General features: G+C 58.9%; 102 protein-coding genes, 1 tRNA gene and 1 pseudogene. 55 read left to right on the top strand and 49 right to left on the bottom strand.

Going from position 1 to position 107,195, the window contains the following annotated elements:
- Positions 1 to 152: 152 nt before the first annotated feature.
- From ACTHND_RS06280 to ACTHND_RS06270, 3 genes are read right to left on the bottom strand one after another with little or no spacing between them, the layout of a single operon-like run.
- Positions 153 to 674 carry an RNA polymerase sigma factor gene (locus tag ACTHND_RS06280; RefSeq protein WP_440176841.1) on the bottom strand — a complete coding sequence of 174 codons (522 nt, stop codon included), beginning with the start codon at positions 672 to 674 and terminating at the stop codon, positions 153 to 155.
- Between the two features lie 3 nt (positions 675 to 677).
- A complete protein-coding gene (locus ACTHND_RS06275) occupies positions 678 to 1,082 on the bottom strand; it encodes a hypothetical protein (RefSeq protein ID WP_440176839.1) in 405 nt (134 codons plus the stop codon).
- Between the two features lie 18 nt (positions 1,083 to 1,100).
- The gene (locus tag ACTHND_RS06270; RefSeq protein WP_440176837.1) at positions 1,101 to 1,283 is read right to left on the bottom strand and encodes a hypothetical protein; all 183 of its coding nucleotides are present in this window, start codon (positions 1,281 to 1,283) and stop codon (positions 1,101 to 1,103) included.
- 371 nt (positions 1,284 to 1,654) lie between these two features.
- Between ACTHND_RS06270 and ACTHND_RS06265 the strand changes: the two genes are divergently transcribed.
- The 6 genes from ACTHND_RS06265 (at position 1,655) to ACTHND_RS06240 (ending at position 7,429) form a co-directional block, all read left to right on the top strand.
- Positions 1,655 to 2,827, top strand: a complete 1,173-nt coding sequence (locus ACTHND_RS06265) for a peptidoglycan DD-metalloendopeptidase family protein (RefSeq protein ID WP_440176835.1) — start codon at positions 1,655 to 1,657, stop codon at positions 2,825 to 2,827.
- Positions 2,828 to 2,984: 157 nt separating this feature from the next.
- Positions 2,985 to 3,332 (top strand): preprotein translocase subunit YajC, encoded by a 348-nt coding sequence (gene yajC / locus ACTHND_RS06260; RefSeq protein WP_440176833.1) that lies wholly within the window; start codon positions 2,985 to 2,987, stop codon positions 3,330 to 3,332.
- Positions 3,333 to 3,365: 33 nt separating this feature from the next.
- A complete protein-coding gene (gene secD, locus ACTHND_RS06255; RefSeq protein WP_440176831.1) occupies positions 3,366 to 4,958 on the top strand; it encodes a protein translocase subunit SecD in 1,593 nt (530 codons plus the stop codon).
- Between the two features lie 12 nt (positions 4,959 to 4,970).
- The gene (gene secF / locus ACTHND_RS06250) at positions 4,971 to 5,945 is read left to right on the top strand and encodes a protein translocase subunit SecF (protein WP_440176829.1); all 975 of its coding nucleotides are present in this window, start codon (positions 4,971 to 4,973) and stop codon (positions 5,943 to 5,945) included.
- Positions 5,946 to 6,099: 154 nt separating this feature from the next.
- Positions 6,100 to 6,741 (top strand): hypothetical protein, encoded by a 642-nt coding sequence (locus tag ACTHND_RS06245; protein WP_440176827.1) that lies wholly within the window; start codon positions 6,100 to 6,102, stop codon positions 6,739 to 6,741.
- Between the two features lie 4 nt (positions 6,742 to 6,745).
- The gene (locus tag ACTHND_RS06240; RefSeq protein WP_440176825.1) at positions 6,746 to 7,429 is read left to right on the top strand and encodes a squalene/phytoene synthase family protein; all 684 of its coding nucleotides are present in this window, start codon (positions 6,746 to 6,748) and stop codon (positions 7,427 to 7,429) included.
- Here the strand turns inward: ACTHND_RS06240 and ACTHND_RS06235 are convergent.
- Together ACTHND_RS06235 and trmFO are read right to left on the bottom strand one after the other, a co-directional pair.
- Positions 7,426 to 8,130: a DUF1353 domain-containing protein gene (locus ACTHND_RS06235; RefSeq protein ID WP_440176823.1), complete on the bottom strand. Its 705-nt coding sequence runs from the start codon at positions 8,128 to 8,130 to the stop codon at positions 7,426 to 7,428. The two genes, ACTHND_RS06240 and ACTHND_RS06235, sit on opposite strands and share 4 nt — an antisense overlap.
- Positions 8,131 to 8,204: 74 nt before the next feature.
- Positions 8,205 to 9,605: a methylenetetrahydrofolate--tRNA-(uracil(54)-C(5))-methyltransferase (FADH(2)-oxidizing) TrmFO gene (gene trmFO / locus ACTHND_RS06230; RefSeq protein ID WP_440176821.1), complete on the bottom strand. Its 1,401-nt coding sequence runs from the start codon at positions 9,603 to 9,605 to the stop codon at positions 8,205 to 8,207.
- A 130-nt stretch (positions 9,606 to 9,735) separates the two neighbouring features.
- Here trmFO and ACTHND_RS06225 point away from each other — a divergent pair, with 130 nt between their 5' ends.
- Both ACTHND_RS06225 and ACTHND_RS06220 read left to right on the top strand, forming a co-directional pair.
- Positions 9,736 to 10,542 carry a hypothetical protein gene (locus tag ACTHND_RS06225; protein WP_440176819.1) on the top strand — a complete coding sequence of 269 codons (807 nt, stop codon included), beginning with the start codon at positions 9,736 to 9,738 and terminating at the stop codon, positions 10,540 to 10,542.
- A 36-nt stretch (positions 10,543 to 10,578) separates the two neighbouring features.
- Positions 10,579 to 11,496 carry a hypothetical protein gene (locus ACTHND_RS06220; protein WP_440176817.1) on the top strand — a complete coding sequence of 306 codons (918 nt, stop codon included), beginning with the start codon at positions 10,579 to 10,581 and terminating at the stop codon, positions 11,494 to 11,496.
- Here the strand turns inward: ACTHND_RS06220 and ACTHND_RS06215 are convergent.
- On the bottom strand, positions 11,493 to 12,314 hold the full coding sequence (locus ACTHND_RS06215) for a carbonic anhydrase (protein WP_440176815.1): 822 nt from the start codon (positions 12,312 to 12,314) through the stop codon (positions 11,493 to 11,495). The genes ACTHND_RS06220 and ACTHND_RS06215 overlap by 4 nt on opposite strands.
- Positions 12,315 to 12,372: 58 nt before the next feature.
- Positions 12,373 to 15,282 (bottom strand): annotated as a pseudogene (uvrA, locus tag ACTHND_RS06210) (excinuclease ABC subunit UvrA).
- Between the two features lie 264 nt (positions 15,283 to 15,546).
- On the opposite strand from uvrA, the gene ACTHND_RS06205 reads away from it, so the two are divergent.
- A complete protein-coding gene (locus ACTHND_RS06205; protein ID WP_440176813.1) occupies positions 15,547 to 16,584 on the top strand; it encodes a hypothetical protein in 1,038 nt (345 codons plus the stop codon).
- On the opposite strand, the gene ACTHND_RS06200 is transcribed toward ACTHND_RS06205, so the two are convergent.
- Genes ACTHND_RS06200 through ACTHND_RS06190 form a run of 3 tightly spaced genes read right to left on the bottom strand, consistent with a single transcriptional unit; the run spans position 16,585 to position 18,430 of the window.
- Positions 16,585 to 17,025 carry a flagellar basal-body protein FlbY gene (locus ACTHND_RS06200; RefSeq protein ID WP_303831949.1) on the bottom strand — a complete coding sequence of 147 codons (441 nt, stop codon included), beginning with the start codon at positions 17,023 to 17,025 and terminating at the stop codon, positions 16,585 to 16,587.
- Complete coding sequence (locus ACTHND_RS06195) at positions 17,025 to 17,372, bottom strand: rod-binding protein (RefSeq protein WP_440176810.1); 348 nt, start codon at positions 17,370 to 17,372, stop codon at positions 17,025 to 17,027. The genes ACTHND_RS06200 and ACTHND_RS06195 overlap by 1 nt, the downstream gene beginning before the upstream one ends.
- Positions 17,372 to 18,430 (bottom strand): flagellar basal body P-ring protein FlgI, encoded by a 1,059-nt coding sequence (locus ACTHND_RS06190; protein ID WP_440176857.1) that lies wholly within the window; start codon positions 18,428 to 18,430, stop codon positions 17,372 to 17,374. The genes ACTHND_RS06195 and ACTHND_RS06190 overlap by 1 nt, the downstream gene beginning before the upstream one ends.
- Positions 18,431 to 18,774: 344 nt before the next feature.
- Here ACTHND_RS06190 and ACTHND_RS06185 point away from each other — a divergent pair, with 344 nt between their 5' ends.
- The 3 genes from ACTHND_RS06185 (at position 18,775) to dksA (ending at position 20,411) form a co-directional block, all read left to right on the top strand.
- On the top strand, positions 18,775 to 19,200 hold the full coding sequence (locus tag ACTHND_RS06185) for a flagellar assembly protein FliX (RefSeq protein WP_440176808.1): 426 nt from the start codon (positions 18,775 to 18,777) through the stop codon (positions 19,198 to 19,200).
- 10 nt (positions 19,201 to 19,210) lie between these two features.
- On the top strand, positions 19,211 to 19,792 hold the full coding sequence (locus ACTHND_RS06180; RefSeq protein WP_440176806.1) for a 5'-methylthioadenosine/S-adenosylhomocysteine nucleosidase family protein: 582 nt from the start codon (positions 19,211 to 19,213) through the stop codon (positions 19,790 to 19,792).
- Between the two features lie 199 nt (positions 19,793 to 19,991).
- Positions 19,992 to 20,411, top strand: a complete 420-nt coding sequence (gene dksA, locus ACTHND_RS06175) for an RNA polymerase-binding protein DksA (protein ID WP_440176804.1) — start codon at positions 19,992 to 19,994, stop codon at positions 20,409 to 20,411.
- 34 nt (positions 20,412 to 20,445) lie between these two features.
- Here the strand turns inward: dksA and ACTHND_RS06170 are convergent, their stop codons facing one another.
- A complete protein-coding gene (locus tag ACTHND_RS06170) occupies positions 20,446 to 22,584 on the bottom strand; it encodes a putative bifunctional diguanylate cyclase/phosphodiesterase (protein WP_440176802.1) in 2,139 nt (712 codons plus the stop codon).
- Between the two features lie 214 nt (positions 22,585 to 22,798).
- On the opposite strand from ACTHND_RS06170, the gene gltX reads away from it, so the two are divergent.
- Positions 22,799 to 24,139, top strand: coding sequence for a glutamate--tRNA ligase (gltX, locus tag ACTHND_RS06165; RefSeq protein WP_440176800.1), 1,341 nt, complete (start codon positions 22,799 to 22,801; stop codon positions 24,137 to 24,139).
- On the opposite strand, the gene ACTHND_RS06160 is transcribed toward gltX, so the two are convergent.
- On the bottom strand, positions 24,136 to 24,837 hold the full coding sequence (locus ACTHND_RS06160) for a VIT1/CCC1 transporter family protein (RefSeq protein WP_440176855.1): 702 nt from the start codon (positions 24,835 to 24,837) through the stop codon (positions 24,136 to 24,138). The two genes, gltX and ACTHND_RS06160, sit on opposite strands and share 4 nt — an antisense overlap.
- Positions 24,837 to 25,433: a TIGR00730 family Rossman fold protein gene (locus ACTHND_RS06155; protein WP_440176798.1), complete on the bottom strand. Its 597-nt coding sequence runs from the start codon at positions 25,431 to 25,433 to the stop codon at positions 24,837 to 24,839. Before ACTHND_RS06155 ends, ACTHND_RS06160 begins: the two co-directional genes overlap by 1 nt.
- 112 nt (positions 25,434 to 25,545) lie before the next feature.
- Between ACTHND_RS06155 and ACTHND_RS06150 the strand changes: the two genes are divergently transcribed.
- Complete coding sequence (locus tag ACTHND_RS06150) at positions 25,546 to 26,328, top strand: hypothetical protein (RefSeq protein WP_440176796.1); 783 nt, start codon at positions 25,546 to 25,548, stop codon at positions 26,326 to 26,328.
- A 133-nt stretch (positions 26,329 to 26,461) separates the two neighbouring features.
- On the opposite strand, the gene ACTHND_RS06145 is transcribed toward ACTHND_RS06150, so the two are convergent.
- Complete coding sequence (locus tag ACTHND_RS06145) at positions 26,462 to 27,094, bottom strand: 2OG-Fe(II) oxygenase (protein ID WP_440176794.1); 633 nt, start codon at positions 27,092 to 27,094, stop codon at positions 26,462 to 26,464.
- A 60-nt stretch (positions 27,095 to 27,154) separates the two neighbouring features.
- Positions 27,155 to 27,892, bottom strand: coding sequence for an aspartate/glutamate racemase family protein (locus ACTHND_RS06140; RefSeq protein WP_440176792.1), 738 nt, complete (start codon positions 27,890 to 27,892; stop codon positions 27,155 to 27,157).
- Between the two features lie 127 nt (positions 27,893 to 28,019).
- Here ACTHND_RS06140 and ACTHND_RS06135 point away from each other — a divergent pair, with 127 nt between their 5' ends.
- Entirely contained in the window at positions 28,020 to 28,484 is a 465-nt protein-coding gene (locus tag ACTHND_RS06135) for an Lrp/AsnC family transcriptional regulator (RefSeq protein WP_440176790.1), read from the top strand.
- Here the strand turns inward: ACTHND_RS06135 and ACTHND_RS06130 are convergent.
- The 4 genes from ACTHND_RS06130 to ACTHND_RS06115 all read right to left on the bottom strand — a co-directional run bounded on the left by ACTHND_RS06130 (position 28,481) and on the right by ACTHND_RS06115 (position 31,035).
- Positions 28,481 to 28,675 (bottom strand): hypothetical protein, encoded by a 195-nt coding sequence (locus ACTHND_RS06130; RefSeq protein WP_440176788.1) that lies wholly within the window; start codon positions 28,673 to 28,675, stop codon positions 28,481 to 28,483. The genes ACTHND_RS06135 and ACTHND_RS06130 overlap by 4 nt on opposite strands.
- Entirely contained in the window at positions 28,672 to 28,926 is a 255-nt protein-coding gene (locus ACTHND_RS06125; protein WP_440176786.1) for a hypothetical protein, read from the bottom strand. Before ACTHND_RS06125 ends, ACTHND_RS06130 begins: the two co-directional genes overlap by 4 nt.
- 127 nt (positions 28,927 to 29,053) lie before the next feature.
- Entirely contained in the window at positions 29,054 to 30,268 is a 1,215-nt protein-coding gene (locus tag ACTHND_RS06120; protein WP_440176784.1) for a DUF5009 domain-containing protein, read from the bottom strand.
- 44 nt (positions 30,269 to 30,312) lie between these two features.
- Entirely contained in the window at positions 30,313 to 31,035 is a 723-nt protein-coding gene (locus ACTHND_RS06115; RefSeq protein WP_440176782.1) for a 2OG-Fe dioxygenase family protein, read from the bottom strand.
- 96 nt (positions 31,036 to 31,131) lie between these two features.
- Here ACTHND_RS06115 and ACTHND_RS06110 point away from each other — a divergent pair, with 96 nt between their 5' ends.
- Positions 31,132 to 31,872 carry an SURF1 family protein gene (locus ACTHND_RS06110; RefSeq protein ID WP_440176780.1) on the top strand — a complete coding sequence of 247 codons (741 nt, stop codon included), beginning with the start codon at positions 31,132 to 31,134 and terminating at the stop codon, positions 31,870 to 31,872.
- A 51-nt stretch (positions 31,873 to 31,923) separates the two neighbouring features.
- Here ACTHND_RS06110 and ACTHND_RS06105 read toward each other — a convergent pair whose 3' ends face one another.
- Positions 31,924 to 32,388: a hypothetical protein gene (locus ACTHND_RS06105; RefSeq protein WP_440176778.1), complete on the bottom strand. Its 465-nt coding sequence runs from the start codon at positions 32,386 to 32,388 to the stop codon at positions 31,924 to 31,926.
- A 408-nt stretch (positions 32,389 to 32,796) separates the two neighbouring features.
- Between ACTHND_RS06105 and cyoA the strand changes: the two genes are divergently transcribed.
- The 7 genes from cyoA to ACTHND_RS06070 all read left to right on the top strand — a co-directional run bounded on the left by cyoA (position 32,797) and on the right by ACTHND_RS06070 (position 41,267).
- Entirely contained in the window at positions 32,797 to 33,852 is a 1,056-nt protein-coding gene (cyoA, locus tag ACTHND_RS06100) for a ubiquinol oxidase subunit II (protein WP_440176776.1), read from the top strand.
- A gap of 6 nt (positions 33,853 to 33,858) precedes the next feature.
- Positions 33,859 to 35,907, top strand: coding sequence for a cytochrome o ubiquinol oxidase subunit I (gene cyoB / locus ACTHND_RS06095; RefSeq protein WP_440176774.1), 2,049 nt, complete (start codon positions 33,859 to 33,861; stop codon positions 35,905 to 35,907).
- Between the two features lie 2 nt (positions 35,908 to 35,909).
- Positions 35,910 to 36,566 (top strand): cytochrome o ubiquinol oxidase subunit III, encoded by a 657-nt coding sequence (gene cyoC, locus ACTHND_RS06090; protein WP_440176772.1) that lies wholly within the window; start codon positions 35,910 to 35,912, stop codon positions 36,564 to 36,566.
- Positions 36,566 to 36,997 (top strand): cytochrome o ubiquinol oxidase subunit IV, encoded by a 432-nt coding sequence (gene cyoD / locus ACTHND_RS06085; protein ID WP_440176770.1) that lies wholly within the window; start codon positions 36,566 to 36,568, stop codon positions 36,995 to 36,997. The genes cyoC and cyoD overlap by 1 nt, the downstream gene beginning before the upstream one ends.
- Before the next feature lie 174 nt (positions 36,998 to 37,171).
- A complete protein-coding gene (locus tag ACTHND_RS06080) occupies positions 37,172 to 38,785 on the top strand; it encodes an MFS transporter (RefSeq protein WP_440176768.1) in 1,614 nt (537 codons plus the stop codon).
- Positions 38,782 to 39,891 (top strand): HlyD family secretion protein, encoded by a 1,110-nt coding sequence (locus ACTHND_RS06075; protein WP_440176766.1) that lies wholly within the window; start codon positions 38,782 to 38,784, stop codon positions 39,889 to 39,891. Before ACTHND_RS06080 ends, ACTHND_RS06075 begins: the two co-directional genes overlap by 4 nt.
- Positions 39,888 to 41,267, top strand: coding sequence for an efflux transporter outer membrane subunit (locus tag ACTHND_RS06070; protein ID WP_440176764.1), 1,380 nt, complete (start codon positions 39,888 to 39,890; stop codon positions 41,265 to 41,267). Before ACTHND_RS06075 ends, ACTHND_RS06070 begins: the two co-directional genes overlap by 4 nt.
- Before the next feature lie 33 nt (positions 41,268 to 41,300).
- On the opposite strand, the gene ACTHND_RS06065 is transcribed toward ACTHND_RS06070, so the two are convergent.
- The 4 genes from ACTHND_RS06065 to ACTHND_RS06050 all read right to left on the bottom strand — a co-directional run bounded on the left by ACTHND_RS06065 (position 41,301) and on the right by ACTHND_RS06050 (position 44,046).
- Positions 41,301 to 42,869 (bottom strand): inorganic phosphate transporter, encoded by a 1,569-nt coding sequence (locus ACTHND_RS06065; protein WP_440176762.1) that lies wholly within the window; start codon positions 42,867 to 42,869, stop codon positions 41,301 to 41,303.
- A 248-nt stretch (positions 42,870 to 43,117) separates the two neighbouring features.
- Positions 43,118 to 43,267, bottom strand: coding sequence for a hypothetical protein (locus ACTHND_RS06060; RefSeq protein WP_440176760.1), 150 nt, complete (start codon positions 43,265 to 43,267; stop codon positions 43,118 to 43,120).
- A gap of 14 nt (positions 43,268 to 43,281) precedes the next feature.
- Entirely contained in the window at positions 43,282 to 43,788 is a 507-nt protein-coding gene (locus ACTHND_RS06055; RefSeq protein ID WP_440176758.1) for a type II toxin-antitoxin system VapC family toxin, read from the bottom strand.
- A 3-nt stretch (positions 43,789 to 43,791) separates the two neighbouring features.
- Entirely contained in the window at positions 43,792 to 44,046 is a 255-nt protein-coding gene (locus ACTHND_RS06050) for a type II toxin-antitoxin system Phd/YefM family antitoxin (RefSeq protein ID WP_440176756.1), read from the bottom strand.
- A 269-nt stretch (positions 44,047 to 44,315) separates the two neighbouring features.
- On the opposite strand from ACTHND_RS06050, the gene ACTHND_RS06045 reads away from it, so the two are divergent.
- The 6 genes from ACTHND_RS06045 to ACTHND_RS06020 all read left to right on the top strand — a co-directional run bounded on the left by ACTHND_RS06045 (position 44,316) and on the right by ACTHND_RS06020 (position 51,103).
- A complete protein-coding gene (locus ACTHND_RS06045) occupies positions 44,316 to 45,695 on the top strand; it encodes a cation:proton antiporter (protein ID WP_440176853.1) in 1,380 nt (459 codons plus the stop codon).
- A gap of 155 nt (positions 45,696 to 45,850) precedes the next feature.
- Positions 45,851 to 46,504 carry a hypothetical protein gene (locus ACTHND_RS06040; protein WP_440176754.1) on the top strand — a complete coding sequence of 218 codons (654 nt, stop codon included), beginning with the start codon at positions 45,851 to 45,853 and terminating at the stop codon, positions 46,502 to 46,504.
- Positions 46,501 to 47,598, top strand: coding sequence for a glycosyltransferase family 4 protein (locus ACTHND_RS06035; protein ID WP_440176752.1), 1,098 nt, complete (start codon positions 46,501 to 46,503; stop codon positions 47,596 to 47,598). The genes ACTHND_RS06040 and ACTHND_RS06035 overlap by 4 nt, the downstream gene beginning before the upstream one ends.
- Positions 47,595 to 48,485 (top strand): pirin family protein, encoded by an 891-nt coding sequence (locus tag ACTHND_RS06030; RefSeq protein ID WP_440176750.1) that lies wholly within the window; start codon positions 47,595 to 47,597, stop codon positions 48,483 to 48,485. Before ACTHND_RS06035 ends, ACTHND_RS06030 begins: the two co-directional genes overlap by 4 nt.
- A 60-nt stretch (positions 48,486 to 48,545) precedes the next feature.
- A complete protein-coding gene (locus tag ACTHND_RS06025; protein ID WP_440176748.1) occupies positions 48,546 to 48,845 on the top strand; it encodes a hypothetical protein in 300 nt (99 codons plus the stop codon).
- A 311-nt stretch (positions 48,846 to 49,156) separates the two neighbouring features.
- Entirely contained in the window at positions 49,157 to 51,103 is a 1,947-nt protein-coding gene (locus ACTHND_RS06020) for a M61 family metallopeptidase (protein ID WP_440176746.1), read from the top strand.
- A 32-nt stretch (positions 51,104 to 51,135) separates the two neighbouring features.
- Here ACTHND_RS06020 and ACTHND_RS06015 read toward each other — a convergent pair whose 3' ends face one another.
- A complete protein-coding gene (locus ACTHND_RS06015; RefSeq protein WP_440176744.1) occupies positions 51,136 to 52,101 on the bottom strand; it encodes a calcium/sodium antiporter in 966 nt (321 codons plus the stop codon).
- A 159-nt stretch (positions 52,102 to 52,260) separates the two neighbouring features.
- On the opposite strand from ACTHND_RS06015, the gene ACTHND_RS06010 reads away from it, so the two are divergent.
- The 4 genes from ACTHND_RS06010 to ACTHND_RS05995 all read left to right on the top strand — a co-directional run bounded on the left by ACTHND_RS06010 (position 52,261) and on the right by ACTHND_RS05995 (position 57,522).
- A complete protein-coding gene (locus ACTHND_RS06010) occupies positions 52,261 to 53,181 on the top strand; it encodes an alpha/beta hydrolase (protein ID WP_440176742.1) in 921 nt (306 codons plus the stop codon).
- A 24-nt stretch (positions 53,182 to 53,205) separates the two neighbouring features.
- A complete protein-coding gene (locus tag ACTHND_RS06005; protein WP_440176740.1) occupies positions 53,206 to 53,952 on the top strand; it encodes a 16S rRNA (uracil(1498)-N(3))-methyltransferase in 747 nt (248 codons plus the stop codon).
- 201 nt (positions 53,953 to 54,153) lie between these two features.
- Positions 54,154 to 55,488 carry a glutamate--cysteine ligase gene (locus ACTHND_RS06000; protein WP_440176851.1) on the top strand — a complete coding sequence of 445 codons (1,335 nt, stop codon included), beginning with the start codon at positions 54,154 to 54,156 and terminating at the stop codon, positions 55,486 to 55,488.
- Between the two features lie 147 nt (positions 55,489 to 55,635).
- Positions 55,636 to 57,522, top strand: coding sequence for a peptide MFS transporter (locus tag ACTHND_RS05995; RefSeq protein WP_440176738.1), 1,887 nt, complete (start codon positions 55,636 to 55,638; stop codon positions 57,520 to 57,522).
- 175 nt (positions 57,523 to 57,697) lie between these two features.
- Here ACTHND_RS05995 and ACTHND_RS05990 read toward each other — a convergent pair whose 3' ends face one another.
- Positions 57,698 to 59,728 (bottom strand): hypothetical protein, encoded by a 2,031-nt coding sequence (locus ACTHND_RS05990; RefSeq protein ID WP_440176736.1) that lies wholly within the window; start codon positions 59,726 to 59,728, stop codon positions 57,698 to 57,700.
- 237 nt (positions 59,729 to 59,965) lie between these two features.
- A complete protein-coding gene (gene tldD, locus ACTHND_RS05985) occupies positions 59,966 to 61,408 on the bottom strand; it encodes a metalloprotease TldD (protein ID WP_440176734.1) in 1,443 nt (480 codons plus the stop codon).
- 516 nt (positions 61,409 to 61,924) lie between these two features.
- On the opposite strand from tldD, the gene coxB reads away from it, so the two are divergent.
- From coxB to ACTHND_RS05940, 9 genes are all read left to right on the top strand, one after another.
- The gene (coxB, locus tag ACTHND_RS05980; RefSeq protein ID WP_440176849.1) at positions 61,925 to 62,872 is read left to right on the top strand and encodes a cytochrome c oxidase subunit II; all 948 of its coding nucleotides are present in this window, start codon (positions 61,925 to 61,927) and stop codon (positions 62,870 to 62,872) included.
- A gap of 24 nt (positions 62,873 to 62,896) precedes the next feature.
- Positions 62,897 to 64,612 carry a cytochrome c oxidase subunit I gene (ctaD, locus tag ACTHND_RS05975; protein ID WP_440176732.1) on the top strand — a complete coding sequence of 572 codons (1,716 nt, stop codon included), beginning with the start codon at positions 62,897 to 62,899 and terminating at the stop codon, positions 64,610 to 64,612.
- Positions 64,613 to 64,750: 138 nt separating this feature from the next.
- Positions 64,751 to 65,728: a heme o synthase gene (locus tag ACTHND_RS05970; RefSeq protein WP_440176847.1), complete on the top strand. Its 978-nt coding sequence runs from the start codon at positions 64,751 to 64,753 to the stop codon at positions 65,726 to 65,728.
- Positions 65,725 to 65,943: a hypothetical protein gene (locus ACTHND_RS05965; RefSeq protein ID WP_440176730.1), complete on the top strand. Its 219-nt coding sequence runs from the start codon at positions 65,725 to 65,727 to the stop codon at positions 65,941 to 65,943. The genes ACTHND_RS05970 and ACTHND_RS05965 overlap by 4 nt, the downstream gene beginning before the upstream one ends.
- Before the next feature lie 2 nt (positions 65,944 to 65,945).
- Entirely contained in the window at positions 65,946 to 66,506 is a 561-nt protein-coding gene (locus tag ACTHND_RS05960) for a cytochrome c oxidase assembly protein (protein ID WP_440176728.1), read from the top strand.
- A gap of 219 nt (positions 66,507 to 66,725) precedes the next feature.
- A complete protein-coding gene (locus ACTHND_RS05955; RefSeq protein WP_440176726.1) occupies positions 66,726 to 67,622 on the top strand; it encodes a cytochrome c oxidase subunit 3 in 897 nt (298 codons plus the stop codon).
- A gap of 76 nt (positions 67,623 to 67,698) precedes the next feature.
- Entirely contained in the window at positions 67,699 to 68,403 is a 705-nt protein-coding gene (locus tag ACTHND_RS05950) for an SURF1 family protein (RefSeq protein ID WP_440176724.1), read from the top strand.
- On the top strand, positions 68,400 to 69,665 hold the full coding sequence (locus tag ACTHND_RS05945) for a M16 family metallopeptidase (RefSeq protein WP_440176722.1): 1,266 nt from the start codon (positions 68,400 to 68,402) through the stop codon (positions 69,663 to 69,665). Before ACTHND_RS05950 ends, ACTHND_RS05945 begins: the two co-directional genes overlap by 4 nt.
- Positions 69,666 to 69,746: 81 nt before the next feature.
- Positions 69,747 to 71,459 carry a putative bifunctional diguanylate cyclase/phosphodiesterase gene (locus tag ACTHND_RS05940; RefSeq protein WP_440176720.1) on the top strand — a complete coding sequence of 571 codons (1,713 nt, stop codon included), beginning with the start codon at positions 69,747 to 69,749 and terminating at the stop codon, positions 71,457 to 71,459.
- Here ACTHND_RS05940 and ACTHND_RS05935 read toward each other — a convergent pair.
- Entirely contained in the window at positions 71,456 to 72,109 is a 654-nt protein-coding gene (locus ACTHND_RS05935; RefSeq protein WP_440176718.1) for a YqgE/AlgH family protein, read from the bottom strand. The genes ACTHND_RS05940 and ACTHND_RS05935 overlap by 4 nt on opposite strands.
- Positions 72,110 to 72,272: 163 nt before the next feature.
- On the opposite strand from ACTHND_RS05935, the gene ACTHND_RS05930 reads away from it, so the two are divergent.
- Complete coding sequence (locus tag ACTHND_RS05930; protein ID WP_440176716.1) at positions 72,273 to 72,755, top strand: peroxiredoxin; 483 nt, start codon at positions 72,273 to 72,275, stop codon at positions 72,753 to 72,755.
- A gap of 10 nt (positions 72,756 to 72,765) precedes the next feature.
- On the opposite strand, the gene ACTHND_RS05925 is transcribed toward ACTHND_RS05930, so the two are convergent.
- The 3 genes from ACTHND_RS05925 to ACTHND_RS05915 all read right to left on the bottom strand — a co-directional run bounded on the left by ACTHND_RS05925 (position 72,766) and on the right by ACTHND_RS05915 (position 75,677).
- A complete protein-coding gene (locus tag ACTHND_RS05925) occupies positions 72,766 to 73,317 on the bottom strand; it encodes a hypothetical protein (protein ID WP_440176714.1) in 552 nt (183 codons plus the stop codon).
- 114 nt (positions 73,318 to 73,431) lie between these two features.
- Positions 73,432 to 75,222 carry an acyl-CoA dehydrogenase C-terminal domain-containing protein gene (locus ACTHND_RS05920; protein WP_440176712.1) on the bottom strand — a complete coding sequence of 597 codons (1,791 nt, stop codon included), beginning with the start codon at positions 75,220 to 75,222 and terminating at the stop codon, positions 73,432 to 73,434.
- Positions 75,223 to 75,263: 41 nt separating this feature from the next.
- Complete coding sequence (locus ACTHND_RS05915) at positions 75,264 to 75,677, bottom strand: MerR family transcriptional regulator (protein ID WP_440176710.1); 414 nt, start codon at positions 75,675 to 75,677, stop codon at positions 75,264 to 75,266.
- A gap of 219 nt (positions 75,678 to 75,896) precedes the next feature.
- Between ACTHND_RS05915 and ACTHND_RS05910 the strand changes: the two genes are divergently transcribed.
- Both ACTHND_RS05910 and ACTHND_RS05905 read left to right on the top strand, forming a co-directional pair.
- Entirely contained in the window at positions 75,897 to 77,564 is a 1,668-nt protein-coding gene (locus tag ACTHND_RS05910; RefSeq protein ID WP_440176708.1) for a lysine--tRNA ligase, read from the top strand.
- A gap of 57 nt (positions 77,565 to 77,621) precedes the next feature.
- Positions 77,622 to 78,803: a serine hydrolase domain-containing protein gene (locus ACTHND_RS05905; RefSeq protein ID WP_440176706.1), complete on the top strand. Its 1,182-nt coding sequence runs from the start codon at positions 77,622 to 77,624 to the stop codon at positions 78,801 to 78,803.
- A gap of 136 nt (positions 78,804 to 78,939) precedes the next feature.
- Here the strand turns inward: ACTHND_RS05905 and ACTHND_RS05900 are convergent, their stop codons facing one another.
- From ACTHND_RS05900 to ACTHND_RS05880, 5 genes are all read right to left on the bottom strand, one after another.
- A complete protein-coding gene (locus tag ACTHND_RS05900) occupies positions 78,940 to 79,584 on the bottom strand; it encodes a S24 family peptidase (RefSeq protein ID WP_440176704.1) in 645 nt (214 codons plus the stop codon).
- A gap of 112 nt (positions 79,585 to 79,696) precedes the next feature.
- On the bottom strand, positions 79,697 to 80,128 hold the full coding sequence (locus ACTHND_RS05895; RefSeq protein ID WP_440176702.1) for a hypothetical protein: 432 nt from the start codon (positions 80,126 to 80,128) through the stop codon (positions 79,697 to 79,699).
- Positions 80,129 to 80,197: 69 nt separating this feature from the next.
- Positions 80,198 to 80,566: a hypothetical protein gene (locus tag ACTHND_RS05890; protein ID WP_440176700.1), complete on the bottom strand. Its 369-nt coding sequence runs from the start codon at positions 80,564 to 80,566 to the stop codon at positions 80,198 to 80,200.
- Between the two features lie 122 nt (positions 80,567 to 80,688).
- Positions 80,689 to 81,117 carry a PaaI family thioesterase gene (locus ACTHND_RS05885; RefSeq protein WP_440176845.1) on the bottom strand — a complete coding sequence of 143 codons (429 nt, stop codon included), beginning with the start codon at positions 81,115 to 81,117 and terminating at the stop codon, positions 80,689 to 80,691.
- Between the two features lie 11 nt (positions 81,118 to 81,128).
- Positions 81,129 to 81,578: a PaaI family thioesterase gene (locus ACTHND_RS05880; protein ID WP_440176698.1), complete on the bottom strand. Its 450-nt coding sequence runs from the start codon at positions 81,576 to 81,578 to the stop codon at positions 81,129 to 81,131.
- 145 nt (positions 81,579 to 81,723) lie between these two features.
- On the opposite strand from ACTHND_RS05880, the gene queC reads away from it, so the two are divergent.
- Together queC and queE are read left to right on the top strand one after the other, a co-directional pair.
- Positions 81,724 to 82,464 carry a 7-cyano-7-deazaguanine synthase QueC gene (gene queC, locus ACTHND_RS05875; RefSeq protein ID WP_440176696.1) on the top strand — a complete coding sequence of 247 codons (741 nt, stop codon included), beginning with the start codon at positions 81,724 to 81,726 and terminating at the stop codon, positions 82,462 to 82,464.
- Complete coding sequence (queE, locus tag ACTHND_RS05870) at positions 82,461 to 83,096, top strand: 7-carboxy-7-deazaguanine synthase (protein WP_440176843.1); 636 nt, start codon at positions 82,461 to 82,463, stop codon at positions 83,094 to 83,096. The genes queC and queE overlap by 4 nt, the downstream gene beginning before the upstream one ends.
- 1 nt (position 83,097) lies before the next feature.
- Here queE and ACTHND_RS05865 read toward each other — a convergent pair whose 3' ends face one another.
- From ACTHND_RS05865 to aroC, 4 genes are all read right to left on the bottom strand, one after another.
- Entirely contained in the window at positions 83,098 to 83,565 is a 468-nt protein-coding gene (locus ACTHND_RS05865; protein ID WP_440176694.1) for a hypothetical protein, read from the bottom strand.
- A 51-nt stretch (positions 83,566 to 83,616) separates the two neighbouring features.
- Complete coding sequence (locus ACTHND_RS05860) at positions 83,617 to 84,330, bottom strand: pirin family protein (RefSeq protein ID WP_440176692.1); 714 nt, start codon at positions 84,328 to 84,330, stop codon at positions 83,617 to 83,619.
- 66 nt (positions 84,331 to 84,396) lie between these two features.
- Positions 84,397 to 84,702, bottom strand: coding sequence for a hypothetical protein (locus ACTHND_RS05855; protein ID WP_440176690.1), 306 nt, complete (start codon positions 84,700 to 84,702; stop codon positions 84,397 to 84,399).
- Between the two features lie 2 nt (positions 84,703 to 84,704).
- The gene (aroC, locus tag ACTHND_RS05850; RefSeq protein WP_440176688.1) at positions 84,705 to 85,808 is read right to left on the bottom strand and encodes a chorismate synthase; all 1,104 of its coding nucleotides are present in this window, start codon (positions 85,806 to 85,808) and stop codon (positions 84,705 to 84,707) included.
- Positions 85,809 to 85,936: 128 nt separating this feature from the next.
- Here aroC and ACTHND_RS05845 point away from each other — a divergent pair, with 128 nt between their 5' ends.
- Positions 85,937 to 87,208, top strand: a complete 1,272-nt coding sequence (locus ACTHND_RS05845) for a dicarboxylate/amino acid:cation symporter (protein ID WP_440176686.1) — start codon at positions 85,937 to 85,939, stop codon at positions 87,206 to 87,208.
- Here ACTHND_RS05845 and ACTHND_RS05840 read toward each other — a convergent pair.
- Positions 87,205 to 87,930: a GNAT family N-acetyltransferase gene (locus ACTHND_RS05840; RefSeq protein WP_440176684.1), complete on the bottom strand. Its 726-nt coding sequence runs from the start codon at positions 87,928 to 87,930 to the stop codon at positions 87,205 to 87,207. The genes ACTHND_RS05845 and ACTHND_RS05840 overlap by 4 nt on opposite strands.
- A 73-nt stretch (positions 87,931 to 88,003) precedes the next feature.
- The gene (locus tag ACTHND_RS05835; RefSeq protein ID WP_440176682.1) at positions 88,004 to 88,771 is read right to left on the bottom strand and encodes a DnaJ C-terminal domain-containing protein; all 768 of its coding nucleotides are present in this window, start codon (positions 88,769 to 88,771) and stop codon (positions 88,004 to 88,006) included.
- A 114-nt stretch (positions 88,772 to 88,885) separates the two neighbouring features.
- Between ACTHND_RS05835 and pdxH the strand changes: the two genes are divergently transcribed.
- Positions 88,886 to 89,548, top strand: a complete 663-nt coding sequence (pdxH, locus tag ACTHND_RS05830; RefSeq protein ID WP_440176680.1) for a pyridoxamine 5'-phosphate oxidase — start codon at positions 88,886 to 88,888, stop codon at positions 89,546 to 89,548.
- Here pdxH and ACTHND_RS05825 read toward each other — a convergent pair whose 3' ends face one another.
- Positions 89,549 to 90,157 (bottom strand): HAD family hydrolase, encoded by a 609-nt coding sequence (locus tag ACTHND_RS05825; protein ID WP_440176677.1) that lies wholly within the window; start codon positions 90,155 to 90,157, stop codon positions 89,549 to 89,551. It abuts the gene before it with no gap.
- A 108-nt stretch (positions 90,158 to 90,265) separates the two neighbouring features.
- Here ACTHND_RS05825 and ACTHND_RS05820 point away from each other — a divergent pair, with 108 nt between their 5' ends.
- The 4 genes from ACTHND_RS05820 to ACTHND_RS05805 all read left to right on the top strand — a co-directional run bounded on the left by ACTHND_RS05820 (position 90,266) and on the right by ACTHND_RS05805 (position 98,119).
- Complete coding sequence (locus ACTHND_RS05820) at positions 90,266 to 91,687, top strand: AAA family ATPase (RefSeq protein ID WP_440176675.1); 1,422 nt, start codon at positions 90,266 to 90,268, stop codon at positions 91,685 to 91,687.
- Between the two features lie 177 nt (positions 91,688 to 91,864).
- Entirely contained in the window at positions 91,865 to 92,698 is an 834-nt protein-coding gene (locus ACTHND_RS05815; protein ID WP_440176673.1) for a DUF1499 domain-containing protein, read from the top strand.
- Between the two features lie 629 nt (positions 92,699 to 93,327).
- Positions 93,328 to 96,453: a TonB-dependent receptor gene (locus tag ACTHND_RS05810; protein ID WP_440176671.1), complete on the top strand. Its 3,126-nt coding sequence runs from the start codon at positions 93,328 to 93,330 to the stop codon at positions 96,451 to 96,453.
- A gap of 136 nt (positions 96,454 to 96,589) precedes the next feature.
- The gene (locus tag ACTHND_RS05805; protein WP_440176669.1) at positions 96,590 to 98,119 is read left to right on the top strand and encodes a tetratricopeptide repeat-containing sulfotransferase family protein; all 1,530 of its coding nucleotides are present in this window, start codon (positions 96,590 to 96,592) and stop codon (positions 98,117 to 98,119) included.
- 37 nt (positions 98,120 to 98,156) lie between these two features.
- Here the strand turns inward: ACTHND_RS05805 and sppA are convergent, their stop codons facing one another.
- From sppA to ACTHND_RS05790, 3 genes are all read right to left on the bottom strand, one after another.
- Positions 98,157 to 99,941, bottom strand: a complete 1,785-nt coding sequence (gene sppA, locus ACTHND_RS05800) for a signal peptide peptidase SppA (RefSeq protein ID WP_440176667.1) — start codon at positions 99,939 to 99,941, stop codon at positions 98,157 to 98,159.
- Between the two features lie 122 nt (positions 99,942 to 100,063).
- Complete coding sequence (gene trhO, locus ACTHND_RS05795; protein ID WP_440176665.1) at positions 100,064 to 100,960, bottom strand: oxygen-dependent tRNA uridine(34) hydroxylase TrhO; 897 nt, start codon at positions 100,958 to 100,960, stop codon at positions 100,064 to 100,066.
- A 19-nt stretch (positions 100,961 to 100,979) separates the two neighbouring features.
- Positions 100,980 to 101,459, bottom strand: a complete 480-nt coding sequence (locus tag ACTHND_RS05790) for an MEKHLA domain-containing protein (protein WP_440176663.1) — start codon at positions 101,457 to 101,459, stop codon at positions 100,980 to 100,982.
- Positions 101,460 to 101,641: 182 nt separating this feature from the next.
- Here ACTHND_RS05790 and ACTHND_RS05785 point away from each other — a divergent pair.
- A tRNA-Gln gene (locus ACTHND_RS05785) sits at positions 101,642 to 101,715 on the top strand.
- 350 nt (positions 101,716 to 102,065) lie between these two features.
- Here ACTHND_RS05785 and ACTHND_RS05780 read toward each other — a convergent pair.
- The 3 genes from ACTHND_RS05780 to ACTHND_RS05770 form a co-directional block, all read right to left on the bottom strand.
- Complete coding sequence (locus ACTHND_RS05780) at positions 102,066 to 103,226, bottom strand: carbohydrate porin (protein WP_440176661.1); 1,161 nt, start codon at positions 103,224 to 103,226, stop codon at positions 102,066 to 102,068.
- 88 nt (positions 103,227 to 103,314) lie between these two features.
- Positions 103,315 to 103,851 carry an N-acetyltransferase family protein gene (locus tag ACTHND_RS05775; protein ID WP_440176659.1) on the bottom strand — a complete coding sequence of 179 codons (537 nt, stop codon included), beginning with the start codon at positions 103,849 to 103,851 and terminating at the stop codon, positions 103,315 to 103,317.
- Positions 103,848 to 105,992, bottom strand: a complete 2,145-nt coding sequence (locus tag ACTHND_RS05770; RefSeq protein ID WP_440176657.1) for a S9 family peptidase — start codon at positions 105,990 to 105,992, stop codon at positions 103,848 to 103,850. The genes ACTHND_RS05775 and ACTHND_RS05770 overlap by 4 nt, the downstream gene beginning before the upstream one ends.
- Positions 105,993 to 106,214: 222 nt before the next feature.
- On the opposite strand from ACTHND_RS05770, the gene ACTHND_RS05765 reads away from it, so the two are divergent.
- Positions 106,215 to 107,111: a S1 family peptidase gene (locus ACTHND_RS05765; RefSeq protein WP_440176655.1), complete on the top strand. Its 897-nt coding sequence runs from the start codon at positions 106,215 to 106,217 to the stop codon at positions 107,109 to 107,111.
- Positions 107,112 to 107,195: the final 84 nt, after the last annotated feature.

The following is a 107,195-nucleotide window of genomic DNA, read 5'->3' as shown; positions in this document are numbered from 1 at the left end:
GGAGCGCGGTGACGGCGGCCGTGCCGAGCACCAGCCAGGCCAGATTCTGATACAGACGGCGCTGTTCGACGCGTTTCATCACCTCGACGACAAAACCAATATCATGCGCCGGCGGGGGGGGCATGGTTTCGGTCAACATTGATTTCAAAGCGTCATTTGTCATCCGGTACACCCAGAAGGGCGTTGAGTTTGGCCCTTCCCTTGAGAATATGCGACTTAATCGTGCCGAGCGGAAGCCCCAAAATGTCGGCGGCTTCGGCGTGGCTGTAATCGGCGGCGACGCATAGAGATATAGCGGCGCGCTGGTCGAGCGGCAGGCTGGCCAGGGCCGTCTGGACCGACAGTTTCGCATTAATGGTTGACGCGCTCGACTGTTCCTGCAGGCCGAACCACTCGGTGTCGCGGTTGCCGGAGCGGTTGAAGCGGCGGCGGTCGTTCAGCGCCTTGCGATAGGCGATGCTGCAGACGAAGGTCCGGAATGACACACCATCTTTTAATTTGTGCAGGTTTGCCCAGGCCGTGACGAAGGCTTCCTGCGCCAGGTCATCGGCATCGTCCGGCAAAGCGCACAGGCGGCGCACGAAGGCGCGCACCGCCTGTTGATGCTCAGCCACCAGCCGTGAGAAGGCATCGCTGGAGCCTTCCCTGGCCCGCCGGATCAGCGGGTCATCCATGCCTTATCCCTTTGGCAGTGACGCGCCCGTCAGCGCCCGGATAATGGAAATCACCAGCAGGGCGGCGGTCGCGATGCCGAAACCTATGGCCAGCGAAATGAAAATCGACCCGCCTTCGCCGTAGTAGCCGAAATAACCGAAGGCGGCGGCCAGGGCGCCAAACACGACGACCTGGCTCCAGTGGCTGCGTCGTCCCCCCCGGCAGTTATAGGCGCGGTCTTCATCGCTGCGCAGCGCTTCCAGAAGGGCGGCGGGCGGTTCCTTGCCCTGGTCGGCATAGGTCTTGATCAGTTTGAGGGTTTCGCTGCGGTGACGGAAGTGGCCCAGCATGGCGACAAGCCCCATGCCCATGCCGAAAATCGGGAAGATCAGCCACCAGTAGCTGTTGAAAAGGTCTGTTGCGGTCATGGCTCGGTTTCCTTGTAATCAGCGCTTCAGCAGCGCGAGCAGTTCGGCGGGCGGTTCCTTGCCCTGATCGGTGTAGCTGCGGATCAATGACAGGATGCGGCGGCTTTCATCGTCTCTCAGGATCGCACGCATCACGCTGAACACGGCGAAGCACAGTGGAAACAGCAGCCACCAGTAGTGATTGAAAAGGGTTACGAACATCTTTGTGCCTCCCGACAGGATCATCATCTGAGACTTGATATCCGCCACAGGCCTGATTGGATGCGGGCGTGGAAAATATTTTTGAAAAGAAGGGGAGTGGAGGCCTGCCCCCGAATTGAACGGGGCTGCACGGAGTTGCAATCCGTGGCGTAAACTCTCCGCCAACAGGCCAGGTTCGAGGTTAAATGCAGCGGCTTTGAATTACAAAGCGATACACCCTTCCGGGGCATTTTAACCAAGTTGTCCGGCGGACCGGTCACATTGATTTGTTAAGGGATTTTTCAAAAATGGGTTAACCAATCGTTAGCCATAAGTTTGCATAGAGTAGGTTTGGCCAAAAAACCGTCTGTCCGTCGATGCTGGAGCCCGTCATGATCCTGAAAAACCTGAATTCAGAGGGCCGTCTGCGCCGCGCAGTGGTCAGCCTGTCCCTGGTCGTTCTGGCTGGCCTTACCTTGCAGGGCTGTACGAGCGCGGGGATGCCGCAGCCGAAATATCCCATCTACATGCAGGACCGGCCAGCCGAGCCGACCGCGACAATCCCTACGGCGCCAGTGGAAGAGACGCCGCCGGCCGTGACGACGCCTTCTCCCTCCGGAAGCGTGCAGGCCAGCGAACTGGCGCCCCTGACGCCGCCACCGCCCCCTCCGCCGCCACCGCCTGTGGCCATGACGAAACCGGCCACGCCTGCCGTGACGGCAGCGGCCCAGCCTTCAGGTGCGGCCTATATCTATCTGATGCAGCCAAAGGACACCCTGTTCGGCATTTCGCGCCGCTTCGCTGTGCCGATAAAGAGCCTGTATGCGCTGAACGGCCTGACGGTCGATTCCGCCCTGCGTGTCGGCCAGAAGATCCTGCTGCCGGCATCCGCGGTCGATAAGGGCGTGGAAGACCATGCCAACGGGCCGACCATGACCAAGGTCAAGACGGTTCTGGCGGCGGCCGCACCAGCCAAGCCGGTCGTGACGACACCGCCGCCGGCGAAGCCCGTGGTTTCGGAGCCCGCCAAAACGACGACAACCACGACCACGACAACGGTCGTAACCAAGCCCACCGTGGCGGCGCCGACGGTGCCGGCCGCAAAGCCGGTAGTGGCCAAACCCGTGCCGCCGGTCGCCGGCTTCCCGGCCAATGCGCAGATCGCCCAGATGGGCAAGGGCAAGTTTATCTGGCCGGTGAAGGGGCATGTATTGGTGCCCTTCGGTCAACTGGGGCCAAACATCCGCAATGACGGCATCAATATCGGCGCCAGCTCAGGCACCGAAGTAAAGGCTGCGGCGGATGGCACGGTGGTCTACGAAGGCGACCAGGTTAAGGAACTGGGCAATACCATCTATATCAAGCACGATAACGGCTGGTACACGGGCTATTCCCACCTCCAGAACATGAAAGTGAAGAACAACGAACGGGTCAGCAAGGGGCAGGTGATCGGCACCGTTGGCCAGACCGGCACTATCGACAAGCCGCAACTGCACTTTGAAATCCGCTATACCCCCTCGACGGACATCGCCCGTCCGATCGATCCGGCGCTGGTCCTGCCGTAGGCGCCGCTTCCAAAGGCAGAGTTTCACAGCTTTTCCGCGCCCGAAGGCATCGTGGCAAATATGTCATTGACCTTTTTCGGGTTGTGCCTATGTATGGCGAACCCATTTTTGCCCCGCCTTTAGCGCGCGTGTAAAAAATCAATATTAGGAGACGTTCGTGTTCGCAACACCCGCCTTTGCCCAGGCCGCCGGCGCTGCCGCCACCCCTGGCGGTGATCTGATCACCATGCTGCCGATGATGCTGATCCTCTTCGGCGCCATGTATTTCTTCATGATCCGCCCGCAAAGCCAGCAGGCCAAGAAGCACAAGGCCATGCTCGCCGCGCTGAAGCGCAATGACACGGTGGTCATGTCATCCGGCCTGATTGGCAAGGTGACGCGCATCGAGGACGCCGAAATCATGGTTGAAATCGCTACCGGCGTAAATGTACGCGTGGTCAAGGCGATGATCACCGAGGTCCGCGTCAAGGGCGAACCCGCCCCAGCCAACGACGCCAAGAATTAAGCCGTTACAGTTTAAAGACCGAGCATCCCGATCATGATCAATCTATCACGCTGGAAGGTAGGGCTGGTTATCGCCGCTACCCTTCTGGGCATTCTGTTTTCCTTGCCCAATTTCCTCCCGGCCAGTGTGCGGGATCAGGTAAAAGGCTTCATGCCGACCCAGATACTCAATCTGGGGCTCGATCTGCAGGGCGGCTCCTATCTCCTGATGGAAGTCGATACGGACGACCTGGTGAAGACCAAGATCAGCAGCGTCACCGAAGAGGTGAGGGCGCGCCTGAATGAAAAGTCGATCGCCTTTACGAACCTGGTGGCCTCGGGCACGACGGTCAGCGTCCGCATCACCGATCCGGCGGCGCTGAATGACGCCTATTCGACCCTCATTCGCCTGGCCACGCCGCTGCCGAACAATGCCTCGGTCAAGGATATGAATGTCCAGCGCGGCAATGACCAGACGATCGCCCTGACCCTCACCCAGGAAGGCATTCGCTCGACCTCGGCCGGCGCGGTGGAAACCTCCATCGAAGTCATCCGCAAGCGGATCGACAGCCTCGGCACCAAGGAACCGTCGATCAGCCGCCAGGGCATCAACCGCATCGTTATTGAAGCGCCGGGTGAAAGCGACCCGGAGCAGTTGAAGCGCGTTATCGGCCGCACGGCCAAGCTGACCTTCCAGATGGTCGATGAAACCGTAAGCCCGGCCGACCTGGCCGCCGGTCGCATCCCGCCGGGTTCCGAAGCCCTGCCTGAGGATCAGACCGGTCGTCCGCTCGTCGTGCGCAAGGCCATCCTGGTTACCGGCGGCAGCCTGACGCGCGCCAATGTCGGGGTGGACCAGTATCAGCGCCCGGCCATCGACTTTGCCTTCAATGGCGAGGGCGCCAAGGCTTTCGGCGATGCCACCTCGCGCAATATCGGCAAGCGCTTCGCCATCATTCTCGATGGCCATATCGTTTCCGCACCGACCATCCAGGGCGCCATCACGGGCGGCACCGGCCAGATTACCGGCGGTTTCAGCCATGAGGAAGCCTCGGAAATCGTCAATATCCTGAAGAGCGGCGCCTTGCCGGCCAAGCTGAACTTTGAGAGCCAGCGTACCGTCGGCGCCGAACTGGGTGCGGATGCGGTCCATGCCGGCATGGTCTCGACCATCATCGCCTTCATAACCATTGTCGTCTTCATGTTCCTGGCCTATGGCTTCGTCTTCGGCGGCGTCTCCATTGCCGCCCTGCTGGTCAACCTGGTGCTGATTATCGCCTCGATGACAGTCTTCCAGGCCACCCTGACGCTTCCCGGCGTCGCCGGTCTGATCCTGTCGCTCGCGGTGGCGGTTGACGCCAACGTGCTGATCTATGAGCGCATCCGTGACGAGGAGCGCAGCGGCCACAAGCCCATCGCCGCGCTCGATGTCGGCTTCTCGCGCGCTCTGGTGTCGATTCTGGACGCTAACATTACCTCGCTGATCTCGGCCCTGATCATGTTCGTCTTCGGCGCCGGCCCGGTGCGTGGTTTCGCCTGGACGCTGATGATCGGTGTCTTCACCTCCGTCTTCTCGGCCATCCTGGTCAGCCAGGTCCTGCTCGGCTGGTGGTATCGCGCCACCAAGCCCAAAAAACTTCCGATTTAAGGTATCCGCGTCATGCATTGGCCACTTATCAAAAACCTGCCGACCGAGTTCCATTTCCGCTTCACGAAGTATGCGCCGGTCGCCGCCATCATCTCCGGTCTCGCCATCATTGCGACGGTCGTCGTGCTGTTCACCCAGGGGCTTAACCTCGGCACCGATTTCGCCGGCGGTAATGTGCTGGAGGTCGAGACGCCGGCCGCCGCCAATCTGGGCGACCTGCGGGCGCGCATGACGACATTCGGCGCGGAAGATGCCTCGGTCCAGGCGTTCGGCAGCCCCCGTGACGTCATCATCAAGTTCAAGCTGAGCGAACAGCAGCAAAATAATGACGGCGTCGAGGCGGTGAAATCCAAGCTGGCCGCCGCCGTGCCGGGCATCACCTTCAAGCGCACCGAAGTGGTCGGGCCGAAGGTATCGTCCGAACTGCTGCGTTCCGGATTCCTGGCGCTGGGCGCGGCCCTCCTGCTGATGCTGGTCTATATCTGGATCCGGTTCCCCTCCGGCCTGCAGTTCGGTTCCGGCGCGGTGATCGCCGTGCTGCATGACGTGGCCCTGACGGTCGGCATGATGGCCTTTCTGCAGATCGAATTCACCATGACCTCGATCGCCGCGCTCCTGACCGTCATCGGCTATTCGATGAACGAAAAGGTCATCACCTTCGACCGGCTGCGTGAAAACCTGCGCAAGTTCAAGAAGACCCCGCTGGCCGACATTATCAACCTGTCGGAAAACGAACGTCTGTCGCGGACGATCATCACCGGTTCGACCGCGGTCCTGGCCCTGGCCGGCATGCTGTTCCTCGGTGGTCCGGCGCTATTTCCGCTGGTCTTCGCCATGGTGTTCGGTATCCTCATCGGCACCTATTCGTCGATCTATGTCGCCCTGCCGATCATCCTGATCTGGGGCGTGAACCGCAATGATCCGGATGCGGAAGTCGTCGATCTGGGGGGCTTTAAAGACGGCAAAAAGCCGAAGCAAATGCCCTGAGCCTTTCTGACGGTCTGCAAAGCATCATCTCTTTGCGCGCCCTCGCTCGTGTACAGGCGTACACGTCGCTTCGAGTGCTCAAGAGCTAATACTTTTCGACTCGCCATAAAGGCTCAGCTATGGTGTAACTCTTTAAGGCAAGCAGGGGCGTGTCATGGCTGTTTTCTTAGGTAATCTTCGCAATGTGATGATCGTCAGCCTGTTGCTGGCAGCGGTCGTCATGGTCGGTTTCGGCATCCATTCGCCGGGCGGTTTCGATGTGATTTTCCTGACGGCAAGCTTGCGCTGGGCGCATGTGCTGAGCGGCGTCCTGTGGATCGGCCTGCTTTATTATTTCAACTTTGTGCAGATCCGCGTCATGCCGGATATTCCGGCTGATCTGAAACCGGCGGTCAGCAAATATATCGCGCCCGAAGCTCTGTTCTGGTTTCGTTATGCGGCCTTGTTTACCGTGGTGTTCGGCCTGGCGCTGGCCTGGCTGCGCGGTTACATCGTCCAGGCCCTGAGCTTAGGTTTTGCCAGCCTGACATCGGCGGGTTATGTGTTCGGCTTCGATAAGGGCAATGCCCAGTTCATCTTTATCGGGGTCGGCATGTGGCTCGGCCTGATCATGTTCATGAACGTCTGGCACGCCATCTGGCCAGCGCAGAAGATCGCGCTCGGTATCCGCGATGGCTTTACACCGGAGCAGAAGACCGCCGCCGCGAAAAAGGCCATGGTCTTCAGCCGCATCAATACGCTGCTGTCCCTGCCCATGCTGGCGAGCATGGCCATGTATCAAACGATTTTCGGCTGAGTAAATGACGTCCTCTGAATTGCTGCCCCCGGATATCAAAGTAAAGTCCGAGGACGTTCGCCTGGCCTGCGCTTTTATCCCGGATGCCGAAAAGCGCGCCGAGGTCCTGAGCCTGTTTGCCTTTCTCGAAACCTTGCGTGACATTCCCGAGCGAACGACCGACCCCCTGATGGGGGAAATCCGCCTGCGCTGGTGGTATGAGGCCATCGATGAAATCGCCGAGGGACGGCCGGTTCGCTATCACCCGCTGACCGAAGCTCTCAAGGCCATGATCGAGCGCTACCGCCTGCCGACCGCAACCTTTCACGACCTGATCGAAGAGCAGATGCCTTTGCTCGACAAGGGAGCGCTGACGATCAAGGCGGCTCTGGGCGTAGTTGATCGCGGCGAGGGTAACCTGTTGCGTCTGTCCGCGCAGGTGCTGGGCGAAACCGCCGACCTCACCGATGTGGCGCGTCTCTACGGTATGGCGCAGATCAAGGCAATACGGGACTTGAGCGATGCCGGCGATATGGAACTGGCGCATCTGAAACGGGAGGCCGGCCGGGCGATGAAAAGTCTGCCACCCGCTCTGATGCCGCTGGCCCTGCCGGCATCTCTGGCGGCCGATTATTGGCAGGGACGGGCGCCGGGGCCGCTATCCAAGCGTTTGCGGTTGTTTTGGTCGTTCGTGACCGGCCGGATCTAGTCTGTCTTTTTCTTGCCCCAAGGCAGCTTTTTCAGCACATCATCCAGCGGCTTTTCGGTCACGACCACCGGTGGCGGCACGGCAATACTGACCGGCTTTTCCGGATAGGCCCGCCAGCCCGACTGGATCAATTCATTGAAGCCCTGGCATTTCGGCATGATCCGCACAGCGCCGGTGCGCGGCTTGGCAAAAGGCGGAAGCTGTTTCACATCCTGATGCGCCGGATCGGTAAACTGCCAGTCTCCGGCCAGCCCATAACCCGCCTGACCGCCGATATGGACAGCGTTATAGGCGATACGCGCCTGGTATTCCGGCACGCCATATTTGATCATGGCGCGGTAGAAGATGCCATCGGCCACATCGCGTTTACCGGGTTCGCCGATGGTATAGAGCCAGTCATGGATGATGGCGGCGCGGGCGGTCGGGCCTTGCGGATCGATCACGCTCTGGCCGTACCAAGGCACGGAGGCGAAATCGGTGACATACCATTTGGGCACCACGATCACCATCCCGGTGCCGGGATCGCAATAGGGGAACTCGGCGTTCAGCGTGAAGAGTTTGCGGCCCTGCTTGGTCTGGTTGAACAGCATGATCGGCAGAGGCGTCAGCGAACTGGGCGTGACCGGCGCCACGACGGGCACATAGACGGTTTCGGTCGTCTTTTCGGTGGCGCAGCCAGTGGCCAGCAACAGGGCAGACAAGGATATGAACTTTAACAAACGCACGAAAACGACCTGAATGATTTCCCCATGATCTTCGGCAGTTAGCCGAAAATTCAGGCGATATTTAGCCAGTCCTGCAAATCCTGCAAGGCGCGCAGGGACATCAGGCGTTTTTTGGCGCGGCCGCGTTCCTTTAAGGGGATTTTCTGGCCATTTTCATCCACTTTGGGCGCTTCCAGTTGCGGCAGCAGGCCATAGTTGATGTTCATGGGCTGGAACGAGCCGCCTTCCAGATGGCCGATGGTGATATGGTTGAGCAGGGCGCCCAGCGCTGTCGTCTCCGGCGGTGCAGGCAAGGTCTTGCCCAGGGCCTGCGCAGCGGCGAAACGGCCGGCCAGCAGACCGATGGCGGCACTTTCGACATAGCCTTCCACGCCGGTGATCTGGCCGGCAAAGCGGGCGGCCGGGTGCGATTTGAGGCGCAGTTCGCGGTCAAGGATTTTCGGCGACTGGATAAAGGTATTACGGTGCAGGCCACCCAGTCGCGCAAACTGGGCGTTTTCCAGACCGGGAATCATGCGGAAGACATCGGCTTGCGCGCCGTGCTTCAGCTTGGTTTGGAAACCGACCATATTATACAATGTTCCCAAGGCATTATCCTGCCTCAGTTGAATGATCGCATGAGCCTTGACGGTCGGGTTATGCGGATTAGTCAGCCCCACCGGCTTCATCGGGCCATAGCGCAGGGTCTCGCGGCCGCGCTCGGCCATCACCTCGATCGGCAGGCAGCCGTCGAAATAGGGCACATGCTCCCAGTCCTTGAATTCGGCCTTCGGGCCTGCCAGCAGGGCATCGATAAAGGCTTCGTACTGATCCTTGTCCATCGGGCAGTTGATATAGGCCGCCGCATCGCCGCCGGGGCCTTCCTTATCGTAGCGCGACTGCTTCCACGCCTTCGACATGTCGATGGACTCGTAATGGATGATCGGCGCAATGGCGTCGAAAAAGCTCAGTTGCCCTTCGCCGGAAACATCCAGTACGTATTGCGACAGGGCCTCGGAGGTGAGGGGGCCGGTAGCGACCACCACATTCTGCCAGTCCTTGTCAGCAAGCGTGGTGACCTCCTCGCGCACAATCGTCACCAGAGGGTGATTGCTCAACGTTTCGGTGACGGCGGCCGAGAAATTATCGCGGTCCATGGCCAGCGCACCGCCGGCGGGCACCTGGTGTTTGTCGGCGCTTTTCAGGATCAGCGAACCGGCCCGGCGCATTTCCTCGTGCAGCAGGCCCACGGCGTTGAACTGCCAGTCATCTGAGCGGAAGGAGTTAGAGCAGACCAATTCGGCCAGGCCGTCGGTCTGGTGGGCATTGGTGGTGATCGGCTGGCCGTTGCGCGTGCCACCACGCATTTCGTGCAGGATAACCGGGACGCCGGCGGAAACGAGTTGCCAGCAGGCTTCCGAACCGGCGAGACCGCCACCGATAACGTGAACAGGAGAGTGAAGAGTTGTCATGGTGTGGCGCTATAGCAAGGGCGGAAGGGAAATGCGACGGTATTAACGAAATAAGCTTTTAAAGCGAATGGATTTGTTTCTAAATCACGAATGGCCTGAAATGAGACTGAGAGGCCATGGCGGGGGTAAGATGCGTGCGGAATTTTCAGTGATGAATGCCCTGAAGGCGGCTGTGGGATTCGTGCCGCAGGCGTGGACTGGCGCGTGGTTGGTTCTGGTCCTGATGTTTGCGGCCCTGGCCGGCGGCCCCTGGCTTATGGCCGGACAGCAATTGCCACTGAATTTCGCACCGCTCCTGCTGATCTTCTGCATATTGCTGCTGAAGCTTGTCTCCCACGGCGCGCTCTATCGCATTGCCTTGTTCGGCAAGGCGGCCAGAGCGGAGGGGCTGGGTTTTGGCGGTTTGCAGATCGCGCGTCCCGAACTGCGCCTTCTGCTGGCCTCGTTGATTGTCGCCGCGTTTATGGTTCTGATTGCCGGGGCGATTTTCCTGGTATTCGCCATTGCGCTCAGCCTGTCAGGGCTGGCGGCCGGCTATGAGAGTTCGATGGCGGCGGTTTGCGCTATATGGCGACGTCATTCGGGCGCCGACTATGTATTCATCGTCTATATCCTTGCGGCGATCCTGTTTCTGGTTTTTGTGACGCTGAAATTCGTACTTATGCCCGCCGCCAATATCGGTGGCCGCAAGCTGGTGGCGCTCAATGCCCTGGGCTTGAGCAGTGGCAATGTCAGTCGGCTGTTCATTGGATTGATGGTGATCGTCCTGCCTTTTGCCCTTGCCCGTGGGCTGGCGGTTCGTCAGTTTGGCCATGGCAGCGCTGTTATATGGCTGCATAGTGCCCTGCTTGCCTTGGCCATTTTCGGACTTTTCCCGCTCATTGTCGGATTTTTGGCCTCCGCCTATAGGCAGATCATGGCGATCAGGTCTAAATAGGCTGTTCGCAAACGTGCGGACGGCTGAGACCTGTGCATGAACCTGACGTTCGATTTTGCCTTCGAAGGCTTTCGTATTATCCGCGAACGGCCGAAACTGATCGCCTTCTGGGGCGCGATCACCCTGTTTGGTTATGGTGTCATGAGCCTGATCATGGTCCATATGGCGGGGCCAGCCGTGGCGCAGGCGTTTGCGATGTTCCAGTCTGGCAAGCTTGACCCTGTAACGCTCAATTCGCTGAACCAGCAAATCGCGCCGGCTATCCTCCTGTGCGCGCCTGTTTATATCCTGATGTCGTCGGTGCTTGTTTGCGCGGTATGCCGGGTCGTGTTCGGTGAAACGGATGACCGCTTGGGATTCCTGGCCTTTGGCTGGCAGGAAATCCGCATCATGGCGGTGCGTGCGGTGTCGCTCATTATCCTGTTCGGTGTTCTGGCCGGTATCTCCGCGCTGGCGGGCTTGCTGGGCCTGCTGATCAGCGGCGGAAATGTACAGGCCGCAGCGGGTATTCAGACCCTGGGCTACATCACCGCCATAGGGGTTGCCCTGTGGCTGGGCATTCGGCTGTCGTTAAACGGCGTTCAGAGTTTTGACCTGAAACGGTTTGATTTATTTGGCAGTTTTACCATGACGCGGGATCGCTTCTGGTCGCTTTTCACCGGCTATGCCACGGCCTTTGCCCTGGCTCAGGTGGTGGCCTTCCTGTGCGACAAGATCATCGAGGCCATTCAGGTGTTGGCGCTCGGCCTGAATGTGACCGGTGAAATCCGGATGCCAGATATGACGAGCGTTGACAGTTTCCTGACCCCGGCCTCGGTGATCGCCACGGTCCTGACCTTTGCCTTCGTCATGCCGCTTGGCATCAGTATCGAGCTGGCGGCATCGGCGGCCGCCTATCGGACCCTGCGTGGGAAGATCAAGCCGCGTGAAGTCGAGGAAAAGGCCGCCAGTTAATTTGTTCCGGCCATGCGGAAGAAGTCACGCTCATGCCGTGCCTGCAATGGGCGGGCATTGGGGCCGATCAGACGCTGGAAAGCATCGGCCTGTTCCGCGCTGATGGTCAGCGGCGCTGCATAGACCATCCAGGTCACTTCTTCCGTGCAGGGCGGGGTGGTCAGTGAACCCGAATAGACGTAGAAATCTTCGGTGCCCGGCATCAGGTCCTGGGCATTGATCAGCAGATCGGCGAGGGGCACGGGCTGGCCCGGATCGGAGGGCAGGTAGGTCCACAGTGACCCCAGCATCGGATCGGCCACGCCGATATCATAGAGCACCGATACGATCAGCGTGTGACCCTTGTCATCGACATGAACAAACTGGCTTTCCAGGGTGGAATGATGGCCATTGATGGCGTGCTCGCTGGGGCTGTGGAACTCGATCGATTTCAGGGCGTACTTAGCGCCGTCGATTTCAAGATCGCCGCCATTGGCCAGCACAACGCGCACCGTCTTGCCGGTGTTCTGGATGGTGGCGGTCACCGAATTATAGTTCAGACCGATGTGCGAAAACTGCATCTTCGGCTGGCCGACAATATCAACCGGCGACTGGCGCTGGCCATCGCCGCAGATCGCCGAAGCGCCGCCAAGCTGGGCCCAGTGTTCCGGGCCGGTGTCGCCATCATAGGTCCATTTGGACACCGGCGGGCCGCCATGTCCTTCTGTCGCGTGTTCAGCTTCCGGTGCGTGGGCCTCCTTCTTGCTGGAACAGGCAACAAGCGACAGGGCCAGCAGGCTGACCATAAAAACGGCGGTGGCGCGACTCGGACTTTTCATGCCCGCACTGTGCCGAAAAAGGGTTAACGGAGATTAAGCGTCTCCCTTTTCAGGCGAACTATTCCGCCGGTTCGAGGTGGCGCTTCCGGTGCCTGGCCAGCATGTCCCTGAGGTACTTGCCGGTCCAGCTCTTTTCGTTGGCCGCCACCTGTTCGGGGGTGCCAAAGGCCACGATCTCACCGCCGCCATCGCCGCCTTCCGGACCGAAATCGAGAAGCCAGTCGGCCGTCTTGATCACGTCGAGATTGTGCTCGATGACCACGACCGTATTGCCGTTGTCGGTCAGTTCATGCAGCACTTCCAGCAGCTTGCGCGTATCCTCGAAATGCAGACCGGTGGTCGGCTCGTCGAGGATATAGAGCGTCTTTCCGGTGGCGCGCTTGGATAATTCCTTGCTGAGCTTGACGCGCTGCGCTTCACCGCCAGAAAGGGTGGTGGCCTGTTGGCCGATCTTGATATAGCCCAGGCCAACGCGTTCCAGGGTTTTCAGCTTGTCGCGGATCGACGGCACCGCCTTGAAGAGGTCGGCGCCTTCCTCGACCGTCATGTCCAGCACATCGGCGATCGAATGGCCGCGGAAGACAATATCCAGGGTCTCGCGGTTGTAGCGCTTGCCCTTGCAGACGTCACAGGTGACGTAGACGTCGGGCAGGAAGTGCATCTCGATCTTGATAACGCCGTCGCCCTGACAGGCCTCGCAGCGGCCGCCCTTGACGTTGAACGAGAAGCGGCCGGGGCCATAGCCGCGCGCCTTCGATTCCGGCAGGCCGGCATACCAGTCGCGGATCGGGCCAAAGGCGCCGGTCTAGGTGGCCGGATTGGAGCGCGGCGTGCGGCCAATCGGCGACTGGTCGATCTCGACGATCTTGTCGAAATGCTCCAGCCCCTCGATCTTGTCGTGCGCCGCCGGATGGGCTGAGGCATTGTTGAGCCGGCGGGCAGCAGCCTTGTACAGCGTCTCCAGCGTGAAGGTCGACTTGCCGCCACCGGAAACGCCGGTGATGCAGGTCATGACGCCGACGGGGATTTCACCGGTGACGTTTTTCAGGTTGTTGCCGCGGGCGCCGATCACCTTCAGCATTTTCTTCTTGTTGACCGGCCGGCGCTGGTCTTTGTGGCCTTCACCATAGAAGAGCGGAATCTCCTTCTTACCGGTCAGGTACTGGCCGGTGAGGGATTTCGGATTGGCCTTTATATCCGCCGGTTTGCCTTGCGCGATGATCTCGCCGCCATGCACGCCGGCGGCCGGCCCCATATCGATGACGTAGTCGGCCTGAAGGATGGCGTCCTCGTCGTGCTCGACCACCAGGACTGAATTGCCAAGGTCGCGCAGACCCTTGAGGCTGACCAGCAGGCGGTCATTGTCGCGCTGGTGCAGACCGATGGAAGGTTCATCGAGCACGTAGAGCACGCCGGTCAGGCCGGAGCCGATCTGAGAGGCAAGGCGGATGCGCTGCGATTCCCCGCCCGATAGGGTGCCGGAATTGCGCGACAGGTTGAGATAATCCAGACCCACATCATTAAGAAACCGCAGCCGGTCCTTGATTTCCTTCAGGATTCGGCGGGCGATCTCCATTTGCTTTTCGGTCAGCTTGCCTTCGATGGCATTGAACCACGCGTGCGCGCTTTTGATCGACAGTCCGGAGATTTCGGCGATGTCCCTGGCATCGATCTTGACGGCCAGGGCTTCGGGTTTCAGGCGCTTGCCGCCGCAGGCTTCGCACGGCGTCTCGGACTGATACCGCGCCAGGTCTTCGCGCACCCATGACGAATCGGTCTCGCGCCACCGGCGGTCCATATTGGGGATGACGCCTTCAAACACCTTGGTGACATCGTAGCGGCGGCTGCCATCTTCATAAACGAACTTGATCTTCTGGCCGCCGGATCCGTGCAGGATAACATTGCGGACATCTTCGCTGAGCTTTTCCCAGGGCGTATCCATATTGAAGCCATAGTGGACGCTCAGGGCCTGCAGGGTCTGGGCATAGAGCGGCGAGGGGCCTTTCGACCACGGTGCAATAGCGCCGCCGGTCAGGGACAGCTTCGGGTCGGCGACGATCATGTCCTTGTCGAAGGCCAGCTTGACGCCCAGGCCGTCACAGGTCGGGCAGGCGCCGTAAGGGTTATTGAACGAAAAGAGGCGCGGTTCGATCTCGGTAATGGTGAAACCGGAGACGGGGCAGGCGAATTTCTCCGAGAAAATGATGCGCTTCGGCTCGGTCTCGCCGTCTTCGATGTCGGCATGTTCGGCAATGGCGAGACCATCGGCCAGCCTGAGCGCGGTTTCCAGTGAGTCGGCCAGGCGCGCCATGATGCCGGATTTGACCACCACGCGATCGATCACCACGTCGATATCGTGCTTGAACTTTTTGTCGAGCTTCGGTGCCTCTTCAATGGGATAATACTCACCATTGATCTTCAGTCTCTGGAAGCCCTGGCGCTGGAGATCGGCGATCTCCTTCTTGTATTCCCCCTTGCGGCCGCGCACGAAGGGCGCCAGCAGCAGCAGGCGCGTGCCTTCCGGCAGGGCCATGATCTTGTCGACCATCTGCGAAATGGTCTGGCTCTCGATCGGCAGGCCGGTGGCGGGGGAATAAGGAATGCCGACGCGCGCCCACAGCAGGCGCATATAGTCATGAATCTCGGTGACCGTGCCGACGGTCGAGCGCGGGTTTTTCGAGGTTGTCTTCTGTTCGATGGAGATGGCCGGCGATAGTCCCTCGATCAGGTCGACATCGGGCTTGGACATCAGTTCGAGGAACTGGCGGGCATAGGCCGACAGCGATTCGACATAGCGGCGCTGACCCTCGGCATAGATGGTATCGAAGGCCAGCGAGGACTTCCCCGAACCCGAAAGCCCGGTCAGAACCACCAGTTCGCCGCGCGGTATATCGACATCCACGCCCTTGAGATTATGCTCCCTGGCACCGCGAACCCTGATGAAGTCCTGATCGGAAGGCTTGGCCATACGCGCATATCCTCAAAAAATGGAACAGGGGAGTATATAGAGGCTTTGCCGCGATTTGCCAGAGGGGCGCAAGAACAATTTGGCAACATTAATGTTTCGGTACGGCATTGCACATCGGATTTTGACGTTAAGAGTTCACGCTGACGATATATGTCAGCAGGGGCTTTTTGACACCTGCACACAAACAGGACAAAGTACGGCCTGAATCTATCGTCAGGGTTGGGACGAAGAGGATCAAACCCTATGCAGGCTGGCATCATACGGATGAGAGACCGCGTCGGTGACAGCATGGAGCTGTGGCTGGCGGGCGTGACGGCGCGGACCAGCCGCCGGTCGCGGCTGGCGGGCGCCATTGTCCTGGCCCTCATCCTGCATGGGCTTCTGTTCTGGATGCTGGTGGCGACCCACCCGGAAATCTGGAACCTCGACAGCCAGTTCATTGAAGAGCCTTTCCTGCCCGCCGAAATCTGGGACGTGCCGCCACCAAAGCCCGAACCGGAAGTGAAGCCCGAACCCGTGTCGGTCATCGTGCCGCGCGACGTGCAGCAACCGGATACGCCGCAGCCGGTCAATGAAGCGCCTCGTCAGATGGAGCAGGCGCCGCCAGCCGTCGTGCCCCAGCCGGTCGTTCAGCCGCAACCGGTCAAGCCGATTACCGTCACCATTCCAAAGGAAAAACCACTCGATCTGACCGCGCCGGCCACGGTGGCCGATGCGCCACCCAGTCCGTCAATGAGTGCCCGCGCCAAGAAGAAGGCGCAGGAAGAACTGGATGCAAAGGCCCAGGAAACGGTTGGTCAGGTCAGCGACCTGAACCTGCATGAAACGCCGGATATCAATATCCCGGCCCTGCAAAAGGTGGCGCCCTCGGGGCTGGCACCAGCAACGGGCGGTGGCGGACGGTTGGGCGCCATGTCGCCACCGGCCGGACTGCCGAGTGGTGTGGGGACGCTGAAAGGCGGGCGCGGACAGGTGACGCAGGCCCTGCAAAACCACGACTGGTGCGTTTCGACGCAAAAGGCAGGCAAGCCCCTGCCGGCGGATTGCCAGATGACCGACCTGGCCAGTCAGAAAAACCTGGGGCCGAAGCCGGACGCCGGTCTGCAGGCGGCGGTGGCGAAAAAAGACCAAACCCTGCGTTACAAGACATCAGCCGGCAATGATGCCTACTGGAACCGTGTCACCCATGTGCCGACAGCCGCGGACCAGCGCGACCAGGCCCCGCAACCGGGTGCCTATTCGAGCGCGAAGGATCAGCGCAATATGGGCAATGGTGGCGGCACGGCCGATCCAAAGAAGTAGTCAGGCCTTCTTGCCGAAATTCAGCGATTGCGGGCCGGTGTCGATTGTGCGGCCTCTGGCGCCATAGGGCGAGGTTTGTTTGCGGCGGCTGTTCAGGTCGTCCGCCACTGCGCTGATGATGCCTTCGGTAATGGTCTTGGCCGCGTTCACCGCCAGTTCGTACTGGTGCAGACGGTCCTGGAACAGTTCCGTCGCCTCGCGCAGGGCCTTTTTATCGGCCGGATCCAGCCCTTCCAGCAGGCTGGGATCGGCCTTGATGCGCATGGATTCGTGGCGGTACAGGTTCGACAGGTTGCGCGTTTCTTCTATGCCCTCCAGAATATCCTGCGGGCGGCGTGCCTGGAGACTGGCGGTTTCCGATACGAGGCGTTCGCCCAGCCGGGTGGTCAGGGCGATCAGTTGCCGGGCGCGTTCGGTGGCGTTGGCGGCGGCGAGGGCCATCAGGCGGCTCCCTTTTCCTGGAGTTTCAGCAACTGGCTCTGCATCATGTCGGAAATGCCTATGCCGCCGCGCTGGGCCATTTGCTTGGCCATGGCGCCGACATAGAAGGAGCGCATGGTTTCCTCGGCATGACCGCCGCCGAACGGCCCGTCGGTGGATAGTCCTTCAAACATGGGCGAAAGCAGGTTGGTCAGGCACATGGTCTCGAAATCGAGGCCAAGCTTGGCATTGCCCTTTTCAGTATTTTGGCCGGTCTTGCTGGTCAGGGCGGCTGTCGCCTGGTTCTGCTGGGCCGTAGCGGCCTGGGTCTGGGCGGATTGAAGGGTAAGTAGGGCAGCGCTGTCCATTACATCACCTCAATATCTGCTTGCAGCGCGCCGGCCGCCTTGATCGATTGCAGGATGGCGATCATGTCGCGCGGCGTTACGCCCAGGGCATTGAGGCCGGCCACCAGGTCCGAAAGCGACGATCCGCCGCCCAACTGAATCAGTTGCTTGCCCTTTTCCTCATCCACCGAAACATTGCTGGAGGGCACAACCGTCGTCTGGCCCTGCGAGAAAGGCAGGGGCTGGCTGACGCCGGGCTGTTCATCGACGCGGATCGTCAGATTGCCCTGGGCAATGGCGACACGCGAAATGCGGACATTTTCCCCCATGACAATGACACCATTGACCTCATCGATCACCACCTTGGCCGGGGTGTCGACATCGACATTCATCGGTTCGACCAGGGTCATGAAATCCATCATGGTCATGCCGGCGGGGGGCTTGATGGCGACGATGGAAGGGTTTTCGGCGATGGCCGTGCCCGGATACTGGCGGGTGATGGCATCGGCAATGTGGCGCGCGGTGGCGAAATCCGGATTGTGCAGGGTCAGGCGCAGGAAGGGCATGGAATTGAAGTTGAACGCCGTTTCGCGTTCGATCGTGCCGCCGGAAGCGATGCGGCCGGCAGTCGGCACGCCCTTGGTGACCGACGATCCCGACGCGCCGCCGGCCGAGACCGAACCGGTCTGGACGGTGCCTTGCGCCACGGCATAGGCTTCGCCATCGGCGCCGAGCAGGGGGGTGACAAGTAATGTGCCACCGAGCAGGCTCTTGGCGTCGCCCATGGCCGATACGGTGACATCGATACGGGAGCCCGACGCGCCGAAGGGCGTCAGTTCGCCGGTGACCATGACGGCCGCGGCGTTCTTAGTGTTCAGGTTGGCGTCACGGACATTGACGCCCATGCGCTCCATCATCGATTCGAGGCTCTGCTTGAGCATGGGCGAGTTGCGGACGGTATCGCCGGTGCCGCTCAGGCCGACGACAATGCCGTAGCCGATCAACTGGTTGGTGCGCACGCCTTCGACATCGACAATGTCCTTGATGCGCGAACCGGCCATGGCGGGGCTGTAAAGCATCAACCCGGCGATCGCGGTGGCGCAAAAGAAAGCTTTCAGTTTGGTGAGGCGCATGAACTTACCCGTTAACCATAATTGTCGATGGGGCTGCGAAATCCATGCCACGAATCGGCGAGAATTTTCTCAATTATAATCAATGTCTTGGCGGGGTGGTTTTTGAAGGTGCGCGTCAACGGGAAATTTGTGCCGGGGCGTTAAGGCTTCGCTTACCCTGAGGCGGCAATAATGACCGTGTCGTTCACTGGCAAAAGCCGGTTTTTGCCCTTATGCTTTGTAAGCCGGGCAAAACAGAAGAAACTACACGGCGTCTTAATATAGTGTGTGGGTTCGCAGCAGGTCAGATTATGACATTCAGGATCAATTCGGTTACCGGCGCGCCGATCAGCGGTTCTTCCAGCGGCGTGAAAAAGACGGGCAGCGGATTTTCGCTGTCCGGCAATGATGCGGCGGGAAAGTCCGCAGCTACAGCTCAAACTTCGGCCGCCTTTGGCATGATGGGCATAGATGCCCTGATGGCCCTGCAGGGTGAGGAAGACGTGCTGACGGGGCGCCGTCGCCGCCAGATCAAGCGCTCCCGCGATATTCTCGATGCGCTCGATGATCTCAAGGTCAGCGTGCTTTCCGGCGATATCGATGATGAGGCCCTGATCCGCCTGCAATCAATGATCGCGCTCCAGAAGGAAGAGATCGAGGATGATCGTCTGCAGGGTGTGCTCAACGAGATCGAGACCCGCGCCTGTGTCGAACTGGCCAAGCGCCGGCTGATGTAATGCCTGAAGTATGAAAGATACGCTTTTTGTCATGGCCCTGAAACAGGAGGCCATGGGATTGCTGGACGCACTGGGCGCAGATGTCATTTATACCGGGATCGGCAAGGTCAATGCCGCCCATGCCCTGACGAGTGAACTCACACGACGCCGATATGAAGGCCGGCTGCCGGTGCGGGTAGTCAATCTCGGCACCGCGGGCAGCCGCTGTTTCCGTACCGGAGACCTGATTGCCTGCCATCAGTTCGTCCAGCGCGACATGGACGTGACGCCGCTGGGATTCGCGCACGGCGAAACGCCCTATGAAACCATACCCGCCATGCTGGAAACGCCGCTTCTGTTTCCCGACCTGACCGGCGGCCTGTGCGGCAGTGGCGACAGTTTCGTAACCGGAGCGCTGGCCATGGACTGCCAGGTTCTGGACATGGAAGCCTACGCCCTGGCAAAGGTCTGCCGTCTCGAAGCCGTGCCATTTGCCGCCGTCAAATATATCACCGACGGCGCGGATGCCGATGCCGCCGAACACTGGCCGGAACGTCTGCGTCATGCCGCCGAGGCGTTCGCCGGATTTGTTCACAGCCGCTTCACGGCATAAATCGGCAGGTCCGCGTAAAATCGCTTCACAGGTTAATGATACCCCTTTATAAGCCGCCAAATCGCGCTGCCGTGACCGGCGGGGAAGGTAGCTGCGACTGGTATCGTTTTTGCTGTTTAGGGTTTGCGGTGTCCGGCCTTAAGACACCGGGACCATGCGTCGTCAATTGGGCGTCGATCAATAGGGGTGTCAAAGCAACATGTCTGCCGTACAAGTTTCGGAACAATACCGTCCGACAGAAGACGAAGAATATATGAATACCCGCCAGTTGGCCTATTTCCGGGCCAAGCTGAATGGCTGGAAGGACGAGATCCTGAAAGGGGCCAAGGAAACCGTCAACATCATGCAGAAAGAGACGGAAAACCATCCGGACCTGGTGGATCGCGCCTCTTCGGAATCCGACCGCGCGCTTGAACTACGCACCCGTGACCGCCAGCGCAAGCTGATCAGCAAGATCGACGAAGCGATTTCGCGAATCGACGACGGCAGCTACGGCTTCTGCGAAGAGACCGGTGAGCCGATCGGCCTGGGGCGTCTCGAAGCCCGCCCGACGGCGACGCTCTCCATCGAGGCCCAGGAACGCCATGAGCGTTCCGAGCGTGTCCATCGGGACGACTGAGAATTTGAAAGCGCCGGATTGCTCCGGCGCTTTTTTATGTCCCGTATCTGGCAACCGGCTGAACATAGGCATCAATGACGGGCGCCGGGCGGCCGATGAAATAGCCTTGCGCCTCGCCGCAATTGAGCGCCTTGAGCGCCTCCATCTGTGCCTCCGTTTCAACGCCTTCCGCCGTGATCAGAACGCCCAGCGATTGTGCCATGTCGGTAATGGCCCTGACGATCGACAGGGCGTTCTTGTCGTGCGGCAGGTCGCGGACAAACGACTGGTCGATCTTGATCTTGTCGAATGGGAAGGTGCGCAGGTAGCTCAAACTGGAATAGCCGGTGCCGAAATCATCCATGGCGATGCGGACGCCGAGCGCCCTAATGGCATTAAGGATGGCGAGGTTATGGGTCTCGTCTTCAAGGATAACGCTTTCGGTAATTTCCAGTTCCAGGCGCGCCGGCGACAGGCCGGAATTCCTGAGCGCCTTTTTGACGAGAGTCACCAGCGACTTGTGACGAAACTGGAGCGGCGAGATATTGACCGCCACGCGCCAGTTCTGCGGCCAGCGGGCGGCCGTTTTCGTGGCTTCGTTCAGCACCCATTCGCCAAGCTGGCCGATCAGGCCGCATTCTTCGGCCAGCGGAATGAATTCCGCCGGCGAGACCATGCCGCGTGTTGGGTGTTGCCAGCGTAGCAGGGCCTCGAACGAGACGATCTGGCCACTGTGAAGATTGAGCAGGGGTTGGTAAAAGAGCTGGAACTGGTTGCCGGTCAGGGCGGCCTTCAGATCCTGCTCCATTTCGAGGCGGCTCTGCAACTGCGCGTCCATTTCCGGGCGATAAAAGCACCAGCCATTGCGGCCCTCGGCCTTGACGCGATACATGGCGAGATCGGCACGCGACAGCAGATTATTGGCATCCATGCCGTCGGCCGGCGCCAATGCAATGCCGATGCTGACGCCGACCTCAAGGGCCGTTTCATTGACAATAACGGGCAGCTTCAGGGCATCGACAATCCGCCCCGCCAGGTGCTGCGCATCTTCAGGCGTTTCAATGTCCTGGATAATGGTGAATTCATCGCCGCCCATGCGGGCGATGATATCGCTCTTGCGCACGCAGCCACGCAGGCGTTCCGCCACTTCGGTCAGCAACTGGTCGCCGGTCAGGTGGCCATAGGAGTCGTTGATCGCCTTGAAGCGATCAAGGTCTAGGCACAGCAGGGCCACCTTGCGGTCATGGCGCTGAACGCGGCTGAGAGCCGCATCCATTTCACGGGTGAACAGGGCGCGGTTGGCCAGGCCCGTCAGCGGATCGTAATGCGCCAGATGGGCGATGCGGGCCTCGGCCTGTTTCTGTTCGGTCAGGTCAATGCCCAGGGTGAGGATACAGTCTGCTTCACCGGAAGGGGTGCGCAGGACCGTTTTCTTGAGCTGGATAACACGCTGGTGGCCATGGGCGTCGGTGACCTGCTCCTCCTTGAGCATGATGGGCTCATCGCTTTGCAGGGCCATCTGGTCGTAGGTGTTGTAAAGGGCTGCGCGTTCGGCGATCATGAAATCGCCGCTGGATTTGCCGACGACAATATTACTGGAGACGTTTAGCAGATCCTCGCCAACGCTGTTGAGCAGGACGATCTTCTGGTCGGCGGCGTTCTTGACCAGAACCATGGCGGGAATGTTCTGGATAACCATGTTGAGGAAGGTCTGGTGGCGCTGGGATTCACTGCTCAGGCGGATCAGATCATTGGTCATTTCCTGCTGGCGGCCAAGCGATTGGTGCAGGTCGGCGCTGATCGCTTTCAGAACCGACAGCGAGGTGCCGACGCCGGCATAGCGGCCGTCACAGGTGGCGATGAAGCCGCGCATCAGTTCCGACGGGCGCTCGCTGAGAGTCGTGCGGGTGAAGTCACGCAGGGGCGTGTCAATATCGACCAGCAGGGGGGCGGGATCCATCAGGGTGGTGACCGGCTTGTTGCCATAGAGGGCGCGGCCGTATTCGCCGGCCATGGTCAGGTTGAAGGCGTGGCGCTCGATCAGACCGAGGACGCGCCCGGCTTCATCGGCCACGGCGACGACCATCAGATCGGATTCATCACGGAAGGTTTCATAAAGAGTGGAATTAGAGCATTGCGGCGATACCGGATCGATACGATCGGTAATATCGGAAATGCACAGGGCCTTCTGCATATAAGCTGCGCCTTACTTGAACGTGACACCTAACCCGGCGCTGTTTTGCGCCTGGCAGCGGGTTAGCGGTAAGACCTTAACCAGCGCTTGATGTCATAAAAGATTGACGGGCCTGTCATCGTTCCTAACTGGCATTTACCCTGTTTCGCATCAAGCCTTTTCAAATCGGACGCGGAGGCGTAAGGGAAGGCTCCTTCTGACAATGAGAGTGACCATGACCGTCAAGGTTCGTTTTGCCCCTTCACCCACCGGCCGCATCCATGCCGGCAATGTGCGCGCCGCCATCCAGAACTGGCTGTTCGCGCAGAAGCACCAGGGTGTTTTCGTGCTGCGGATCGATGATACCGACCTGGAGCGTTCGACAAAGGAAAATGAAGATCTGATCGAGACCGACCTGAAGTGGCTCGGTCTCGAATGGGGCGAGCGCTACAATCAGTCTAAGCGTTTCGACATTTACCAGAAATGCGCCGATGCCCTGAAGGCCAATGGCCGCCTCTATGCCTGCTATGAAACCGCCGATGAACTGGATCGCCGCCGCAAGGTGCAGTTGTCGCGCGGTTTGCCGCCCGTCTATGACCGCGCCGCGCTCAAGCTGACCGATGCCGAGAAGGCCGCCTATGAGGCTGAGGGGCGCAAGGCCCACTGGCGTTTCAAACTGGATGGCAAGCGCGTGGTCTGGGAAGACCTGGTGCGCGGCCATTGTGAAGTCGATACCACCTCGATGTCGGATCCGGTATTGATCCGCGAGGATGGCGCCTTCCTTTATACCCTGCCGTCGGTGGTGGATGATATCGACATGAAGATCACTCATGTCATTCGCGGGGAAGATCACGTCGCCAATACCGGCACGCAACTGGAAATTTTCGAGGCGCTGTCTGCCTTCTTTGGTGGTTCGCCGCTTCCGATCTTCGCCCACATGCCGCTGCTGGTTGGCGCGGATGGCGAGGGGCTTTCCAAGCGTCTGGGCTCAATGTCGATCTCGCAGATGCGCGAGGATGGCCTGGAGCCGCTGGCCATCACCTCACATCTGGCGAAGATAGGCACCTCCGATGCGCTGGAAGCCGCGCCCTCCCTGATGGCGCTGGTGGAAGGTCAGGACTTCGACAAGATGGGGCGCGCGCCGGCGCGTTATGATTTCGACGATCTTATGCGCCTCAATGCCCAGGTGCTGCAAAACATGTCTTATGCTGAGGCGAAGTCGCGTCTGGAAGCCCTGAACGCCGATCTGGGCGAACTCTTCTGGGACACGGTGAAGATGAACCTGCACAAGTTTGCCGAAGTGACGGACTGGGCGCAGATCATCGGCGGCGATATCACGCCGAAAATCGAGGATGCAGCCTTTGCCGCCAAGGCCCTGGAACTGCTGCCGGCTGAATACGGCCGCGATAGCTGGTCCGCCTGGTCAGGGGCGATCAAGGAGGCCACCGGCGCCAAGGGCAAGGCGCTCTTCATGCCGCTGCGCCAGGCGCTGACCGGCATGGACCACGGTCCGGACATGGGGGCCTTGAGCTTCCTGATCGGCCGCGACAAGATTGCGAAGCGGCTACAAGGCTAAACTACCGCGCCGAACAGCTTGCCGATGCCGGCGGTGACGCCCAGGGCAATCGCGCCCCAGAAGGTGACGCGGAAGACGGCCTTGCCGAGGTTCGATCCGCCGGCCACGGCGCCCAGCGCGCCCAGGGCGGCCAGAAAGGCAATGGCGCAGGCCGCCACCACCCATACGATCAGCGGCCGCGGGCTCAACCACATGGCCAGAAGCGGCAGGATGGCGCCGGAAGCAAAGGTGACGGCCGAGGTCAGAGCCGCCTGGATCGGCTTGGCCTCGGTATGTTCGGAAAAGCCCAGTTCATCGCGGGTATGAGCCTTCAGGGCATCCGTCTGCATCAGTTGTTCGGCCACCTGTCGGGCGAGCGGTTCTTCCAGGCCACGGGCGATATAGATCTGGGTCAGTTCTTCAGCCTCGGCTTCAGGGAAATCCTTGAGTTCCTGGGTTTCGCGGGCAATATCGGCAGCCTCGGTATCGGCTTGCGAACTGACCGAGACATATTCGCCGGCGGCCATCGAAAGCGAGCCGGCGACCAGGGCGGCGATGCCCGTCAGCAGGATGGCGCTCTTGTCGGCCGGGCTGGCGGCCACCCCGACGATCAGGCTGGCGGTGGAGATGATGCCGTCATTGGCGCCGAGAACCGCGGCGCGCAACCAGCCGATGCGGGCAATGAAATGCAGTTCGGCGGCCTTGTGCGAGCGCGTCATCATACAACTCTCCGTGTATCTATATTGACTGTGTGCGTGCCGGCGCGGGCGATAGCCGGCAAAACCTCCTCGACCGTATCGACGGTGAGATAGGTATCAAGAAAGGCGGAGGGGGTGAAGCCCTCGGCTTCGGTGTGGCGAATCAAGGTGAAGAACGGTTCCCAGTAGCCGTTGGTGTTGAGAAAGATCACCGGCTTCTTGTGCAGGTCCAGCCGCCGCCATGACATCAGCTCGATGGCCTCTTCCAGCGTACCGACACCACCAGGCACCACCACGAAGGCGTCGGCCTCCTCGAACATCATCATCTTGCGTTCGTGCATGTTATCGACAATGCGGGTTTCGACCTCGCCGAAGACGCTTTCGCGCGATTGCAGGAATTTCGGCATGATGCCGAGCACCTCGCCGCCGGACTCATGCACCGCGCGGGCGGTCTCGCCCATCAGGCCAACGCCGCCGCCGCCATAGACCAGTCTCAAGCCAGCGCCCGCCAGAATCTGCCCCAGGTCGCGCGCGGCCTGTTGGTAAAGCGGATTGGCGCCGAACGATGAGCCGCAATAAACGCAGACGGAACGGATATCGGAGGTGGTGGAGGCCATAAACAGATCAATCTTTGAAACAGGACGACTCGCATTGTCATCCGAATAAAACTGAATGGCAATCCATTCAGCCCTCTGTTCGTCAGTCGGGAAAACGGATAATGATGTCTGTATGTCGCCGATCCGTGCCCGCCATGTCCTTTATGTCGTGAGTTTTGCCCTGCTGGCTGCTGTGGCCGCGTGCGGGGAAAAACCGAAGGCGACAGAAGCGACCAGCGCTCTTGAGGCCGCTGGTTACTGGCGTGCGCCCGAAATTACCGGCGTTGACCAGGCCGGTTCCAACATATTTGTCGTGACCGGCCAGACGATTCCCAATGCACGGGTCCGGTTCAGCTATGCCGGCAATCGCGCGGTCGGGGTCACGTCGGATTCCAAGGGAAGGTTCCGTGCCGAGTTACCGTCCGGACCCGATGGCGGGCTTTTCGATCTGTCGACGGAGGATAGCGGCCGGTCGATGCACGCCGATGGCCGGCTGTTCATTCCGGTTGGCGCACCGGACAAGGCGGTTCTGATGCGGCCGGGTGCGCCCAGCCTGGCCCTGTTCAATGACCTCACGCCCGTGGCGGTGATCGATTATGACCGCGCCGGCGCGTTGGCGATCGCCGGCCGCGTGGCGCCGACGACGCCTATTGAGGTTGTTTTAAATGGCGAGATCCGGGCGCGGACGAGCAGCGATGACCGGGGCTTCTATACCGCCACCACGCAGATAGAGCCGCCGACGGAAAGCGAAACGGCCAATACCCTCTCTGTCATGGCGGGGGGTAAGGAAAATGTCCGCAATTTCACGGATTCCCGCATCACCGGCGATAGCGACCGGATTGCGCGCTTTGAAGACGGTTGGCGGGTGGACTGGGTTTTGCCCGGCGGCGGAATGCAAACAACCCTGGTTTTCTAAACCAGGATTGTTTGCATTTTTTAGCTCAGACGCCGCATGGCTTACGCGCAAAAGTGCGCGGCGGGCATTTTACGAATTTTGGCGCCCTTGCCTCCAGTCAATGAATGACTGTCGGAAGTAAGCGTTAACTTCTTTACATCATCTCGTCTTGTTTGGTCTTCGAGAACAGCTTCTTGAGGAATTCGGTAATGCCGTGGCGTTTGGCCTTGCGCGCTACCGCATCTTCACTGACCAGCCAAGCGATCTGGACCACGCGGCGTTCACCCTCGAAAGGCGTATGGCCATGCCAGCTATTATCGAGGCGAGGGAAGGCGATGAAATGGCCGTAACCGGGGTTCACCTCCTTGGTGCCGGGGCCGCCCTGGTCCGGACCTTCGAGAAAACGCAGGTTGCCGCCGCTGCTGCCTTCGGGATTGAGATAGATAAGGGCCGAGGCCAGCTTGTCGGCGCCATCGGTATGCGGGCGGCCGTCCTTCAGCGCCGACCATTTGCGCACGGTCACCCAGGTGGGTTTGCCGACGAGATTGACGCCCAGCTTGTCGCCGATGGCGCGGGCGAATCCTTCGCCGCGAACCTCTTCCAGCAGCGCCTTGAAAGATGGGCCCATGGGGAAATCTTCCGGGCGCATGAAACCGGTCTTGTCGATCTGCGGGAAATCGCGGGCGATATCGCCTTCCAGTTCGGGCGGCATGATATCAGCGCCGATCAGGTTGCGGAACGGATAGTCGGCGGCGGGCGTGGCGGCAATGGAGTCATAACGCAGCATGGCAAAACCTTGAAAATGCAGGTCTGGCTTATAGCACGCCGGAAAAGCCAGCGGCAAGGATCAGATATAGGCGCCGTCCATGACGAATTGACGCGGCAGGGCAGGCCCACCCGTCAGAGCGAAATCAACCGCCGCCTGGGCATGGATATGCGTCGAGTCAAAACAGGGCAGGGGCAAGCAGGCGGCATCGACGCTCAGGCCCAGTTCGGTACAGCCCAGAATGACGCTGTCGGCGCCGCGCAAGGCGCCGCGACGGGTCATGTCGATCAGGGCCTGGCGGGCGCCTTCGCTGACAACGCCCTGGCACAGTTCGTCGAAGATGGCGTTATGGCAGATCAACCGGTCATCGGCTTCGGGGGTAAGGATATCCAGGCCATAACGTTGCATATGTTCGGCGTAGAAGCCGTGTTCCATGCTGTAGCGGGTCGCCAGCAACAGCGGGCGGTGATGACCGGCGGCCTTCAGCGCCTTGGCCGTTTCGCCGATAATATGGATCAGGGGCACATCGCAACTGGCGGCGACCTGTTCGGCTACCAGGTGCATGGTGTTAGTGCAGATCAGGATGCAGTCGGCGCCGGCAGTTTCCAGACCCTGAGCGGCATCGCCCAGAAGACGGGCAGCCTCGTCCCAGCGATCGGCCTTCTGCAGCGCAACGACGGTCTGGAAATCGAGTGATCGCAGCAGGATATCTGCCGAGGCCAGCCCGCCCATCGCCTCCCGAATGCCTTCATTTATAAGCTTGTAATAGGTGGCGGTGCTTTCCCAACTCATGCCGCCGAGCAAACCGATCCTGCGCATTCCGGACTCCTTTTCTGAATTCTCATTTTATGGCGAAGGTTATGGGAATAGCGCGCATATTTTGGATTTTTGGGTTTAATTTGTGCAAATTTATTGCGTAATTGATCATTTTCATGCAATATTTCGTATGCTTGATGATCGTGACCGCAAACTGCTCGACCTGTTGCAACGTGATGCCGATTCGGCCCTGACGGACCTGGCCGAACGGGTCAATCTGTCGCCTTCCGCCTGCTCCCGCCGCATCACGCGTCTCAGGGAAGAGGGCTATATCGACCGTCATGTCATGGTGCTCAATCGCGCGCGCATGAACGTGGCAACGACCGTCTTCGTCATGGTCAAGACGGCGCATCACACGGCGGACTGGCTGGAACGCTTTCGCTCAGGCGTTCTCGATATCCCGGAAATCGTCGAGGTGCATCGTCTGGCGGGAAACCTCGATTACATCATCAAGATCGTGGTCACGGACATTGCCCACTATGACGCCATCTACAAGCGCCTGGTCAGCCGGATCGACCTGTTCGACGTCTCGGCCTATATTTCGATGGAAACGCTGAAAAATGAGCAGGCTGTGCCGACTGGCTATGCTACCTAATTCGCTGCCTCGATGACGGCATCCGTAACGGGGGCTTCTTCTTCGACAGGCACATCGATTTCCGAGGCAACCGCCTGCGCGGCACGGTTTGCCTGTTCGTGAGACCAGGCACTGGCGGCAATCAGCGCCAGCAGAATAGTGGCAAAGAAAGCAGCCAGTATATGGGGTGTGAAACTGCGCGAATGGGTCATGCTTCCACCAGGCTCAAGGGTGGTTCGGCCGGCATGTGTGTGCTGACCTTTACGGCGCCGCTCGGCATGATGTCCTCAGGGGCATTAAATGCCTTACCAACATAAAGGCTAAATCCGGAAATGATCAGCAGCAGGGCGAGAAGCGCTACGAGGCTTTCAAAGACGACCAGTTCACGACCATCGCCTTGTGGGGTCGACTTGCGGGGGGCGGACTGAATTTCACGATTCCGGAATGTGGCTGTACGGGGCATGGCGTGACTCGCTGTGAACAACGAGATCAGGATGCGGATTACCGGGTAAGAAAAATATAGGCTGGCGAGTCAATGATTGTAAAAAGCCTGCCCACGAACAGGCTTATTATCGTTTTATCTTAAAGGCTCATAATTTTAGCCTTATGCCGATCCGACGCAGGGCGCTGGCCATCCAGACGCAGACCAGGGCGAATATCAGTGATTTGAACAGGCCGATGCCGCCGGTCAACCATGGGGCGGGCAGGTCAAGAGAAGCCACATCCATGGCCAGGTAGAGAAAGGCCGGCATCAGATAGCACAAAAGCGTATCGGTGCCGGCAGGTTTCACCGGATTGAACCAATGCGCTTTTCGGGCCATATCGCTGATCCAGTAAAGCGCTGTGAAGGCGATCAGGGTAAAGGCGCTGCACAGGAACAACCATGCCGGCGTGGCGGCCAGTTTGGACAGTCCCCAGAATTGCCGGGTGTAAATCGACAGGGCGATCAGGAGGATGGCGATGACAGCAAAAACCAGCGTCATGCGCCAGTTTTCATTCTTCGCCTGAAATATCTGGAACAGCCGCGCTATGATCACGCCGCCAAGGCTGAGGGCGGTCATGGTGCCATCGATGATCGGTTCGGGGAGGATGTGCAAAGGTGCCGGAACCAACTTGGCGGGCCAGGCCAGGCTCAGCAGGCTGAAGGCCGCCCAGGCGCCGATCAGTATGGCCAGGCGACCGCGCGCGAATACGGTGACCAGGGCCGCTACCAGATAGGACCAGCCGATCAGACCGAGTATCCCCCACCAATGCGGCGCGAACCGCTCCAGATGCCCGTCTTCGCCACCCCGGTAAATAAAGGCCAGGGTGAGCAGGATAAAAACACCCAGCGCCTTCAGCCCCCTTTGCGACCATTGCGGCATGGTCCTGGGGTAGGCGTTCCAGATCAGGATAAAAGCGACGCTGCATACGGTATCCCAGACAAGAGCGGTCATGCCGGTGGCGCCGGCATTGAGGGTTTCGCCATTGACGAAGAAAACGCCCATGATCAGCAGGGCGATCGACCGGCCGAGCACATGGCCGACGAGTTGAAGATCGCTGTCGCCTTTTGACCTGCGGCTGTCGATGGCGAAGGGCAGGGACATGCCGACGATAAACAGGAAGGCCGGAAAAACGACATCGGCCAGGCCCATGCCATCGACACCGCGCGGCACATGTTCGAGCCAGGCGGGAATGTCCTTCAGCGACCACAGGTCGTTGACGAATACCATCAGCACCATGGTCAGGGCGCGCAGCAGATCGATGGCGCGGACACGCGTGACACTGTCCGAAGGTGCGGCCGGGCGTGGTTCAATCGTCTCCATGGCGCGACTATGACAGGAGACTGTCGCTTTCGACAAGCCCGGCGTCAAATCTGTGGCTGGCGCTGGAAGGTGATGACCAGGACATCGCGGTGGCCCGGCATGGTCTGGTCCAGGCGATGGATCGGCGTGACGCCATGCAGGACGCGGTGATCGTCGAGAAAGACCGCGTCGAGCGGATCGGTCAGGGTGAATTCGCCCAGGGATTGGCGGCCCGGACCGCAGATAGCGGTGACACCTTCACCGACATTCAGGCGATCGATCAGGATAACCGCCACCCAGTCAACGCCGTCACGATGCATCCCTTCCGGCGTTGGCTGACCGGTACCATCCGGCGCCGGTTCGATGCGGAACTGGTGTATTTCAACGCGCCAGTCCGCTGCGGCCGCATGGAAGAGGTCGCGGCAGAGATCAAGCAGGGCGCGGAAGGCCGGATTGGTAGCGGTGGCCTCGGTCACGGGATCGAACCAGCGCTGGATGCCGCCGTTCAGCATATTGTAGTCGCGGCTCTGGTAGTGCGGCTGGTGCGCGTGGCGGCTGAATGTGCCGGAGGACAGGCCGAAAACGGCGTGGCGGCGTTTGCGATAGCGCCCGCCATCGGCCATGAAACGGTCAGGCCCCAGATCATCCCATGAGGCCGCGAATGCTGGCCAGTGCGCGGCAAAATCCGCCGGCAGCAGGGTTTGCGTGACCGCGTTTGGAGCGAAGATGTGCCCGTCATCAGTCAGTCTTCGGCGCAGGTCGGGCAGGGCAAAGGCATTATCCGTCATGTCGTCTTCTCTGGACCGCTTCAATCGGAAAAGCAATGTGATGTCCTGTCGCGGCCGGTTTGTGATAGGAGGGCGCCCATAGTCATGAGGCGCGCCATGTCCACTCGCAAAATTTCCCTGTCCTCGCTCCTGTTCGGCTGTCTGACCGTGGCGGCCATCGCCCTGTTCCTGACGCTTGGCATCTGGCAGGTGCAGAGACTGGCCTGGAAGACCGACCTGATCGCGCGGGTCAATGCACGCGTGGCGGCGCCGGCGGTCGAGGCGCCACGGTCTGCGGACTGGCCGCGGGTCAACAAGGCCGATGACGAATATCGCCACGTCACCCTGCGCGGCCAGTTGATGAACGCGGCCGAGGCGCAGGTCTACACGTTATCGGACTATGGCGCCGGCTACTGGGTGATGACGCCACTGAAGCGCGATGACGGCAGCATCGTCTATATCAATCGCGGTTTCGTGCCGATGGACAAGCGCGCGCCGGCGACGCGGCCCGAAGCGCAAGCCCAGGGAGAGGTCACTATAGCCGGACTTCTGCGAATGCCGGAAACCAAGGGCTGGTTCCTGCAGCAAGCCAATGATCCGGCGCGTGACGCCTGGTATCGCCGCGATATCGCCGCCATTGCTGAAAGCCGTCATATCGGTGCGGTCGCGCCTTATTTTGTCGATGCCGACGCCACGTCCAATCCCGGCGGCTGGCCAAAGGGCGGGCTGACGGTGGTGAAGTTCCCCAACAGCCACCTGATGTACGCCATTACCTGGTTTTCCCTGGCAGGTATGCTGATCGCTGTATCTATCTGGCTGGTGTGGTTCCGCAAACCGGAGCGTGACGAGGCCAAATAAAAACGGCCGCCGAATAGGTTCGGCGGCCGTTCGGCTTTTCTATGGCGTGATTCAGATACGAACCTTGACCGGCTCGGCATGGGGCAGGCCATTAACCCAGCGCTCAATCGCATCATCCATATGGCCAAGCACCGCGAGGTGAAGACGCTTGAACGGATGACCGGCGAGGGTCAGGAAGATCTGGAACATGCCGTATTGCGGCGCCGGCATCAGGCTGTCGATGATGTCCGACTTGCGGATCACGGCGTCAATCACCAGGCCATTATATTCCAGGCGATCTTCGTACAGAGACAGCTTGCAGCGCCAGACCATCGGCGTGCCGAACAGGGCCGCGGCAATCGGAATCAGGCTGAGCAGGACGCCGCCGAACTGGGCGACCACGCCGTGCATATGGGTGTAGGATTGTATCGCCCCGGTCACACCCATGACGATAAGCGCCAGAGCGCCAGCCAGAAGAAGGGATTTGAAAACCGGTCCAAACTGATAGACACGCGGATAGGCTTTAGTCACTTCCATACTTTAATTCCTTCACGTCAATTAAATTTAACGCCTGCGTCAATTTATCTCACGCTATCGCATAATTGGGATATTGCAACGCCTTTTTCAAATTTTAGCTTAATGAAAATTTGACTTTTTGCACGCGCATCACCTTTTGATGTCACGGTTATTTGACTTTTTTGTCAGTCTTGTAGGCGTTAAATAACTTCGTTTTTTAACGCAAATGCGAAAAAATAAATGCGGCGGTGCGACAATGTGCCTCTTGCGACGGTTATGAAATTCCTGTTTACGCGTCGGAATCTTCGCAATCATAAGCGCGAAGAGTGTGCCAACTCCTTTGTGTGATTTAGGTTTAATCCTGTGAACCCTTTGGATCGTCAATCGACGCGCCCTCACCGGGCCGTATTTTCCAAGCGGAGCGTTTCCTTGTCTTCTATATTGCGGCGCACAATCACGCGCGCCTTCATCGCGGGCGGCCTGATTGCAGGCGCGGCGCTGTTGTCCGGCTGTAACATGGTCGTGATGGACCCCAAGGGGCCCGTCGGGATGCAGGAAAAAGACCTGATTATCCTGGCCACGCTGCTGATGCTGATTCCGGTCGTGCCGGTCATTTTCATGACCATCTGGTTCGCCTGGCGTTACCGCGCGTCAAACAAGAAGGCCACCTACGCCCCGGATTTCGAGCATTCCAACCGCATCGAGGCGGTGGTCTGGGCGATCCCGACCCTGATCATTATCGCCCTGGGCGCTGTGACGTGGGTTTCAACGCATGAACTCGACCCGCGTGCGCCACTGGCGCCGCATGAGACCAAAGCGAATGTCAGGCCGATCGAGGTCGAGGTTGTGTCGCTCGACTGGAAATGGCTGTTCATCTATCCCGAATACAATATCGCCACGGTCAACGAGATGGCCATGCCGGTCGGCACGCCGGTCCATTTCAAGCTGACCTCGGCCACAGTGATGAATTCCTTCTTCATTCCGCAACTCGGCTCGCAGATCTACACCATGACCGGCATGGAAACCCAGCTCTCGCTGCGCGCCGACCATCCCGGCACCTATGACGGCATCTCGGCCAATTACAGCGGGCATGGTTTTGCCGGTATGAAGTTCCAGGCCCTTGCCATGGACGACGCCGGCTTCAAGGCGTGGGTGGCCAAGGCGCAAGGATCGCAGACTTCGCTTGATACGGCTGCCTATACGCAGATCGCCAAGCGCGACCTGGTTTTCAAGCCGGCTTATTATGCTTCGGTAGAGCCGGACCTGTTCCACAAGATCCTGAACAACTGCGCCACCGGCGGGCTTTGCACGGACGATGCCCACAATATGGCAATGATGAAGGATCTGGCGCCGGGCGCCGAGCAGTGCAAGCCGGGTGAAGCGCCCCAGGCCAAAACAAAGTCCAAAGCCGTGAAGCCGGCGGTCGCTGAAGCGGCCATTACTCCCCAAACCCTTCTCCAGTCATCTGGCGCGCACAAGAGCTAGTATCATATGTTAACGCAAGCAGAACCCGCCGCTCACGCGGCTTCAACGGCCGACGCTTCGCCGCTTGTCGAATTCCTGTTCGGCAAGCTGCGGCTCGATTCGGTGCCCTGGCATGAGCCGATCATCATGGTGGCTGGTGCCGGCATGGTGGGCGGGGCCGTCCTCGTCCTCGGCCTGATCACCTATTTCAAGCAGTGGAAATACCTCTGGACCGAATGGCTGACGAGCGTCGACCACAAGAAGATCGGCGCGATGTACATCATCCTGGCCCTGATCATGCTGCTGCGCGGCTTCGCCGACGCCCTGATGATGCGCAGCCAGCAGGCCCTGGCCTCCAATGGCGGTGCCGGCTACCTGCCGCCCGACCACTTCGACCAGATTTTCTCGGCCCACGGCGTCATCATGATCTTCTTCATGGCCATGCCCTTCGTCATTGGCCTGATGAACGTGATCATGCCGCTGCAGATCGGTGCGCGCGACGTCGCCTTCCCGTATCTCAACAGCATGAGCTTCTGGCTGACCGCCGCGGGCGCCATCCTGATCAACGTCTCGCTGGTCGTCGGTGAATTCTCGCACGCCGGCTGGCTGGCCTATCCGCCGTTCTCGGAGCTTGAGTTCTCACCGGGGGTAGGGGTGGACTACTACATCTGGGCGCTGCAGATATCCGGCCTGGGGACGCTGCTATCCGGGGTCAACCTGATCACCACCATCTTCAAGATGCGTGCGCCGGGCATGACCCTGATGCGTATGCCGGTCTTCACCTGGACGACCCTGGTCGCCAACGTGCTGATAGTCGCGGTCTTCCCGATCCTGACCGTCACTTTGGCCCTTCTGGGCGCCGACCGTTACCTGGGGATGCACTTCTTCACCAATGACGGCGGCGGCAACCCGATGATGTATGTCAACCTCATCTGGGCCTGGGGACACCCGGAAGTCTATATCCTGATCCTGCCGGCCTTCGGCGTGTTCTCGGAAGTGGTCGCCACCTTCTCGCGCAAGCGCCTGTTCGGTTATGACGGCATGGTGTACGCCACCGCCGCCATCGGTGTCCTGTCGTCGCTCGTCTGGCTGCACCACTTCTTCACTATGGGCGCCGGCGCCAATGTGAATGCCTTCTTCGGCATCACCACCATGATCATCTCTATCCCCACGGGTGTGAAGATCTTCAACTGGGTGTTCACCATGTACCGTGGACGGGTGCGCCTCGAACTGCCAATGCTGTGGACGCTCGGCTTCATCATCACCTTCGTTATCGGCGGCATGACGGGCGTTCTGCTGGCCGTTCCAGGCGCGGACTTCGTGCTGCATAACTCGGTCTTCCTGATCGCCCACTTCCATAACGTCATCATCGGCGGTGTCGTCTTCGGCTGCCTCGCCGGCCTGAACTACTGGTTCCCGAAGGCGTTCGGCTTCAAGCTGCACGCCGGCATCGGCAAGTTCAGCTTCTGGTGCTGGCTGATTGGCTTCTGGATTGCCTTCCTGCCGATCTATGCGCTGGGCCTGATGGGCATGACCCGCCGCCTGGACTACGTCAACAATCCCGTTTGGCACATCTACCTGATCGTGGCCTTCTGCGGCGCCCTGCTGATCTTCGTCGGCATCATCGCCCAGCTTGTTCAGATCGTGTACTCCATCTGGAAGCGCGATGAACTGCGCGACCTGACCGGTGATCCCTGGGATGGCCGTACCCTGGAATGGGCCACTTCCTCGCCGCCGCCCTTCTATAACTTCGCCGTGCTGCCGAAGATCGGCAACCACGACGCCTTCTGGGACGCCAAGCAGACTGGCACCGCCTATGTGCAGCCGAAAAGCTATGAGCCCATCCACATGCCGCACAATACGCCCACGGGCTTCCTGATCGGTATTGTCAGCGCGGGCCTGGGCTTCGGCCTTGTCTGGCACATCTGGTGGATGGCGGGCGGCGCCCTGCTGGTCATGATCGGCCTGGGCATTGTCCACACCTTCAATGAAAACCGCGACTATTATGTGCCGGCCGATGAGGTCAAGGCGATCGAAGACGCGCACTTCGCCAATCTCAAGAAGGCGGAACAATAAGTATGAGCAAGACCATCAATCCTGTGGCGGGTTACGAAAACCAGATCGATTCCGCCTACGATCACAATCCGAACGACGCCCACCATGCCGGCGATCATCACGACGAAGGCCCGAAAGTCACGCTTGGCTTCTGGATCTACCTGATGAGCGACTGTATCCTGTTTGCGTCGATTTTCGCCACCTATGCCGTCCTCAAGGACAACATCGCCGGTGGCCCCAATGGCCGCGAACTGTTCGACCTGCCCTATGTGGCGGTGGAAACGGCGCTCCTGCTGATTTCCTCGCTGACCTATGGCCTGGCCATGATCAGCATGGAGGCCAACAAGCTGAAGCCGGTCATCGGCTGGCTGGCAGTTACCGCCCTGTGCGGCCTTGGCTTCATGGGCATGGAAATCCATGAATTCATCAAGCTGATCGAGGAGGGCGCCGGTCCAGACCGCTCGGCCTTCCTGTCGGCCTTCTTCACCCTGGTCGGCACCCACGGTCTGCACGTCACTTCCGGCCTGATCTGGATGGGCGTCATGTTCGTCCATCTGTTCAAGCGCGGCCTGACCCCCGCCAACCGCATCCGCCTGATGTCCTTGAGCCTGTTCTGGCACTTCCTGGACATCATCTGGATCGGTGTCTTCACGATCGTTTATCTGATGGGAGCCGCCTGATGAGCACACCCGATAACGCCAAGCCCAAAAAGGCGCGCACGCCGCACGCAAAGCCAGTCGATACCGACCTGACCCATGCCGAGGTGGCGCATCACGACGCCCACCACGACACGGCCGGTCACGGCACGGTCAAGTCCTATGTCATCGGCTTTATCCTGTCGGTGATCCTGACGGCCATTCCGTTCGGCCTGACCATGGCGCACATGATGCCTGCCGCGACCCTGATCCCGGTCGTCGTCGCCATCGGCGTGGTGCAGATTCTGGTGCATCTCTACTTCTTCCTGCACATGAATACATCGTCGAGCCAGACCTGGAACAATTCCGCCTTCATCTTCACCGTGCTGATCGTCGGCATTCTGGTGATCGGGTCTCTGTGGGTCATGTACCACCTGAACACCAACATGATGCCGGGCATGATGCCGGTCGAATAAAAACCTGCACAACTCACCTTTGAAAGCCCATTCGTAATGCCGCGGATGGGCTTTTTATTTAGTGGCCGTTAGGAAATTGCCGGTTAAGCTGCGTTAAACATATTCGAGTCTCCAGATTTTCGCGTCTTAAGTCCCTGCCGCCTTTCACCCACGCTACAGGACGATGCCTTCGTCATGCGCAAACAGGCCCGCAAACCGACGAACAGTGACTACGTGTTCGCGCCGCACGAACGGCCGACCATGCCGGGCTCGCCCTATGCGCCCAGCCATCCTGTCCGGCGCAAGGTGGGTTATGTGATTGTGGCCATCATCATGGCCATGGCGGCCAGCCTCTCCAATGCCATTGTCAGCGTCAATACCCAGCCGCTGTCAGGCAGCATGGGGGTGACGACGACCGAAGTCACCTGGCTGCTGGCCGTTTATGTGGCTTTCAATGCCTCGGCCAATCTGTTGCTGATCAAGGCGCGGATGCAGTTTGGCATTCCGCCGGTCATGCGGACGCTGCTGTGGCCGTATATCCTGCTGGTTTTCAGTGAGCTGCTGTGGCCGAGTTTCAGCCTGGCCATCGTGGCGCGCGCCGCCGGCGGGTTCCTCGCGGCGGGGATGTCGTCCCTGGTCATCTATAACCTGATCCAGGTCTTCCCGGCGAAGTACCGGCCTTTGGCCATTGTCTTCGCCGTCGGCCTGCCGCAACTGGCGACGCCGATCGCCCGCCTGCTGCCAGTGGAGCAACTGTTGGTCAATGGCCAGCAGACTATCCACATGATCGAACTGGGCCTGGCGCTGGCGGCATCGGCCGGCGCCAATCTGGTGCGCCTGCCGCCGACCGACAAGGTGCCGGTGTTCGATCCGCTCGATGCCCTGACCTTCGCCCTGTTCCTGCCGGCCATGCTGCTGCTGTCGGTCTCCCTGGTCATGGGGCGCAGCCTGTGGTGGACCGATACGCCGTGGCTTGGCTGGGCCCTGGCGGTGTCGGTCGTGTTGTTCTTCCTTGTCGGCTTCATCGAATACAAGCGCAAAAATCCGCTGCTGCACCTGCGCTGGATCGGCAGCAAGGATATCCTGCGTTTCTGCATCGTGGCCATGCTGGTGCGGCTGGCGCTCAGCGAACAGACCTATGGCACGCTTGGCCTTCTGACCGTAGGTGGTCTGAACAATGACCAGCTACACGGACTATTCGCCGTCATCCTGTTCGCCATGATCGGCGGCACCCTGGCCAGCGCCGTGCTGCTGAAAGCGCCGCGCATTCCCTACATGATCATCGCGGCCTCGCTGATCATCGCGCTTGGCGCGTGGCTTGACAGCTTTTCTTCCAGTCTGACGCGTCCGCCGCAGCTTTACCTGTCGCAGGCAATCCTGGCCTTTGGCTCGACCTTCTTCATCGGGCCGGCGCTTCTGTTCGGTTTCGGCAAGGTTCTGGAACAGGGCAAGGGCTTTATCGTCAGTTTCAGCGTCATGTTCGGCCTGTCGCAGAATATAGGCGGCCTGGCCGGTTCGGCGCTTTTGAGCAGCTATCAGGTCATCCAGGCACGGGCGCACAGCCAATCCATGTACAGTCATCTGCTGGCCGGTGATCCGGCCGTGGCGGCGCGCGTACAAGGCGGGATTGCCTCCCTCTCGCAGGCCATTTCGCGTGAGGCCAATGTGGCGGCGTTTAATGACGTGGCACGGCTGGTCATGGTCATAGCCATTCTGACGGCCGTCTATATCAGTTACCTGATTATCCTCAAACGGCTGGCGGACCGCAAGCTGGCACAATCCTCCCCCACTGTAAAGGCGGCCGTATGACTGACGCTGTAAACCCCACTCAAACCCAGGCCCCGGACGAGGCGCCGCGTCACTGGCATCCGCCGCAGCGCCCGAATATCGTGCTGGCCTTCTTTGCCGTGCTGGCGGTGGTCGCCGTCCTGCTGATCCTGTGGGCCTGGAACCTGCCGCCTTTTACCGGCGGCGATCAGGTAACGCAGAACGCCTATGTCCGCGGCCGTACCACGGTCATCGCGCCGCAGGTCAGCGGCTATGTCACTGAGGTGGCGGTGAAGGATTACGAGACCGTGCAGGCGGGGCAAATACTGGCACGCATCGATGATCGCATCTACCAGCAGCGCGTGGCGGCGGCGCGGGCCAGTCTGGCGGCGGCGGAAGCGAGCCTCGCCAATTCGGAACAGGCGCGGGCCTCGCGGGCCGCGGCGGCACAAGGACAGGCGGCGTCACTGGCCAGTGCCCAGGCCCAGCTTCTGCGTGCACAGGCCGATATGAAACGCGTCGATGACCTGGTGGGGGATGGCTCGGTGTCGCTGCGCGAGCGGGATTCGACGCTTGCGGCCCTGCGCGCAGCGGAAGCGCAGGTCAACCAGGCAAAGGCGGCGGGCGAGATATCACAGCAGGACATTCGTACCGTAGAGGTCGGGCGCGGCGGGCTGGCGGCGCAGGTTGAGGCGGCGCGGGCGCAGCTCAAGCTGGCGGAGATCGACCTCAGCAATACGGTCATCCGTGCGCCGGAAGCCGGACAACTGGGCGAGATCGGCGTGCGCGTCGGGCAATATGTCACCAATGGCACGCAACTGCTTTCCCTTGTGCCGCCGGATCGCTGGGTGATCGCCAACTACAAGGAAGCGCAGACGGCGCGTATGGCGGTTGGCCAGCCGGTCCTCATGACGGTTGATGCGCTGGGCGGCGCGAAGATCAAAGGTCATGTCGAGCGTCTGTCGCCGGCGGCCGGATCGGAATTTTCCGTGATCCGCACCGACAACGGCACAGGCAATTTCGTCAAGATTCCCCAGCGCATCGGCATCCGCATCCGTATTGATCCGAACCAGAAGCTGGCCGATCGCCTGCGGCCCGGCATGTCGGTCGAAACCCATGTCGCCAGCCATGCAAAGGTGAAGGAATGAAGCGGTTTCTGGTGCTGAGCATGGCATGTATGTTGGGGGCTTGCGCCGGACCGCGCCCGGACGTGCCGGTGAGCGCGCAGGTAACGCCGCCTGCGGGATGGCGCGATGCGGCCGCTACGCCGGCGTCGGTCAATATTGACTGGTGGCGCAGCTTCAACGATCCTGTCCTGACGCAACTGGTCGAAACAGCGCTGGCCAATAATACGGATATTGCCCTGGCGGCGGCGCGGGTCGATGAGGCGCGCTACGGTTATCAGGCGGCCGAAGGGGCGTTGCTGCCATCGCTCAGCGTGTCAGCGGGCGGTGCCTATTCACGATCTATTTCGTCGGTGACAGGGCGTCCGGTCACGCAAACCGCCGGTGAGGCGGACCTGCCGCTCTCTTATGAAGCCGATCTTTCCGGGCGTTTACGCAATGCCTCAAAAGCCGCCCGCGCGAGCTTGCAGGCTTCGGAATATGCCCGCGAGGCAACGCGTCTCAGCGTGGCCGGTGCGACAGCCAGCGGCTATGTCACCCTGCGGGCGCTCGATGCCCGCCTGGCGCTTTTGCAAGAGACGCTGAATACGCGCGAACAGGCGCTGGCAGCGGCGCGTCATCGCGCCGATGTGGGGTACAGTCCGAAGCTTGAATTGCAGCAGGCGCAGGCCGAATACAGCGCGGCTCAACAGTTGATTCCTGCCGTTGAACTGGCCATCCGTCGCCAGGAGGATGCGCTCAGTGTCCTGCTGGGGGATAACCCGCGCGCGATCGAGCGCGGTGCGGCCCTGGGAGATTTGACAGTGCCGGTCGTGCCCGTCTCCCTGCCATCCGGCCTGTTGCGTAACCGGCCGGATATCGCTCAGGCGGAAGCGCAGATTGTCGCTGCCGATCGCTCGCTCGATGTGGCGCGCTCGGCCTTTATGCCGACGATTCGCCTGACGGCTTCCGGCGGTTACGCCACCTCGGACCTGTTGCCGCATGGTTATGATGTCTTTTCACTCGGCGGCAATATCGTCCAGCCCCTGTTCCAGGGCGGACGGCTCAAGGCTCAGGCCGGGGCGGCGGCCTCACGGCGCGATCAGGCGGCTTTCGCTTACAAGAAGGCGGCGCTGAATGCCTTCCGCGAGGTTGAGGATTCACTGGCGGCAGTCGACCGGATCAATGCGCAACAGTTGATTTTGACTGACCAGACAGTCTCGCTGGCGGAGGCTTACCGGTTGGCTGGCAATCGCTACAGGGCCGGTTATTCGCCCTATCTCGAACAGATCGATGCCCAACGGGCCTTGCTGGGCGCGCAACTGAACCTGATCCAGGCGCAGTCCGATCACCTCAATGCCATAGTCGGGCTTTATCAGGCCGTCGGCGGCGGGGTGGTTCCTTCAGAGCACGCATCTTAATCCAAAAAGTTCTGCCCACTTTTGGGGATGCGCTTACAGAAACTGCCGGAAAATAAAGTACAGCGTGCCGGAAATGGCGATGGTGGCGGGCAGAGTCAGCACCCAGGCCAGGGCAATGCCGCGCAGGGTTGAGGTTTGCAGGCCGGAGCGGTTGGCGGTCATGGTGCCGGCCACGGCGCCGGAGAGGATATGGGTGGTCGAAACCGGCAGGCCCAGGCGCTCAGCGGCGAAGATGGTGATGGCCGAGACGATGCCGGCGGAAGCGCCTTGCGCATAGGTCATTTTCGAATTGCCGATCTTTTCGCCGACCGTGACGACAATGCGCTTCCAGCCGACCATGGTTCCCAGGCCCAATGCCAGAGCCGTGGCGATCTTGACCCAGTTGGGGACATAGCGCGTCATGTCGTTCAGGGCGGATTGCAGGCCGGAAAGTGCCGGAGGCGCCGTTTTCGCGCTCTTCAGGATGCCGACCGCGGCATTGACCAGATACATGTCGTTGCGCAACTGCGGCATGTCGGCGGCGGGGACGTTGCGCAGGGCGCCGTGGGTCTTGATCTCGTCTTCGATATGATTGGTCATCAAAGCCAGGGCGCCGTAAAGGTCTGGCGTATCGATGCGGCGGTTGCGCACGGCGGCATTGACCGCGCTGCGGGCGATATCGAGCGTGGGCACGGTAGCGCCGTTGGCATGGCCGGCAAAGGCCTGCGCGCCGGCGTCGAGCTGCGCCATATAGGTCGGCTGGGTGGTATCGGGCAGGGTGCGGTTAAGCGCATAGGTGGCCGGGGCGACACCGATCAGGATAATCATGATCAGGCCCATGCCCTTCTGGCCGTCATTGCCGCCGTGGGCAAAGGAAACACCGGTGCAGGCGGCAATCAGGGTGGCACGAATCCACAGAGGCGGCGGTGCTTCACCTTGTGGGGCCTCATAGAGCTTCGGGTTGCGGATCAGGGCCTTCATCGCCAGCAGCAGAAGCCCCGCAACAAAAAAGCCGATCAGCGGCGAAAAGATCAGCGCCTTGCCGACCTTGATGGCCTGCGCCCAGTCAATGCCGGAGGTGGCGTTCATGGCCGAGGTCATCAACTGGTTGGCAACGCCGACGCCCATGATCGAGCCGATCAGGGCATGTGAGGAGGAGTTGGGGATGCCGAGCGCCCAGGTGCCGAGGTTCCAGATGATGGCTGAAATCAGCAGGGCGAAGATCATGGCATAGCCGGCGCCGGTGCCGACCTGAAGGATCAGTTCGACCGGCAGCAGCATGACGATGCCGTAGGCCACGGCGCCGGTGGAGGCCAGGACGCCGAGAAAGTTGAATACGCCCGACCAGATAACGGCGGTAAGCGGTTTCATCGAATGGGTGTAGATGACGGTGGCGACGGCGTTGGCGGTATCGTGGAAGCCATTGACGAACTCGAAGCCGAAGGCGATCAGCAGGGCCAGTCCAAGAAACAGGAAGGCGCCGAGTGCGATCGGTTCGCCGATCGACAGGGCGTCGTGATGCACGCTCCAGCCGACATAGAGCAGGCCCGCGACGATCGGGATAAGGAACAGAAGGCCGGCGGGAAGGCCGGTGGCTTTTGGGGTAGAAGGCGTGGAGGTCACGGAGTCTGTCTCTGCCGGTTTTTCAGTGCGCTTCTTTGGCAGGTGCAACGGCAAGAGTCGATTTGTTTTTGTGACAGATTTGTGACGGAGATTGACGAAAAAGCCTTTGAAACAAAGAGCTTTTATAAATTTTAAAAGCGCCGATTGAGCTGATGTCAGGCAGTTAAAGGCTTTGCGTGGATCATTTAGGCCGAACACGGATTAAAGACCGGATGTGCGCCCGGACTTTAAAAAATGCGCTTTACGGGTCAGGCGTAGGCGTAAACCCGTTCCGGCCGTAGTTTCAGGGCGTCGCCAATGGTGAACTGGTCGGCTTTGGTGCCGTGCGGGTGCTGAGTCTCGAACAGAGCGCCGTCTTCGCCCATCGGTTCCAGACGGCTGTGACCGGCCTTACGCACCGTCTAAACCAGCCTTATCTCAAAAACAGGCTTTTGAGCCATTGCGAGCCACTGCGCGCCACCTGCTGCCAGTCGGCGTCTTCTACATCATCGATGTCGGGCGTGTAGCCCCAGGGATTGAACAACTTGACGCGCGCGGCTTTGAAGTGAGCAGTATTGCGCGTGACCAGGACAAGGCCATGGGCCTGTGCCGTGGCGGCCATCAGGGCATCGCGTTCACTTTTGGATTCGACATAGCCCATGGCAGCGCGCTTTTTTACCACGCCGGCATCTATGGGCAGGATACGGCCGTCAAAAGCGCTCATCACCTGCTCGTCCAGCCAGGCGCGCAGGGGAGCAGCCTGGAGTTTGTCACGTCGCTCGGCTTTCCCAACACTGTTTTCCAGTTCGAGCAGGGTTAAGGCCGACATATAGAGATTCTGACGAGCGATACCGGCGGCCCAGGTTGCGACGCCGGAATCGCAGCCACCGGTTCGGGCCTTGCGCAGTTCAGTGATGACGGGCGTATCGAGGAGGTACATGGATCAGTCTTCCAGCCCGGCTGTGCGGTCCCAGGCGAGCGTGGAACTGGTCGGCTCCAGGTCGGCTGTTTCTGCTGGCAGCATGGCCAGAAGATCGATGATGCTTTCCGTCTGTCCGCTGATCTGGCGGAAGGCCTCGAAACTCATCAGCACGTGTGAGGGACGACCGCGATCGGTGATAAAGACCGGTCCCTGGCGCGCCAGACGCTTGGCCTTGCCGACATCCTGATTGAAATCGCGGCTGCTGATAGTGGTCATTATGTTTCCCCAAACACTGTTCCTGCCACGATAGGACAGGCGGCTTTCATCTGCAAAGAGAATCCATATTGCTACAAGAAAAACAGTTTAAATGTAGATATGTTGCTACAGTGTTGTGAAATGGCAACGGTAATTTTTTCAATAAAATAAATGACTTAAAAATATTCTTTTCGATTGACCAATTTCAAAAATTGGCAACCTCTTAAGGCAGCCGACAAGGCCCTAACCATAATCTCGTCACAACAGACAACCGGGGAAACCAAGTGAATATGCTCGATCTGGCGCCAGCGGGCCTGCTGCAAAGCGCCATCCATGAAATAACCAATATCCTGTCGCCGCATGGCGCCGTGGGCGCGGATGGCGTCACCAGGGTCTATGCGCCCGGTGATTTTTCCACGCACTTCTTCCTGCAACTGGCCGTCATTATCGTGACCTGCCGGGTTGTCGGCTGGCTGGGCCAGAAGTTTCTCGGCCAGCCGCAGGTGGTTGGCGAGATGATCGCCGGGGTTATCCTGGGGCCATCGCTGTTCGGCCTGTTTCTGCCGGAAATTCAGGGCGCCATTTTCCCGAAGGAAATGAAGAACGTCCTCTATACCGGCGCGCAGTTCGGTGTCGGCCTTTACATGTTCCTCGTAGGCACTACCTTCCGTGGCGATCATTTCGCCCAGAAGGGCAAGAGCGCCATGTTCGTCTCTTTGGCGGGTATTACCGCGCCTTTCCTGCTGGCCATCCTGATGACGCCGTGGCTGATGACGGTGCCGGGCCTCTTCGCTGAGGGTATCTCGCGCTTCAACGCCACTCTGTTCATGGGCGCCTGCATCGCCTTGACCGCATTCCCGATGCTTGCGCGTATCATTAATGAACGTGGTCTGGCCAATTCATCGCTGGGGACTTTGTCCCTGACCGCCGGCGCTTTCGATGACGCCGTGTCGTGGTGCATCCTGGCCATTGTGCTGGCGACCTTCGGGGCCGGTCCGGGCGTGGCGGTCGTGGCGATTGCCGGCGGTATCGGCTTCGCTCTGTTCGTGGTCTTTGTCGGCCGCAAACTGCTGGCGCCGCTTGGCCGCATGGTCGAAAAGCAGGGCGAGATGAGTCATACCGTCCTGGCCATCGTCATGATCTGCTTCTTTCTGGCGGCCTTCATCATGGACGCCGTCGGCATCCACGCCATCTTCGGCGGCTTCATCCTCGGCACCGCCATGCCGCGCGGCAAGCTGGTCGAGGAACTGAAAAAGAAGGTCGAGCCCTTCGCGGTGATCGTGCTCCTGCCGATGTTCTTTACCTATTCCGGCCTGAACACCCGCATGGACATGGTCAATTCCGTTCCCATGCTGCTGGTGGCCGGCGCTATCCTCATCGCTTCGGTCCTGGCCAAGTTCGCGGCTTGCTGGGGCGCTGCCCGGCTGAGCGGTGAAGACAACCGCACGGCCCTCGGCATCGGCGCTCTGATGAACTCGCGCGGCCTGATGGAACTGATCATCATCAATATCGGCCTGCAGAAAGGTATTATCGGCCTGCCACTGTTCGCTATGCTGGTCATGATGGCGATCATCACCACGGTCATGGCATCGCCAGTATTTGAATGGGTTTACGGCCGCAAGGCCCGTGAAAGCGGCGAACTGGGCGCCGTGCCGGATACGGCGAGCTAACCCGGATTCGCCTGACAAGCGTCTCAACTCCCTAAAAATTCACCTCAGCCCCTGTTTCCCTTTGGAAACAGGGGCTTTTTTGGTTAATGACGATAGTGTGACGCAAAATGGATAGTTACAAACGCGGACCGCCCTCGGCGATCCCTGGGGGAAAAATGCAGAAGGCATGGAAAACGGCTGCACAGGTTGTGGCGCTGGGCATTGTGTTTGGACCCGTGACGGCGCCAGCCGGCGCTGGTGTAACGCTTATGCCGGAAAAGCCGGGCGCGGTGGAATACGACCCGAAAACAGGCTTTCCAGATCACAACGGTGGCTTTTCCGCCATGGTGATCGTCATTCCGCAATCGCAACTGACCGAATTCGACAAGGTGGACGGCGGCGCGCGCCAGATCAGCCGCGTGGCCCGCGCCGAACCGGGTGCGCAACTGGCGATCAAGGTGGTTTTTACCGGCCTCAGCGCCGACAGCAGCGGCACGGGCGAGGTGACTTACGATCTGAGGGTTCTGACGCCTGACGGTCAGATCTATGCCGCCAGCGATTACAGTCACCTGGCGGCCGTGCGCGGTCCGGTGGGGGATGGTAAGCGCGTTTTCGACAACCGCACCAAGGTGGTGCTGATGTCGTTCGATCCGCAGGACAAGCCGGGCATCTACACAATCAAGGCCGTGGCACGCGATGAGGTGGCGCATCTGGAGGTGCCTCTGGCCACAACGATTGAACTGCTGCCGCCGACCGCAACGAAATCACCGGTTGCAGACGTGCCGCTGAAAACCAAAAAAACACATAGCCGGAAGAGGCGGCGCAGATGATCCTGTTCGTTGCCCAGACCTTCCTGCCGGAAGCCGGTGTTGCGCCCGCCCTGATGACAGGGCTAGTCCATGCCCTGACCCTGCGCGGACACCCGGCGGAGGTCTATTGCCGTGAAAGCCGGCTGGCGGCGGTGAAGGCGTTCGATGCCTCGCGGCGTTATGCCATCCATCGCTTCGGTGGGCCGCGGTTCTGGCGGCGGATGAAGATGGCCGGCGCGATCCGGCGCCGGATCGCTCGCGGCGGTGTCACTACAGTGGTGGCCGATAGCTGGAGAAGCCTGGAAAGCCTGCCCCGCAAAGCCTTGAAAGGGGTTCGCGTTGTCTGCCTGGCGCATGGCAACGAATATGCCGATAAGGCGCAGCAGGGGCGTATCCGGTCGGTATTGGCGAGGGCTGATGTGGTTGTTGCCAATTCAGAGTTTACAGCGGGACTGGCGCGCCCCATGGCCGGACAAACGCCGGTGGATATCGTCCTGCCGGGCGTTACGCCGCCACAAGGCGCGCATTTGGGGCTAAGGCCGCATGTTTCGGGTGACCGTTTGCTGTGCATTGCCCGTCTTGAGCCGCGAAAAGGCATTGATCAGGTGATCGGCGCCCTGGCGGCGCTGAAGCCACAATATCCACGGCTGATGCTCGATGTGGTGGGCCAGGGCGAGGACAGCCAGCGTCTCTCCGAACTGGCGGGGGCGCTGGGGGTTTCCGGGCAGGTGAATTTCCACGGCTATGTGTCGGATACGGCGAGGGCGGAACTGATCCGGCAGGCGCGGGTGTTCGTGCTGCCGAACCGGCCGGATGCTTCGGGTGTGGACGCGTTCGTTCCGGCCTTCCTGGAGGTGGCAGCCTGTGGCGTACCGGTTGTGGCCGGGAAGGCGGGCGGCGTTGCTGATGTGGTCCTGGACGGAGAAACCGGCGTGATTGTCGACGGGGAGGACATTGACAGCTTGACCAATGCCCTGCGACATCTGCTAGATGACGCGGCTTTGCAGCGCCGCCTGGGCAGCGCCGCGCAGAAGCGGTTCTGGACCGAATTCGCCTGGAGCGTGGCGGTGGGCCGGTATGAGGTCATTCTGGGCCTGACAGGAGACAAGAGATGAGCGAAACCCTTCCAGATACGATCAGCCTGATCATCCCGGCGCGGGAAAAGGATCTGGGGGGCTTCAAGGTGCGGCGCGTGCTGCCCTTCGCCAAACACCGCATGGTGGGGCCGTGGATCTTCTTCGACCATATGGGACCGGCGGATTTCGCGCCGGGCATCGGCATCAATGTGCGGCCGCATCCGCATATCAACCTGGCCACGGTCACCTATCTGTTCGCCGGCAATATCCTGCACCGCGATTCGCTGGGCACGCGTTCGGTGATCAAGCCAGGCGATATCAACCTGATGGTGGCGGGGAAGGGCATTACCCATTCCGAACGCGAGGAAGAAGAGGCGCAAGGCAGAACGCGCCATCTCGACGGCCTGCAACTGTGGCTGGCCTTGCCGGAAGCCGATGAGGAAATCGATCCGGCCTTTTACCACTATGATGCCGATGAAATTCCCGGCATCACTGAAGACGGCTTGTCCGTCCGCGTCATGATGGGGGAGGCGTTCGGCCTGACCTCTCCGGTGAAGACCTATGCCAGGACCTTCTATGCCGAGTTCCGGCTTAAGGCGGGCAAGCGCGTGGAGGCGCCTTTGACTGCCGAGGAACGCGCCGTCTATGCGTGCAGCGGCGCTATCGAGATCGATGGTCAGCGACTGGAGCCCTATGAAATGGCGGTTTTGGCACCGGGCGCGGCGGTGCAGATCACGGCCCTGGATGACGCCCATTTCGTCATGATCGGCGGCGAGCCCCTGACGGAGCGTCATATCTACTGGAACTTCGTATCGTCGCGGCCGGAACGCATCGAACTGGCGAAGGCCGACTGGCAGGCACAGGATGGCATCGCCTTTCCGAAGGTGCCCGGCGATGAAGTGGAGTTTATTCCGCTGCCGGAATGAGTTACAAATAGCCCAGATATCCCGCCTGCTGTGTGCCAGATTCAAATGAATATAAATAGTTTGGAAAACTTCAGCGTTATCTCAATAATCACTGAGCCAGAAAAATTGCTTATGGGAATTTACCGTGAAGCAGTAGCTGAGCCTTATAGTGATGGCGGGATTAAGGGGTGGAGATTTTATGTTGAAAAAATAAACGATTTTGGACGAAATGAGCCTGTGTGGGACACCTGGGAGGAGCAATTTTCAGGTATATTGGAATATCCAGCCTTATATACTAGGGTTCCAGTTGTATGGCGGGATTCTAATGACGGAAATGTCATTGATATGAATAAAGTATTGAAAATTGTTTCATTGCTGTAAATTGCGAAATAAAAATCTTGATTTGCTTAAAAATACGTAGGGCAAGTTCCTCGCTTATGGCCTTGCCGAGGCGATAATAGTGAGGGCAAGACAGGATAAACGGCTTTCCCGAACGATCAACACGTGCCCAGGTTGCGAAGTAGCCAGCACATGTTATCGACATGTCAGCTGGCGCTATCGCCGCTCTAAACGAACAAGATGACCATTGTCGCATTACACATCGGTAATGTTTCGCCCGACATCTTTACAAAAGATACAAGTTGCGCTTGGTTGGTTGTCCTCCGGGGTGTTCCAGCGTCAGTCAGGGTTTCATGAAAAAATACGGTTTGAGTTTGGTCAGCGCACTGGCGCTGATGTCTGCGGTCCTGGCTCCGGCCGCGTTTTCACAAGAAATGGCGCCGCCCGCTGTGCCGGTCGAGCAGCCGCAGAATATCCCCTATCCCGGCACCTTGCAGGTCACGGTGGACGCCACCGACCTTGATCACCGGATTTTCCAGGTCAATGAAACCGTACCCGTCGTCAAAAGCGGCGACATGGTGCTGATGCTGCCGAAATGGCTGCCGGGCCATCATTCGCCGGGCACCGAACTGAGCCGCGTCGCCGATATCATCATCACCGCCAATGGCCAGCGCCTCAACTGGCTGCGCGATCAACTCGACATGAACGCCTTCCATATCACCGTGCCGGAAGGTGCTAAAACGGTCGAGGTGGCGTTCAAGTACCTGGCGCCGGTGACCTCGAGCGCCGGCCGCATCACCATGACAGCGGATATGGTCGATCTGCAATGGAATTTCGCCTCGATGTATCCGGCCGGCTATTACGCTAAGCAGATTCCGGTGCAGGCTACGCTCAAAGTGCCGGCCGGCTTCGGCTACGCCACCGGGCTGGAAACCGACAGCAAGTCCGGCGACACCATCGTCTTCAAGACGACCGACTATGACACCCTGATCGATTCGCCGGTCTATGCAGGGCGTTATTTCAAGACCTGGGATCTGACGCCGAAGGGCAGTGATACGCCAGTGCGCCTGAACATCATGGCCGATGCGCCGGACATGCTCAATGCGCCGGATGATGTCATCGCCATCCACAGGAAGCTGATTGAACAGGCTTATAAGCTTTATGGCGCACACCATTATAATCATTACGATTTCCTGGTGGCGGCCTCCGATACGATCGGCGGCATTGGCCTTGAGCATCACCGCTCGTCCGAGAACAGCGTGTCGGAAAAGTACCTGACAGACTGGAAGACGGCCTTCGTGGGCCGCGACCTGCTGGCGCATGAATATACCCACTCATGGAACGGCAAGTTCCGCCGCGGAGCTGATCTTTGGACGCCGAATTTCCAGGTGCCGATGCGTGATTCGCTGCTCTGGGTCTATGAAGGTCAGACGCAGTACTGGGGCTATATGCTGGCCGGGCGTTCGGGCCTGCTCAGCAAGGATCAGGATCTGGGCGCCCTGGCGATGATCTTCGCCTCCTATGACAACCTGCCGGGCCGCAAGTGGCGTCCGCTGATCGACACCACCAATGATCCGATCATCTCGTCGCGCAGCCCGCAGAACTGGACCTCGATGCAGCGCTCGGAAGACTATTACAACGAAGGTCTGATGATCTGGCTCGATGCCGACACCCTGATCCGCGAGAAGACCGGTGGCAAGAAGTCGCTAGACGATTTCGCCAAAGCCTTCTTCGGCATTAAGAATGGTGACTGGGGCGAGACGACCTACACCTTTGACGACGTGGTCAAGACGTTGAACAGCGTCTACGCCTATGACTGGGACAGCTTCCTGAAGGCCCGTGTTTATGGCTACGGCCAGAACAATGATGGCGCGGCGCCGACCGATGGTATCACCCGCGGCGGCTACAAGCTGGTCTATCAGGAAACCCCGACCGATTATTTCAAGTCACTGGAATCCTTGCGTAAATATTCCAATCTGAACTATTCGATCGGCTTCTCGGTCAGTGGCAAGGACAACAGCATCATGTCCGAGCTGTGGGACAGCCCGGCCTTCAAGGCCGGCCTGACTCCGGGCATGACTCTGGTGGCAGTCAATGGCAAGGCGTTTGATATGGACCTGCTCAAGAAGGCCATCACCGATGCCAAGACCGGCACTGACCCGATCGAACTGATCGTGAAGTCGGACGACAACTACAAGACCGTGAAGATCGATTATCACGGCGGTTTGCGCTATCCGGTCCTGCAACGGATCGAGGGCAAGCCGGCCCTGCTGGATGATATTCTGGCGGAGAAGAAGTAGAATAAAAAGGCGGGCCGCAAAGCCCGCCTTTTTTAATGCAGCCCCAGCAGGGCCGGTCCCTTCACCAGCCAGGCCATATAGCCGCCATAGGCCAGCAGGAACAAAAAACCCGCCAGGCGCCCGATCGGCTGGCGCCGCAGGATGATGGCCGACAGGCAGACGGCCGCAGCCAGCATCAGCGGCAGGTCGACATGGAGGAAATGCGGTGCAATCGAAAGCGGATGGACGGCGGCGGTGATGCCGAGAATCCCCAGTATATTGAAGATATTGCTGCCCAGCACATTACCGAGCGCCATTTCGTTCTGACGGCGGATCGCGCTGAGGATGGTGACGGTCAGTTCGGGCAGGGAGGTGCCCACCGCTACCAGCGACAGCCCGATAACAGCATCGGAAACACCGAAATCACGGGCGATGGCGGTGGCGCCACGCACCAGGCCATCGGCGCCGGCGATCAGAGCCGCCAGTCCGGCGACCATCCAGATGACAGCCACCCAGGGCGACAGGCTGACTTTCGGCGCGATGTCTTCCTCGCCCTTGCGGCCTTCCAGCAGGTAGACCAGGAGCAAATAGGCCACGAGCGCGCCGACCATAATCAGGCCGTCGCGTTGTGACAGGACGCTGACCCAGGCCAGCCAGGTCAGGGCGCCGGTGACCACGAGCATGATCAGGGCTTCGCGCCGGACATTGCGGGCGGTGGTGGCGATCGGCCGCAGCAGGGCGCCGACGCCTAAGATCAGCAGGACATTGGCGATGTTCGAGCCGACGACATTGCCCACGGCCACATCTGGCGCGCCTTGCTGTACCGATTGCAGGGCGACCAGCAGTTCGGGCATGGAGGTGCCGAAGCCGATAATGGTCAGGCCGATAATGAGCTTAGGAATCTTAAGCGATTCCGCCAGGGCGACAGCGCCGCGGATCAGGGCTTCGCCGCCGAGCAACAGGCCCAGCAGGCCGCCGGCAACCAAAACATAGTTTATGTGAGCTGTAATGAACTCCATGCGCCCCTCCCGTTCATGGGGACATGTTTACCATGTCTGAAAGGCCGGGATAAGCAAAACCGGATACCGGACATACGATTTCGCTCCCAGAGGCATTCTGTTCATCATGCAGTCATGTGGTCGGATTTAGCCTCCGGCCAGCTTATCCTGGAGGGTTACATGTCCCGTCTTCGCCTGCTTGCCCTTGTGGGCTGTGTCTCAGTCTTCTCTGCTTTGGCGGTTCCTGCAGAAGCGCAGTTGCTTCGTCAGCGCCTGATCGAACGCATCAAGACAAAATCCGCCGCCACGCCGCCGCCGGATGCCGGAAAGCTGATGCCGGGCGCTACCCAACGCAGCGCCAGCTATGGGGATAATCCCGATCAGACCATGGAAGTCTATCTGCCGCCGCATCCCGATCACGCGCCGGTCATCGTCATGGTGCACGGCGGCGGTTGGCGGATCGGCGACAAGAACATGGCCGGCGTGGTGGAGAACAAGGTCAAACGCTGGCTACCAAAAGGCTATATCTTTGTCAGCATCGATTACCGCATGTTGCCGGAAGCCAAGGTTGATGTGCAGGCCCAGGACGTGGCGGCGGCCGTCGCCTATGTGCAGGGACACGCCAGCGAATGGGGCGGCGATGGCAGTAAGCTCATCCTGATGGGCCATTCCGCCGGCGCGCATCTGGTGGCCCTGCTTTCGGGCGACCCGTCGCGCGTCCGCAAGGCCGGGGGGCATAACTGGTCCGGCACAGTGGTGCTCGACAGCGCCGCCTATGATGTGGCCTCGGTCATGAACCGTAAGCACCCGCAGCTTTATGATGATGCCTTCGGCACCGATCCAGCTTATTGGGCCGGCCTGTCGCCGGCACTGCATATCGCGGCGGATGCGGTGCCGATGATGCTGGTCTGCGCGCTGAAACGCCCGGATGATTCCTGTGGGCAAAGCCGCGACTTCGCCGCCCGCCTGAAAGCGGTCGGACAGACGGCTCCGGTTGTGGAACAAAATCTGAAACACGGCGAGGTCAACAGCGAGCTTGGCCTGCCGGGTGAATATACGGACAAGGTCGATGGCTTTATGAGCGCGCATCTTGGCAGGTGAAGGGTTAGGCGCTAAACCGGGGTTATGATCCGCCTCTACATCTCCGAACCGACACCCACCTTTAGTGTGGGGCTGATGCTGCCGCTCAATATTGACCAGGGGCGCTATCTAACCTCCGTGATGCGCAAGGGCGCGGGGGATCAGGTCTGGGTGTTCAACGGCCGCGACGGTGAATGGACGGCGGAAATTGCCGAGGCGGGAAAGCGCCTTGTTGTTTTGAGACTAACCGAACAGACCAAATCGCAGCCAAGGCTCAAGGGACCGGTTCTGGCCGTGGCGCTGATCAAGCGCTCGCCGCTGGAGTATATTATCGAGAAGGCCACCGAACTGGGAGCGTCGCGGATTCAACTGTTGATGACCCGCCGCACCCAATCGGATCATGTCAAGCTGGAGCGTCTTAAGATCATCGCCCAGGAAGCCGCCGAACAGACCGAGCGGCTGGATGTGCCGGAAATTCTGGCGCCTATCAAACTCGATGCCTTTCTGGCGGCACCGGATGTGGAGGCGATTATTTTCGGCGATGAGGACAGTACGCACGAAGGCGATGAACGCCGCACCCGGCCTCTGCTGGAGGTTCTGTCACCATTGACAAGCAAGCGCGCGGCGATCCTGATCGGACCCGAAGGCGGCTTTGACAATAATGAGCGCCAGACCTTGCGCGCCATGGAAAACGTCTATCCGGTCAATCTCGGTCCGCGCATCCTGCGTGCAGATACCGCGGCCATTTCCGCCCTGACCCTCTATCAGGCATCGCTCGGGGACTGGAAGTAATCTCCGCCTGTAAGGCGGCAAGGGGAACCGCCCGCCAAGAAACGATATTGGGCAATTGCGAGGAGGCTCGCGCCGATTGAGCGGCTAAAAAGCAGTTGTCACCTTGCCAGTTACACAAACGCGGCCCATATAAGCCCCGCTTGCAATATTGAGAGGGCAGGGCGCGTGGCTGAGACTTCTAAGGCGGAACCTGTCCGCACCATGGCCGATCTGGTCAGCTATTTTGAAGCCGGTAACAAGCCGCGCGAGAATTGGCGCATCGGCGCGGAACACGAGAAGTTCGCCTTCCATCTCGATACCTTGCGCCGCCCGACCTATGAAGGCCCGGATGGCATCGAGGCTATGCTGGTGGGGCTGGAGCGCTTTGGCTGGAAGCCCTATTACGAAAACGGCAAGATCATCGCCCTGCTGAAGAACGGGGCCTCGGTGACCCTGGAACCGGGCGGCCAGTTCGAGCTTTCGGGCGCGCCGCTGGAAACCATCCATGATATCTGCAACGAGACCGGCCAGCACCTGGAAGAGGTCAAGACGGTAGCTTCCGAACTGAAATTGGGCTTTATCGGTCTGGGTTTCTCGCCGCTGTGGACGCGCGAGGAAACGCCGGTCATGCCCAAGGGGCGCTATAATATCATGCGCGCCTATATGCCGAAGGTCGGCAAGCTGGGGCTCGATATGATGCTGCGCACCTGTACGGTGCAGGCCAATCTCGACTATGGCGACGAGGCCGATATGGTGCTGAAATTCCGCACCTCGCTGGCCCTGCAACCGATCGCCACGGCGCTGTTTGCCAATTCGCCCTTTATCGAAGGCAAGCCGAGCGGTTTCCTGTCGGCGCGCGCCAATGTGTGGACTGACACTGATCCGGACCGCACCGGTATGCTCGATTTCGTGTTCGAGGATGGCTTCGGTTTCGAGCGCTACGCCAGATACGCGCTCGATGTGCCGATGTATTTCGTCAAGCGCGAGGGGGCGGCGAACGGCGGCTATATCGATGCTTCTGGCCAGGACTTCAAGGCTTTCCTCAAGGGCGAACTGCCGGCGCTGCCGGGCGAATTGCCGACCATGGATGATTGGGCCGACCATCTAACGACCCTGTTTCCGGAAGTGCGTCTCAAGAAGTACCTCGAAATGCGCGGCGCCGATGCCGGTCCGTGGGGCCGATTGTGCGCCCTGCCGGCGCTGTGGGCGGGCCTGCTCTATGACCAACCGTCGCTGGAAGCGGCCTGGGAACTTGTCAAGGGATGGACGAATGACGATCACAACACCCTGCGCGGCATGGCGGCGAAGACCGGCCTTGAGGGCGCAATCGCCGGTCGTCCGGTCAAGGACTGGGCAATGGATGTGCTGGAAATCGCCAAACAGGGCCTGAAGAACCGTAATCGCCTGTCTGGCGGAATGGTTGATGAAACGGGTTACCTAACCGAACTGTTCGAGATCGCCGACAGCGGGCTTACGCCGGCCGATCGTCTGCTGGAAAAGTTCAATGGTGTCTGGCAGGGCGATTTCCGTAAGCTGTATGAGCAGGAAGCTTATTAAAATAAAGCGCTAGAATCGTATACAGTTTCGCATGTGCAGCGACTCTTATGCTTGCCAAGGGCTTAATTTGCTGGTCTTGTCGTAAAAAAGGCAACGACCTCGCTGAGCGAAGGATCTGAGCCACCTTCCTTTGCGAGTTAAAACAGCATGATCAATATCGTCATTGCGGCCGGGATTCTGGTAACGATCCTGACCGCCATCCCCGTCCTTTTGCAGATGCGTAACCACCCGAAGGGGCTGTTCGTCTGCTTCTTTGCCGAGATGTGGGAACGCTTTTCCTACTACGGTATGCGCGCCCTGCTGATCTATTATCTGGTTCGCCATTTCCTCTTCACCGATGAACACGCCAATGCGCAGTATGGTTCTTACACCACGCTTATATATCTTTTGCCGCTGCTGGGCGGCCTGATTGCCGACCGCTGGCTGGGCACGCGTAAGGCTATCGTTTTTGGCGCTATCCTGCTGGTGGCCGGTCACTTCGGCATGGCCTTCGAGGGTAAGGCCAATGTCGATACCCTGACCTATCAGGGCCATACCTATGAATTCGTTGTCGAAGGCAAGGGCCAGGACCGCGCCGTCAAGCTACAGGTCGGCGATCATCGCTATGACTGGTCCGGCCGTCCGGATGGCGGCTATCATGTCGAGGGGCTGCCGGCAGGGGCGCCGATCCCGGCCGATCTGCCCGCTGGTTCGTTCACCAAGGGCATGAAGGTGGCCACGCCGTGGGCGGAGCAAGCCTTCTATCTGTCGGTGTCGCTGATCATCATGGGCGTCGGTTTCATGAAGCCGAACATTTCCTCGATTGTCGGCCAGCTCTATCCGGACAAGGATCCGCGCCGCGACGCTGGTTTCCAGTTCTATTATTACGGCATCAATCTCGGTTCTTTCTGGGCGGCGGCGCTGTGTGGCTATCTCGGTGAGAATGTCGGCTGGTGGGCGGGCTTCGGCCTGGCCGGGGTCGGGATGCTTGCCGGCCTGATCATGTTCACGCTTGGCAAATCCTGGCTGCAAGGCAAGGGCGAGCCGCCGAAGCCGGAAGTGCTCAAGGAAAAGGTGGCCGGGATCTCCAAGGAAAACCTGATCTATCTGTTCGGCTTCGCCATGGTGCCGGTGATCTTCTTCCTGGTGCAGAAGAACAAGATCGTCGGCACGGCTTTGACGGTCGGCATGGTGGCGATCATCATATATGTCTTCATCCAGATGTTCACCAAGTACAATGTCCAGGAACGCTTCCGGCTGGGCCTGGCCATGATCCTGTCCGGCGCCTCGGCCATCTTCTTCGCCCTGTTTGAGCAGGCGGGATCGTCGCTGTCCCTGTTCGCCGAGCGCAATACCGACCTCAACATCATGAAGGCGCCGATGCTAATCGGCAAGTTCGTACTGGCCTCGCAGGAACAACTGGCGGCCATGACGGTGCCGGCCGGTTCGATCTGGATCGACATGGGTATGACCGCCTCGCAGACCCAGACCTTCAATGCCGGCTTTATCCTCATCCTGGCACCGGTCTTCGCGGCGATCTTCACCTTCCTCGGCAATCGCAATATGGACCCCGATCCGGTCAAGAAGTTTGCTTTCGGCCTGCTGAATGTCGGCCTGGGCTTTCTGGTGCTGGTCTGGGCCGCGCCTCTGGCTGATGCCAACTGGCGTTTGCCGGCCTTCTTCCTGCTGCTGACCTACTTCTTCCACACCATCGGTGAACTGAGCCTGTCGCCGGTTGGGCTGTCGCAGCAGACCAAGCTGTCGCCGCCGACGATTGTGGCCACCATGATGGCCATCTGGTTCCTGGGGGCATCGCTTGGCCAGTATGTCGCCGCCATTATCTCGACCTTCGCCTCGACTGAGACGGTCGGTGGCAAGGTGCTGGATAACAAGTCGGCCCTGATGTCGTCGCTGGATACCTTCCAGTTCATCGGCTGGCTGGGTGTTGGTATCGGCGTGGTTTTCTTCCTGCTGAGCTTCGTGCTGAAGAAGTGGTCCTATGGTGCCAATGACACTACCAAGACGGTGGATGAAGGCACAACGGAGGTTGTCTAAACTTCTGGGGTTTTGGGTCCAAAGAACGTTTCTTGCGGCCCCAAGTCTTCTCTCTTTCCAAAGAAAAGCCTGGCTCTAAGGGCCGGGTTTTTCTTTGGAATAAAGGCAAGGTTTGTGGGGTTTAGCGATACAGGAGTATAGCTCTTGTAAGCTATGGGGCCCCAGGCCCGGTAAGTCAGAAATCCTTCTTCAGCCTCAGTTCCAGAATTGGCGGGATCTTGGTTGTCGTGTGCTGGGTGAAAGCGATCGGCGACAGGCCGCGCAGGCCCTCATAAACCGTGCGATCAAGGGTAAAGCGCAGGTTCAGCGGGTTCTTCAGCATGGCCTTGAAGGTCAGCTTGCCAGGCGTCTTGTACTGGAACCACACCTGCGTCCACGGATCGAAATGAGCGTCGGTCAACTCGTTGGCCAGATAATTACGGTTCTTCCCGGCGCTTTCCAGATCGATACCCCAGCTTGTGCCGGATTTCGGAAATTCCTGGCTGAAGCTGGCCGAATAGATATGCGGCTCCATGCCCGAAATCCGGCGGTCTCTGCCGGTGATCGGGTCTTTTACCTTTGACTGGCGATAGAGCCAGTCGAGGCTGAGTGTGCCGTGCGGAATATGGAAGCGATCGAGGGGCGTATCCAGCTTAAGGTGGACAAAGTCGCCCTGCGCGGTGCCGATGTTGCCGCTGGCCGTATAGATGTCACCATTATCGACCACAGCGATGAAGTCGGCGGTGTCCTGATAATCATAATGCTCCAGCGCAATGCTGACGGCGCCCTTGTCCCAGAAGGACTGCTCCAGAATAAGGGTGTTCATCCAGTCCTTCTGCGGCACCAGATTACTGTTGCCCAGGGTGACATGGTTGGTCTCAAGCTGAACTGACGACGCGAAACCATTGAAGCTTAATTGGTCGACCTGGCGGATCGTTTTCCAGCTTAGCTTTGTCTTGTCGCTGAAGGCATAAACCGCCTGGAAGCGCGGCTTGTAATAGGTGAAGGAGTCGGAGCGATCGGCCGCCGGCACGGCAATGGTTGAGGTTTCTACCTTCAACTCGCCCTCAAAGCTCAGTTTTTTTGTCGCCTTCCAGTTGGCCGAGACGAAGGATTCCGTCCGGTCTTCCTGCACCCGCACATGATCGGTGGGCACATTGGGGCTGGTGGCGTTCATCACGAAGGATGAATCGCGGTCCAGACTATTGAATACGCTCTCCGTGCCGACGGCCAGGGTCAGGCGGTCGTTCCTTTCCCAGCTCAGCCGACCGTTGAGAATGCGCTCATTGGTCAGGCTGAGGGCGCGATAATCGGCAGTACCGGTCTGGTCGGTATAGATATCTATGTCATGGATGCGTTCATGTCGGCTGAGGACATTGAGGTTCAGATTGAGACCGTGGCCGAACGCACGTTCATACTGGCTGCCCAGTTCGCTGGGTATGTCCTTCTCCATGAAGGTTTCATAACCCATGGCCCCATCCTGATCGTAGGCCACGGTCTGGCGATAGATGGAGGGGTTATAGGTGCCGTTGAAGGTGATCTTGCCGCCGAATAGCGGACGTGAGTGCGATGCCTGTGATTCGATACCGGTGCCGCCGGCGTGTTGGTACATATTGAGGATTTTCTGGCCCGTGTTGTCGGTCGTTACCCGCCGGCCATTCTGCGCGCCGTTATCGAAGAAATTGAAAATATCTGCTGTGATATCCGTGCTTTTGCCGTTGCGGTTATCATTATAGGTGAAGAGCAGGACGCCGGCATTGGTATTGCCATCGAGATTTCGATAGATGCCGAGCGCCGAGAAATTCGGCTTGGCGTCGGTCTTGCGCACCACGTTGACGATCTGGCGATGGCCGTGCATGTCAATGCCGGGCGCACCGCCGGTGATCAGTTCGAGATGATCGACCTGGGCGGAATTGATGTTGGACAGGGTATTGCCCAGATCGGCCTTGGTGGTCGGGCGCTGGCCGTCGATCAGCACATTGCCAGCCGTGCCGGAAAAGCCGCGCGCGCTTTCACCGCCATCGAAGACAAAGCCCGGCACATGCAGCACCATGTCGAACGCGGTAGAGACCTGGAATTCGAGAAAGTATGCGGGCTGGAAGGTCTGAACCGGCCCGGCGGCACTGACCGTTATGGGCGCAGACGGGGCCTCGGCGGCCTGAACGGCGGTGCCGGTGGCGAGCGCCAGCCAAATGGCGGCGAGGGCAGTGGAGTTACGCAGGCGCATGAATGGTCTTCCCCGGTGGGACGCCGAATGGGCGCGGCGTCCGTTGGGGCATGGCATACCTGCGGGAAGGTTCGTGACAAGTTAAATGGCCGTAACAATTTCAATCGAAACGAATTGCAGGCGCGGAGCGTAGTTGATATAAATTTTAATAATATCAGTGCGCTATTGTGAATTTCGATTGCGATTTCTCCGCCTTTTTGCCGCCGTATTGTGACAGAGATTTAATGTAAAACCGAGTTAGCTGGTGCCGCCGACCGTCAGGCCGCGAATGCGCAGGGACGGCTGGCCGATTCCCACAGGCAGGCTCTGGCCGGCCTTGCCGCAGGTGCCGACACCGGGATCGAACTTGAAGTCGTCGCCGATCATGTCGACCTGCGACATCGCCGCCGGACCGTCGCCGATCAGGGTAGCGCCCTTGACCGGTGCGCCGACCTTGCCGTCCTCGATCAGATAGGCTTCGGTGCATTGGAAGACGAACTTGCCGTTGGTGATATCGACCTGGCCGCCGCCGAAATTGACGGCATAGAGGCCCTTCTTCGTGTTGGCGATCATGTCGTCCAGTTTGTCACTGCCTCCGCGCATGAAGGTATTGGTCATGCGGGGCAGGGGCTGGTGGGCATAGGACTGGCGGCGACCATTACCGGTAGCCTTCGCGCCCATCTGGCGGGCGGAGAGGCGGTCGTGCATATAGCCGACCAGGATGCCGTCCTCTATCAATGTCGTGCAGGACGTCGCCGTACCTTCGTCGTCAATATTGAGCGACCCGCGCGCATCGGGCACGGTGCCGTCATCGACGATGGTGACGCCTTTGGCGGCGACCTGCTTGCCCATCTTGCCGGAAAAAGCAGAAGTGCCCTTGCGGTTGAAATCGCCTTCTAAGCCGTGACCGACGGCTTCATGCAGCAGAACGCCCGGCCAGCCTGGCCCAAGCACGATATCCATTTCGCCCGCCGGCGCGGCAACGGCGTCAATATTGACCAGCGCCTGGCGAATGGCCTCGTCGACCTGGGCCTGCCACTTTTCCGGCGCGGTGATATCAAACCACGAGATACGTCCGCCACCGCCGGAAGAAGCTGTCTCGCGCCGGCCATTGCGCTCGACCGACACGCTGACATTCAGGCGTACGAGGGGGCGGTAATCGTGATAGAGTTCACCACCCGACCGCAGGATGGTGATGGCGCGCTTGTCGCAGGCCAGCGAGGCCGAGACCTGCACGACGCCGGAATGTTTCTGGCGGGCATAGGCGTCCATGGCCTGGAGCAGCGCGATCTTGTCGGCAAAAGCCATTTCGCCCAGCGGATCATGGGCCTGGTAATAGGACTGGTTGGAGCGCACTGGATTGCTGGTCAGGCTGACATTGACCGGCTTGCCAGCCTTGGCCAGCACGGCGGCCTCGGCGGCGCGGTTGACGGCATCTAGCGACAGTTCGGCGCTGTTGGCGAAGCCGATGGTTTCACCGGCCACGACGCGCAAACCAAAGCCCTGGTCGGCGCCATAGGCCGACGCCTTCAGGCGGCCGTCATCGAACATCAGGGATTCGGATTCGCGTTTCTCGATGAAGATTTCGCCGTCATCGGCGCCCTTTAGCGCCTCTTCAAGGACACTGTGAGCGCTGGCGAGATCGAAATCGCCCCAATCCTGTTCATAAGTAGCGTTGGAAGCGTCAAGGGAGTCAGCCATGGGAAATCTTCATTAAAGTAACTACAGCCTCCTATTTAGGCATGACGGACGCCCTTGGCCATGACAAACTCAGATTTTGTTGGCGAAATCTGTCTTAATAGCCATTCGGCGCTTGAGGCAAGGCCGACCGGCCGCCCGAGCTTATGCGAGGTTCTTCGCGCGCATCTGCGCGCCAGCAAAGATGCGACAAAAGACCGCACCGGCTCCGCGGTTATGGCTCTTTCGGGCCGAAAAAAGGCAAATCCCTTTTTTGCCCTTTGCAATTCGCCGTGAAGGCATTATGGAACCCAGTTGGATAGACCGGTTTACAGGTCTGAAAGTGCGTCAGATTCGTTCAGAATAGGGTCGCGTATAAGTTTCAGGGATAGGCAGCTACGGATGCGTTGGCATCGGGCCGCCGTGAAAATGAGGGTTTTGCGAATGGGCAGTAAAAGGCTTTTCGGCAAAGGGCTTTCCGGATCGGGGCTGTTTAAGGCCGCCTCCGGTGCGGTCGTCACGCTGGCTTTATCGGCGTCCATGTCGGTCTCGGCCTTTGCCGAGGACGTGATGGGACAGCCGACGGACAAGGCCATGGGCTGGCAGCCGGCGGGTTCGGCGCTGAAGCGCCAGACGGAATGGTTCTATAACGACCTTTTGTTCCCTATCATCGTTGCCATTTGTCTGCTGGTTGCCGGCCTGCTGCTGTGGATCATGGTCCGCTACAACAAGAAGGCCAATCCGGTCCCGGCCAAGTTTTCGCACAATACCCTGATCGAGATTATCTGGACGGTCATCCCCGTGCTGATTCTCGTCGTCATCGCCATCTACTCGTTGAGCCTGCTGCGCGACTACAATGATATGCCGAAGCCTGATGTGGTCGTTAAGGCCACCGGCAACCAGTGGTTCTGGACCTATGATTATCCGGAACTGGGTGTCACCGATATCGAATCGCGTCTGCGTGAAGACGCCAAGGACATCAAGACCGCCAAGGCCGCCGGCATTCCGTACCTGCTGGAAGTCGACAATGTGCTGGTTGTTCCGGTCAACAAGGTCATTCACGTCCAGACGACTGGCGCCGATGTCATTCACTCCTTCACCGTTCCGGCTTTTGGCTTCAAGATCGACGCTATTCCCGGCCGCCTGAACAATACCTGGTTCAAGGCCGAGAAGATCGGCACCTATTACGGGCAGTGCTCCGAACTTTGCGGCAAGGACCACGCCTATATGCCGATCGAGGTCAAGGTGGTCAGCGATGCCGACTTCGACGCCTTCATCATCAAGAATGGCGGCAAGACCCGCGCCATGATCGCTTCGGAAGCGGCGGCCTCTGCCGCCGCCGCTGAAGAAGCCGCTGCCTCCGCCGCTACGGCCGCCAGCGCTTCTGCCGAGGCCGCTGCCTCCGCTGCGCCGGCTTCTGCTGCCGCTACGCCCGCTAACGCCTCAGCCTCTGCCGCGCCCGCTTCCGGTGCGGCCGCCGCGCACTAAGTTCAGTTCAGAGAGATATCCATCATGTCTTCAACTGCCATCACTCATGAACGCGATACCCACGCGGACAGCCATGCGCATGACGCGCACGAACACAAGCCGGGTTTCTTCGCCCGCTGGGTGTTCACCACCAACCACAAAGACATCGGCACCCTTTACCTGATCTTCGCCATCATGGCCGGTCTGGTCGGGGGCGCTTTTTCGGGCCTGATCCGCTGGGAACTGGCCGAGCCGGGCCTCCAGGTCTTCATGAAGGGCTCGATGCTCGATTCCATGGGCCTGTTCAACCTGTCGAACCCCGACCATGCCAAGCACGCCTTCAATTCGGTGGTTACGGCCCACGCTGTCATCATGATCTTCTTCATGGTCATGCCGGCCACGATGGGCGGTTTCGCCAACTGGTTCGTACCGATCATGATCGGTTCGCCTGATATGGCCTTCCCGCGCCTGAATAACATCTCGTTCTGGCTGCTGGTGGCTTCGTGGATACTGCTCTGCACCTCGATCTTCACGCCTTCGGGGCCTGGGGGCGAGCACGGCTTTGCCGGCGGCTGGACCATGTACCCGCCGATGTCGAGCCATACCGGCTCGCCCGGACCGGCCATGGACCTCGTCATCCTGTCGTTCCACCTGGCCGGCGCCTCGTCGATCCTCGGCTCGATCAATTTCATCACCACCATCTTCAACATGCGCGCGCCGGGCATGACCCTGCACCGTATGCCGCTGTTCGCCTGGGCCATCCTGGTCACCGCCTTCCTGCTGCTGCTGTCCCTGCCAGTTCTGGCCGGCGCCATTACCATGCTGCTGACCGACCGTAATTTCGGCACTTCGTTCTTCGATCCGACCGGCGGCGGCGATCCGATCATGTTCCAGCACCTGTTCTGGTTCTTCGGTCACCCGGAAGTCTACATCCTGATCCTGCCGGGGTTCGGCATCATCTCGCACATTGTCTCGACATTCTCGCGCAAGCCCGTCTTCGGTTACCTGGCCATGGCCTACGCCATGATGGCCATCGGGTTTGTCGGCTTCATCGTGTGGGCGCACCACATGTATACTGTCGGCATGTCGTTCGACCTGCGTGCCTATTTCGTGCTGGCCACCATGGTCATCGCCGTGCCCACCGGCGTTAAGGTGTTCTCGTGGATCGCCACCATGTGGGGCGGCTCGCTGTGGTTCACAGTTCCTATGCAATGGGCGATCGGCTTCATCTTCCTGTTCACGGTTGGTGGCGTCACCGGCGTCGTGCTCTCGAACGCCGCGGTCGATTACAGCCTGCAGGACACCTATTATGTCGTTGCCCACTTCCATTATGTGCTGTCACTCGGGGCCGTCTTCTCGATCTTTGCCGGTTTCTACTACTGGTTCGAGAAGATGTTCGGCGTGAAATACAATAAGTGGCTGGGATCGGCGCACTTCTGGATCATGTTCGTCGGCGTTAACCTGATCTTCTTCCCGCAGCACTTCCTGGGTCTGCAAGGTATGCCGCGCCGTTATGTCGATTATCCGGAAGGTTTTGCCTACTGGAACAAGATTTCCTCAATCGGTTATGCCATTACGGCGGTCGGCGTCGTGGTCTTCCTGATCATGTGCCTGGAAGCCGCAATCGTCCGCCGCAAGGGGGAGGCCAATCCGTGGGGCGAGGGCGCCACCACCCTGGAATGGACCCTGTCGTCGCCGCCGCCTTATCACCAGTTCTCGGAACTGCCGGTAATAAAAGAAGACGAAGACGCACATCACTAAATCCGTTAAACTGGATTGCTAAATCGGGGGGTGAAGTCCGAACGGTCTTCGCCCCCTTTGTTCTTGAAGGCCCGTAGCTTGAGTTCTGAACCGAAAATCAAGGCGAAAAAATCGCAAACCGCCCTGACCCGTGAGGAGATGGAAGCGAATCTGCGCGACGCCTATGCCTCAAAGGCCATGCGCGGATCGCCGCGTGACTATTTTCAGCTTTTGAAGCCGCGCGTCATGTCGCTGGTCGTCTTCACAGGCTTTACCGGCCTGATCATTTCCCAGTCCTGGGCCAATATTCATATGAATCCGCTGCTGGCGGCGGTCGCGGTCTTCTGCATCGCCATCGGTGCGGGCGCAGCCGGGGCGCTCAATATGGCGATCGAAGGCGAGACCGACGCCCTGATGCGCCGCACCCGGATGCGCCCCGTCGCGGCCGGCCGGGTGACCAAAAGCGATGCCTATGCCTTTGGCGGTGTGCTGGCCTTCCTGTCTGTGGCCCTGATGTGGCTGGCCTTTCCGGATGGTCTGGCGGCCGGCCTGCTGGCTCTGACCATCGCCTATTATGTTGTTTTTTACACGTTGATCCTGAAGCGCCGGACGCCGCAGAATATTGTCATCGGCGGCGCGGCAGGCGCCTTTCCGCCGGTGATTGGCTGGGCGGCGGCTACCGGCCATGCGCCGATCGAGGCGTGGATACTGTTCGCCATCATCTTCCTGTGGACCCCGCCGCATAGCTGGGCGCTGGCCCTTTACACCACCGAGGACTATGCCAATGCCGGCATTCCCATGATGCCGGTGGCGAAGGGCGCAAAATCGACCCGCTTGCAGATACTGCTCTATTCGCTGGTCATGGCGCCGGTCGCCTGCCTGCCGATTGCCTTCCATATGGGCGGACTGGTCTATGCGGCGGTCTCGATTCTGGGCGGCGGCTTTTTCATCTATCTGGCCGTGCGCGTCTTTTTGTCGCGTGCCGGCGACCATCCGGAAGGTGGTGAGGCCAGCCTTTACGATGTTAAGAAGGAAGCCCTGGCCGCGCGTAACCTCTTTGCCTTTTCCATCCTTTATCTGACGGCGCTGTTCGCCACCCTGCTGGTCGAACACGTCATTACCGGACTGATGTCATGACCGAGCATCCTGAAAACCCGCCAGAAAACGTATTGGCAGAAGGCAAGGCCGCCTATGTGAAGGCGCAGAAGAAGCGCAACCTCTATATCGGGCTGGCGCTTGCCGCGTTCGTCGTGTTGGTTTTCTTCATTTCGATGGCGCGCATGTCGCAGGGCATCAGGCATGATGCTGAGAGTGCCGCCGCGGCGCGCGCCTCCGTTTCGGGAAGCCACTAGGCATGGCGCTCAGCCGGAACAGCAAGGTGGTTTTGTCGCTGGTAGGGGCACTTGTCGTCATGTGCGCGCTCACGGCTGCCGCTGTGCCAGCCTATCGCGCCTTCTGTAACGCCACCGGTTTTGCCGGCACGGCCCGCAAGGCCAATGCCACCCTGGCGGCGATCCAGACGCCGGGCAAGAGAATCGTACGTGTGCGCTTCGACACCAACACCAACGGTGTGCCGTGGAGTTTCAAGGCGGAAAAGCCTTACCTGGATACGCGTGTCGGGAAATCGGCCATGGTATGGTTTGATGTGAAGAACAATGCCGACCATCCCGTCACGGCGCGTGCTACCTATAATGTGCTGCCCGATACCATGGGCGCCTATTTCATGAAGACGCAGTGTTTCTGCTTCAATGATGTCACCCTCCAGCCCGGAGAATCGCAGCGCTTTCCGGTGGTCTATTTCCTCGATCCGAAGCTGATGGAAAACAGCGACACCAATACCGTGCCGGACGTGACCTTGTCCTATACGTTTTTTGAATCGAAAGTACCCGCAAGCGTCTCAAAAGCCGCATCTTAGCGCTCAGGCGCCGCGGGTCTCGCCGCAAAGGCGGCGGCGGGCCTTGCCCTTGCCAAGTTTCGACGTAAAGGACGTCAAAACTTGGAAAAAGCGACGGAATCTCGGTGCGCTTTGCATTGTGTTTAAAGATAATTTGGCATAATCAGAATCTCAGGTTATGCCTGCATATAAAATCAGCCGCACTTCAAAAAGCGGTACTAAAAGGTGAGTTGAACGAAAATGGCCCATCACGGCGTTAAACACGACTACCATATCATTGACCCCAGCCCGTGGCCCCTGATGGGCTCGGCATCGGCGGTCGTCTGGGCATTCGGCATGGTGGCCGGTATGCGCGGCCTGTTCGGCGTCGCCAAGGGCGAATGGTGGCTGATGCTGGTCGGCCTGGCGCTGATCCTCCTCACTATGGTTTTCTGGTGGCGCGACGTCATCAAGGAATCGAAGGCGGGCGATCATACCCCGGTCGTGCAGCTTGGTCTGCGCTACGGCATGATCATGTTCATCGCCTCAGAAGTCATGTTCTTCGTCTCCTTCTTCTGGATCTTCTTTGAAATGGCCCTGTTCCACGGCCATCGTGCCGGCGACATGTCGGCCATCGAGGAAGTGAAGACCGCCTGGTCAACCTGGCCGCCGGCAGGCGTTGAAACGCTCGATCCCTGGCATCTGCCGCTGGTCAATACCTTGCTGCTGCTGACCTCCGGCACCACGGTCACCTGGGCGCACCACGCGCTCCAGCAAAATGATCGCAAGGGCGCCATCCAGGGTCTGCTCCTGACGGTCATCCTCGGCGCTCTGTTCACCTGTGTTCAGGGCTTTGAATATATGGAAGTCGCCAAGGAGCACAACTTCCACTTCTTCCTGTTCAAGGATGCGGCCGATGCCACCGGCGCCGCCAATCTTTATGGCTCGGCCTTCTTCATGGCTACGGGCTTCCACGGCTTCCACGTCCTGATCGGTACCATTTTCCTGATCGTCTGCCTGCTGCGCGCCATTGCCGGTGACTTCACCCCGAAGAAGCACTTCGGTTTCGAAGCTGCCGCCTGGTACTGGCACTTCGTTGACGTGGTCTGGCTGTTCCTGTTTGCCTTTGTCTACGTCATCTTCGGCGGTCCGCACTAAGCGGGCGACCGAATTTGAGAATTCTTACCGGGCGTCGGCTACAGAGCCGGCGCCCTCACTATTTGACCGGCCCCTCATGACCCTGCGCGAATATCTGAAAGCCGTGCCGCCCGGACTGGCCATTGCCGCCGCGATCGCCTTTGTTATCCTCAATGGCCTCGGCATCTGGCAGCTTGAGCGCCTGAAATGGAAGGAAGCGCTGATCGCCGATATGGCGCGCACGGAAGCCGCCGCGCCGATACCGGCGGAAACGCTGCTGGCTCAGGCGAAGCCCGACTGGCGCTCGGCGGTCTTTCCGACCTGCGAGATCGATCTGGGCAGTGCAATCTACATGCATTCGGAAGTCGATGGTGTGCCGGGATATCGGGTTCTGGCGGCCTGTCCGCTGACCGATAAGGCCATGCTGGTCGATATCGGGTTCGCCAGGGAAAAATTACCCCCCGCGGTAGTGGTGATTACGCCTGTCGGCCGCCTAAGAGCTTTTGAAAAATCAGGTCCGTTTACACTGGTTAATCGCGTGGCCGAGAACGACTGGTACTGGCGCTCGGCCGGTGAGATGGGACCGCGGCTGAACGCCCGCCTGCGAGACGATTATTTCCTGGTCCTTGACCTGAAGGCCAGTCACGCCGATATAGCGGGCCTGTCGCAGGGACCGCTGACCGCGCCCCTGCCTAACCGCCATATGGAGTACGCCCTGACTTGGTTCGGCCTTGGCTGGGCTTTGCTGGGTGTTTTCGGCAGCGTGGTTTATCAGCGCGCCAGAAAGAACAAAACCGCTTGACTATTCTCGCCTCGCAAAAGCTCTACACCTTCGATAACGGCCTGCGCCTGCTGGTCGATCCTATGCCGGGGCTGAAGACGTTTGCCCTGAGCGCTCTGATCTATGGCGGGGCGCGGTTTGAGACTGAAGCGCAGTCGGGTTGGGCGCATCTGCTGGAGCACATGGTCTTCAAGGGCGCAGGCGGCCGCAACGCCCGCGACCTGGCCGAAGCCATCGAGCACAAGGGCGGCACGATTAATGCCTCTACCGGCTATGAACATACGCGTTTTGAAGTGCGCGGCCTGAATAGCCTGATGCCTCTGGCACTGGAAATCGTTACCGACCTGATGTTCCGCCCGGCTATCGATGCCGAAGAACTGGCGCGGGAAAAGAAGGTGGTCGAGCAGGAAATCCTCGAAGCTTATGATACGCCGGACGACCATGTGTTCGACCTGCTGCAATCGTCCATGTTCGCCGGGCAATCGCTCGGCCGTCCGATCCTGGGCACAAAACAGAGCCTGAAACCGGTAACGCCGGAGGCTTTGCGCGCCTTCGCCGATACGCTGTATGCGCCGCATCAGATCGTCATCTGTGTGTCAGGCGGTGTGGCGCCGGAAGCGGTTTATGCGGCGCTGAAACCGTGCGTCGAGTCGGTTCCGGCCCATGCCGGTTTCGGCAAGCCGGCAGCGATGCGCTTCACCACGGAGCGCCATATCCAGAAGCGCAAGATCGAACAGGCCAATCTGACGATCGGCTTTGAAGGCGTCAGCCGTCTGAGTCAGGATATCATTCCGTTGCGCCTGTTCAGCGAGATCCTGGGCGGCGGCATGGCCTCGCGTCTGTTCCAGGAGGCACGTGAGGCGAGGGGGCTGGCCTATAGTATCGACGCCTTCACCACGCCTTATCGGGATGGCGGGATATTCGGAGTCTATGCGGGGTGCGCAGCCGCAGATGTGGTGCCGCTTATCGAACTAATTCAAAAGGTTCTGGGCGAACTTTCATCCAATCCTTTGCAGGCAGAACTGGAACGGGCCAAGGCGCAGTTCATGACCTCGCTGTTCCTCAACCACGAAGGTGCGGCCTCGCGCTGCGGCACCTTTGCCAGCCAATTGTCGACCTTCGGCAAGGTCTTTAGGTTGGATGAGGTGGCGGCTGATATCGAAGGCGTCAGCCGCGATGATCTGGTGCGTGTCGGTTCGGCCATAAGCTCGCAAAAGGCGTGCGCCAGCGCGCTTTTGGGGCCGAAATCCATGAGTGATGTGTCAGCCATTTTGGCGGCATAATTTTTATACCCTTTCGGGTGCATTCCGGCGCAAATCACGTCATTCCTGACAGCGCAGAGTGTGTGGAGGGCGAAAGGCATTATGGATCGCGGAAGCGCAACGCCCTTATGGCTTGACGACGAAACTGTCCGTGCGCTGGCGCTGACGGGCGCCGACAGCCTGTTATGGGCCTATGATCTGTCATGCGGCCGTTTTGAATTCCGGGGGGATGCGCGAACACTTGATCTGCAGGCTTTGGCTGGTGTCTTTACGCTTGAAGACCTGATGCCTCTGTTTGCCTCAGGTGAAACCGATCGGCTGGATATGGTCCTGAAAACGCTCGAAGTGCGGACCGCTGCCGGCCTGCCTGGCGAAGAACAGGTGCAATGCCTGATGCGTCTGAAAGACCGGCGTTTACTTTATTTCAAGGGGCGTAAGGTCCGGCCGTCACTGGTGCTCGGCACGGTGACCGAGATGAGCCGGGATATCCGCCAAATGCCGGACGCAGACAGTCTGGTTCAGGATATCCATATCGACTCACTCACCGGCCTGTATAATCGCCAGGGATTTTTGAGCGCCAGCCGAGCTCTTTTGTCACGTGAGGGCGATTACGACCTGGTGGTTGGCGATCTCAATCGTTTCCGTCGTTTGAACGAAGCGCTCGGCCATGAGCGCGCTGACCTGGTGCTGGGCATTCTGGCGCAACGCCTGCGGGACGCTTTTGGCGACACCGCCGTCTTGGCGCGTCTGGGCGAGGATGAATTCGCGGTCCTGACCCTGCGTGGCTTTCCGCGCGTGTCTGAGCGGATGCGTAATGCCATGGAGCGCACGATTATCATCGCCGGCTTCGATATTCACCCGACCTTTTCCATGGGCGCGGTCTCAGTCGAGGGGGGCACCGGTGCGCTCGAAAGCGCGGAACTGCTGCGCCGTGCCGAAATGGCGGTTGAGGCAGCCCGGTTAAAAGGGGCGGGCGGTGTGGCGGCCTATAAGCGTGACCTGGAAAGCGATGGCCTGACCCGTTTGGCGCTGGAGGCCGAGTTGCGCAAGGCATTCATCAGCGGTGAGATACATGCCTGGTATCAGCCGATCGTCGATCTCAAGACAGGCATGATCGCGGGCTTCGAGGCCCTGGCCCGCTGGGTGCATCCAAAGCGCGGCATCATCCCGCCGGATCATTTCTTGACCGCGGCGCGCGATCTCGGCCTGATGACCGATCTGGGCGCGATCATCCTCACTTCAACGGTGAACTGCCTGGCGAAGTGGCGTGCGGCCTATGATCTGCCCGCCGGTTTCTTCGTCAGCGTCAATCTGTCGGCGCCGGAAATCGAGCGTCTGCATCTGGTGGAAGATGTCTCGCGCCTGATCCGCGAGGCGGATTTGCCGCTCAGATGCCTTAAGCTGGAGGTGACCGAAAGCGATGTCATGCGCGATCCGGACGCTGCGGCTCGCACACTGGAGGCCCTGCGTGATGCAGGCGCCGGCATCGCGCTCGATGATTTCGGCACCGGCTTTTCTTCCCTGTCATACCTGGCCAAGCTGCCCTTTGATACGTTGAAAATCGACCGTTCGTTTATCATCACGCTGCAAACGGATGCGGCTTCGGAAAAGATCGTTCACGCCATACTGACCCTGGGGCGTGATTTCGGACTGGAGGTCGTGGCCGAAGGTGTCGAGGATATGGGGCTAGCTGGGCGGCTCAATGACCTTGGCTGTCATCTGGGGCAAGGCTACGGGTTTGCAAAGGCTTTGAAACCTGTCGAGGCAGAGGCGTTTCTGGCGGCATCCCTGAGCCGCGAACTAAAGCCGGCTTAAGCCGTTCCCGCTGTTCCTGACAGATGCCCCGGCTGGATGCCCATGCTGGCCAGAGCGCGGCTCCACAGATGCTCCGGATCGCCGCCGAAAATCAGTTCCTGGCTTGCTGGTACCACCAGCCAGGCATTCTGGCTGATTTCGCTTTCCAGTTGACCAGGGCCCCAGCCGGCGTAGCCCAGCGCAATCAGGCTGCGGGCCGGACCGGCGCCTGCGGACAGATCGACCAGGATATCGCGTGAGGCGGTCAGCCCCACGCCCTGTTCTTCACCATCGGGGCGGCTGATGAAGGGGCCGCCGAGATCGAGCGTAATGTCGTCTATCTGGTAATCAAGGCTGTGCAGCACGAAACCCCGGTCATTCTGGACCGGGCCGCCGCGGTAAATCTTTTGCATGGCCAGTCTCTGGGCGAAGCGCGGATTGTCGCTTTCTATGCCCAGTTCCTTCATCATCTTGCTGAAATTCAGACCACTGATCGGCTGGTTGAGGATCAGGCCCATGGCATGGTCCTCGTCATGCTGGCAGACATAGATGACGCTGTGATTGAAAGGCTGGTCATTCAGTACCGGCATGGCGATCAGCAACTGCCCCTGATAGGAGATATGAGCAGGCGGACGACCATCTTGGGTAAACGTGTCTGATGAGCTGATCATGGCAGTGCCTCTGGAAGAGCGCGAGCGGGACGAGGTGATAGTACCTTATATGGATACGACTGTCTTGATTGCAAAATGCCACAAATGCGGATAGCCATCCGTATCGCATTTTGATGGCGAATTCCCTTAGGACTTCGCCGCGATCCATTCAGAAAGACATATCATGACCCTGCAATCCGGCGACTCCATCCCCGAACTCACCCTGACCCTGGTTGACGAAGCTGGGCCCAAGCCCGTTGCCTCAAAAGACTTCTTCGCCGGCAAGACGGTGGTCCTGTTCGCTGTGCCGGGCGCCTTCACGCCGACCTGTTCGGCGCGCCACCTGCCGGGCTTCAAGGATCATGTGGCTGATTTCGCCGCCAAGGGCGTCGATGTCGTCGCCTGCACTTCGGTCAACGATTATTTCGTCATGAAAGCGTGGGCGAAGGATCAGGGCATCAGTGACGAAGTGGTCATGCTGGCCGATGGCAATGGCGAGTTTGCCAAGGCCATGGGCCTGACGCTTGATGCTTCGGGTTTTGGCATGGGACCGCGTTCGCAGCGTTATGCCGCCGTGATCCGGGATGGCAAGATCGACAAGCTGTTCGTCGAGGCCGGCGGTGAATTCAGGGTCTCCAGCGCCGAATACGTTCTGGAAAATCTCTAGTTTTCTGGTTTTAGCCACACTTCCTGCGATCCAGCATGGCCTGCCACCGGGTATACCTCGGTGGCGAAGGCCGCTGGCGCAGGTCGGCATAATCCTCAAGCCGGATACCGGAAAGCCCGGCGCGCGGGGTCAGATAGAGCACGTCATAGGACGGATCACAGGCTTGCAGTCCCAGGAAGCCCTGCGGACGCAGAATAGCGGTCTCCTCTATGCCGCTGTCCTGCAACGGGCGATGACACAGTAGTTCATCCGCGCCGCGTGGCGCGCAGGTAAAGTCTGCCGGTAATTCGGCCCTGGTCAGGGAATCGGTCCTGGCTTCAAAGCGGACCGTCGGCTCCTGGTCGTCACTGTTCCTGTAAAGCGAGATATATTCCGATTGCGGTTGCCCATCCGAAGCCACACCGTGATAATCGGTGATGACGTGGGTAAATTCGGCCGGTGTATTGATACAGGCGGTGGAAAGCACCGCGCAGGATTGCCTGGCGGACGTTTCCGGCGCAATCGCCCATAATCCAAAAGCCGTGACGCAAGCTAACAGGATCACAGCTATAATCGTTTTCATACCAGGCCCCTTATCCCCAAACGAACAGGGTAGATCGGATATGGTTAACGGGCAAGGCGGCTATCTTGTCGCGTGTATTTTACGGGGACCAGACTGGCGGTCCCCGTGAGCCGATCAGAACTGATCGTCAGCCAGCGCCATCAGGCCCTCTGACCCGGCCTTCATCTTGATCAGATGCGCCTCTGCGTCGGGCAGGATGCGTTCCAGGAACACGCGGCCGACCTTGAGCTTTGTGTCGAAGAAGGGATCAGTGGCGCCGGCGTCGATCTGGGCCTGTGCTTCCTTTGCCATGCGAGCCCACATATAGGCGGTGCAGGTCAGGCCGAAAAGGTGCAGGTAATCGAGCGAACCGGCGGCGGCGGCATCCGGATTGCCCATGCCGTTCTGCATCAGCCACATGGTGCCGTCGAGCAGTTTCGCCTTGGTATCTTTCAGGGCCTTGATATAAGCGGGCACCTTCGTGTCGCTTTCCTCGGCGGCGATATAGGCGTCGATTTCGCCCAGGAAGGTTTGCAGGGCACGCCCGCCCTTGGAAGGCAGCTTGCGACCGACGAGATCGAGCGCCTGTACCCCGTTGGTGCCTTCATAGATCAGGGTAATGCGGACATCGCGCATATATTGCGAAGCCGGGAAGTGCTCGGTGAAACCCGAACCGCCATGAACCTGCATGGCGTCCTGCGTCACTTTCAGTCCCTTGTCGGTCAGATACGCCTTAATGACGGGGGTAAGCAAACCCATATAGTCGCTTGCTTTTTCACGCATCGATTCGTCTTCAGAAACGTGCGCCAGATCGGCCTGGAGCGACACCCAGGTCAGGAAGGCGCGACCGCCTTCGATCAGGGCGCGGCTTTCGAGCAGCATCCGGCGGACATCGGGGTGAACAAGGATGCTGTCGGCGGGCAGTTCCGGTGATTTCGGGCCGGTGAGGGCGCGGCCCTGCAGGCGGTCCTTTGCGAACTGATTGGCGGCCACAAGCGCGGCATGGCCGATCGCCAAACCCTGGAGGCCAACGCCGAAACGGGCATTGTTCATCATGTAGAACATGATCTTCAGCCCTTCGTTTTCCGAACCCAACAGGAAGCCTTTGGCCTCATCGTACATCATGACGCAGGTCGAATTGCCGTGAATGCCCATCTTGTGCTCAAGACCGGCGCATTGCAGCGAATTGCGTTCACCCGGATTGCCGTCGGCATCGGGGATAAATTTCGGCACCAGGAACAGCGAAATGCCTTTTACGCCCGCCGGCGCGCCTTCGAGGCGGGCCAGCACCAGATGGCAGATGTTCGAGGTGAAGTCGTGCTCGCCGGCTGAAATCCAGATCTTCTGGCCGGTGATCTTGTAGCTGCCGTCACCGGCCGGCACCGCCTTGGTGCGGAGCAGGCCCAGATCAGTGCCGCAATGCGGTTCGGTCAGGTTCATGGTGCCCGACCATTCGCCGCTGATCAGCTTGGGCAAATAGAGGTCTTTTTGCGCCTGCGTCCCGCCGGCGGTGAGCGCGGAAATGGCGCCCTCGGTCAGGCCGGGATACATGCCGAAGGCGGAGGAGGCGCCGGAGAGCATTTCCGAAAAGGCGGTATTGACGAAGTGCGGCAGGCCCTGGCCGCCATATTGCGGATCACCGGAAAGCGCCGTCCAGCCGGCTTCAGTCAGGGCCTTGTAGGCTTCCTTGTAGCCTTTGGGGGCGGTGACTTCATGGGTGACCGGATCGAGCGTGCAGCCTTCCTTATCGCCGGTGATGTTGATGGGGTGAAGGACCTCTTCGGCAAATTTTGCGGCTTCTTCCAGAATGGCCGCCACAGTCGCCGAGTCGGCGTCGGCAAAGCCCTTCAGGTTACTGTACTGGTCCGTCTTGAAGACATTTTCGAAGAGGAACTGATAGTCGCGGACCGGGGCTACATAGGCCATTTCTTATTATCCCTGTTTAGGAAAGTAGAATTAAATGTTGATCAGTTTGAGGTTTCGGCTTCCAGCTCATTAATCTGACCTTCCAGCCAGACACAGCCTTCGATCATGTCCTTGATCGCCGCGTCGATATCCTCGCGCTGGCGTTTCAAAGTCTCGATCTGACCGCGATATTTGTGCAGGGTGGCGCGCATCTGTGCGGCGCCATGATCCTTGGGTGTGTAAAGATCGAGGATTTCATGAATCTCGACCAGCGAGAAACCCAGGCGTTTGCCACGTAGAATCAGTTGCAGGCGGGCGCGGTCCCGCGGCGAATAGAGGCGCGTCTGGCCTTTGCGGTGCGGTGAGATCAGGCCCTTGTCCTCGTAAAAGCGCAGGGCGCGGGCCGTGACGTCGAACTCCTTGGAAAGTTGACGGATCGAATAGGTGCGATTGGAGTCTTTAGGGTGCGTTTCCATGGGCATTTTCTGGATTTGAATAGACAGTGGCAGAATCTTACATTTACGTCAACGTAAAGTTATGTGCTTTCAACAGATGGGTCAAGCGAAAATGTTTCCGTTAGGGGAGGTTAAGTTATTGGTTGCCTGGGAGTGTTTCCCGAATGCTTTTCGTTGACGCATAGAGGCGCGCGGCTTAAAGCCTTGGCCTCTTTAAAATTATGGAGTTTCCGGTTCCTCATGTCATCTCTTGCTTCCCTTGCTTACGCCGGCCGTGCATGGCCGTTTGAACAGGCCCGCAACCTGATTGCGCGTCTGGTCAAATCGCGCATTGCGGGACACGAAGACCAGAAACAGGCGCTCTCCCTGATCGAGGCCGGCAAGACGGATGAGGCGCTGAAGGCTTTTGAGGGGCTGGACCGCGCGGTGATCTTCGAGACCGGCTATGGCCCTTCCGGTCTGCCGCATATCGGCACCTTCGGGGAGGTGGCGCGTACCACCATGGTGCGTCAGGCTTTCGAAGCCATGACTGGTAATGCCTGGGCCACGCGCCTGATCTGCTTCTCGGACGACATGGACGGCCTGCGCAAGGTGCCGGATGGTATTCCCAATGCCGAGATCTTGCGCGAAGACCTTTACAAGCCGCTCACGGTGGTGCGCGATCCCTTCGGCGAATATCCGTCATTCGGCCAGCACAACAATGCGCGCCTGAAGGCGTTCCTGGACAGCTTCGGCTTCACCTATGAGTTCCTGTCTTCGACTGAATGCTACAAGAGCGGCCTGTTCGACCAGACGCTTCTGACTGCTCTGGATCGTTTCGACGATATCCAGAAGGTCATGTTGCCGACCCTGGGGCCGGATCGCCGCGCCACCTATTCGCCCTTCCTGCCGATCTCGCCGAAGACCGGTTTTGTGCTCCAGGTACCGACTCTGGAGCGCAATGTGGCGGCGGGCACGATCGTCTTTGAGGAAGAGGGTGAGCGCTTCGAGGTGCCGGTGACGGGCGGCCACGTCAAGATGCAGTGGAAGCCGGACTGGGCCATGCGCTGGGCCGCGCTCGGTGTCGATTATGAAATGGCCGGCAAGGACCTGATCGATTCGGTCAAGGTGTCGTCACAGGTTTGCAAGGTGTTGGGCGGGACGCCGCCGGAGGGCTTCAACTATGAGCTTTTCCTCGACGAAGCCGGCCAGAAAATCTCCAAGTCGAAGGGCAACGGCCTGACTATGGAGGACTGGCTGCGTTACGGTGCGCCGGAGTCTCTGGCCTATTACATGTTCCAGTCGCCGAAATCGGCCAAAAAGCTCTATTTCGACGTCATTCCGCGGGCGACCGACGAATTCTTCCAGCAGCTTGATGCCTTCCCGAAGCAGGAGGAGGCCAAGCAGATCGAAAACCCGGTCTGGTTCGTCCTGCGCGGCGAGACGGGGATTAAGTCGCCGCCGGTGACCTTCGGCCTGATGCTCAATCTGGTTTCGGTGGCCAATGCCCAGGACAAGGAAACCCTGTGGGGCTTCCTCCGCGCCTATATTCCGGGTGCCACGCCGGAGTCGGAACCGGTGCTCGACCGCCTGGCAGGCTATGCGATCAACTATTTCGAGGACTTCGTAAAGCCGTCGAAAACCTTCCGTCTGCCGGACGAGAAGGAAAAGGCGGCAATGTCTGATCTGGTGGCGAAGTTCCGCGAACTGCCGGCCGATACGCGCGATGCCGAGGTGCTGCAAAACCTTGTCTTTGAGGTCGGAAAAGCGCATGAATTCGAGCCCTTGCGGGCGTGGTTTCAGGCTTTGTATGAAGTTTTGCTAGGCCAAAGCCAGGGGCCGCGCTTTGGTTCGTTCGTCGCCATTTTCGGACTAGAGCGCACGATTGCCCTGCTCGAACAGGGTATCAAAGGCGAGCTGGTCGCCTAAGCCGTATTGACGTACCGCATACAGCGTGGTGACCTTCCGTAAAATCGGGAGGTTGTCATGCTGCGTTATGTCGTCGCTCTCAGTGCCCTGTTGTGCATACCCACCTTCGCCGCAACGCCCCGGCCGATCCCGGCCCCACTGGCTATAGACGCAAAAGTGGCCGAGGCCATGAAAGCGACGGGCGGCAAGGGGCTGGCCATTGCGGTTATCGATGACGGCAAGGTCGCCTATCTCCACAGCTACGGCGTCCGCAATGCCAAGGGAGACCCGCTCCAGACCGACACGGTCATGTATGGTGCCTCGCTGACCAAGACGGTCTTTGCCTATACGGTCATGAAACTGGTCGATCAGGGGCGGATCGGGCTCGATACGCCGATTGCCGATGATCTCGACAGGCCGCTGGTCGAGTACGACACTAATGCCATCTATCCGGACAAGTACGGACCCTACAAAGATCTGGCGAATGATCCGCGCTGGAAATTGATCACGCCGCGTATGGCGTTAACCCATTCCACCGGTTTCGCCAATTTCTGGTGGCTGGAACCGGATCAGAAACTGCGCATCCATTATGATCCCGGCACGCGTTATGCCTATTCGGGCGAGGGATTGATCCTGCTGCAGTTCGCCATAGATCAGGGACGGAAGGACAAGGGGCTGGGCGTCGATGTCGGTGATCTGACGAATGGTATTTTCAAAAACCTTGGAATGAAGTGCACCTCTTTGATGTGGCGTGATGATTTCCGCCCGAACCTGGCGGATGGTTTCAATGACAAGGGCGAGGCGGTCGAGCATGATGAGCGCAGCAAGGTAAGGGCTGCCGGTTCGATGGATACGACCATTGACGATCTGTCGAAATTTGCTGCGGCCCTGGTGCGGGGCGAAGGGCTCTCAGCCGCTTCGCGGGCGGAAATGACCAGGCCGCAACTGCATATCGGTACGAAGACGCAGTTCCCGCCGTTCGTCGATGAATTGCCTGCCGATCAGCAGCGCAAGGATCTCTATGCCGGCCTGGGTGTGGTGGTATTTGACGGGCCGCAGGGACATGGTTTCATGAAGGGCGGGCATGACGGCCAGACAGCCAATACCCTGGTTTGTCTTGAGATGTCCAAACGTTGCGTGCTGATCTTGTCGAATGATGTCCGCACGGAAGCGGCTTTTGCCGATCTGGTTCGATTTATTCTCGGCGACACTGGCGTGCCCTATGATTGGGAATATGGTGATTATGCGGGGAAGTCATAGAGCAAATTGTTACGGGGCGTGGGGGCCGTGACCCCACATCTTTCTTCTCTTGTTTACTTCCCGCCCTCAGGGGGCGGAGAGAAAACAAGACAGGGAAGGCTTGGGGTCACGGACCCCACGCCCCGTAACATTCATTCTACTGACTGGCCCACACGATCCGCGCGATCCAAGCCACCTGCAACCGGTCCAAGGCCCGGTCCGGAAACTCCGGATTCAGCGAACGTAACTCCACCTGACGAGCGGAGAGACGTACCAATTCCTTGGCCATAACCTCACCCTCGGTCGTCTTGACCACCACGCGATCGCCCTTGCGCAGATTCTGATTATGGGGATCGACCAGGATACGGTCGCCATCCCGGTAAAGCGGCAGCATTGAATCACCAGAAATTTCGAGCGCATAGAGGCCCGAATTGACAGACGGGAAGGTGATTTCATCCCAGCCCTGACCTAGTGGAAAGCCAGAATCGTCGAAGAATCCCTCATTACCAGCCTGGGCGAAGCCGATCAGCGGAATACCCTGTCCGCCAGACCGGCCTTCCGCCAGCAGGGCAAATTCGGAAAACTTGATGCCCGTGGCCTCCAGCAACTTGGCCAGGCTTTCCGTTGACGGCCAGCGCGGCCGAGATTGGCCAGACGGCAGAATGTCCGGCGAGGCGCGTTTTGATTTATTGAAACTCGTCGGGTCGAGACCCGCCAGGCGCGCCAATCCCGACGGCGTGGTATTGAGCCGGTTCGCCAGGGCATCGATTGCGGCCCAGATGTGGTTATGCGAAAGGGTCATACTAGGTGTCGTATCAAAAGATAAGGCCGAGAGGGCCACCCGGAATAGGAATTACAATTAACTCAGGGGAAAATAAATCTAATAATAGGAAAATCAACCTATTTTCTGGATTTTATTCGCTTCCGCCTATGCGTTGCTGCCATTTTCTGCGAGCGGCGGCAAAAGTCCCGACGAGCAGGGCCAGGAGTACGCCATACGCCGAAACGATAAGGAGCGTCATGTAGGCCCATTTGGAGACATTGATGTTTAGCAAGTCACAAATGCCGGTCATGGTGGAGGCGAGTTGAAAGCCAGCCGCCCATAATGGCCAGGGATGTGGCGATTTCCAGGAGAGGATGATAAATCCGATCAGGCACAGGATATCCGTTATTGTATGGCTCAGGCCCTGCATATGGCTAAGCCAGTTCAGCCCGTTGGCGATCAGGTAAGCCGCCAGATAAAGCGCCGCGCCGGCTCTTTCCCGCCATGTCCCGAAGATAAAAGCCGCGAGGCTGGTGAAGATCAGAAAAACAGCGCCGAAAATGGCCAGGGGAGAATGCAGCATATAAACGTCCTCGCGTGACGCCCGTCACGAATGGACTTAAGCCGCGATTCCCGCCTGGACCGGAAGAGGCTATTCGGCGGCGATGACCGCTTCCTCAACAGGCGTAGCGTAACGACCGGCCGGCGGTGGCGGGGCCGGCTTGTCATCGGCCGGCAGGACGGCGACATTGCCGAGGCCGATTTGTGCCTGCACCAGGGTCAGGTTTGCGTGCGCGGCAGTCATGTGTTGCTGCGCTGTGCTGAGCGCCATCATCGCTTTGAGCGTATTTTGATGGACGTCGTTGCCGATAATTGTCGACATGCGAATCGCTCGCCGCGAAGTGACATAGGTTTCGATCAGATGAGCGGCTTCGGACAGGGCGGTATCAATGGCCTCTTCTGTTGCGCGAAGTTGTACTGATAAGGCTTTGGCAACATTTATTTTTTTCTCTCTGGACATTATGTGCGATCCCTCAGAATCATAGACGGGCACGCGCAGCCCTATTGCTGCGTCCTCATAGGGGTATCAGCAATTTAAGATTGTTCAATTATAAAATGCGTCTTTAGGGTGAGTTTGCCCGATTAATCCATCAGGAAATGTGCCTGCAGGGTAGCAATAGGACTTTGGCGCGTTTCCTGCCAAGCGGAAACCTCGACGCTGGAAATGGTGCGCCCGATACGTTTCACTGCGGCCCGGGCATAGGTATCAAGCGGCTTGCCGGAGCGCAGATATTGGACGTTGACATCTATCGGTTTGGGTATGTGGTCGAAATTGCCATGGAGCTTTAATTGCGCCATGGCGGTGATTTCCATGAAGGCCCCGATAACACCGCCATGCAGGGCCGGAATCATCGGATTACCGATCAGATGCGGGGCGAAGGGCAGATGGGCGGTCAGCTCGTCGCCGGCCAGGCCCAGGCGCACACCCAGAAAGCTGGCGAACGGAATACCCTTCAACACCGCGTCCGGATCGCATTTTTCCTGCGCCTGCTGTGAGCGGGTATCCGCCATTACTTTTTCGATCATGCTTTTACGTCTCCGGCGTCGGGTTTCGCAGCCGTCACGATGAAAGCGCCTTGCGCCGCGGCTACCGGATCTTCGACAGTGGTTTCATAGGCGAAGGCGCGCACGAAACCGATACTGCGCGTCAGTTTGTAGCATTTGGCGGTCACCTTCAGTTCGTGATCGGACAGGGCCGGGCGCATGTAATCGATACGCAAATCAAGCGTGGCGACGGGTTTGAATGCGTTGATCTTGTCCCATACCGCCATGCCGCAACAGTTATCGAGCAGTGCCGTAACGACGCCGGAGGCGATGACACGGGTTTCAGGATCACCGACCAGGTCTTCGCGCCAGGGCAGGGCCATGGTGACACCGTCTTCTGATACGCCGGCGAAATAGGCGCCGATTGCTTTCATATAGGGCGTGTTGTCGACAATCGTGCCGAACATGTCGGAAAAAGGCTGGGTCATGGGCTGCACCTCTGGCTCGGCATAATTGGCCAGCTTGACGTAAACGTCAAAGGAAACCGGTTTTGCGCCGCGTCAAAAAGGCTTGCAAAACGCCGCAAAGGCGCGTTTTAGATGGAAACTTCACAACACCGAAAGTTTTCGTCCCATGTCCGCGTCTCTGGATCATGTTCCCGCCGCCAAATCCGCGCTTGTTCTCTTTTCCGGGGGGCAGGATTCCAGCGTCTGCCTGGCCTGGGCGCTGACCCATTTCGATCGCGTGGAGACGATCGGGTTCGATTACGGCCAGCGTCATTCGATCGAGATGACGACCCGCACGACGGTGCTGGAAAAGTTCCGCGAGACTTTTCCGGAGTGGTCGACACGTCTAGGTGAAGACCATGTCTGCGATCTGCGCGGCTTCGGCGCCGTGGCGGAATCCTCACTGACGCGCGAGACCGAGATCGTCATGACCGAACGCGGCCTGCCGTCCTCCTTTGTACCGGGCCGCAACCTGGTGTTCTTCGTCTATGCGGCGGCGGTGGCCGACCGGCGCGGCCTGGATCACCTGGTCGGCGGCATGTGCGAGACGGACTTCTCCGGTTATCCCGATTGCCGCAACGATACCCTGCAGGCCATGCAGACCGTGCTGCAACTGGGTATCGAGCGGCCGTATGAAATCCATACGCCGCTGATGTGGATCGACAAAGCCCAGACCTGGGCGCTTTCGGAGGAACTGGGCGGCGAGGCCCTGGTTGATCTGATCCTTGAGGAGACCACGACCTGCTACAAGGGTGTGCGTGCCGAGCGTCACGCCTGGGGCTATGGCTGCGGCGAATGCCCGGCCTGCCAGTTGCGTAAAACCGGCTTCGAGCACTTTCTTGAAGCCCGGACGCCGGCGGAGCGCTGATGTACAGTTTCAAGGAAATTTTTCTGACCCTGCAAGGCGAGGGCGGGCAGGCGGGGCGCGTCAATGTCTTCGCGCGCTTTGCCGGCTGCAATCTGTGGAGCGGCCGGGAACAGGACCGCGCTACGGCTGCGTGCACCTTCTGCGACACGGACTTCGTTGGCACGGATGGCGAGAATGGGGGCAAGTTCGCAACACCTGCCGATGTCGTGACAGCGCTGGATGCTGTCTGGGGGGAGGGGCGTTCCGCCGATAAGGCTGTGGTATTCACTGGCGGTGAGCCTCTGCTGCAACTGGATGCGGACCTGATCCATGCGGTCAAGGCCGCTGGCTATTACATCGCCGTCGAGACCAATGGCACCCTGATGGCACCGGACGGAATTGACTGGATCTGCGTCAGCCCAAAGGCGGACAACCGCCTGCATCAAACCCAAGGTCAGGAGCTGAAACTGGTCTGGCCGCAGGAAGGCGTTAATCCGGCGGAATTTCTCGCCCTGGATTTCGAGCGTTATTACCTCCAGCCTAAAGACGATCCGCAGCAGGCCGCTAATACCCAGGCGGTGATCGATTATTGCCTGAAGTATCCGCAATGGCGCATGAGTGTCCAGACGCACAAACTGGTCGGATTGAAGTAACTCAGGGACGGTTCTGGGGCAGGCGCGATGTGTTGTTGGCGCAGCCTTTCAAAACCGTTTCCCCGATATGCACGATGGCTTTCAGCGGATAGCCACGGTCGCTCATGCCATCCGAGCAGCGTACCGGAGTCAGATAAATATCCATATCCTCGTCATGCCATTCGGCGCCGTCTTTATTAAGAATGAATGGTGCCGACACCGTGCGGCCAAGGTGCGAATCCGGGCTGGAAAAGACCAGGCGGCCATCACCGAACAGGATGTTCCAGAAGGGTTCTGTGCCCACCAGGGTGATGGATTTGTCGAGATCGACACCGCCCAATATATGCGCCGAACTGCCGGGAGGCGGTGTAATAGCCGACATGACGGCGGAGCCGGCGGCTGATTCGGCGCTGGCCACCTCCGCCTGATGCGCCGGAGAGCAAGCCGTTAAAGCCAGTAATGAGGTGGCAACAAAAAGAAGAGTGCGCATCAAATACCTCCGGAAGGTGTATGGTAACACCTTCCGGAGGCGCTTCAAGCCTTAAGCGGCATCCAGCAGCACGACCTCGGCGTCTTCCAGCGCCCGGATATCGAGCGAGGCTTCGTCCTTGATAGCCGCGCCGTCGCGTTCATCGAGTTCGACGCCATTGACGCTGACCTTGCCGCGCGCCACCACCAGATAGAGGTGGCGTGTCTGGCCTTCGGGAGCGGCGACCGGCGTGTAGGATTCGGACTGGTCCTTCAGCAGGGTGGCGCCGAGCAGACGGGCCGGCGTGCGGATCAGCAGGGCGTCTTCATCGCCTTTGAAGCCGGAGGCGAGGGTGACGAACTTGCCGGCACGGTCCCCCTTGGGAAAGGGCTTGGCGCCCCAGGCGGGCGGTTCACCGCGCACACTGGGCTCGACCCAGATCTGGAAGATCTTAGTGGTGTCGCTTTCCAGATTATATTCCGAGTGGCGGATGCCGGTGCCAGCCGACATTACCTGGACATCACCTGCTTCCGTGCGTCCCTTGTTGCCAAGGGAATCCTGGTGGGTAATGGCGCCTTCGCGGACATAGGTGATGATTTCCATGTCATTGTGCGGATGCGGGGGGAAACCGGTCTGTGACTTGATCTCGTCGTCGTTCCAGACGCGCAAGCTGCCCCAGCCCATCTTGGCCGGATCATAATAGGAGGCGAATGAAAAATGGTGCTTGGCATTCAGCCAGCCATGATTGGCGCCACCGAGTTGGTTGTAAGGTCTTTTATCGATCATGAGAAACGCTCCCTCTTGAACTGTGACCCGATATATAAGTGTAACTTGACCAATTACAATAGGCGTTTATTTTGTGAAAATGCGCGATCTTATTCGACCTGAATCAAGATCGATCACAACGGAAAAGCATGACCAGGTAAATGCGTGAATTGTCTCGCCATTCAGTTCCATGCTCGTAAAAACATCGCCATGTTCAATGGCTTCCGCAGCCCACATTCTGAGGCCAACGGCATTAAATCGTAGCAGGTTAGTAATGCCTCCTCGAATATGAGGAACCTTGGCGTAGTCAAGGAACACTAAATGTCCGCCATCTCGTAATATCAGATTTTTTGAAATGATATTCGGTTCGATTTCAGACAGGTGTTCGTACATCCTCAGCTCACTTCAAACGCCGCGCCACCCGTCTGGCCGCGATGCCTGAGGTAAGCATCGAGCAGCACGCAGGACATCATGGCTTCGGCCACCGGTACGGCGCGGATGCCGACGCACGGATCATGGCGGCCCTTGGTCAGCAGTTCGACCTCATTGCCTTTGACGTCGATGCTTTCGCGTTTGGTGAGGATGGAGGAGGTCGGCTTCAGCGCCATGCGCGCCACAACCGTCTGGCCGGTGGAAATGCCGCCCAGGATACCGCCGGCATGGTTGGACTTGAATGCCGGGCCGTCTGGCCCCATGCGCATTTCATCGGCGTTTTCCTCGCCCGAAAGTTCGGCCGCGCCGAAGCCTTCGCCGATCTCGACGCCCTTGCAGGCATTGATGCTCATCAGGGCCGAAGCCAGTTCGGAATCGAGCTTGCCATAGATCGGGGCGCCCCAGCCGGCGGGGATGCCTTCGGCCTGAACCTCGACCACGGCGCCGATGGAGGAGCCCGCCTTGCGGATGCCGTCGAGATAGTCTTCCCACAGGGTCACCGAGGCCGGGTCAGGGCAGAAGAAGGGATTGTTGCCGACCTCTTCCCAATCCCAGTTGCCGCGTGCCGCCTTGTGGATGCCGAGTTGTGATAAGGCCCCGCGCACCTTGACCTGCTCACCGACCAGTACCTGCAAAACTTTCAGCGCCACGGCGCCGGCCGCCACGCGCGCAGCGGTTTCACGGGCGGAGGAGCGGCCGCCGCCGCGATAATCGCGCACGCCGTACTTGGCGAAGTAGGTGTAATCGGCATGTCCGGGGCGGAACTGTTTGGCGATGTCGCCATAATCCTTCGAGCGCTGGTCCGTGTTCTCGATCAGGATGGAGATGGGCGTGCCGGTGGTGACGCCTTCGAAGACGCCAGAGAGGATTTTTGCTTCATCGGCCTCGCGGCGCTGGGTGACGAAACGCGAACCGCCCGGCTTGCGGCGATCCATGGCCCACTGGATATCCGCTTCGGAAAGCGCGATTCCCGGCGGGCAGCCATCGATGACGCAGCCCAGCGCCGGACCATGGCTTTCGCCCCAGGTGGTGACACGAAACAGATGACCGAAGGTATTGTGGGACATGGAATTGCAGCCTGTAGATTTCCCACTGGCTTTAGCCGCGTTTAACTGACCGTGCAATTTTTTTAGTGTGTAAAGGTTTGAATGTACGCCCATATATCGGTCAATTGGTTTCGGCTGAAAGTATTGTCATGGCTTGGCTTGGTAAAATTCCGTTCTGGCTGAAAACCCTGGTCGCCTTCGCGGCGGGTATCGGTGTGGCGCTGTACTGGGGCAAGGACGCCTTGCCCTTTCTCAATCCGATCGGCGATACCTTTATCCGCGCCATCAAGATGCTGGTGGCGCCGCTGGTCTTTTTCACTATCGCCGCTTCCATCGCACGCCTGGGGCATGGCGAGGAGGGGACTGGTGGCCGCGCGGTCAAGCTGGGCGCCCAGACCATCATCTGGTTCATGATTACCTCCGCAATCGCCGTTTCAGTAGGGCTCGCTATCGGCATCTATTTCCAGCCGGGCGCGGGCCTGGCCGGTCTGCCACTGGTCGTCGAGGCGCACGATCCGATCCCTGGCCCGGTTGAGGTCATAACCGGCATTGTGCCATCGAACATCTTCAAGAGCTTTGCCGATGGCAAGATACTCAGCATCGTCTTCTTCGCCATACTGGTAGGCGCGGCGCTCGGCGCTTTAGGTCAGAAAACCAAGGGCTTGTCGGATTTAATTGAGCAGGGCTCTCAGGTCATGTTCAGGCTGACGCGCTGGATAATCCAGCTAACGCCGATCGGGGTGTTCGGCCTGATCGGCTCGGTTGTGGCGAGCTACGGCCTGGAAGCGCTCAAGCCGCTGATTCCCTATATCGGCCTGATCTATCTTGGCTGTCTGACGGAAATTTTTGTTGTTTACCCGATCCTGCTCAAACTGCATGGCCTGCGGGTGACGGGCTTCTACAAGGGCATTTTCACCGCCCAGCAGACGGCTTTCTTCACCTGTTCCTCGATCGGCACCTTGCCGGTTTCCCTGGCTGTGGCGACAGAAAATCTGAAACTGCCGAAGTCCTATGCCGGTTTTGCCCTGCCGCTTGGTGCCAATATGAAGATGGACGGTTGCGGCGCCATCTATCCGGCGATTTCCTCGATCTTCATCGCCAACTATTTCCATATTGTGCTGACGCCGGAGCACTATCTGCTGATCGCCCTGGCCTCGATCCTGGGGTCTCTGGCCACAGCCGGCGTGCCCGGCGTGGCGACGGTCATGCTGACCGTGACGCTTTCCACGGCCGGCCTGCCGCTGGAAGGTCTGGCAATCCTGGCGGCGATCGACCGTATCCTCGATATGATGCGCACGGCAACAAACGTCACCAGCCAGATTCTGGTGCCGACTCTGGTGGCGCGCGAAAACGGCATGATCGAGAAGGACTCGCCTCTGTTGACAAAGCCGCCGGCTGCGGTTTCAGCGGCTGAGATTTAAAGCGGAATAGCGCTCAGGGCTTTACGCTGTATGCCATCCGCATCGAAATTGGCCGGATCAAGCCAGGCTTCGAGGCGCGCGCGGACCTGAGGCCATTCCTCCGCAATGACGGAGTACCATGCCGTATCGCGCCGACCTTCACGTGCCACCTGATGGTTGCGAAAGACGCCCTCGAAGCTGAAGCCCAGTCGCAACGCTGCGAGGCTCGATGGTATGTTGAGCTGGTTGCATTTCCATTCGTAGCGGCGATAGCCATGATCGAAAGCGTGCTTTATCATCAGATACATGGCTTCGGTCGCCACGGTGGAACGTTGCAGGGCCGGTGAAAAGGTGACGCCGCCAACCTCAACGCTGCCGTGCGTCAAATCATAACGCATAAAGCTGGCATGGCCGACCGGCTGCTCATTCTTCATAATAACAAAAGTATGTAAGCCTCTGTTTTTCTGCCAGTCCTGGATACTATCGTTGACGGCTTGGGCGCTGTCGAACGGGCCATAGGGCAGGTAGCTCCACATGCGGCCGTCATCCTCGACATAGGCGCTGTAAAGTCCTTCGGCATGAGCAATATCATAAGGCTCCAGCCGGCAGGTCCGTCCGAGGAGTTCCGTATCTGGCAATCGGGTGCAGCCCTGCCAACCCTCCACCGCCTTGCCAATGGGGTTGCCAAAGGCATCCTGGCGGATGCCAAGTGATGGGCTGAAAGTGTCGTAACTGAGTGCCATGTGCGAATCCCCGTTTATTTGCCGTTGTCATGGCACAGGTGAGGGGCGCGGGAAAATCGCATTTTGTTTTGGATTATGACGCCCAGCGCTGGCGGAAATCGGTGAGGACGTGACCGGCCGGACGAAGACTGTCGGGGCAGGCTTCCAGACGGATGTGCAGATCGCCGGCGGATGCTGTTTCCGTAGCCGGCAGTCCCTGGCCCTTCAGGCAGAGGCTGGCGCCTGAGGGTGTCCGAGTAGCAATACTGATATGTCGCGGCCCATGCGGGGTATCAATTGTCGTTTGACCGCCGCCACGCAAAAAGCGGCTTTCGATCGTGGCTATCATCCAGATATCCTCGCCCCAGACGCGGCAATCGTCATCTGTTTTGATGTGAATGCTGAAAAGCCTTTGTCCGGGATAGGCGTCACAGGCCAGATTGACCACGGCTCCATCCCTCAGGCCCGGCGGCAGTATAATGTGCAGGTTCCTGGTTTCGATCAAGGAGGCCAGGGGCTCGTCCGCTTCGGCAAATTCCAACGCCGGAACATTCATCGAAACGCTGCCGCCGAAAAGGGCTTGATGCAGGCTGATATGCAGAGGTCTCGCGCCATGAGACCGATGCTCGTTCCTGTCGAATTGTTGAGGAAAATCTGTCTGTTTTAAAGGTGTATTAGTGTCGGATGTCAGCATATCCCGCGCCAGGATCAGCCGCCTGAGTTGTGCGTCCGTGCCGCCATTCAGGTCCGGATGCGCCTGCTTCAGACGCTGACGGAAGGCGGCACGGATAGCTTCATCGGGGGCTGTAGCTGTCAGGCCCAGTTCTTCGAGCGCCTCGGCCTCTGTTTTTAACTCCGCCATCTTGAAGTTCTGGCCTCCGAAGTCCATTCTGAAACGCGTGGAGCCGGCGCTGATTTTCAGCGTCGTAGCCTGAAATTAATGCCTGATTATCCTTTTCAAAGTCTTAAGCCCGCCATGACCGATTCGCTGATCCCGCCCAGCCCTTCCGCCGATGAATATGCCGAGGCCCATGCGGCGCATGAGGCCGAGATCGATGCCGGCGAGCCCTTTGCCCTGTTCGGTCAATGGTTGAAAGACGCCGGTGCCAAGGAGTTGAATGACCCAAACGCGATGGCGGTCGCCACAGTCGATGCCGATGGCCTGCCTGATGTGCGCATGGTGCTGTTGAAGGATTTCGATGAGGCCGGTTTTGTCTTTTATACCAATACCTTGAGCGCAAAAGGTCAGCAATTGGCGCAGGATCCGAAGGCGGCGCTTTTGTTTCACTGGAAGTCCCTGCGTCGCCAGGTGCGCATCCGGGGCGAGGTGATGCGTGTCAGCGATGCCGAGGCCGATGCCTATTTCCACAGTCGCGCGCGGCAAAGCCAGATCGGCGCTTGGGCGTCTGATCAGTCACGGCCGCTGGAGAACCGGTTCGCCCTGGAAAAGAAGGTGGCGGAATATGGTTTGAAGTTCGGTCTGGGCAAGATCGATCGCCCACCGCACTGGACCGGCTTCCGCGTGGCCCCGCTCAGCATCGAATTCTGGCGCGACAAGCCCTTCCGCCTGCATGATCGCCTTCAGTTCCGCCGCGAGACAACCAGCGGCAACTGGTCGCGCACCAGGCTCTACCCCTGATTACCACCTGGCTGGATCGGTCCTATAAAAAGGCCGGATATCGATAACGCGCATCCCGGCGCGTTCCGCGGCTTCCATGCCTTCGTCACTGTCTTCGTAAGCCAGAACGAAACGGGGCGCGATTTCCAACCGTTCCGCAGCCAACAGGTAAAGATCGGGGGCTGGCTTGCCCACACCGGTATCCTCAATGGTCACAAAGGTATCGAGCATATCGTACACGCCGATGGCTTTCAGTGTGGCCTCGACAATAGAGCGCTGACCTCCGGAGGCGACGCCCAGCTTGAGCCGCCCATATTGGCTGCGCAGAATGTCGTGCGTGTAAGGAATTGGCTGGATGGCTGGCAGATGAGCCAGAAATGCCGCGGTATTGTGCTCGGCGACGGCCTGTTCATCAAAGGGCTTGCCTTGCGCCTGCTTCAATTCCTCCAGCAACTGATAGCGCGACAGGCCCAGTCGGGCGTGATAAAATTCCGCCTCAAAGACGACCTGATAATCCGCCAGAATGTCACGAAAAGCACGGAAATGAGCGCCGAAGGTATCGGCCAGGGTGCCGTCGCAGTCGAAGATTATTGCCTCAATATCGACGGGCAGGGAGGCGGGCGTCGTCATGCCTGTCATCTGGTAGACAAGACTGTGGAGGTCAAGGCTAATCTGCTTGCCAGGACGACAAAAGCGGCTTAGCCGGTTTGGCAGTTATGGAACTGAGGGAAAAGGTTTGTGTCGTTAAGTCAGGCTCTCGATTATCTCCGTGAAGGCGCCGACGAAGTGATTGAAACCTCGTGCGCGACCGTCGTGCTGAAGGGTGAACGGGCCTACAAGCTCAAGAAAAGCGTCGATTACGGTTTTCTTGATTTCACCACGCCGGAAAAACGCCGGACAGCCTTGCTGCGGGAACTGCGCTTCAATCAGCGCCTGGCGGCGGACATATATCTCGGCGTCGAGGAAATTGCCGGTGAGAGCATACTGGTCATGCGCCGTTTCGATACGGCCGGCGTCCTGGCGGCGCAAAGTGCCAGCCGGTCGCGCTGGATGCCGGATCCGGGCCAGATGCGGGATCTGGGGCGACTGATCGCCCGCTTTCATGCCGGCTCCGAGATATGCGGCGATAAGCACCACGTCAGCAATACAAAATATGTGATTGATTCAAATCGTGAAAACATAGCCTTGTTTCGTGAACAACTCGGAACTGACTTGGTTGACGCCTATGATAGGACCATACGGACGGCCTATGGCGAATTGGCGCCGGCCTTAGAGGCGCGGTTTGCAGGGGGCTTTGTCCGCCATTGCCATGGAGATCTGCATCTTGGCAATATCCTGATCGAGCATGGTAAGCCCGTCCTGTTCGACTGCATCGAATTCAATGACCGCCTGAGCCAGATTGACGTGCTGTATGACCTGGCCTTCCTGCTGATGGATCTGTGGGTGAGGGGGCATGAGGCGGCGGCCAATCTGGTGCTGAATATCTGGCTGGAGCAGGCGGCACGCCTTGAAGGGGATGCCTCAGCCGTTTATGCCGGGCTGAAATGCCTGCCGCTTTATGTGTCGATGCGCGCGGCCGTGCGCTGTCACGTCAGCGCAAATTCGGCACATGATCCTCATGGCGGCATGGACAAGGCCCGGATGTATCTCAAAGCGGCGCAGGACTTTCTGGAGATGCAGCCGGCACAACTGATGGCGATAGGCGGCCTGTCCGGTTCGGGCAAAAGCACGCGCGCTCGTCAGGAAGCGCCGCGGATCGGCCGGGCGCCCGGCGCCGTCATCCTGCGCAGCGATGAAATCCGCAAACGTCTGTGGGCCTGGCCAGAATATGACACCCTGCCGAAGGAAGCCTATTCGCCCGCTGAAAATGTGCGGGTCTATGATCATATGTTTGCCCTGACGCAGACCATTCTGACAGCCGGACAATCGGTTGTTCTGGATGCCACGTTTCGTGAATCTGCCTTGCGGGATCGTTGCGCAGACCTTGCGCGTCAGCAAAACGCGGCCTTTAAAGGGCTCTGGCTCGACCTACCGGCGGCGGTGCGCGGGCGTCGTGTCGCTGACCGCCTGAATGATGTCTCTGACGCAACGCCTGACATTGCTATCAACCAGCAAGATATTGATCTGTCAACGATTTTGTGGCATATTGAAAGCGCCTGAAAGTCCTGAAAATCATGTGTTTCAGGTCGGCCAATGCGGTTTCATAGCCGTGTAATAATGTTGAATATTTAACTTTCTTGCCGTTGTTTTTCGTGTTTTGAAGGTAAGGGCGTGACGCAAGCTTTCCTTGAGCTAATTTGCGTTGACCAAAACCCGCCATAGCCTGGGAGGTGCCGAGTGTCCGATCCGCATTCCGATAATGCCTATAATGGCACGCCGCATAAGGCGCGGAAGAAGGGATTTGCCTTTGCGCACCTGGCGTTCATGGTTTCGGTCATCACGGCTCTGTTCCTTCTGGGCACAATGATGATCACGCATCTGGGCTATATCAGCCTGGATTTGGGGTTCAAGACGCTGACCCTGGGTATCGGTCCGCGTATGGCGATGGTGGCCTTGGCCGTGGCAGCGCTGTCCCTGCTGATTTCACTTTTCAAGTGTCCAAAGTACCGTGCGCCCTGGGCCCTGGCGGCAGTTGTGATCGCTGGCGGTCTGCTTGGCGGCTATGCCTGGTATCACAAATTGCTCAAGGATTATCCGCCTATTGCCGACGTTGCCACCAACTGGGATCGGCCGCTGAGCTTTTCGGATAAGATGGTGACGTTAAGAGGCCGGGATGCCTTGCCGATCGAGGATTTGCCGCGGGTGCCGCGCAACGAATCGCTCGATTGGGGGGGGAAAACCATTGCCGCCATCAACGAAGCGACCTGCCCAGCCGCGAAGACAATCGATAATCTGGTCGTAACAGAAGATCAGATTCCGGCGATTGTCACCATGCTTAAGCAGAACCACTATACGGTTTTCGGCACCTCTCCCTGGCGCGTGGAAGCCACCTACCAGGACAATTTCTACGGTTTCAAATCGGATATCGTCATCCGGATTGACCCGCGCAGCGTCGATGTTCGCTCGGTAAGTCGTTACAATATTCCCGATCTCGGTGCGAACTGTCGCCGCGTCACCGAAATCGTCCAGAAAATCAGAGCCATGCCGTTTCCCGCTGCAGCGGCTGGCTGATCTAACGGCTGGCTCACGGTTTGCTTCCCTCCTGAGAAATCAGGACGGGATAGACATGAATTCGGCACTTTTTATATATTTATCAAAGCGTTCGCAGCGGATTGTAACCGCGCTGCTCAGTCTTCTTTTGATACATGTTCTGGCTGCCAGTTACCAGCCGGAAGCGGTTACATCGACCACATATGTCCATGTAAGACGTTAGAAACGATGCGTCGAATCTGCATCTGTTCTGATATTTTTGCCAATTTGAGTCTGCTGGCAACGCAAAATCGCCTGAAATAATTTTCGGCATAACATACCTATTTGGGGGAATTTATTTGCCTCCGCCCCGATGATGCGGCGCTTCATATCTTTGTTTCTATCATTTGATTTTAAAAGAAATACTATGAATTTAGCTTTCTGAATTACGCGTATTCGTGTTGGTCAAATTAACCGGAAAACGATAATAATAGTTTCCCTAAGGTAATGTTTCGCGTGTGACTTTATTGAAACAGGTTGCAATTGATATCGACAAAAATATGTCGCGCGATTGACGGATTTGCGACAGGGGGCTTTAACTTCATTAACAGCGTGTAATGCTGGAAACTGCGGTGGGTGCGCCTACACCCTCATGTAACCCGGAGAAACAAGTGAAAAAATTATCTTTGCGATCTGGCCTTCTGGCCACGACGACGATCTGCGGTGCGGCGTTGTCGACAATGGCCGCCGGCGCCCTGGTAGCGACCGTCGCCACAATGCTTCCAGCCACTGCTCAAGCCCAGGACTACACCTCGGGTGCTGTGGTTATTTCGATTGATGATGCAAGTGGAAATCCTGTTCCCGGCGCGACTGTCATTTTGAAGTCGCAAGCGCAAGGTATCACGAAAACCCTGACCACTAGCGCCAGTGGTACGGCTACGGCTACTGGGCTTGCTCCCGGTGAATATGATGTCACGGTGTCGGCGAACGGCTTCGATACCTATGAGGGCACCGCTTCGGTAGTTGTTTCACAGCAGGTTACCTACACCTACGCTTTGAACACGACCGGTGCCGATGTGAGCACTGTCATCACAGTTAAAGGTAAACGCGTCCGTCAGGATTTCAACAAGACGACCAATGGCCTTTCCGTTGATCTGACGACACTGACATCGCAACAAGCCATTGGCCGTAGTGTCCAGGCTGTCACGCTTTTGGCGCCGACGACCGTGAATTCGACGGCGTTTGGTGAGCCTTCCATCGGCGGTGGTTCGGCGGCTGAAAACGCCTTCTACATCAACGGCTTGAACGTTACCAACCCCGACACCTTCGTTGGTGGTGCAGAAGTACCTTTTGATTTCTACAAGACCATTGACGTCCAGACCTCAGGTTATCCGGCTGAATTTGGCCGTGCGACCGGCGGCGTAGTTAACGCGACGACAAAGTCGGGTACCAACGATTTCATGTTCGCCGTTCACGGCAATTTTGCGCCGGACGCCCTGCGCAGCAACCGTTTTGCGACCGAGGACACGACCAGCCCGATCAAGTATCGTAAGGACGACCTGAATTCGATCTCGGTTGAATCCGGTGGCGCCCTGATCAAGGACAAGCTATTCCTTTACGGCCTAGTTCAGATCAACGACAATAAGTCGTCCTTCGCCAGCACTTCATCTCATACCTGGGAGCAGGACAAGAGCAGTGATCCGTTTTATGGCCTAAAGGCTGACTGGTACATTACCCCAGGTCAGCATCTTGAATTGACCTATTTCGACACGACTACGACGGAAAAACAGACTCGTTACAGTTATACGGGTTCTAAGTCGGATGGCTCCGATGGAGCTATCGGAGACGTTCTGGGGGAAGCCATTCAAAAGACAGGCGGTCCGAGCTGGGTAGCTAAGTATACCGGCAATATTACCGATTGGCTGACGATTTCCGCGGCTTACGGCGATACAAAGGATAGCAATGACTTTACGTCAGCTGACCCAAGCCAGCCCTACGCTATTTCCTATAATTCCAGCACTGGCCGTTTTGATCGCATTTCAAAGCTTCAGCCTTACAGCGCGGCTTCAACGATCGATGATTGGGAACGCAAGTTCTATCGCGGTGATGCGGATATCCGCTTTGAGGGCCTCGGTCGCCATCACGTTCGCCTTGGCTTCGACCACGAGGACGTGAGCATGGATAAGCGTACCCAGTTGCCGGGTGCTCAGCCGATCCGTTATTACCTGCTGCCTGATTACAGCTACGGCTATATCATCTATGAGCGTCTGGGTGGACACGTTTCCGGTCAGGCAACATCATATTATATCCAGGATTCTTGGGATGTTACGTCCACTCTGAACCTGCAAATCGGTTTGCGTAATGATGATTTCAAGGAGTTTAACCTTTCAGGTGAACAGTTCCTCAACCTAACCGGCAATCTGGCCCCGCGCCTCGGTATTAGCTGGCGTCCGAGCGAAGATTCGGCATGGCGCTTTACGGCGTCTTACGGCCAGACCTTCATCCCGCCTGCGATGAACCTGGGTTTCCGCGGCAAGGATCTCTACTTCGCCGAAGGCTATGATATGCCGGCTGGTGGCTATACCTATGATCCAACAACTGGTTTGCCTATTGATATGGGTACGCCTAACGGCGCTATTTATGGTGACTCGCCATGTCCGGACAGCGATGTCGAAAGTGCGCCGGTTGGTCTTATCAATGGCGGTAACTTCTGTACCGTATTTGGTAATGGCACCCAAGAGCCGGCAGCTCAAAAAGCGGCAGTCGGTCTGAAGGCCACCCGTGAAACGGAAGTGACGCTTGGTTCGACCTATCGCGCTAACGATATGTGGACCTTGGGTCTGACCTATGTTCACCGTTCGCTGGATCGCGTTTCGGAAGACACTGATTTTGCCCCGCAAATCAATGAATACTGTTCTGCCCATGCAACGGCCGCTCAACTCGCTGATGGTGCCTGTCAGTATGCTAACGAATATCACGTCTGGAATCCGGGCGATTCGGTAACGATTAATACCTTCCACACTCTGCCGGACGGTACGACGCAACTGAAATTCACGAACCTCGGCTTTGAAACGCCGAAGCGTGATTATGACGCCGTCACTTTTGACTTCAAGCGGGCTTTCGATGGTAAATGGGGTCTGCAAGGATCCTACACCTGGTCCAAGTCCTACGGCAACTATGAGGGTACTGTTCTGACAGTTGGTGATGGTACATCCCAGGAGGACGCCGGCTCCACCCTGCTGTACGATTATCCAGGCCTGCAGGAAAACGCGACCGGTTATCTGCCGAACAGCCGTGATCATGCTTTCAAGCTGTGGGGCTCTTATGCCATTACGCCTGATCTATTGATCGGTGCCAATCTCCAGGTTATCTCGCCGGGTTATCTGTCTTGCCTGGGCACCTATCCTGATCCCACCAACACAGCTTCGGGTTACCAAGCGGTGTCGCACTTCTGCTATCCGGCAAGCGGTGGCCCGACCTCTATCCCGACTCCGATGGGCAAGGGGGCCAAGACGGATTGGACGAAGACCATTGATCTGCATGTTTCCTACACGGTGCCAAATACGGTCGTCATGGGCGGTAAACTGGTTCTGCGTGCCGACATCTTCAATCTGTTTAACGACAAGGAAGTCACGTCGCGTGATATGACTTCTGATATGGGAACATTTAATCCTGATTTCGGCGACCCAACTTCTCCGACTGGGAACAATCTGTTTACTCCAAATCCGCACTACAAGGAGCCCTACAGCTATAACTCTTCGCGTTATATGCGTATCGGCTTCGATCTTAGCTACTAAGATTAAGGCCTCGGGGCTTTCATCTAAAACGACGGCGGGAGGGAGACCTTCCGCCGTTATTTTTTTGTCGGGCTTTTTCTTATGTGTGGATCACGCGTATAAGCCGTCGTATCGCTCACAATAGAGAGGCATCCTGATGACTTCCTACCCCAAGCCACGTATCCAATTGATAATGGCGGCACGTAAGGCGCTCGACCGACGCGGTGCGGCGGCCATCATTCGTGACGATCTGGCGGTCGGTGCCACTTCAGGTAAAGAGTGGCGTGAGGTGTCCGATATAGCGACGCAACTGGGTGAGTTTGGCCTGGCCCTGGAAGCGGCCACCCGTTACACCGCGACGGCGCCGCATGACATGGATTATGTGTTCTTTACAGCGATGACTCTGTCACGCATGGGGCGGCATGAGGAGGCACTGCGCCAATTGGACGTGTTGTCGGAAAAGGACCAGTCGCATCCGGCCGTGTTGCATTTTCGGGCGATGACGGCTACCCGATTGGGCGACTTTGCCGGCGCGGAGACTTTCTTGCGGCGTGCCATTGCGATTTCGCCCGCACCCGTACAATGGCTGGCGCTGTCAGTGGCAAAGAAATTTGCAACCGGCGATCATGATATTGCCCAAATGGAAGCGGTCCTGCCCAGGGTAGGGCGCGCGCCTGCAGACGTCAGGGCGCAATTATTCTATGCGCTTGGCAAGGCCTATGATGATGCCCGCGATGTAGAAAAAGCCAATTGGGCTTATTCCAGTGGGGCTGCTTTAATGCGTCATGCAGGTGGCGCGCCGAATGGGGAGTTGTGGAACAACTTTGTTACGCGTCTTATAGACGGCTACAAAAAAGAAAATCTTGCCTCTTTGAAGCCATCTGATGCTGATGGCAGCCGGATGATTTTCGTTACGGGGTTCCCACGTTCCGGCACGACTTTGGTTGAGCAAATTCTAACAAGCCACTCACAGGTTTGCGACGGCGCTGAGTTGAACCTTTGGCCCGTTGCCTTGATGCCGGCGGGCGAACCGGCCTTTGATAGTGCGACAGCGTATAAACACGCCGAGCAAACGCGGCAATCTGCTGTTGCCGGTGATTTCACATTTGAAGATGCCGTCGCTTACCAGAATCGATCAAAGAGTGCAGACCCTTGGGGGGATATAGGCCAAGACTATCTGCATATGGTGGATGAACGTTTTGGAACGAATGGTCATGTCGTAGACAAAACCTTGAACCTTGGCAGCTTTATGGGGCTCCTCATGCATGCGTTGCCCGGAGCGAAGGTGCTATGGTTGAGGCGAAGGCCTGAAGACTGTGCCTTGTCAATATATCGATTGTACTCTCAATTAGGGACATTGCCCTGGACGTATTCGGCAAAAGACATCGCAGACTTTTTCCGCGCTGAAGATCGGTTGTACGAACACTGGACGCAAATGTTTCCCGACCGTATTATGACAGTGTCGTATGAAGCCTTGGTATCCGAGCCAAAAGACGGGATAAGGCGTATTTTAGGTCACGCAGGCCTTGGTGAGGAGCCTCAAATCTTCGAACCACATAAATCGAAGCGAGCTGTTTCGACCGCAAGTATGGCGCAGGTCAGATCACCTATTTCGACCAATAGAATTGGAGCTTCTGATGATTATAGAGTATTCACTGACGAATTCCGAAAAGCTTACTACGGCTGAAGTAAAAGCCCGCCGACTTTAATCGGCGGGCTTTTACTTATCTCACTGTCGCCTGATAGGCTTCCGGGGCCAAGACGCTGGCGCCTTGTTCGCGCAGGCGTTCGTCACGGACCTGGGACATCACCGCTTCGGCTTTCGGGTCGCTCATCGCCCAACCGAGGAAGGATAATGCCTCGAGGCCATTCATGCCCATATGGACGCTCTGTTTTGTGGCGCCGAAGAGGCCGGGTTCGGTGTCGTAGTCAACCAGCCGTACCTCGGTCTTGCTGTCGATCTTGGCCAGGCCTTTGGCGACATCGACGGCATCATAAAAGCCGCCGAGCTTATCCACCAGCTTCAGGCTAAGCGCCTGTTCGCCGGTCCAGACACGGCCCTTGGCGATATCGCGCACAGTGGCTTCCGGCAGCTTGCGGCCGGTGGCGACATGGGTGACGAAGCCATTATAAATCTCGTCGATCCAGCCGGAGAGAGCGGCGCGCTGCGTCGGCGAAAACCCCTGTGTCTGGCTGAATGCCTGGCTGTAATCGCCGCCCACCGAGATGTCGCGGTTATCGACTCCAAAGCGCGCCAGGGCGTCGCCGATGGCAAACTTGCCGCCGAAGACGCCGATCGAGCCGGTGAGGGTGCTTGGGTTGGCAACGATGGATGAGGCGCCGGACGACACCCAGTAGCCACCGGAAGCGGCATATTCGCCCATGGAGACGACCACGGGCTTGCCCGCGGCCTTGGCGGCCTGCATGGCCTCCGCGATCTGCTCCGAAGCCGTATCGGAACCGCCCGGCGAGGAGACGCGGAAGACGATGGCCTTGACGCTCTTGTCCTTGGCGGCCTTGTAGAAGGCGCCAGCGATTTCATCCGAAATCATGCCGGGCTCGCTGTTGAAGCCGCCGCCGCTGCCGGCGCGACCGGTCATGATGGCGCCTTCGCCGTCAATTACGGCAATGGTCTCGCCGGAGAAGGACGGCGTCAGGGCGCTTTCGTAATCGCCGATATCCATGATTTCGGCGCCCTTGCCGGCACGCTTAATGGCGGCATCCTCAGCATCTTGCACCTGTCCGAGCTGGTCAACCAGGCCAAGCTTAAGCGCCTGTTCGGCGCCATAGGGACCGGCCTCCAGAGTGGCTTGCAATTTGCCAGCATCGGCGCGCCGATCGGCGGCGACATTATTGATCATCGAATGATAGATACTGTTCATCCAGCCCAGCGTCGCTTCGCGGTGTGCCGGGGTATAATCACTGTAGAGATACGGATTGACCGCGTTCTTGAACTCATAGCGCTGTTCGTATTCGGCCTTGACGCCGTACTTGTCGAAAGCGCGCTTGAGGAACATGGTCGAGGTGGCGATGCCGGTGACCTGGAAGGACGAATGCGGCTGCATCCACAGATTGCCGGAAGAGGCGCCAAGCATGTAGGACGCCACGACCATGGTATCCGGATAAAGGCCCTGGCTGTGGGCGATGACCGGCTTGTTGGCGCGGCGGACATAGACGATGGCGTTGCGGATTTCCTCGGCGGCGGAAGGCGACATGCCGCCTTCGGGCAGGCGGATAAAGACGCCCTTGACGCGCGCATCATCTGCCGCATGGTGCAGGGTGGTGACCACATCCATGGTCGAGAGGCTCTTGCCCATCAAAAAGGCGAAGGGGGTATTGCGGCTCTGGTCGGTCATCTTCTGGCGCAGGTCGAGCGACAGGACGACTGCCTCCGGCACCTTGGGCTTGGCGGCCGAGGCGATCATGACCACCGCGCCGATCGGCAGGGCCACAAAGACGATCAGCAGGGCCACGACGACGGCTGCGAGCGTTATAAAGAACTGTTTCATGCGTAACCCAAAGCCCCCCATAGATATTCGGTAGACAGCATAGCCGTTAATGCGGTCAGGTCAAATGAAGAGGTTGTCATGCGGCGTGTTCAGGTCGCAATGTGGCCGTGCCGCACCGGAGATCAGAACTTGACGCGGCCGGGGCGTTTCTGCGTCGGCGGGCGGTCGTGGGCGTGACGGACATCGCCTTCGCAGTGCGGGCAGGATACACCCTTGATATAGCTGGGCTGCTGCTGGTCTTCGGCGGTGAGGGCATGATCGCAATGCAGGCAAAGCGCGGCGGTCTGCGACGGCTGGAGGCTGTGGTCAACCGCAATGCGTTCGTCGAAGACAAAGCATTCGCCCTGCCAAAGCGATTGCTCGACCGGCACGTCCTCGAAATATTGCAGGATACCGCCCTTGAGGTGATAGACGTCCTCGATGCCCTGGTCGATCAGCCAGGAGGTATATTTCTCGCAGCGAATGCCGCCGGTGCAAAAGGTGGCGACCTTCTTGCCTTTCAGCAGTCCGGCATTGTCGCGTGTCCACTGAGGGAGGTGCTTGAAGTTTGGAATATTGGGATCGAGCGCTTTCTCGAACGTGCCGAGATTGACCTCATAATCATTGCGCGTGTCGATGATCACCACATCGTTGCGCGTGATCAGGGCATTCCAGTCCTTCGGCTCGATATACTGCCCGAAACGCTTCATAGAGACCGGTTCGCCGATGCCGATGGTTTCCTTCTTCAATCGGACGCGCAGTTTCCCAAACGGTTGATAGTCGGCATAGGATTCCTTCCAGGTGACGGGTGCACCGATCAGGTCATTTTGCAGATAATCGAGAAATGCGTCTATGGCCTCCCGCGTGCCGGCCATGGTCGAATTGACACCTTCGGCGGTGATCAGCAGGGAACCCTTGATGCCCAGGGTGTTCAGGCGGTCATACAGCTGCATCCGCATGGCTTCGAAATCGGGGAAATCGAAGAAGTGATAAAAGGCGGCGATGACGACGGGGGGCTGGGGTTGAGCGGTCTCGAACATGGCGCGGACCTATCATATTTCAGAGAAAGCGCCAATCCCGGATAAACGCAGCCTGGCCATGATGGACACCCTGGCTATCGACCACATTCCACAAGGTCGTGTTCCGGATATGAAAGCGCTGGCCAGTGCTGGCAATACGTATGCCGGTATAGTCATCTACCCAGCCTCTGGCGAGCGCCGCTTTCAGCAAGGCATTACGGTCGGACTGAATATCGCTGGCCACTTCGGCGCTCAGACGCGAGGGCAGGCGGATGAAAGCCTCCCAGTCCATTTCCCACAGCCTGAGCGCCCGGGCATTGGCATAACGGAAGATGGGATCGGCCTCGGTCCCGTGTGAGACAATGGCCTGGGGCGCATCAAACACCGCCTGGGCCAGTTCTGCGTCTGTCAGTATGGCTGCGTTGGTCGCCCCCAGAATCGACTCGCCGGTAAAGCGCTGAAAGCTGTTCGCCATCAGTCGGTTATAGGCAATAACTGTGGGCAAAAGATAAGCTGGCATGGCCTTATCAATGACTGAGGGCCATAAAACACAACAATTTTGGCCAATGATCCACAAATAAAGCTTTGGCAGCGGCACCTTGCCGCGAAAAAGTTGTTGCAGGGGATTGCTTTGGGCAAAACCTTGCGCTATTTCCACGCCTCTCGCGGCGACACGCTTAGCTGGCGGGACCGGCTATATGCTGGGGAATGGTGTAATGGTAACACTCCGGTTTTTGGTACCGTCATTCTAGGTTCGAGTCCTAGTTCCCCAGCCACGCTTTCCGATTTCCTGCTTATGATCTTCTTATGATTAAGGCGCTGAGCCTTCGTGATTTTTTACGATTTATTTCGTCATGATGATCAAGCGACATTCGCTTCTGTATGGAGGAAAGAATGGGCTATTATGATCGTGACAGATATCGCGCTTCAGACTCACCAGCGATTTCCTGGCCGGGGATTGTCCTGATAGTCGTTTTGGCAATTATCGCCTTCTACCTGATCGATGACGGCATAGGCATATATCGCGGTGGTGCGGATGTGATATACCCTGCCAGTCACGCGGAAGAGTATCAGCCTTCACCTGGCCCGGACGCCTACGCAACCAAATAGGTAGGGTGGCCGATAATCACCGCCAAGCCATAAGGTCCGTCTTCAGACGCAGGCCGACGATCACGGCATCGTCAATATCCGTTCGGCCATAAGGGTTCTGCACATATTGCAGGTCGGGCTGGAGGGACAGGCCGTCGCGGATATCCCAGCGGTAGGTCAGTTCATAGGTGATCTCGCGCTTGAGGGTTTCACCCGTAGATGCCTGATATGGCGCACCAAAATTTGCGGCGGCGACGGCAAAGCCCAGTTGATCGCTGTCGTGCCCCCTGATCGGCCCCGTATAGACAAGGCCGCCGCCGACATAATCGGCAATCGCCATCAGTTGGTCATTGGCCAGGCCGGCGCGGACCCAGCCCTTGAGGCCGTGGTCATCATTGCCTGTGATGGTAAAGCCGGCCTGCACATAAGCGCCGCCATTGTCATCAGAGGTGCCGGTGCTATCGAGACGGTCGAGGGTGGCTGTGTTCTTCCAGGCGCCCAGTTTCACGAAGCCGCCGGTGAAATCGTACTGATATTCACCGACCCAGTGACTGCCTTCCTCGGCCGACAGCTTGATGTAGACAAACTTCTTGTTGTCGTACGGATCACCCGGCACGCCGTCGAAGACGCCGGCGCGGACGGTCTGATGGGAGGTAAAGTGCCACTGCCCGACCAGGCCGAGTCCGGTCGTGGGGAAGATGGAGGGACCGGTCTGCGAATAATCGACACCGATGCCGTGCGAGGCATTCAGAAAGACCGTGGCATTATCCTGCACGTCGAATATGCCATTGAGATTGATCAGGCCGGCCATGACATAGGCTTTATCGTCACCAAAGGTCTTTTTCCCATAGACTTCAAACAAGCGCCAGCCATCCGGACAATCGATATTGGAGGTGACCTGCACATCGCCGACCCGGTTGGCGGAAAAATCGTCTCCGAAATCACCCAGCACATAGCCGAAGGCTTCCCAGCCGCTGTCATTCTGCCAATGCGCGGTCAGGTCAAGATTGCTCAATCCGCTGGAGCCGACGTCAAGCCCGCCCTTGACGAGGGAATCGACCTCGGTGGTCAGGGCCGCGCTCGTTTCAATCTCGCCGGCGCGGGCTTTCTGGGAAAAGACGGCGGCCGCGATCAGCAGGGCGATAAAGCCGTAAAAACCGATCGCCGAGGATTGACGGTGAGGACGCAGGGAGGACATGAGGTCACACGGGTAAGCTGTTACTTTACCTGCATTATTCCACAAAAAGGCTACTTTTGAGTGAACGCCGTTATCGAAATCGGGCCAATTAATCGTCCCAGCCGGCCCCTTGCGGATCGGGGGTATAGGGCAACAGGTCGCAGGTCATAAACACGACATCCAGCCAGCGGTCGAATTTGAAACCGGCGCGGGGCAGGCTGCCGGTATAGTCAAAACCGCACGCCTTATGCACGCCGATCGAGGCCAGGTTTTCGCTATCGCCGATCACCGCAATCATGCTGTAAAGGCCGCGTTTGGTGCAGAGCTCCATCAGTTTCAGCAGCAGCGCCTTGCCGATGCCGCGGCCGGTGGCTTCCGGCGCCAGATAAATGCTGTCCTCCACGACATATTTATAGGCTGGGCGGGTGCGAAAGGGCGCGGCATAGGCATAGCCGAGCACCTTCCCGTTCTCCTCCGCCACCAGATAAGGCAGGCGTAGTTTCTGTACAGCGTGAAAACCGGCGAGCATTTCCCTTTCGGGCGGTGCTTCCAGGGCGAAAGTGCCGGTGCCGTGCAATACATTCCAGGCATAGATGGCGGTGATGGCGATAAAGTCCTCTTCCGTCGCCGGGCGCATATCGATCATGCTGTGCGTCCTATAGCCCAGATGGCGAAGGCGTAGTCGAAGGCGATTTCCTTCAGGAACTCAAACCGGCCGGAGGCTCCGCCATGACCGGCCTCCATATTGATCTTGAGCAGCATGGGCGACTCCGAGGTAGATTTCTCACGCAATTTGGCGATCCACTTCATCGGCTCCCAGTAGGTGACGCGAGTATCGCTTAGGCCGCCGGTGGCCAGGACGGGCGGGTAGGGCCTGGCCTCGATATTGTCATAAGGGCTGTAAGACGCGATGTAGGTGTAGGCTTCCTCGTCCTCCAGCGGATTGCCCCATTCCGGCCATTCCGGCGGGGTCAGGGGCAGGGAGATGTCGCTCATCGTATTGAGCACATCCACGAACGGCACCGCGCCGATGACGCCCGCCCACAGGTCGGGGCGCAGATTGGTGACCGCGCCCATAAGCATCCCGCCGGCCGAACCGCCATAGGCGACAATCCGCCCGCGCGTGCCGTAGCCGGCGTCGCAAAGGCTTTCGGCGCAGGCGATGAAGTCGGTGAAGGTGTTTATTTTCTTGTATTTGCGGCCATCCAGAAACCAGCCATAGCCCTTTTCCGATCCGCCACGAATATGGGCGATAGCATAGACCCAGCCGCGATTGACGAGGCTTAATGAGCGGATCGAAAAGCCTGGGTCCATCGGAATCCCGTAGGAGCCATAGGCATAGAGCATCAGCGGCGCGGAGCCATCGAGCGGCGTATCCGCCTTCATCAGGGCCGTGATGGGCACCTGCTGGCCATCGATTGCTGTGGCATAAAGCCTCCGGGCGACATAGTCTTTCGGATTGTGGCCCGAGGGAATGACCTGGACCTTGCGCAAAACCTGCTCACGCGTTTCCATATTGTAGTCGAAGGTCTGGGCTGGCGTGGTGGGGGAGGTATAGCTGTAGCGCAGGATATCGGTATCGTATTCATAACCGCCGGCCGCGCCCAGGCTGTAGGCTTCCTCGGCCACCGAAATCTCATGCTCGGCCATATCGGCCTTGCGCGTGATAACAATGCGGGTATTGGCATTCTCGCGCTCGACGCGGATCATGTGGCGCTTATAGACGCCGGAACCGGTGATGTAGATGCCGGGGCGATGCGGCACCAGATCGGTCCAGGTCTCGCGCGTGGGCTTTTCGGCGAACGATACCATCAGCTTGAAATCGATGGCGCCGTCGGCATTGGTGCGGATGACGAAGCGGTCATCCCAGTGATCGATGTCGTACTGGATGCCGTCTTCGCGCGGCTGGACGCAAAAGGGCTCAGCTTCGGGCGTTTTGGCCGGGATCAGCCAGGTTTCGTTAGTCTCGTGGTTGCCGCCGCCGATGCTGATGAAGGCGTCGGAACTGAGCGTGCCGACATGCAGGAAGAACCCTTCGTCCGGCTCGTCATAGACCAGTACGTCTTCGCCACCTCTGGCTGGCCGGCGATAGACCTTGGCCGGGCGGGAGTTTTCATCGCGCCAGGTCCAGAAGATGTATCGGGAATCCGGCGAGAAGGTGAAGCCGCCGTCACAGCTTTCGATTGGGTCCGGCAGGATTTCGCCGGTCGCCAGGTCTTTCACATAGACGGTGTAATATTCCGAGCCTTGCGTGTCCTCGCCCCAGGCAAAGAGGGTATGGTCCGGGCTGTGTTGGGCATCCGAGGTTTCGTAGAAATCCTTGCCTTTCGCGCGTTCATCTTCGTTGAGCAGGATTTGCTCAGCCGTGTGGGTACCATCGATGGCAGGAAGCGGAGTCGGAAACGCCGCCTGAGTGCGCGGACGGCGGGCAATAATCGGATGCTGAGCGCCTGTCTCGAAGCGCGAATAGTATTCGAAAGCGCCATCGGGTGAGGGGACGCTGGCATCGTCTTCCTTGATGCGCCCCTTCATCTCGGCGAAAATCTCGTCCTGCAGGGCTTTCGTGCTCTTCAGAACGGCGGCGGAATAGGCATTCTCCTCGACCAAAGCCGACTTGATATCGGCGCGGATCAGGCCGGGGTCGCGCAGCACGGCCTGCCAGTTATCGTCCTTCATCCAGTGATAATCATCGACGCGCGTGTGGCCAAGCTGGGTGATCTCGAACGGCTGGCGTACCGGCGTGGGTGCGACGGGCAGGAGGGCGGCTGTCTTTGGGGAAGCGGACACTGGAATATTCCTTGATCGGGAGTGTGGCGGCAAAACCAGCCTGCGTCATAAAACGGTGACCCGGCGCGGTCAAAATGAAACTTCTGGGCTGAGGCGGCTTTTCAGGTCTGAATTCACCTGACAGATTGAGAAGGCGGCGCCGTGGCGCACGATTGGGGTAGAGGATTGACCCGATCCGGAAATATCGTCAAATGGCTTTAAGGTTTTTTGGGGGAAAGCGTGATGATGGATGTTGACCTGACCGTGGCCCTGATCAAGGCGACCGTCCAGATCGATCAGCCGATCAGCGAGGCCAAGCGCATGGTCGGCACCGGGTTTCTGGTATCCGTTCCGAAGGCCGACGGCACGAGCGAAGTCGTTCTGGTCACTGCCGCCCACGTTTTCGAAAAGATGCCTGCCGCTGATGTCCGTATCGGTTGGCGCGTCCAGGGCGTCAAGGGAAACTGGAGCTATGTGCCCTCCACCATGACCATCCGCACGGTGAATGGACCGGCCTGGTATCAGCATCCGGCGCAGGATATCGCCATCATCCCGGTCAATGTGCCGGAGGGCTTGCGCGATTCCGCCATTCCGGCCGACTGGCTGGCCGATGACGCCACCTTCGTCAATGAGCGCGTGGCGGCGGGCGACGAGATGATGACTCTTGGCTATCCGCATGGCCTTTCCGCCAATGTGGCCGGTTTCCCGATCCTGCGCGCTGGCCGCCTGGCTTCATGGCCGGTGGCGCCTTCGGCCACTTATCCCACCTTCCTGATCGATCTGACGGCTGTGCCGGGTAATTCCGGCGGGCCGGTCTTCATGACGTCCCAGGGCGACAAGGGACACGCCTTTGTTGCCGGGGTGCTGATCAAACAGGTCGAGGATGACAATCAGCGTTTGGAACTGGGCGTAGTGACGGATGCGGTATTTGTGCGCGAAACCATCAACCTGATGCTGAAGGCGCAAGGGACGGGCCTTAATCCGTCGGCCAGCCTGAAGCCGGCCGCGCCGGCGCCGATGCGGACACCGGGCGGCGCCACAACCGATACGCAGGATATGACGCGACGCGTGACCGATACGGTTGGTCAGGCGGCCAAACCGTCACAAGGCGAGGGCGGAGAGCAGGTAACGCCAAACTAATTGGTTTGTACGTTGCTTAGGCTTTGCGGAACCAGTCAGCGTCATAGCCACGGTCAGCCAGCAGGTCTTTAGCCTTGGGCAAAG

The organism is Asticcacaulis sp., from assembly GCF_051954415.1.
In the GTDB taxonomy this organism is placed as follows: Bacteria; Pseudomonadota; Alphaproteobacteria; order Caulobacterales; family Caulobacteraceae; genus Asticcacaulis.
The sequence above is the reverse complement of the archived record's forward strand: the minus strand, read 5'-3'. Positions and strand labels throughout refer to the sequence as shown.

What these genes read in the sequence shown, in the direction of transcription:
- ACTHND_RS06280 (WP_440176841.1), bottom strand. Translation starts at nt 674, where the DNA reads ATGGATGACCCGCTGATCCGGCGGGCCAGGGAAGGCTCCAGCGATGCC.
- ACTHND_RS06275 (WP_440176839.1), bottom strand. Translation starts at nt 1,082, where the DNA reads ATGACCGCAACAGACCTTTTCAACAGCTACTGGTGGCTGATCTTCCCG.
- ACTHND_RS06270 (WP_440176837.1), bottom strand. Translation starts at nt 1,283, where the DNA reads ATGTTCGTAACCCTTTTCAATCACTACTGGTGGCTGCTGTTTCCACTG.
- ACTHND_RS06265 (WP_440176835.1), top strand. Translation starts at nt 1,655, where the DNA reads ATGATCCTGAAAAACCTGAATTCAGAGGGCCGTCTGCGCCGCGCAGTG.
- secD (WP_440176831.1), top strand. Translation starts at nt 3,366, where the DNA reads ATGATCAATCTATCACGCTGGAAGGTAGGGCTGGTTATCGCCGCTACC.
- secF (WP_440176829.1), top strand. Translation starts at nt 4,971, where the DNA reads ATGCATTGGCCACTTATCAAAAACCTGCCGACCGAGTTCCATTTCCGC.
- ACTHND_RS06245 (WP_440176827.1), top strand. Translation starts at nt 6,100, where the DNA reads ATGGCTGTTTTCTTAGGTAATCTTCGCAATGTGATGATCGTCAGCCTG.
- ACTHND_RS06240 (WP_440176825.1), top strand. Translation starts at nt 6,746, where the DNA reads ATGACGTCCTCTGAATTGCTGCCCCCGGATATCAAAGTAAAGTCCGAG.
- trmFO (WP_440176821.1), bottom strand. Translation starts at nt 9,605, where the DNA reads ATGACAACTCTTCACTCTCCTGTTCACGTTATCGGTGGCGGTCTCGCC.
- ACTHND_RS06225 (WP_440176819.1), top strand. Translation starts at nt 9,736, where the DNA reads ATGCGTGCGGAATTTTCAGTGATGAATGCCCTGAAGGCGGCTGTGGGA.
- ACTHND_RS06220 (WP_440176817.1), top strand. Translation starts at nt 10,579, where the DNA reads ATGAACCTGACGTTCGATTTTGCCTTCGAAGGCTTTCGTATTATCCGC.
- ACTHND_RS06215 (WP_440176815.1), bottom strand. Translation starts at nt 12,314, where the DNA reads ATGAAAAGTCCGAGTCGCGCCACCGCCGTTTTTATGGTCAGCCTGCTG.
- ACTHND_RS06205 (WP_440176813.1), top strand. Translation starts at nt 15,547, where the DNA reads ATGAGAGACCGCGTCGGTGACAGCATGGAGCTGTGGCTGGCGGGCGTG.
- ACTHND_RS06200 (WP_303831949.1), bottom strand. Translation starts at nt 17,025, where the DNA reads ATGGCCCTCGCCGCCGCCAACGCCACCGAACGCGCCCGGCAACTGATC.
- ACTHND_RS06195 (WP_440176810.1), bottom strand. Translation starts at nt 17,372, where the DNA reads ATGGACAGCGCTGCCCTACTTACCCTTCAATCCGCCCAGACCCAGGCC.
- ACTHND_RS06190 (WP_440176857.1), bottom strand. Translation starts at nt 18,430, where the DNA reads ATGCTTTACAGCCCCGCCATGGCCGGTTCGCGCATCAAGGACATTGTC.
- ACTHND_RS06185 (WP_440176808.1), top strand. Translation starts at nt 18,775, where the DNA reads ATGACATTCAGGATCAATTCGGTTACCGGCGCGCCGATCAGCGGTTCT.
- ACTHND_RS06180 (WP_440176806.1), top strand. Translation starts at nt 19,211, where the DNA reads ATGAAAGATACGCTTTTTGTCATGGCCCTGAAACAGGAGGCCATGGGA.
- dksA (WP_440176804.1), top strand. Translation starts at nt 19,992, where the DNA reads ATGTCTGCCGTACAAGTTTCGGAACAATACCGTCCGACAGAAGACGAA.
- ACTHND_RS06170 (WP_440176802.1), bottom strand. Translation starts at nt 22,584, where the DNA reads ATGCAGAAGGCCCTGTGCATTTCCGATATTACCGATCGTATCGATCCG.
- gltX (WP_440176800.1), top strand. Translation starts at nt 22,799, where the DNA reads ATGACCGTCAAGGTTCGTTTTGCCCCTTCACCCACCGGCCGCATCCAT.
- ACTHND_RS06160 (WP_440176855.1), bottom strand. Translation starts at nt 24,837, where the DNA reads ATGACGCGCTCGCACAAGGCCGCCGAACTGCATTTCATTGCCCGCATC.
- ACTHND_RS06155 (WP_440176798.1), bottom strand. Translation starts at nt 25,433, where the DNA reads ATGGCCTCCACCACCTCCGATATCCGTTCCGTCTGCGTTTATTGCGGC.
- ACTHND_RS06150 (WP_440176796.1), top strand. Translation starts at nt 25,546, where the DNA reads ATGTCGCCGATCCGTGCCCGCCATGTCCTTTATGTCGTGAGTTTTGCC.
- ACTHND_RS06145 (WP_440176794.1), bottom strand. Translation starts at nt 27,094, where the DNA reads ATGCTGCGTTATGACTCCATTGCCGCCACGCCCGCCGCCGACTATCCG.
- ACTHND_RS06140 (WP_440176792.1), bottom strand. Translation starts at nt 27,892, where the DNA reads ATGCGCAGGATCGGTTTGCTCGGCGGCATGAGTTGGGAAAGCACCGCC.
- ACTHND_RS06135 (WP_440176790.1), top strand. Translation starts at nt 28,020, where the DNA reads ATGCTTGATGATCGTGACCGCAAACTGCTCGACCTGTTGCAACGTGAT.
- ACTHND_RS06130 (WP_440176788.1), bottom strand. Translation starts at nt 28,675, where the DNA reads ATGACCCATTCGCGCAGTTTCACACCCCATATACTGGCTGCTTTCTTT.
- ACTHND_RS06125 (WP_440176786.1), bottom strand. Translation starts at nt 28,926, where the DNA reads ATGCCCCGTACAGCCACATTCCGGAATCGTGAAATTCAGTCCGCCCCC.
- ACTHND_RS06120 (WP_440176784.1), bottom strand. Translation starts at nt 30,268, where the DNA reads ATGGAGACGATTGAACCACGCCCGGCCGCACCTTCGGACAGTGTCACG.
- ACTHND_RS06115 (WP_440176782.1), bottom strand. Translation starts at nt 31,035, where the DNA reads ATGACGGATAATGCCTTTGCCCTGCCCGACCTGCGCCGAAGACTGACT.
- ACTHND_RS06110 (WP_440176780.1), top strand. Translation starts at nt 31,132, where the DNA reads ATGTCCACTCGCAAAATTTCCCTGTCCTCGCTCCTGTTCGGCTGTCTG.
- ACTHND_RS06105 (WP_440176778.1), bottom strand. Translation starts at nt 32,388, where the DNA reads ATGGAAGTGACTAAAGCCTATCCGCGTGTCTATCAGTTTGGACCGGTT.
- cyoB (WP_440176774.1), top strand. Translation starts at nt 33,859, where the DNA reads ATGTTAACGCAAGCAGAACCCGCCGCTCACGCGGCTTCAACGGCCGAC.
- cyoC (WP_440176772.1), top strand. Translation starts at nt 35,910, where the DNA reads ATGAGCAAGACCATCAATCCTGTGGCGGGTTACGAAAACCAGATCGAT.
- cyoD (WP_440176770.1), top strand. Translation starts at nt 36,566, where the DNA reads ATGAGCACACCCGATAACGCCAAGCCCAAAAAGGCGCGCACGCCGCAC.
- ACTHND_RS06080 (WP_440176768.1), top strand. Translation starts at nt 37,172, where the DNA reads ATGCGCAAACAGGCCCGCAAACCGACGAACAGTGACTACGTGTTCGCG.
- ACTHND_RS06075 (WP_440176766.1), top strand. Translation starts at nt 38,782, where the DNA reads ATGACTGACGCTGTAAACCCCACTCAAACCCAGGCCCCGGACGAGGCG.
- ACTHND_RS06070 (WP_440176764.1), top strand. Translation starts at nt 39,888, where the DNA reads ATGAAGCGGTTTCTGGTGCTGAGCATGGCATGTATGTTGGGGGCTTGC.
- ACTHND_RS06055 (WP_440176758.1), bottom strand. Translation starts at nt 43,788, where the DNA reads ATGTACCTCCTCGATACGCCCGTCATCACTGAACTGCGCAAGGCCCGA.
- ACTHND_RS06050 (WP_440176756.1), bottom strand. Translation starts at nt 44,046, where the DNA reads ATGACCACTATCAGCAGCCGCGATTTCAATCAGGATGTCGGCAAGGCC.
- ACTHND_RS06045 (WP_440176853.1), top strand. Translation starts at nt 44,316, where the DNA reads ATGCTCGATCTGGCGCCAGCGGGCCTGCTGCAAAGCGCCATCCATGAA.
- ACTHND_RS06040 (WP_440176754.1), top strand. Translation starts at nt 45,851, where the DNA reads ATGCAGAAGGCATGGAAAACGGCTGCACAGGTTGTGGCGCTGGGCATT.
- ACTHND_RS06035 (WP_440176752.1), top strand. Translation starts at nt 46,501, where the DNA reads ATGATCCTGTTCGTTGCCCAGACCTTCCTGCCGGAAGCCGGTGTTGCG.
- ACTHND_RS06030 (WP_440176750.1), top strand. Translation starts at nt 47,595, where the DNA reads ATGAGCGAAACCCTTCCAGATACGATCAGCCTGATCATCCCGGCGCGG.
- ACTHND_RS06020 (WP_440176746.1), top strand. Translation starts at nt 49,157, where the DNA reads ATGAAAAAATACGGTTTGAGTTTGGTCAGCGCACTGGCGCTGATGTCT.
- ACTHND_RS06015 (WP_440176744.1), bottom strand. Translation starts at nt 52,101, where the DNA reads ATGGAGTTCATTACAGCTCACATAAACTATGTTTTGGTTGCCGGCGGC.
- ACTHND_RS06010 (WP_440176742.1), top strand. Translation starts at nt 52,261, where the DNA reads ATGTCCCGTCTTCGCCTGCTTGCCCTTGTGGGCTGTGTCTCAGTCTTC.
- ACTHND_RS06005 (WP_440176740.1), top strand. Translation starts at nt 53,206, where the DNA reads ATGATCCGCCTCTACATCTCCGAACCGACACCCACCTTTAGTGTGGGG.
- ACTHND_RS06000 (WP_440176851.1), top strand. Translation starts at nt 54,154, where the DNA reads ATGGCCGATCTGGTCAGCTATTTTGAAGCCGGTAACAAGCCGCGCGAG.
- ACTHND_RS05995 (WP_440176738.1), top strand. Translation starts at nt 55,636, where the DNA reads ATGATCAATATCGTCATTGCGGCCGGGATTCTGGTAACGATCCTGACC.
- ACTHND_RS05990 (WP_440176736.1), bottom strand. Translation starts at nt 59,728, where the DNA reads ATGCGCCTGCGTAACTCCACTGCCCTCGCCGCCATTTGGCTGGCGCTC.
- tldD (WP_440176734.1), bottom strand. Translation starts at nt 61,408, where the DNA reads ATGGCTGACTCCCTTGACGCTTCCAACGCTACTTATGAACAGGATTGG.
- coxB (WP_440176849.1), top strand. Translation starts at nt 61,925, where the DNA reads ATGTCGGTCTCGGCCTTTGCCGAGGACGTGATGGGACAGCCGACGGAC.
- ctaD (WP_440176732.1), top strand. Translation starts at nt 62,897, where the DNA reads ATGTCTTCAACTGCCATCACTCATGAACGCGATACCCACGCGGACAGC.
- ACTHND_RS05970 (WP_440176847.1), top strand. Translation starts at nt 64,751, where the DNA reads ATGGAAGCGAATCTGCGCGACGCCTATGCCTCAAAGGCCATGCGCGGA.
- ACTHND_RS05965 (WP_440176730.1), top strand. Translation starts at nt 65,725, where the DNA reads ATGACCGAGCATCCTGAAAACCCGCCAGAAAACGTATTGGCAGAAGGC.
- ACTHND_RS05960 (WP_440176728.1), top strand. Translation starts at nt 65,946, where the DNA reads ATGGCGCTCAGCCGGAACAGCAAGGTGGTTTTGTCGCTGGTAGGGGCA.
- ACTHND_RS05955 (WP_440176726.1), top strand. Translation starts at nt 66,726, where the DNA reads ATGGCCCATCACGGCGTTAAACACGACTACCATATCATTGACCCCAGC.
- ACTHND_RS05950 (WP_440176724.1), top strand. Translation starts at nt 67,699, where the DNA reads ATGACCCTGCGCGAATATCTGAAAGCCGTGCCGCCCGGACTGGCCATT.
- ACTHND_RS05940 (WP_440176720.1), top strand. Translation starts at nt 69,747, where the DNA reads ATGGATCGCGGAAGCGCAACGCCCTTATGGCTTGACGACGAAACTGTC.
- ACTHND_RS05935 (WP_440176718.1), bottom strand. Translation starts at nt 72,109, where the DNA reads ATGATCAGCTCATCAGACACGTTTACCCAAGATGGTCGTCCGCCTGCT.
- ACTHND_RS05930 (WP_440176716.1), top strand. Translation starts at nt 72,273, where the DNA reads ATGACCCTGCAATCCGGCGACTCCATCCCCGAACTCACCCTGACCCTG.
- ACTHND_RS05925 (WP_440176714.1), bottom strand. Translation starts at nt 73,317, where the DNA reads ATGAAAACGATTATAGCTGTGATCCTGTTAGCTTGCGTCACGGCTTTT.
- ACTHND_RS05920 (WP_440176712.1), bottom strand. Translation starts at nt 75,222, where the DNA reads ATGGCCTATGTAGCCCCGGTCCGCGACTATCAGTTCCTCTTCGAAAAT.
- ACTHND_RS05915 (WP_440176710.1), bottom strand. Translation starts at nt 75,677, where the DNA reads ATGGAAACGCACCCTAAAGACTCCAATCGCACCTATTCGATCCGTCAA.
- ACTHND_RS05910 (WP_440176708.1), top strand. Translation starts at nt 75,897, where the DNA reads ATGTCATCTCTTGCTTCCCTTGCTTACGCCGGCCGTGCATGGCCGTTT.
- ACTHND_RS05905 (WP_440176706.1), top strand. Translation starts at nt 77,622, where the DNA reads ATGCTGCGTTATGTCGTCGCTCTCAGTGCCCTGTTGTGCATACCCACC.
- ACTHND_RS05900 (WP_440176704.1), bottom strand. Translation starts at nt 79,584, where the DNA reads ATGACCCTTTCGCATAACCACATCTGGGCCGCAATCGATGCCCTGGCG.
- ACTHND_RS05895 (WP_440176702.1), bottom strand. Translation starts at nt 80,128, where the DNA reads ATGCTGCATTCTCCCCTGGCCATTTTCGGCGCTGTTTTTCTGATCTTC.
- ACTHND_RS05890 (WP_440176700.1), bottom strand. Translation starts at nt 80,566, where the DNA reads ATGTCCAGAGAGAAAAAAATAAATGTTGCCAAAGCCTTATCAGTACAA.
- ACTHND_RS05885 (WP_440176845.1), bottom strand. Translation starts at nt 81,117, where the DNA reads ATGGCGGATACCCGCTCACAGCAGGCGCAGGAAAAATGCGATCCGGAC.
- ACTHND_RS05880 (WP_440176698.1), bottom strand. Translation starts at nt 81,578, where the DNA reads ATGACCCAGCCTTTTTCCGACATGTTCGGCACGATTGTCGACAACACG.
- queC (WP_440176696.1), top strand. Translation starts at nt 81,724, where the DNA reads ATGTCCGCGTCTCTGGATCATGTTCCCGCCGCCAAATCCGCGCTTGTT.
- ACTHND_RS05865 (WP_440176694.1), bottom strand. Translation starts at nt 83,565, where the DNA reads ATGCGCACTCTTCTTTTTGTTGCCACCTCATTACTGGCTTTAACGGCT.
- ACTHND_RS05860 (WP_440176692.1), bottom strand. Translation starts at nt 84,330, where the DNA reads ATGATCGATAAAAGACCTTACAACCAACTCGGTGGCGCCAATCATGGC.
- ACTHND_RS05855 (WP_440176690.1), bottom strand. Translation starts at nt 84,702, where the DNA reads ATGTACGAACACCTGTCTGAAATCGAACCGAATATCATTTCAAAAAAT.
- aroC (WP_440176688.1), bottom strand. Translation starts at nt 85,808, where the DNA reads ATGTCCCACAATACCTTCGGTCATCTGTTTCGTGTCACCACCTGGGGC.
- ACTHND_RS05845 (WP_440176686.1), top strand. Translation starts at nt 85,937, where the DNA reads ATGGCTTGGCTTGGTAAAATTCCGTTCTGGCTGAAAACCCTGGTCGCC.
- ACTHND_RS05840 (WP_440176684.1), bottom strand. Translation starts at nt 87,930, where the DNA reads ATGGCACTCAGTTACGACACTTTCAGCCCATCACTTGGCATCCGCCAG.
- ACTHND_RS05835 (WP_440176682.1), bottom strand. Translation starts at nt 88,771, where the DNA reads ATGGCGGAGTTAAAAACAGAGGCCGAGGCGCTCGAAGAACTGGGCCTG.
- pdxH (WP_440176680.1), top strand. Translation starts at nt 88,886, where the DNA reads ATGACCGATTCGCTGATCCCGCCCAGCCCTTCCGCCGATGAATATGCC.
- ACTHND_RS05825 (WP_440176677.1), bottom strand. Translation starts at nt 90,157, where the DNA reads ATGACGACGCCCGCCTCCCTGCCCGTCGATATTGAGGCAATAATCTTC.
- ACTHND_RS05805 (WP_440176669.1), top strand. Translation starts at nt 96,590, where the DNA reads ATGACTTCCTACCCCAAGCCACGTATCCAATTGATAATGGCGGCACGT.
- sppA (WP_440176667.1), bottom strand. Translation starts at nt 99,941, where the DNA reads ATGAAACAGTTCTTTATAACGCTCGCAGCCGTCGTCGTGGCCCTGCTG.
- trhO (WP_440176665.1), bottom strand. Translation starts at nt 100,960, where the DNA reads ATGTTCGAGACCGCTCAACCCCAGCCCCCCGTCGTCATCGCCGCCTTT.
- ACTHND_RS05790 (WP_440176663.1), bottom strand. Translation starts at nt 101,459, where the DNA reads ATGCCAGCTTATCTTTTGCCCACAGTTATTGCCTATAACCGACTGATG.
- ACTHND_RS05780 (WP_440176661.1), bottom strand. Translation starts at nt 103,226, where the DNA reads ATGTCCTCCCTGCGTCCTCACCGTCAATCCTCGGCGATCGGTTTTTAC.
- ACTHND_RS05775 (WP_440176659.1), bottom strand. Translation starts at nt 103,851, where the DNA reads ATGATCGATATGCGCCCGGCGACGGAAGAGGACTTTATCGCCATCACC.
- ACTHND_RS05765 (WP_440176655.1), top strand. Translation starts at nt 106,215, where the DNA reads ATGATGGATGTTGACCTGACCGTGGCCCTGATCAAGGCGACCGTCCAG.